Below are 85067 nucleotides of genomic sequence, written 5' to 3'. Positions count from 1 at the left end.
TGGTTGCTAAAAAATAAGGGCAAAGAATTCTTCTTAGTCGGCTCTGATTACGTTTTTCCCCGTACAGCCAACACAATTATTAAATCTCAACTAGAAGCACTTGGTGGGAAAACAGTAGGGGAAGATTACTTACCACTTGGTAACACAGAAGTGACACCTATTATTACCAAAATTAAGCAAGCTCTACCAAATGGTGGAGTCATTTACAATACGCTAAATGGTGATAGCAATGTTGCTTTTTTCAAACAATTAAAAGCAGCAGGATTAACAGCAGATAAATATCCTTCCATGTCTGTCAGTATTGCCGAAGAAGAAGTCAAGGCAATTGGCATGCAGTATCTCAAAGGTCATTACGCAGCGTGGAACTACTTTCAAACAGTAGATACTCCTGCTAACAAGAAATTTGTTGAAGCCTTCAAAAAAGAATACGGTGCAGAACGGGTAACAAACGATCCCATGGAAGCGGCTTATACTGCTATTTATTTATGGAAACAAGCAGTAGAAAAAGCTAAGACAACTGACTTAGCTAAGGTACGGTTGGCAGCATACGGTCAAACTTTTGATGCTCCAGAAGGTAAAGTCACAATGAATGCCAATCATCACCTATCAAAAATTGTGCGGATAGGTCAGGTAAGAGATGATGGTTTGTTTAATATTGTCTATGCTACTCCAGCTCCTGTTGAACCAATTCCTTGGAATCAATTTGTGAAAGAGACTAAAGCATTTTCTTGTGATTGGTCCGATCCAGCTAAAGGTGGTAAATATAAGAAAACGTAAATTGTCATTTGTCATTTGTCATTGGTCATCAGTAATAACCACTACTGTACGGGCGCAAGGCCGCCGCGCCCCTACTAACCTTTAGGGAGGAAAAAGTGTTTGCAGGATTTATGGAAGCTGTATTTAATGGCATTAGTATTAGTGCTGTGTTATTAATTGCAGCACTAGGACTGGCTATTGTTTTTGGACTCATGGGCGTTATCAACATGGCGCATGGCGAGTTGATGATGTTGGGGGCATACACAACTTTTGTGGTGCAAAATGGTTGCAAACAATTAGGCGGAGTATGGTTTGAAATTTATATCTTTTTTGCCCTAATTGTCGCTTTTTTACTAACAGCTGCTGTGGGATGGCTGCTAGAAAGGAGGGTCATTCGATATCTCTATGGGCGTCCTTTAGAAACTCTGCTGGCAACTTGGGGTGTAAGTTTAATTTTGCAACAATTTGTCCGGAGTGTGAATTCGGTGCTTGTCATTGGAATTGCCTTGTTTTTATTGTTGTTTTTTGGTAGTTTGTGGATTTTAAAGAAGCGTACAAATTTTGGTAGAATTCAGAATTGGGTTGTGGCAGCGATCTTGTTACTATCAGGGGGAGTAGCCATCTCAACGGGTAAGTATTTGAGCGAGACTTATCAGTTAGCAATAACACAACCTTGGTTTGGCGCTCAAAATTTGGATGTCACTGCTCCTAATTGGTTGCAAGATGGCATATCTTTGCTCGGCGTGCAATTGCCTTATCCCAGATTATTTATTATTGCTTTAACGATTGTTTGTGTAACGGGAATTTATGTATTTTTGCAACGCTCTCATTGGGGATTAAGGATTCGCGCTGTCACACAAAATCGGAGTATGAGTGCTTGTTTGGGTATCCCGACTCAAAAAGTTGATGCAATGACTTTTGCCCTGGGTTCGGGATTGGCTGGTATCGCTGGTTGTGCAATTAGTTTACTCGGTTCGGTGGGACCGAATACCGGACAAAACTACATCATCGATACTTTTATGGTTGTTGTTGTGGGTGGTGTAGGCAATCTGGTGGGAACTATTGTAGCAGCATTGGGAATTGGTACGGCGAATTACTTGATTGGTTCTGCAACTTTGGCTTCGTTGTTGACTCCTGTTAAACCTTTGGCTGATTTGTTCGCGTTTTTCGCAACAACGAGTATGGCGAAGGCGACGGTTTTTGCTCTGATTATTGTGTTTTTACAGGTTAAGCCTGGGGGAATTTTTCCTCAGAAAGGTCGCACTGTAGATATTTAACTCGATCTGCAAAGTACATGACAGGTAAGATGCCTATCCCACAAAGATGAAGAGAATCAGTACCGTAGGGTGGGCAATGCCCACCACATAATCTTTTGGTGGGCATTGCCCACTCTACCGATATTTCACTGATAAAAATATATGACAGGTATCTTGCCTGTCCCACAAATATGCAAAGAATGAGTTGGAAGGGAAGAAGGTTAATTTTAATTGAGGTAGGGGTGATTGTAGCGATCGCACTCATCCTCATTTTAATCGTACCAGTCGTGCTTTCAGGGTTTCGGCTAAATTTGTTAGAGCGATTTTTATCGCTAGCCATTGTTGCTTTAGGGATCGATCTGATTTGGGGTTACACTGGGTTACTCAGTTTGGGACACGGAATTTTCTTTGGTTTGGGTGGGTATGCAATTGCCATGCATCTGAAATTGCAAGTTCCTCCTGGAGAATTGCCTGATTTTATGGGGCTTTATGGTGTAACGGAACTCCCCTGGTTTTGGACACCTTTTTATTCATTCCCTTTTGCAGTCATAGCTGTTGCGATCGCTCCCGCAATACTTGCTGGTTTACTAGGATATTTAGTATTCCGCAACCGTATTCGCGGTGTATATTTTTCTATATTGACTCAAGCTGCAACGATTGTATTTTTTAACTTCTTTAACGGTCAACAAGGTCTGTTCAACGGTACAAATGGGTTGATTGATTTTACGACTTTATTGGGAGCAACAGTTAGCGATTCAAAAACCCAGTTGATTTTCTACAGCCTCACAGTCTTGTTGCTTGCAGCTACCTATACACTCTGTCGTTGGCTAACAAGTGGACGTTTTGGAAGGTTGTTAATAGCAATTCGGGATGACGAAAGCCGAGTGCGTTTTTCTGGCTACGATCCAACAGATTTTAAAGTGTTAGTGTTTGCAGTTTCGGGTGCGATCGCCGGTATAGCAGGAGCATTGTATACTTTGCAAAGTGGTTCTGTCTCACCCAGAGCCATGGACATCGCCTTTTCCATTGAAATGGTAATTTGGGTAGCAGTAGGAGGACGTGCTACTTTAATCGGAGCCATATTAGGAGCTTTATTAGTCAACTACGCTCGTGCTTTTTTAAGCGAACAATTTGCCGAAATTTGGCTATTTTTCCAAGGAGCGTTATTTTTGATAGTTGTCACCGTTCTTCCTGATGGGGTAGTGGGGTGGTTCCGCACTCAAGGAATTCAGCTTTTCAAACGCCGTCAGCAAATTACCACTTATCCCAGCTTAGAAGAAAACTCCGAGGTGCAGCATGAACGCCAAAATCTTAGAAACTAAAAACCTCACAGTTAGTTTTGACGGCTTTAAGGCACTCAATAAGCTAAACTTCAGCATGGATGTGGGTGAATTACGGGTAGTTATTGGTCCCAACGGTGCTGGAAAAACGACATTTCTTGATGTCATCACAGGTAAAGTGAAACCAACCGAGGGACGAGTTTTTTTCAAAGGCAAAAGTTTGCATTCTTTATCTGAACATCAAATCTCTAGACGGGGAATTGGACGTAAATTTCAAACTCCCAGAATCTACCTCAACTTAACACCTTACGAGAACTTAGAATTGAGTAGTAACCGTAATAAAAATGTGTTGTCTACCTTGTTTGGAAGTTCCCATACTGGTGAAAAGAAGAAGATTACAGAGTTACTGGAAACCATAGGCTTAGCCGACAAAGCAGACATTCAAGCGAGTTCTCTATCTCATGGAGAAAAGCAACGCTTAGAAATTGGAATGTTAGTAGCACAATCTCCCGATTTATTACTTGTTGATGAACCTGTTGCTGGTTTAACAGATGAAGAAACCTACAATATAGGGGAACTTCTTTTAGCACTATCACAAAATCATTCTATTTTAGTCATTGAACATGACATGGAATTCGTGCGCCAAATCGCTCGACAAGTCACAGTCTTACATGAAGGTTCAGTGTTATGTGAAGGCACTATTGAAGAAGTACAAAACGACAAGCGTGTTATTGAAGTTTATTTGGGACAATTTGTCGTTAGCAACTAATATTAAACTTTATACTTAAAACTTTTCAATGTTACAAATCTCTAACCTGGACGTTTACTACGGCGAAAGCCACATTCTACGTAATGTAGATTTGAGCGTACCAATGGGGCAGATGGTGTGCCTAATCGGACGCAATGGCGTAGGTAAAACAACCCTCCTTAAAACAATTATGGGGTTACTCAAACCGCGTCATGGCACAATAACCTTTACCGGAGAATTAATAAATTCAAAATCTCCAGATCGAAGAGCAAAGCTGGGAATTGGTTACGTTCCCCAAGGACGCGAAATTATTCCCCGTTTGACAGTCAAAGAAAATCTCCTATTGGGATTAGAAGCAAGACTTAGTAGGAGAAAACATCAAGAAATACCTGAAGAAATTTTTAGCTTATTTCCCATTTTGAAATCCATGCTTTCGCGGATGGGTGGTGATTTAAGTGGTGGACAGCAACAACAACTAGCTATTGCTCGTGCTTTAATGGGACAACCCCAATTACTGTTATTAGATGAACCTACCGAAGGTATTCAACCTTCAATTATCTTGGAAATTGAAGCAGCAGTACGTGGCATAGTTGCTACTACTGGTATTTCTGTTTTGTTAGTAGAGCAACATTTACATTTTGTCCGCCAAGCTGATTACTATTACGCGATGCAAAAAGGCGGTATTGTTGCTTCTGGTTCCACCAATGAATTGAGTCAGGACGTGATTCAAAGGTTTTTAGCTGTTTGATGAAACACTGAGCGGCAAAATCGGAAGCCGAATTGGTATATAGCAATCCTATATGATTTGTGAAAAATATCAGTACTGTAGTACTGTAGGTAGGGCTTTGCCGCACAAAAGTTCAGCATCAAGCTTTGATTCCAGCCAAAATTAAATCAATGGCTTCTTGAGTCTGTCGCTCAATCATCTCCGAACTTAAAAGTTGCCGCGTTGGATCGAGGTACTTAAGATTTTCGTGAGCGTTGAAGTAAAACGTGCAAACCCCTAAAATGTTGATGGTTGTCAGAAATGGATCGAGCGATCGAAAGACACCTTCAGCCATTCCGCGTTCTAAAATTGTCGTCATACTCCAGAAACTTTTCTGCCAACCGCTCATCTGTCCGTACTGACCCTGGTTTTGGATGGCTTCATAAAACCACAGCATTCCACGATGCGGATAAGCAGCTCCGTAAGCAATACCAGCGCGAATGGATGCTTTTAGGGCTTCTTCGACTGGTAAATGTTCTGTAGCAAGCTGTTGAAATGTAGTATCCAACTCGGTTCCGATCCGTTGCATCACAGCTTGGTAAAGCCCTTCTTTACTCTCAAAGTAGTAATAAATCATGGCTTTCACAACACCAGTTCGGGCAGCAATGGCATCAATTCGCGTTCCTGCCAAACCATAACGGGCAAACTCTTCTTCGGCAACATCAAGAATTTTTGCCTGGGTTGCCTCTGCATCACGAACTTGACGAAGCTTTTTTGACTTTTGCTTTGAAGTGTTTGAAAAACTCACGCTTAATACCATCTTGGATTTTAGATTTTGGATTTTGGATTGTGAAAACTTTGCCTGGATTAGATTTCACACTACTATCTGTCGCATTCTTTTTTCAACCTGGTATAACTTCTTGTACCAGCAGAACCAATACTAACTGAAAATTCGGTCAGTAATTGACAAACGACTGTTAATCGGTAGATACTGACTGAAAATATAGTTAGTTAGAAAGGCTCAACTCATGACTTACATCTTGCCTGGAGCACCTTGGCTCATTGCTCATCGCTCAATGTTAGGGGTGAATCAACCGCATAAGGTGACGCTAAATGGTCAAGACTATGCTCTGTGGCAGAACGATCGCGGCGAAGTTTTTGCTTTGAACAATGTTTGTCCTCATATGCAAGCTCCACTGTCAAATGGTTGGATTTGCAAAGAGCGAAATACTATTACTTGTCCATTCCATGCACTAGAGTTTGATGGTGAAGGAAAGTTGCATCGAGAAGGTAAGCGGGATATACAGCCTTTCGCTCAACCGCTTAAACTCACGGTGATTGGTGACTGTATTTGGACATATGGTGATTGCGAACCTCGTACAGGCATTCCTGACATTGTTGAGCAAATTGCATCTAAATATGATTTTATCGGTATAGCTGGAGATAAGACCATCCAGGGAGATTTCTTAAGCACTTGGCTAATCAATTCTGATTTCAATCATCAAAACGGAACGCACCGGGAGTTATTTCAGATTGTCCAAAATCAGATGACTGAATTTGACAAAAATGGCTATTGGTACAAGGTAAAGCAGGAAAGTACTAGAGCTAATAACTCAGTCAGAGAACTTTTAAGCAACCCAGTTCTGTTTACAATACCAAAGATTCTCAAGAGTACGGTTGAGTATTTTTTTCCTTCGGTTCTGGTTCTGTATGCTGAGACAGGATCTGGACCGTTTGCTCAGGTTGTTGTGCAATATCCACAACAACAAAATCAAACTAAAATTTATGAGTTGATATTCGCTAAGTTCAAATCTGTTTGGATAAAACCGCTTTTGCGCCAATCAATGCTAAAAGCCATTGATGTAGTTGTGGAACAGGATTCTACTGCCATTGAAACTCGATATCCTCACCAACCCACCAAAATCAGACTACCAAATGAAGAGGTGATGATTTACGCTCTCGAGCTTTATCGTGAATGGTAGCAGGTGTAAGCAAAATCCTCCATGCATCGCCAATAATTCGGTTGCATTTCACGCTAGAGTTAGCAAACACCTTCTTAGTCAATTCCTTATTCCATTGACTAATGAAACGATGAGACAAGCAGCAGAATTATGGGCAGCAGTGCGAAATGAAGGGAAACCAACGGCAAGCCAAGAGAGTTTGGAGTAGTTTTCTAGTAAAACAATGCTCTAGCTACCCTTATAGAGGTGATGCGAAAATGTAAAGAAATGCGGGTTGTCCAATTAATCCCAACTTTCTCCTACACATAGACGTAATTCTTGCATCTCAAGCCATTCTGCAATTGATGAGTTTTGATGAAGTTACCGCCCTCTTATCCAGAACGGGCGAGGACGCCCGTTCCACAAGAAAATGCTATGGTTCATTTAGGTGAAAACTGCTATAAGTTATAATATTTACAAAAATTTACAAAAATTTTTATAAATATAATAATGAAATAACGATCGCCAAATTACCATATCTACATATCCTAAAAGTAGTCTTGGCGATTCGCAATTGCAATTGATTCGGGTCTTTCGCTCTCATCACTTTACGCAAATTAATCGAGAAGCTGTTTATGCGGCAAATCAAACTCGCTCCTTATTGGTTGCGGTTTCTAATTATTACGGTGTTTGCGGTCGGTGTATTCTTTCGTTTCTACAATCTTGATACCAAGGTTTACTCTTACGATGAAACCCGAACTTCATTACGTATTTCAGGATACACATCTACAGAAGTTCAACGACAAATTTTTAACAGTCGTGTTGTAAAAAGGGAAGCTTTTGATAAATTTCAAAGCCTCAATTCTGAAAAAAATTTAGGCGATACACTCAAGTCTTTAGCTATCGACGACCCTCAACGCCCACCTTTGTATTATTTACTCATACAAGTGTGGAGTCAATTGTTTGGCACTTCAGTAACAGCAATCCGAAGTTTTTCTGCTACTGTCAGTTTACTCGTCTTTCCCTGCCTTTACTGGCTTTGTCGAGAATTATTTATCGTACCACTATCAGTTCCCTACGTTGCGATCGCACTCGCAACCATTTCTCCAATTCATCTTGTCTACGCTCAAGAAGCACAAGAATATATCTTATGGCTCGTCACAATTTTAGCATCTAGCGCCTCACTGCTGCGAGCTTTGCGACTTGAAACTACAGGAGAATACAAGCGAGATTATATTTATGTATGGGGACTCTATACAGTCACCTTAGCACTCAGCCTTTACACGTCTTTATTAAGCGGATTTATTGCAGTTGCCCATGGAATTTATGTTACAGCAACAGCAGAATTTCGTTGGACTCAAACAGTCAAAGCTTACACGTTGGCATCCCTATCAGGATTTTGCAGCTTTATTCCTTGGATATTAATTATACTGACAAATTTCTTTCAATTTCATCAAACTACTTGGACATCATCTAAATTACCTCTGTTTGCGCTCTTTCAAACTTGGCTCATTCAATTAAGCCGGATTTTTTTCGATTTAGATTTTGGACTTGAAAATCCGTTTAGTTATTTAGTAACCTCAATATTTTTTACAGGAATAGGATACTCAATTTATATTCTTTGTTTGACGACCCATCCAAAAATCTGGTTATTTATTGTACTGTTAATTGCTGTACCCGCAATACCCCTTATGCTTCCAGATTTAATGTTTGGAGGAATACGGTCAACTGCCGAACAATATCTCATGCCTACTTACGTAGGTATCCAATTAGCTGTCGCATATTTGCTAGCAACTCAACTTTATAATGGTAATATTTTACGCCGAAGAATCTGGGAAATGATTTTTATTGTAATTATTTTGAGTGGCTTTATTTCCTGTGCAGTCATTTCTCAAAAAGAAACTTTATGGAATAAAGGTGTAAGTTATGGTAATATACAAATTGCTAAAATTATTAACCAATCTAATCGTTCACTGTTAATATGCCATGCTTCTAGTAGTCATTCTGGAAATGTCGTTTCTCTAAGCTATCTCGTTCAGCCAAAAGTCCGCTTTCTGTTGGTAAAGGGTAAAGCGCTTCCCAAAGTTTACAAAGGATTTACTGATATTTTTTTACTCAATCCTTCAAGTAGCTTACGTAAGGCAATAGAAAAAAAGTATAATGCCAAAACTCGTAAGTTATATAGCGATAAATTTTACACATTTTGGAAATTAAAGTAAATTGGTCATTGGTCATGGGTCATTAGTTAAGACAAATACCTGACCAGTGACCAGTGACCAGTGACCAGTGAGGGAAGTAGTGAATGCGTCTGGTCACTGAAATTTATCGTCCTATGATACCTGAGAAAAACTAGGGACTCCGGAACCTGTTTCATTTGCGGCTAAATTAGCTTGTGTGGATGCAGTAGGTTTGGGTTTCTGTGTAAGAATGACAGACACTAGCTTTGGAAAAATAATACAAGCGACTGTATTAAAAAGTGTTATAAGTAAACCATCCATTAAGCTCATATGTCACGCTCCTTTTTATGATGAGGACATAAAATACTATTGTGAAGCAAAATTTCTCCAAACGCTCAAAAAAAGCTTTTGAATTTCTTCTTATATACATAAAGTAAATTTAATATAGGATTTTCTTACTCTTACTATAGAAAGAATTAGTGAGTTGTAAAAAAATTCACCTCCGGGCTAACGCCGTTCCCCCGATACCTTGGGGAGATTACAGGGGGGACACAATAATTTCAAATTCTCATGAATGATTTAGGACAGCTATAGCCTATCGATACTAATTTACAATGCATAATAATAACAAGAGAATACTGTGCGAATAGAATTCGCTACTATACAAACGCTCGTCCGCCGATGCGGACTCATGAAAATCAAGATTCTGAAACCCACGTAGGTGGGTTTTGCTTTTATAGTCGCGATTTCTAATCGCCAAGACTTTATTTGAGTACAATAGATTTTTTATGGGTGATGTGCTATGTCAAAAAAATACGATAACTCTTCTTACCTATCCAATATTTCAGAGCCAGAGCGTCGGGCATTAGATTACATCGTTAACTACTCCAACATAGAGTCAATACCAGAAATTTGGCCCTTAGCAGCTAAGCAATTTGGGAATATCGTTGCCCTCCATAACCCTAACTCTCAACCGGAAGAAGTTATTACTTACACTCAACTCTCACAACAAATTCAAAAGTTTGCGGCTGGTTTGCAAGCATTGGGTGTGAAAGAAGGCGATCGCATCTCACTGATTGCAGATAATTGTCCTCGGTGGTTAATTGCAGATCAAGGCATTATGGCTGCTGGGGCTGTCAATGCAGTGCGTAGTTCTCAGGCAGAACGGGAAGAACTTTTGTACATAATAGCAAATAGCGGCAGCACGGCGCTAGTGGTAGAAGACCTAAAGACACTGAATAAGCTGCAAGAGCGTCTTTTGGAGCTACCAATTCAACTGATTGTTTTGTTGACAGAGGAAACACCACCAGCCAACACCAGTTTGAAAGTCGTGAACTTTTCCCAAGTGATGGAAATTGGGGAAAAGCACACCCTAACACCCGCAAAGCAAACTAGGGAAACTCTAGCGACTTTAATTTACACGTCTGGAACTACAGGTAAACCGAAAGGGGTGATGCTGACTCACGGTAATTTACTCCATCAAGTTTTAGTGCTGAGGTCAGTCGTACAACCACAACCGGGAGAAAATATACTCAGCATTTTGCCCACTTGGCACAGTTACGAACGTAGTGGCGAGTACTTTTTACTTTCTCAAGGCTGTACCCAAATTTACACGAACCTCCGGTCTGTTAAAAAAGATTTAAAAAAATTTCAACCCCGATTTATGGTGGGCGTACCTCGGTTGTGGGAATCCATTTATGAAGGAGTGCAAAAACAGTTTCGCGAACAACCAGAGAATAAGCAACGTCTGATTAACTTCTTTTTTGGAATGAGCGAAAAATTTATTAAAGCACGGCGCATTGCTCAAGGGTTAGATTTGGAGACTTTGAATCCTTCAGTCCTCGAGCAACTAACAGCAAGCGCACAAGCAACAGCTTTGCTTCCCCTTCATGCATTGGGAGAACGAATTGTTTATTCTAAGGTGAGGGAAGCAACAGGAGGTAAAGTCAAGCAGATGATTAGCGGTGGCGGTGCGCTTCCCAAGCATATCGATGACTTTTTTGAAATTATTGGTGTGGAAATTTTGGTAGGTTATGGGTTAACAGAAACCTCTCCTGTCACTCATGCGCGGCGTCCTTGGCGGAATTTACGGGGTTCTGCAGGGCAAGCAATACCAGGAACGGAAACGAAAATCGTAGATCCAGATACTCGCAAGCCATTACCGACGGGGGAAAGAGGATTGGTGTTGTTGCGAGGACCCCAAGTGATGGAAGGTTACTATCAAAATCCTCAAGCGACAGCCAAAGCCATTGATGCCGAAGGTTGGTTTGATAGTGGAGATTTGGGATGGGTGACACCACAAAATGATTTGGTACTAACCGGACGAGCTAAAGATACGATTGTATTAACAAATGGAGAAAATATCGAGCCGCTACCGATAGAAGATGTTTGTTTGCGATCGCCCTACATAGATCAGATTATGCTTGTAGGACAAGACCAACGCAGTCTCGGGGCTTTGATTGTTCCCAATGTAGAAGCCTTGCAGAAGTGGGCAATTTCTCAGAATCTCCACCTACGTCTTCCAGAAGAAGTCACTGACAAAACCCTCAGTAATACAGTGGCTACTGAAGTAGATCTAGAGAGTAAAATGGTTCAGGATTTATTCCGGCAAGAATTGAATCGGGAAGTGCGAAACCGTCCTGGCTACCGACCTGATGACCGTATCGGTCCATTCAAGCTGATTCTAGAACCGTTTTCTATTGAAAATGGCATGATGACGCAAACACTAAAAACGAAACGACACGTCGTGATGGAACACTATCGCGATATTATTAACGGGATGTTTGCCTGATAATTCCCAGTACAAATGTAGAGTGAACGTAAAACATTTATGGATGTCTCCAAACCTCAATTGCTTTTAAAGCGCGTTATCAACGTAAAAGCGATCGTGACCAACCTTTGGAAAGACGAAGTTCAGCAGCAACTGCAAACCCAAATCAATCAAATTGACCAGCAGTTGCAACAGTTGGACGTTCAAGGACAAAGAGCAGTCGCAGAAATTCAAAAGCAGAGCCTACAACCTCCCGGTCCCCAGACACTGCAACAAATTGATAATATTCAGGGTCAGATCAACCAAAAGAAAAGTGAACTTTTAGAACAGAAAAATCAAAGTTTGCAAAATCTCCAACAAGTCCAGTTTTTAGAATTGGATCAGGAAGTCAACCAATTCCAAATGGAAGGTTTTTTCCGCGTGGAACCAGGCGATAACCTGATTAGCAAGTTGCAAGTCGAAATCGTGTTACGTGACGGCGTTGTCGAAGAAATTCGCGGTGATATTTAAGTAGGTTGGCATTAAAAATTGTCGTCCTGATAAGGCAGAGGGCAGAGGGCAGAGGGTAGAAGGAAAGAGGTTTTGAGCCAACTTTACTTTTCGTTATATACTTTGCTTTTTTTGCGCCTCTCTACTTAATCGCTAACAGTTAAAGCAAACTAGTGAAGATCGTCATTAGTCATTGGTCACTTGTCATTGGTGAGGATTTCCGGCAGGTTTACATTTTGTAATATAGTTTGGTTTATTTCCACCTCTCTACTTAATGGCTAATTGTCTTTACTATTAGCTATTAACCTTGACAATTCTTCTGAGAAATGTTAGCAAAACATTCTTGAGAACCAGCCCAAATAATTTGCCATATTGGAGGCGAACTGACGAAAAGAGATCGCCCAAAGGTTGTCAGTTCAACTCGGTATCTAGCAATTCTAGATAATTTCTTGTCCCGCTGGGTTTGCGTAATTATCACTAGTACCCGATTGGGTTGTGGGTAAGATACCTCTACCTTTTTGGGTTCTTTGTGTGATGCGAAGTTTCCCTCAAAAGCGTCGAGGGCAAGATTGGTAGGGTTACTACCTTGAAGAGACGAGTTGATATTTTCTAAAGGAATTTCTTGATAATTAGCCCGTTCGGGATTTGCGTTCGCCCTTGGCGCAAGCCGTACCCGGCTTATCGTATCCTCTTGACTCGCCTTCAAAAAATGCTGTGGTTGTCCATTGCTCGTTTTAGAAACAGCAGCCCAAGGCTGGCGTTGTGTGATGTATATTCCAGTAGCAGCAGTGGCAAAGATACTGAAAACCACAATGAGTAACAATTTGAACCTTGCCGACATAAAATTTAAAGTGAATTAAACTCAAGTTAGTCGTCAATTCTGAATTTTAAATTGAGGTGTCACTATTTCTCGTCTAGCTAGTGAGGTGAATATCAAAATTTCGACTAGCCGTGATGAGAAATACAAATTAACGGACGTATTAGGCTTAATATAGTTCCTCACGTCCGAGGTCAAGTTACAATTCGATCTGGTACAAGCTAGTTTAAACTCGCCAAACCTCACCTATGAGCATTCACGAAGTATTCATGCCGGCGCTTAGTTCCACCATGACCGAGGGAAAAATCGTCTCTTGGGTAAAATCACCAGGTGACAAAGTGGAAAAAGGCGAGACAGTGGTGGTTGTCGAGTCAGATAAGGCCGATATGGATGTAGAATCCTTTTACGAAGGATATCTAGCTCATATCATAGTGCAAGCTGGTGATGCTGCTCCCGTGGGGGCAGCGATTGCCCTGTTAGCAGAAACCGAAGCTGAAATCGAAACTGCCATTACTCAAGCCCAATCTTCCGGTACTCAAAGCAAAGAAGTCGTAGCTGCTACTGCTTCTAGCAAACAACTTGCAGAGGCAACAAGCGTCACAGAGCCTGCAAATGGCTCTCACAATGGTAGCTCCTCTCGTCAGAATGGGCGGACTGTTGCATCTCCTCGCGCCCGTAAGTTAGCAAAAGAACTAAAAGTCGATCTAAGTGGAATTTCTGGTAGCGGTCCTTACGGTCGCATTGTAGCTGAGGATGTGGAAGCAGCTACAGGAAGACCGAGTCCTCTACCGACTACAGTTACATCTGTTGCACCGATTCCATCAGTACCAACACCGACTACAGTTGCACCAGCAAGACCTGCACCTGCACCTACACCAGTTGTTGCAGCAGTTCCGGGTCAGATAACACCGTTGACGACCCTGCAAAAAGCTGTAGTGCGGAATATGGAAGCCAGTCTTGCCGTACCCGTCTACCGTGTTGGTTACACAATAACCACAGATGCCCTCGACAAATTATACAAACAAATTAAGTCTAAAGGCGTAACAATGACAGCCCTATTGGCAAAAGCCGTGGCTGTAACATTACAAAAACATCCGCTACTGAATGCCAGTTACTCGGAACAGGGCATTGTGTACCATTCCAACATCAACATTTCTGTAGCAGTCGCAATGGATGATGGAGGATTAATTACACCAGTCTTGCAAAATGCGGACTCTGTGGATATTTATTCTCTGTCACGCAATTGGAAATCTTTAGTAGATCGTGCTAGAGCAAAACAATTGCAACCGGAAGAGTATAACAGTGGAACTTTCACGGTATCCAACTTGGGGATGTTTGGCGTAGATAAATTTGACGCGATTTTGCCTCCCGGACAAGGTTCGATCTTGGCGATCGGCGCATCCCGTCCGCAAGTTGTTGCGACAACCGATGGTTTGTTTGGTATTAAACAACAAATGCAGGTGAATATTACTTGCGACCATCGGATTATCTACGGTGCTCACGCTGCAGCATTCTTGCAAGAATTGGCACAGTTGATTGAGACCAAGGCTGATTCCTTAGTGCTGTAAAGACTCTAGCGTCTCTTGACCTCTCGTTCCCAGGCGGAGCTTGGGAATGAAGTCCAAGAGTTAATTCTTAGTCCATAATTTACTGAACATTGTATGACAAAACTTGACATTATGTGTTAGCATGGTCACACAAAGACAAGCGATGTTCACGCTCATGGCAAATTATGTCCCAGCAAGAGTGGCAACAACTAAACTTGGCGTTACACTTAGAACCCTCCTCAGATGGGAAGAAGCAGGCAAAATCAAAACGATTAAAACGCCCAACGGTCAACGCAGATACGACCTTGACTCAGTTATCCCTGTTCGGCAACCAGATAAACCAACAGTTCTTTACGCTAGAGTTTCCAGCCATTCTCAAAAGTCTGACCTTGAGAGACAGATACAGTTTCTATCTGTTGAATATCCCGGCTGTGAAGTCGTCAAAGACATCGGGTCGGGACTCAACTTCAAAAGAAAAGGCTTACTTGCCTTACTGGAACGAATTCTGTCAGGCGATGTCGGAGTGGTGGTCGTTGCCAACAAAGACCGACTTTGCCGATTCGGGTTCGATCTTATTGCATGGATGGCAAAGCGCTCCCACTGTGAAATTTTGGTTCTCAACAACAATGTTCTTAGCCCAGAACGAGAAATGCTTGAAGATGTTCTTGCCATCATCCACGTTTTCAGTTGCAGACTCTATGGACTCAGAAAATACAAGCAGAAAATTAAAGAAGACCCTGACTTACCGAGTGTACCCAACGGGCGAAACAAAGAAAGTTTGGATGTTGAGAATACACGCTAATCGCAAGGTCTATAACAATGCGATAGCATATCTTAACAAGCATCAAGGGTTTACTTATATCAATACTAAAGGAGAAACAAGAGCTAGCGGGAAAAAAGAGTTCCGGTCTTTTTGTAAGACATTGGGCGAGGAAATAATTCCTCAATGGTGCAAGGATTTAGGAATTGCTCATGCACTGGATAATGCTTTATTCGAGGCGTACACCGCTTGGAAGAAGACAGAGAAGCAGCCCAAGTTTATTGGGAAGAACAAGAACAGAAAACCTAATCCTCTAGCTGGATTAAGAATAGCTAAATTTCGCTCGATCCGCGACAAGAATCAAACAATTCAATTCGACCCTAATGATTATAAAGACGGGGATTGGATGTCGTCAAAAGGATTAGAAAAGGCTGAGTTTTGGGGACAGGATTACTGTTTAATAGACTATACCAATGCGACAGAGTTAACCTACAACAAGGGTCGCTGGTACGCCAACTTTCCTATAGAGATGGAGGTCGAAGCAAGAACTAGTCAGGGCAAGGTTATAGCTTTAGATCCAGGCTTGAGAACATTTTTAACAGGATTTGACGGTCAATGTTTTACTGAGTTTGCATCTGGAGATTTTGCTAAAATAGCAAAACTTTGTTACCACTTAGACCAATTAAAATCTCAGCATGATAAAGCTAAAGGAGGAAAGTTTAATCGATATCGTTACCAGCTAAAAAAAGCTATGGAACGAGTGAGAACACGGATGAAAAATTTGCGGAGTGAATGTCACAAACAAGTGGCATCACATCTGGCTCGTCATTACGATATTATTTACTTGCCAACATTTGAAACAAGTCAAATGGTGGCTAAGTCAAAGCGCAAATTGCGTAGTAAATCAGCCCGTGCAATGATGACGTGGGCGTTTTACGAATTTTCTCAAACCTTACAACATTTGTGTAACCGCTATGGTTCCAAATTGGTACGAGTCACCGAAGAATATACCAGTAAAACTTGTACGAGATGCGGACACGTACATCACAAGTTAGGCGGTAACAAGATGTTTAAATGTCCACATTGTGGATCGGAAATCAAACGTGATTTCCAAGGAGCCTTTGGGATTTTCCTGAAGGCGTTGTGGGATACCACCCTCGTTAGCACTGTTTCTGCTACTGAGGTTGTAGCTGAGTTGAGCCATGAAAGTTCAATTATGTTCAGCTTAAAAGTATCAGCTAGCGAACGAAACATTGGATAAATGTGCCAAAAAGTACCGAGGCTTTTGTCAACGATGCAAACCCAAAACAAAACCAGCTAGTAAGTCTTACTAGGGAAGTAAGCTACTAGCTGGTTATCAAATTAGCCGGAGTTAAGTTCGGCACAAATACTCGCCCAGTTAATCAAACTATGGGAGTAGTGTTAGTTATAACGTTGCGCTCTAGGGGAAGTATTAGAAGTTTGTCACGATGAATCGAGCATCAAGTATTATGGGGTTAATACATACGAATTGGTATAATTGCACTCCAAATAGAGAGTTCAGAGTTAATAGTTATACTTAACCCAGCTTGTTAAGAGTTTCCTAAATAATTTACCTATTGTTGACGAGGTTGAAGGACACCGACTACTACTTCCCCGACACCAACTACTGTTGTCCCTAATCCAATTACTGTTGTCCCTAATCCAACTACTGTTGTTACAACACCAGTAAAAATTGTATCAGAACCAGCACCACCGTTGATTGCCATTAAATCAGCATCAGTTAGTTCCTGTTCGTTGAATGTTTCAATTGTGTTGGTTGCGGTTTCAAATACGTTATGTACTTTCATTCTTTATTACCTTTGTTTTGTGTGTTTTCACTGACTTGAGTGATTGATTTGATAATATGGCGTTCCTACTGAATTGTATATATATCTATTTAGGTATTTCCACAGAGTGATATATCTATCCCATAGGGGTTTACTAAATTACACTTATATAGTAAGTGACTTTTATTTTACTTTGGAATAAAAGTACGAGATAATACGGTTGGGTGTAAAAGTCTAAAAGAAAACAATGATAAATCAGCGTTTACAAACTGCCACACTCATAGAGGCAGTATCGCGGCAACAGTTGTCAGAGGAAACTGGACTTGATGCGATTGCCGAACTATAAGATTTTATAGCTCTGCGTCCAGAGGCGCGTGAGGTAAGGAAAGCTCGCACATCAAGCTGGTTTATCAAGGTATCTTATCCCTCTTTAATCACTTTCGTCAAAGAAAATTTGAAACCCCGTTTTCATGTTAGTCCGCGTAGGCGGTGAATCCAGTCCTGCAGAAAGGTTTCCTTTCTGTAAGGAACTGGTGAACCCGGAGGGACTTTGTTTATATAGCAGCGAATTCTATTATTCGCCTCAATTATTTTCTCGCGCAAGCGTGACAGAAGAGGCAACTGCTCCAAGATGGCTTTTATCCGCCCACTAGCCGAATCATTCTCTTGCTCAGTAGCTGACAGCAACCCCTGAGCGACAAATTGACAGCGATTTATTAAAATCGTTGGCATTGACTGTTGTAGATTGCATAATATGGAAGTCTTGTATCGCCTCAAAGGAAATGAATCACTACTGCTGAATGACCCAGAAAAGGTATGGATTATTAAATCTGGTTTGTTATCATTGTTTGTAACAGAAGTCAAGGATGAGGATTATTTAGGCGATGTCTTACGACAAGCCGCTTTGCGTGTAGACGCGGAGCGAGTTGTTGCCAGACATCGTCGCTATCTGTTTAGTGCTAGAGCTGGTGAAGCGTTGTTTGGTGCAGCAATCGATAATCCAAAATCCTTTTTGGCGGTAGCAATCGAGCCAACAGAATTATTTCAAATTACAATAGCAGATTTAGCAGCACAAATAGCAGCAGGGGAAGCTAGTGCAACAGCCTTTGCAGAAAATTGGGTAAACAACCTCGCTCGAATATTCACTAACTCTGGTATAGCGACAAATGAGGAGCGCTACAAATCATTGACAAAGCAGGAATTGGCGACCCAACTGCCAAACATTTTAGCCGATCTACATACTGATTTCTTCCATTATTTGAATTTGCTACTACTGGAGGAAACAGAGGCAGCAAGTCGCTCTGTTGTGGAACGAGAGCAACTCAATCGTCAGGTAGTAGGCTCTGCACTTTCTAAGTTAGCTGCTGTATTGCAACCGCAGCAGGAAACTACATTTTTTCAGTCAGGAACGCCCTTACTGGTGGCGGCGGGAGCAGTTGCACGAGCAATGGGCATAACGATTAATCCGCCCGCGCAATCAGAGGATCTTAGTCGAGTTGAAGATCCGGTAGAAGCTCTAGCACGCTCGAACCAAATTCGCACCCGTCGCGTAGTGCTAGAGGATAACTGGTGGCTTCACGAGCACGGTCCGTTATTAGCTTACACCCAAGAAGAAAACCTAACAGTAGCCCTGTTACCAGCAGGCAACCGTTATATTTTGTTTGACCCCATAACGCAGACTCGCACTGTTGTAAATCGGGTAGTAGCCGCAACACTAGCAACAGAAGCTTACCAATTTTACCGACCATTACCCAACATCGTCAACAATGTAATACAATTGTTTCAGTTTGGTGTCAAGGGTTATCAGAAAGACATAATTTTAGTTTTGGCAACTGGGATTGTTGCCTCGGGGCTAGGAATGGTTGTGCCACAGGCAACGGCGCTTCTGATTGATAATGCGATTCCAGATAGCGATCGCGGCTTGTTAGGGCAAATAGGGCTAGCGTTGTTTGCACTTCTTGTGGGAAGGACAGCGTTTGCAATGTCCCAAGGCATAATTTCGCTGCGAATCGAAAACGTTGCCGATAGCGCATTGCAGCCTGCAATTTGGGACCGACTGCTGAGATTAAGTCCGGCATTTTTTCGCGACTATTCCTCTGGTGACTTGGTAAACCGCGTTTTATCGGTGAACCAGATTCGTCAGAAATTATCGGGAGGAACGCAACGCACTCTTTTAAGCGCACTGTTTGCTCTACTAAACTTGGTGCTGATGTTTGTTTACAGTTGGCAACTCGCTTTAGTAGGTGTAGGTATAGCCCTTCTAACCACTGTTGTCACTACTTTTGCTAGCTCGCTGTTAATACGCAAATTGCGTCGCCAACAACAACTGATTGGCGAGATTAATGGACTGACAGTACAACTTATTAACGGGGTAGCCAAGTTGCGGGTGGCGATGGCAGAAGAGCGGGCATTTGCGGCTTGGGCGGAGCAGTACAGCCAGCAAATGATGTTCAAGGCTAGCTTCCAACGAATTGTAGATGGGGTTTCTGTGTTTAACGAGGTTTTACCCCTTGTGACTTCGGCGCTGTTGTATTGGTTTGCGATTTCATCGATTCAAATGGATCGGGCTGCTAGCAACGGATTAACTGCTGGTAAGTTTTTGGCTTTTAATGCTGCGTTGGGGATTTTTATTGGAGGTGTAACTAGCCTGAGCAATACGCTGACTGATATTTTGGCGATTGTGCCTTTGTGGGAGAGGGCAGAACCGATTTTGCGATCGCAGCCAGAGTACGATTCTACCAAGGCAAACCCAGGTGAATTGAGGGGTCGCGTAGCTTTAGACCATGTTACCTTTCGCTACCGTGACGATGGGTTGCCAATTCTCGATCGCTTGAGTCTCCATGCAGAACCTGGGGAATTTGTAGCCATAGTAGGACATTCGGGTAGTGGGAAGTCAACTATATTGAGGTTGTTGTTGGGGTTTGAAACTCCACAATCGGGAACAGTGTTCTACGATCGCTTTGACTTGGCAAAACTCAATCTTGAAGCTGTGCGGAGGCAATTGGGGGTAGTGCTACAGAATGGTCGCATAGGCACAGGTACAATTTTTGAGAATATCACTGCCGGAGCGTTAGTTTCGCACGCTCAAGCTCTGGAAGCGGCGCAAATGGCAGGTTTGGCTGATGATATCGCACAAATGCCTATGGGGATGCACACAGTTGTTAGTGAAGGCGGTACCAATCTTTCCGGGGGACAACGGCAGCGATTGTTAATTGCTAGAGCACTTGTGAATCAGCCGAAAATTATCTTGATGGATGAGGCTACTAGTTCTTTGGATAACCGTACCCAAGCGATCGTCTCTCAGAGTTTAGAACAGTTGAATGCGACTCGGATAGTTATTGCTCATCGACTGAGCACAATTCGCAATGCTGACCGAATTTATGTAATGGAAGCCGGTCGTGTGGTGCAAGTAGGTACATTTGAGGAACTGGTTAATACTGAGGGGTTATTTGCTCAACTAGTAGCCCGACAAATCGAATCAAGTTAATAATACTCAATTGGTCGCGGCAGCATTAAGCGATCGCTCTTTGCGTCTGTGGGTTATGCTACCGGACACGATATCATATCCCGTACAGTAATATGGTATAATATTTCTAACTTTAAATGCAAAAGTACGTATCTTTGACGGACTATCGTATCTTAAATGTTGCGTAAATGCAAAAGAAAAATATACAAGATGCCCGATAAGGGATTTCCAAATAAAAAAATATTTAACTTTCTCTTGTGGTGCGAAGAGCAGTGCGTTGCGGGGGTTTCCCCCCAACCCCAGAGGGGATCCCAAAGCCCCCCGTTGAAGCAACTGCGGGGCGTCTCGCCCGCCACCAGTAGAAGACGGGCGAGGACGCCCGTCCCACAAGATGGATAATTTATTTCTTGGAAATCCCTAAAGCGAAATAACTCTAAAAGAAAAAATATACGAGATGTCCAATAACGCGAAAAAACTCTTCCGTGAAGAAGCCCTCTTACGCTTAAACTCTCCAGAGCAACTTGACAAACTGATGCAGGTAACAAGCCGCCAAGCTTGGATGCCTTTAATGTCTATGGGCTTTTTGGTCTTTGTAGCTGGTACTTGGAGTGTAGTTGGGCGAATTCCACTCACAGTCACAGGTTCTGGAGTGTTGATCCGACCTCGGCATGTGGTACAAATTCAATCACTTGGTGGCGGTCAATTGTTAACCTTAAACATTAAGCCAGGAGATGTCGTTAGGCAGAATCAAATACTCGCGATCGTAGATCAATCTAATATTAAGCAACAACTACAACAAGAAAACGCAAAATTTATTCAGTTGCAAGAGCAAAACCAGGACACTGATAGATTGCAAAAACAACAAATAGCGTTGTCGCAAAGAACTCTCGAGCAGCAGCAAAAAGACCTTGAAGAAAGCCTGCGTCGAGAATCAGTAGCACCAACGCTACATTCCGAAACTTTAAGAGCGTTAGAGCAAAAACGACAAAGTCTCGAGCAAAGCCTGGTAAGACAACAAGTCGTACCCACACTGTACAACCAAACTCTCACCGCAATAGCAGAAAAACGCAAAAGTCTTTTAGAGCGAAAGCAAAAAATTAGCTCATTACTGCAAACCTTGCAACAACGAGTTTCAACTCGTCGGAGTCTATTTCAACAAAAAGTCATTAGCCAGGATGTAGTGCTTCAAGCCCAGCAGGACTTGTTGAACCAACAGACACAACTTGATGATATTCAAACACAACTTAAAGACCTTGATGTTCAAAAAACGTCGAGCGAACGGGAATATCTACAAAACCTTAGTAGAATTGATGATATCAAAAATAACATCCAAGAAATTCAAGTTCAAAAAACTAATGCAGACCGGGAGTACCTGCAAAATTTGAATAAACTTGACGACATCAAAACCAAAATTAAAGATATTGAAGCTCAAAAAACCAAACTCATTCAACAGGATTTGGAAAAGTCAGTAGGCAAATTAAATCAAATTCAGGAAGTAAGACGCAAAATTGCCTCCTTAAAACTGCAATTAACTCAGTCGAGCCAAATAAAGAGCAAATTTGATGGTCGCGTCCTGTCAGTTGGCGTCCTTCCCGGTCAAATTGTTAGCGCCGGTACCCGGATTGCAACGATTGAAGTTGAAGATTCTAATACAAAACTGTCCAGTCTTGTTTACTTTGCTGATAAGGATGGTAAACAGATAAAACCAGGTATGACTGTACAAGTAACACCCAGCGTTGTTAAGCGCGATCGCTTTGGTGGAATCATTGGGGTAGTAACGAACGTTTCTCCCTTTCCTGTTACCACTCAAGATATTACAGCGCAAGTTGGTAACGAAGACTTAGCTCGTAACCTTGCCAATAGTAACGCAGCTCGCGTGCAAGTTGACATTCAACTGCAAGAAGACCCCTCCACTGTCAGTGGTTACAAATGGTCTTCTTCCAAAGGTCCCGAACTACAAATTTCATCGGGTACGACTGCGGAAGTTCGGGTCAAAATAGGAGAAGTGGCACCTATCTCTTACGTTATTCCTATATTCCGCTCTTTGACTGGTATTTATTAATTTGGTGGTTAATGCGATCGCACATAGAGAGTCCATACAGTTCTCTAGTAATAGCAAGTACGGGCGTCTCCGCCCGCACCACAAGCAATTTTGTGATACTTTTTTATTTAGAAGTTCCTGATATCCAAAATTGATGTTTAGTTTCCGACCGTATTTGTATTGTTGACTCCCTTTAGATACTATTATTATTATTATTATTATCATTATTGGTATTGGTATGGGTGTGGGTATGAGAAGTTTCATTAAAACCTCCACTTCCATTTCCACCCAATATAAACACATCTCTAGTAGTAAATAAAGGTCCGTTAAACACAGGTCCGTTCACCAAAGCCCCTCCACTAATTGCTACTAAATCAGCATCATCCAGTTCTCCTTCCCATTCCTTTGCTTCTAAGGTAGCTTTGGTTACAGCTTCATTGTTAATCATTTTGTTTCTCTCTTTTTATTGGGTAATTACACTTATTGTTATAAAAGATTTACATATCCTTGTATATATATCTATGGAGGTATGTGTTTAATATTGCAAGTAAACTAAACTAATTTACTTATAAAAAAAACTTATGAAAAGATTCACCAATCCTTACCCTCTGGTAGTCATCTTATATAAGTAGTTTTGAGATACTCAGATATTTTTATTTTGTACAGAGTAATATTGATGGAAGAAATTATTATACTAAAACTACTTTAAGTATTTTCCTTTTTTTTAAAATTTTAATTTGTCTTTTTAGTATCTTTATTTACTCTATGTAATTAGGCATATATCTATAGGATGATGTATTTGTTTATCTAATACTTAAAAATCTCCTTGTACGCTTGTAAGAAGAAGAATCAAAGTCTTTTATAAGTAGTCATGCACAATAAATTATCTAGTTGAGAGAGGGAACAGGGAATAGTGCTGGATTACAGCGATTTTATTTGATTTAAAAAATATATAAATATTTATCCATAAGTACTTATATATGCAGCTAAAAAGCGATTAGCAGCTAGTAAGTCTTACAGGGTAATAAAGACTTGCTAGCTGCACAAAAAATTACGGTAGTCTAAAGGTATAAATTCTTACCTTTTTTTGATACTTATCCAAGCATTTTTAGCCCTCTTTTATCAATTTTGTTGGAGAATCATCTATAACCCTTACCATTAGGGATTTTCGCACATATAGAGAGTTAAATGACAATTAAGGGGATAATAGCGCCAAAAGCTTGATTATGTCTGTTGTTCAAAATGAGGTATGGTGTTTTTCTCTCACCAGATCGATAAAAGAGGGTTAGGTATTGGAACGCTCGAAGCACTAGAGGTGGTACAAAAATTTACCAAAGTAAATCGAGGTTGTACGTTCAATTAAGGTCTAATTGAATATGGATTAGCCGAATGCAGCCTTCGTTGTGTCAGAGATACCTTTACCTAGAGCTGTATAGTTTGCACCAATGCTCTGTCCTAGATCTGTATAGTATGCACCAATGTTCTTTCCTAGCTCCTCGAAAGATTTTGTAACATAGCCGTCAGCGCCAGCAGACACAGCTATTAAATCTGCATCATCCAGTTCTCCTTCCCATTCCTTCGCTTCCAAAGTAGTTTCCGTTACGGCTTCATTCTTAACCATTTTGTCAGTCTCTTTTTGTTAAGTAACTACAGTTAACTTTGTAAAATATTTCCGTATCTTTCTATATCTATCTTTAGATATAAGTATTTTTTTTCAAAAAAATCAAAAAATTATACTTATATGTTTTTCTTATAATCAGTTTTATCAATCCTCGCTCTCTGGGAATTGGCTTGCAGAAGGGGTTTTGAGATAATCAAGTATCTTTGTTTGAGAGAGGGTTAAATCAATGGGAAAAATAAAACACCAAAAATGCTTTAAGTATTTCTGATTTTTAGAAATTTTTGATTTTTTTTGGGTATGTTTTTTTACGATATACCATTCGACATATATAAACAGTTCTGTATATTTGTTTACAATACATTATTAAACGTGTATAAATAGTTAGGTGTATTTGTTTATCTAATACTTAAAAAGCGTATTTTGTTGCAAGAAGCAAGAATTCAGTAAGGTTTTTGCATTCTGAATACCAGTGCTGCGCCTCCCAATCTTTAACTTATTAAGGTAGATTTAATGTTTTTCAAGGTTAAGCCACTTGCTTTTATCAGGAGTATTCTACAGCCAGCACAAACTCCTCGCGTCCGAACCCCCACAGTGCTGCAAATGGAAGCAACTGAATGTGGCGCTGCTGCCCTCGGAATTATTCTCAGCTATTACTCGCGCATTGTCCCTTTAGCAGAACTGCGACGCGAGTGTGGCATTTCCCGAGATGGTAGCAACGCCTTTAATATCGTCAAAGCAGCCCGGAACTATGGCTTAAACGCCAAAGGTTTGAAAAGGTTGTTGGAAAACCTCAACACCCTGAGTCCCCCCTACATTGTCTTTTGGAATTTCAACCATTTTTTAGTGGTAGAGGGGTTCGCCAAAAACCGCGTTTACCTCAACGATCCCGCCACAGGACGCCGGACAGTTTCTCTAGAAGAGTTTAACCGTGCTTACACTGGCGTCGTCTTGGTGATGCAGCCAGGACCGGAATTTCAAACTGGCGGTCGAAAAAGTAACATTATTACTGCTTTAGCCTTACGTTTGGAACACTCACGCAGTATCATCCTATTCTGCTTTTTTGCAGGACTATTGCTAACAATCCCTCGGTTGGCAGTGCCCGGTTTTACTCAGGTATTTGTTGATGAAATTCTCATTACTGAGCGACAAGATTGGATACGATCGTTGGTAATAGGAATGGTTCTCACGAGTATACTGCGAGCGCTACTTGCCAGACTGCGGCTTACCTACCTGCGCTTGCTGATGCTGAAGTTGTCAGTTACAATGTCAGGGCAGTTCCTTTGGCATCTTCTCCGCTTGCCAGTTGGGTTTTATGCTCAACGCTATGCAGGTGAAATCAGTAGTCGGATGTCACTTAATGATAAAGTAGCAGATATACTCTCAGGTCGCCTTGCAACCACCGTCATCGACGCTGTGATGATGGTCTTTTACTTTCTCATTATGGTTCAATACGACCTCGTACTGAGTGCGATCGCAGTTGGTTTTGCGGCGCTCGACTTTTTTGCCCTCCAGTTCCTATCGCAGACTCGTGTTGATGCAAATATGAAGCTGGCGGCTGAATATGGTAAGGTCAATGGAGTGGCGATCGCAGGCATTCAAACTATAGAAACAATCAAAGCGAACGGGCTTGAGTCTGACTCATTTGCTAAATTTGCTGGGTACTATGCCAAAGCACTCAACGCCCAGCAGGAGTTAGCTTTACAAACTCAAATTCTCACAATATTACCCACCCTTTTAACAGCACTAACCATAACTTCTATATTAATTATCGGCGGTTTCCGAGTCATGAATGGTAGCCTCAGTATTGGAATGCTAGTTGCGTACCAGAGTTTAACAGCCAGTTTCTTGGAACCGCTCGATCGTCTAGTCAATTTCGGTAGTACGCTGCAAGATTTAGAAGCTGACTTAAACCGTTTAGATGATGCACTACAGAATTCTGTGGATGCAGAAGCCCAGAGGGGTATGGGGCATGGCGCATCAGGCATCGGGTATGGGAAAGAGTCTGACTCTTCACAGTTGCACAATCCCCATTGCCTCTTATCCCCAGAGGGAACCCTGAGTTCCCCAATCTCCTTTCAACTACAGGGCTACGTTGAGTTACGAGATATCACTTTTGGCTACAGCCGAGTGGAAAATCCCTTAATTGAGAACTTTAACCTGTTTCTCAAGCCCGGTCAACGAGTCGCAATAGTGGGGGGAAGTGGTTCTGGTAAATCTACAATTGCTAAACTCGTTTGCGGTTTATACAAACCTTGGCAAGGGGAAATTTGCTTTGATGGTGTACCCAGAACCCAGATTCCTCGCTCTGTTTTGGCAAACTTTTTGGCAATGGTAGAACAGGATATTTTTCTATTTGCTGGGACAGTTCGGGAAAATCTGACTCTATGGGATTGGACAGTATCACAAACTGACTTAGTGCAGGCTTGCTCTGATGCCGCCATTCACGATTTGATTGTATCTATGCCTGGGGGATATGATGCCAAGTTGATTGAAGGAGGAATGAACATGAGTGGCGGACAGCGCCAACGTTTAGAAATTGCCCGTGCTTTGGTTCGGAACCCCTCAATATTGGTTATGGATGAAGCGACTTCTGCGCTGGATGCTCAAACAGAATTGATTATTGATAAGAATTTGCGGCGACGCGGGTGCTCTTGTATTGTCATTGCTCACCGACTCAGTACAATTCGCGATTGTGATGAAATTATTGTACTGGAGCAAGGGAAAGTGGTACAGAGAGGTACGCATGAGGAGTTGTGGCACTCAGGGGGGAAATATGCCACCTTGCTCCGCACTGAAAGTCAATAACAGAAAAACGCTGCGTTTTCTCAACTTTTCCAATCACTTTTAACTATCTTCTGTCATCGGTTGAGACGTAAAAGACTATTTTTTAGTATTTGTGTTCTATTGTAAGGTCTTTTGAGACTCTAGTCGTCATAGACTCTCTTCCCATCACCTGGTAGTATCAGCAGCGATCTGGGGTTAATAAGTTCTCCGACAGTCACTTCCACTTCTCCATCCCAAATCTCTACTGAAAGCACCTTGTTATTAGAACCTTCATAGTCAAAATATTTACAACGGGAAGCGAATGGTTTTTTAATTGTACCTTTGCGAGTCATTCTTGCTGTGCCAGAATCAACACATCGAAATGTCTCACCCGCAAAGTTTAACTGCTGTGGTGGTTCTTCGCTAATATCTAACTGGTTTGTAGATTCTAACAATGCAACCTCCACGCGATCGTCTTCCTCCACAGACAACCAATTAATGCGATCGCCATCCTGCAACATATACTCAGACCAAGTAAATTCACCAACAGTATAAGTTAGGTGACCTTCCACAACCCAGTCGATACCCATATGTTGCACAATATCGCCAATTTGTAAATTAAAAACCGTGCGATGTAGCGATGGTAGTTCCTTACGATGACTACCAGTCAAAAGTTTTCCTTGTTGTTGAAGTACGAACAAAACAACACCAACAGTTCCAACAATAAGAATTCCAAGCCAAATTAATGTCATAATTAATACGAAACCCAACGAGAATCCAATTGGTAACGAACAATTACGGGGTCAGATAAGCGATTCACCTTAGTATTACCTAGCAGCACATCTTTAGGTAGTTCAAATAAATGGTGCAGAATATTTGGAGTGAGAAAGCGTGTTGCTACGGGAAGTTCAAGCTTATCTGACTCAACAACAGCTCGCGAAGCCATTACAAAACCCCAAGGACCAAAACTAGGAACGTCTACTACATAAGGATGTACTGCAAGCCCAGTTTGGGCAAGAGTTTCAGCAATACAACTTAGAACTTTAGGGGCAAAAAATGGACTTGATGCTTGAGTAACTAACACGCCACTGTCGGTTAGTCGTCCCATTAAACGCCGATAAAAACCATCTGAGTACAGTTTGGCAAGGATTTCTTGGTCTGGATCGGGAAAGTCGGCGATAATAACATCAAAGGTGTCTTTCAAAGCTGGGGCAGTTGTAAAAGCATCGGCGTTAATGACTTCAACGCGAGGATCGGTTAAAGCTTTGTTATTAACCTGCACCAGTTGCGGGTGACGAGTCGCTAACTTTACAACGGCTGGATCGAGTTCAATCAGTACGACTTTCTCAACTTCACGCCACTTTAACACTTCCCGCACTGCCATACCGTCTCCAGCCCCTAACACGAGTACCCGCTTTCTGTTGGGAGTTGCACTCATTGCTGGATGTACGAGTGCTTCGTGATAGCGATATTCATCTAGTGTAGAAAATTGTAAATCGCCGTTTAGGAACAGCCGCACGTCTTGTCCTTGTCTTGTCAGAACAATACGTTGATAAGGTGTTTGAATGCGCTTAATTACAGGTGCTTTATATAAGTTATTTTCTAAATTGTTACTAATAGGTATAGAAATTGGTGCCAAAGTACACAGCAGTACGCCTACCATTAATCCCAAGTAAGCCCAGCGTCGCAGTTGAGGAAAAGATCGCCCAATCGCGAAAACCATAAAAGCCGGAAATGAACCCAGTACAAAGGCTGTGGGAAACATTCCTAACCAGGGTAATAGGAGTACTGGAAAAAGGAGCGAACCGATCAGTGCGCCCAGATAGTCTAGTGCTAAAACTCCTGCTAAGGCTTCTCGCACTCCTTCTGATACTTCTACAAGTCGTGTTAGGAGTGGGACTTCTAATCCTGCTAGCAATCCCAACAAAATAGTCACAAGAACTAATCCCAACCAGATGGAACCATCAAGCACAAATAGGGCAAATAACCCTAAAGGTAGCAGGGCTGTGAGTGGTGCGATCGCTAACTCTACTTGTACGAAAGCGAGGAGTAACTGATTTTGAAGAAAGCGCCCTTCTGTTTTTGCTGCAACAAATCGGCTGAGGTAAGAACCAGCACCCATTGCTGCTAAAAAGCCCCCAACTGCAATTCCGTAAGACAAAGCCTGGTTACCGACGAGGTAACTTGCAAGAGTTCCCAGTAAAAGTTCTACAGCTAATCCGCAAGCAGAAGAGATTGCTGCTGCTGCTAGCAAGAGTTTGCGCTGCTTGCTGTTTAAGAAGCTATTATGACTTCGAGTATTTTCCGCATCTATTGAATTTAGAGATGTTCCTATTTCTTGTTCCATATATTGTTAACCATTGATTGTTGAACCATGAGTGTGGAAATGTTTTTACTTTCCACTACCAGGACCTCCACCTTGAAAGTCGCCATAATAACTTCGAGTTGTAGAGGTATAGATCCAAACTCCGCTACTGTTGTAGGAACCCGATAATTGAGTCTCATATCGGGGTGCATAGTTTTCTTGTTTTTCTTCGCGCAGTACAAAAGCTGACTTTTGACTGTAGCTATCGATTATGGACATGAGGGCGAGTAGGACTGCTATTCCGGCAAAAATTTTTGCAAACATAAGTTTTGGGGATTGGGCATGGGGCATGGGGCATGGGGCATTGGGCATTGAAGTATAAGCGATTCTCCCTTATCCCCTGGTCACTGGTCAGGTGGTAACTGGTCACTGGTAACTGGTAACTGGTTACTGGTCACTGGTCACTGGACACTGTATACGTATCGCCTCTACTGGTTTTAAAGTACGAACGCCGTCTCGAACAATCAGTGATGTCCGATCGACTGGTTCATCAGGTAAAACTTCTACGTGAAAACCGTAGGAAGCACGTTGTTGGAGTATGAAAAACTTCTCTAAGTTTCCTGTCACCTTTGTAATTCTTCCTTTCTCTTTTGTAAAGGAGAGTTTTACGGGAAAAGAATTAGCATAAATTTGTTCTCCATAAGCATCCTTAATGGATAAGTAAACTTCTAGTTCCGGCGGAGATGTTTCGTCAGATTGGATATCTACATTAACCCGCACGAGGCGATTTGCGCCACCAACTGTTTCTCGACCATTTGGATCGCTGTCATTAATTTTTGCGGAAATAGCTTTTTTACCAATGCGGCGAGTGGCGAACAATGCCATAACAGAGAAGAAAGTAGACGAAAATATCCCTCCCCAAAGAGGACGTGTATCTATGACTCCATTTTCGACAGTCATTGTAAACGGTACGGCTTCAGCTAGTTCTTTCCCACTAGTTTCTCCGTAGCCTAATACTGCTAGAGCAAGGGTAACTTCTTCGTTTTTCTTTGCTCGAACGTCTAAACCAGCTGTCAAATCTTCTTCAGACCAAGTTCCTGTTTCTCCTTCTTCAGACCAAACGCCTGATTCCTTCCACGCTTCTTTAATTCCAGAAGCCAAAACCTTACCTTGTTTGTCTAAAAGCTGAATTTCGTATGTGACCCATCTGTTATCGGGTACGATCGCATTTACATCAACTCGCAATGCACCTATTAGCTGAGGTTTCAATTGTAGTGATTGGATTTTAAAAGGCTCCTCTTCTTTAACTTGCACCTCCTTATTCACAAGGGTTTGCTTAAAAGATGGAGCAATAATCAAAGATAAAAATACGAGTGTAGAAGCACCGAGAGCAACGTAAGGCCACCAATGGATAAAGCGCCCTGTACGTTGAGTATCAACAGTCACTGTCATAAGTGTTTTTGGAGTAACTTTTACAACTGGATGATTGCTATATTAACCTCGCTCTAGTATTTGGCAAGGAGAGAGATACCGATTTTCAATAAAATGCAATATATCTATAGACATAAGATTGAGAATTATCCTTCCTGTAATACTAGTTCAGTGAAATTGTTTAAGTAAAATTACTGCGATGAATTCCCATATACAAACTAATGCTTGAAAAGACTCTGTTAGATATAGCGGTTCTCACTTGAAAGAAGTACAGATTTGTCCGCGTTCGTCTGCTACGGGCTGCGGTTCCATAACTTTTTTATCCATTGCACCCAATTGAAAACCGTTATATTTATGAATATTTCTATCTTTATTATTTAAATCACCTACATCATCAAACTCATAAAACTAAATCATACACTAGAAAAGCAAGACGCTTCTTTAGGAAGAGGTTGTAACAGAGCAAGGGCTTCTATTGTATATGGATATTTTTGCAAATAGAAAAAGATATACAGTAAAGATGGCTATCAAAGAATTTTTAAACAAAATTTCTGACACAATCTGGGAAATTCCCGTTTCCTATAAAGAAGGGATGCGGGTTCCTGCTCGAATTTATGCAACAGAAAAGTTAATTCAGGACTTGGATGAAGCCGTTTACGACCAAGTTACCAATGTAGCAACACTTCCTGGAGTGACCAAGTACGCTTTATGTATGCCTGACGGACACTTTGGCTATGGTTTTCCCATTGGTGGCGTGGCGGCGATGGATATAGAAGAAGGGGGTGTAATTTCTCCTGGCGGTATCGGTTTTGATATCAATTGCGGGATGCGCTTAATGACCACAAACTTGACCTACGATGAAGTGAAACATGATATCAAAAAGCTGGTAGATAAGCTTTATCAAAAAGTTCCCGCAGGAGTAGGAAGCACTGGCTTTGTCAAACTCTCACGTAATGAATTTCGTGAAGTCGTTGAGCAAGGCGCAGAGTGGTGCGTTCGCAATGGCTACGGATGGGAAGAGGATTTAGAACTGATGGAAGAGCAAGGATGTTTAAAAGGTGCTGATTCTTCCAAAATCAGTGAAAAAGCAATTGACCGAGGTTTCAATCAAATTGGCACTTTGGGTTCTGGCAATCATTATTTGGAAATTCAAGTCGCTCGACCAGAACACATTTTTGATAAGGAATTAGCTGCACGTATGGGAATTACTATTCCCAATCAAGTGGTAGTCATGTTCCATTGTGGGAGTCGCGGATTTGGTCATCAAGTTGCTACCGACTACCTGCAAGTCTTTCTTAAAGTGATGGAGAGCAAGTACGGTATCAAAATTTTAGACAGAGAATTAGCTTGTGCGCCTTTTCATTCTCCTGAAGGTCAAGCTTATTTTTCAGCAATGAAATGCGGAATTAATATGTCTTTTGCCAACCGTCAAGTCATTCTGCACCGCATTCGAGAAGTCTTTTCGGAAGTTCTTGGTAACTCGCCAGAAGAAATGGGTATGCATATGGTTTATGATGTTGCCCACAATACTGCTAAATTAGAGCGCCATATCGTTGATGGGAAAGAGCGATCGCTCCTCGTACATCGTAAAGGAGCCACTCGTGCTTTTGGTCCCGGTATGCAAGATGTTCCTGAAAAGTATAAAGATATCGGTCAGCCAGTCATTATTGGTGGCAGTATGGAAACTGGCTCTTATCTACTAGTAGGAGTACCCAGTGGAGAGAAAACTTTCTTCAGTACTGCTCATGGAAGCGGACGCACAATGAGTCGGGCAAAAGCCAGAAAAACTTATCGTGGAGAACAACTACAAAAAGATATGCAAAAGCGGGGTATTTATGTGAGAAGTACCTCCTATGCAGGGCTAGCTGAAGAAGCAGGTGCTGCTTACAAAGATATTGATGATGTGATTGAAGCGGCTTCGTTAGCCGGAATTAGCAAGCGGGCGGTACGTTTAACTCCCATTGGGAATATTAAGGGATAAAAATATGCAAATTCGCACACCACTTACAGTTATCACAGGACCACTTGGAAGTGGGAAAACAACACTGTTACGTCATATTCTGGAAACAGTACCTAAAAAAATTGCAATTCTCATGAATGAGTTTGGTGAAATAGCTATTGATGCCAAAATCATTCAAGGCAAAAATGTTCAAATGGCAGACTTGGGTGGCGGTTGTGTATGCTGTTCTTTGCTGGGTGAGTTTGAAGCTGCTATGGATGAAATCATTGATTCTGTTGACCCCGAACATATTATAGTGGAAACAACAGGAGTGGCAGAACCGGATGCACTGGTTTTTGATATTCAAGAGAGTTTACCAAAAGTGCGCTTGGATGGAGTTGTCACTGTTATTGATGCCGATTCATTGGTGAAATATCCTTTTGTTGGTCACACAACCCAGATACAAATAGAGGCTGCAGATATTATTCTTCTCAACAAGATTGATTTGATTTCAGAAAAAGAGTTAGAGGTTGTAGAGGACAAGTTACATTCTATTAATGAAACTACCTCGATTTTGCGTAGCTATCGGGGAAAGGTAGATTTAGATCTACTTTTTGGTATCGATCGCAATCGCGTACAAGCGCCACCACATCACGTTCATCAACCAGAGTTTGAATCTTTTATTTACAAAACTCCTGCTATTATCAGTCGTCCATGTTTTGAGGAGTTCGCGGATAGCCTGGAAACAAATGTTTACAGAGCCAAAGGATTTGTCCGTTTTTCAGACGGTATTTATTTATTTAATTTTGTTGCTGGACGATGGGATTTAGAATCATTTGAACAAGAAGCAACAGAGTTAGTCTTTATTGGTAAACAGGTGAAGGAAAGAAAATTGGAAATTATCGAGCGCTTGAAAATATGCGAGCAGTAGATGTATGCACCATTTTGTTTGCTCCTGAATAACCTGTTTTGAATGGAGATATATTTATTTTATGCCTTATGAATTCCTTGAAGATGTTGCCACTGCTGATATTGCCTTTCTTGCTTGGGGAAAAGATTTACAGGAGCTTTTTAAAGCAGCAGGTGATGCAACAATTAATACTATGATTGAAAATTTAGAATCAATAGAACTAAAAGAAACACGAACTTTTCGCTTAGAAGATGACGAATTAGATCTTCTGTTATTTAATTTTCTTCAAGAATTTGTCTACTACAAAGACAGTGAACTACTGCTGTTGCGGACACAGCAAATTGAATTTGAAGAGAAAGATGGCAAGCACCATTTAACTGCAATAACTCAGGGAGAAACACTAGATCGCGATCGCCACGAACAGCGAGTGGATGTCAAAGCAGTCACATTGCACCGTTTTCAATTGGAAAAAACCAATGATGGCTGGACTGCTATGGTCATTTTAGATATTTAATTATAGTTCCAGTTTACGCAGTCAAATTAGTACGACGTTTCTGACTCATTACAAACGCAGAATACTGGCGATCGCTCTCGAACCGCTCATATAGAGACTATTTGTATTCGCGATCGCATAATAAATTAATATCTTTTCTATCTTGAGGCAGAAAAGCTAGACAAACAAAACAATTTAAAGTTTTGATATTCAGCAATTTACTAGCTACAAAATTATTTTTGTAATAATTCTGACTTAGCTTAATCAAAAGTTTTTGTTGTTTAATTAAAGAGAAAATGTAGCTATTGGTAAAATTTTTATGCTGGTTAAAAGACGTACTTTTTACTTCTTTGAAATTAGAAATTCATCATGCACCAGAGCCGTGATAGTATTGCTGACATTTGGGGCGATCGCACCCCATACCTCGATCGCTGGTTTGAACGAGTTGACGAGCGCACTCTAGAAGAACCAGACTCTTGGGTACAATCTGCCTGTGTCCTCTGCTCCAATGGCTGCGGTATGGATATCGGTGTCAAAGATGGTCGCATCGTTGGTGTGCGGGGTCGCACAGTGGATGCAGTAAACTGGGGACGGCTTGGTCCCAAGGGGCTGCATGGATGGGAAGCAAACAACAGCCCAGACCGCCTCACTCATCCGCTCATTCGTCGCAATGGCAAGCTTGAGCGTGCAAGTTGGGACGAAGCAATGGGTTTGATTGTGCAGCGTTCCAAAGAGATTATTGACCAGCATACAAGTCAAGCGATCGGCTTCTACACTACTGGGCAACTGTTCATCGAGGAATATTACACCCTCGGCATCATCGGTAAAGCCGGACTCGGTACACCTCACATGGACGGCAATACCCGTCTTTGTACAGCAACCGCAGCCGCAGCGCTGAAGGAGTCCTTCGGTTGTGACGGGCAAGTTGGCGGATACCACGATATTGATACCACAGAGGCAATTCTCCACGTTGGACATAATATCGCTTCGCAGCAAACTGTTATGTGGATGCGGATTCTAGACAGGCGAAAGGGTCCGAATCCCCCCAAGCTGGTTGTCATTGACCCCCGTCGCACCTTTACGGCAAAAGAGGCAGATGTTCATTTAGCACCGCAAGTTGGCACGAATGTCCCGGTGATGAATGGTTTGCTCAACCTAATTATTGAAGCCGGACACATCAACAGCGAGTTCATCGACAAGCACACAGTTGGCTTTCTCAAACTGAAAGAGACAGTTTCTTGCTGGACTCCAGAACGGGTGGAACAAGTCGCCAAAGTACCTGCACAGCAGTTACGGGCAGCAGCAGACATTCTGGGAACCGCAAAAACGCTGGTATCTACCGTATTGCAAGGCGTGTATCAATCAATGCAAGCGACAGCCGCAGCCGTGCAAGTGAACAATCTTCATATCATTCGGGGTTTGATTGGTATAGAGGGCTGCGGAATCCTGCAAATGAATGGACAGCCAACGGCGCAGAATACCCGTGAATGTGGTGCTGATGGTGACTTACCTGGTTTCCGTAACTGGGGGAATCCCAACCATGTTGCCGAATTAGCGCGTTTGTGGAATGTTGATGTTGATATCATCCCCCATTGGAGTCCACCCACCCATGCAATGCAGATTTTCCGTTATTGCGAACAGGGTTCAATTAAGCTGCTGTGGATTAGCGCTACGAACCCGGCTGTTTCGATGCCAGACCTCTCCCGGATTCGCAGTATTCTGAGGAAGGATGACTTGTTTGTGATTGTTCAGGACGCCTTTTTAACAGAAACCACCGAGTTTGCTGATGTGGTGTTACCTGCGGCGATTTGGGGTGAGAAAACTGGATGCTTTACCAACGCCGGACGCACGGTACATATTTCGCATAAAGCAGTCGAACCCCCTGGCGAAGCGCGTTCTGATTTCGATATCTTCCTTGACTACGCTCGCCGTATGAACTTTCGCGACAAGGATGGCGCACCTTTAATTAAATGGAGTGACCCAGAAGGTGCGTTTGAAGCGTGGAAGGAATGCACTCGCGGTCGTCCTTGCGATTATACAGGTCTGAGTTATGCCAAACTTACGGGTGGTTCTGGCATCCAATGGCCCTGCAACGAAAAATTTCCTAATGGGGTGAATAACCTTTATACCGACAACATCTTCGCTACTGCTGCTGATTACTGCGAATCCTACGGACAAGATTTTGATACAGGTGCATCTGTTTCGGAACAAGAATATCGAGCAAATGACCCCAAGGGGCGCGCTTTAATCAAACCAGCCGATTACCGACCACCGCACGAGCAACCGGATGATGAATATCCTTTCTGGCTGACCACCGGACGGTTAGTATATCACTTTCACACGCGCACAAAAACGGGTCGAGCGAAGAATTTATACAATGCGGCTCCTGATGCATTTGTACAGATTTCCGAGGAGGATGCAGCAAAGTACGGTATTGCTGATGGGGATTTGATACAGGTCGTGTCGCGTCGGGGCAAGGTGGTAGAACCTGCAAAGATTGGCGATATTATACCGGGAACGCTATTCATTCCCTTTCACTACGGTAATTGGGATGACCCTGGACGTACTCGTGCGGCAAATGAATTAACTATTACTGAGTGGGACCCCGTGAGCAAACAACCCCACTTTAAATACGCAGCTGTTCGCATTCGGAAAGTGGAGGGTTAAATGCACGTTGGAAATTATTTGGCATTAGTTCATCACAGTGAGGAACAACTGAATCGTGCATTGATGACAGTTGCTTCACATCATGGTGATGAACCTGATATCACCCAAATCTGCGAATTTCTGGCAGAGCGATCGCGTGTCAACATTGAGGCACTCAAACCACTCATCGATCGCTATGCAGAAGAGAAAAGCGACGAACCCGAACGTCTTACCCAAGCCTTATTTAAGGAACCTCGTACAGGTAGCCTTGCCCTCCTACGAGATTTACACGACCTCTGGTTGATGGCAAACGAGGTGCAACTGTGCTGGATAGTGCTGCTGCAAGCGGCAAGGGCATTACGCGACAAAGAATTAGAAGCAGTTTGTGAGAAGTGTAACGGTCAAACCAAGCGGCAAATTGCTTGGTTAATGAGTCGTATTCAGCAAGCTGCACCACAAGCGTTAGTTGTAGCGTAAGTTCATACCATGAATAAACAACAGCACAGTCCTCAAAGTAGCACTTCATCAACCCGACCAAATCCAGTTCCCGATTATATTTGGGCACCCCTTGCTTCCGGTGGACTAATGCTGTTAGTGGGATTGCTAGGACTAGCGTCACATCAACCCTTGATTTTTCCCAGTCTCGGACCCACAGCATTTCTCCAAGCAGAACAGCCAGAGCAGCCAAGTGCCAAATTTTACAACGTTGTTGTCGGACATTTATTGGGGTTGGGTGCGGGGTTGTTAGCAGTAAAATTGCTAGGTGCCGATAACGCTCCTAGTGTGCTAGGAACCGCACAACTAGCGCCAGTGCGTGTGTGGGCAGCAGTTTTAGCTGGGATGTTGAATATGTTGGCTGGTTTGCTGCTTAATGCTTCCCATCCCCCAGCAGCTGCTACAACCCTACTTGTGGCATTGGGTGGGTTCAAACCAAATTTACATAGTGTAGTAATAATTATAATAGGTGTTTTAATTGTAGCAGTGGGAGGTGAAATGTTGCGTCGCTTTCGCTTGCGGCAGTTCTCAAAATCTGTATAGTGAAGACCTATTGTATCAGAGTCAGTAATTCATCAGATGTTCATCACTCCTCATTCACGGGAGTCACTGAACGAAGTGAGCGTGGGGTCTTAAACCCTTGAACATTCGCTCACTCTCTGAGGGCGGGAGCCAGTATTCCATAAATGCCTCCTGCCTCCTGCCCGAAGCCTTTCTTGATAAAACTATTCTTGCAGACGGGCAATTACACAGTGCATAACTGTAATTTTGTTAACAATTCGATCTAGTTCTGTAGATAGAAGAGTTTGTTCTCGAACGGCTTGTAATGTGGGAGTTAAAGTGTTGGAGTTTGTGGCAATTTCTGATAAACGAGCGGTATGTAGCTGTTCAATTTGGTTGTGAATTGCTTCAAGATAGCTATCGAGCGCTGGTAATTGTTGAGGTGGCTGTCCCTGCCCAAGGGCATCTGCTAAGTTTTCCAAAACTTGGATAATGGTATCGGCAAGTCGCTTGAATTCAGTAAATTGGTACTCACCACTGAATTCCCGCAGATGTTCTGCCAAAGTTGTAACCGAACTGAAAAAGCCACGAATATATACCATCAGCGTCATTACAGGTTCGATTTCTCCCTGAACGTGACGAGGTTCGCTGAACAATCGTTGAGCGGCGGCGGCAGCGTTGACGTTTTCTAATGCCGCTTGATGGCGTAATTTGTTGATAGAATTAGCAGATGCATCCTGCTGTGGATAGAGATAGTTAGCAATGACCTGTTGAAAGTAGGCAAGATTTGCTCGAATCGTCTTTTCCACTTGTGCAGGAAGTTGATGTCGTTCCCAACGGGGGAAAAGCAAATAGCTGCCAAGCAGTGCTAAAACACCCCCAGCCAAGCTATCAACGATACGCAATACTCCCACTTTCCAACCACCTGCACTAATAAGGTTGAGTAGCAAAATGATGGCGGGAGTGAGTAGTATAGTGAATATGCTGTAGCTTAACGATCGCACCGACATAGCAGTAAACACGAGCAGCAGGAAACAGACTGCGATCGCCAATGGATTCTTAATTAGTAAAACTAGAGTAATGCCGATAATTCCACCTAGAATAGTACCAATGACTCTTTGTACTGTTGTCTCGAACGTTCCACCAAAGTTGGGCTTAAGGGCAACTAAAGCTGTTAACGTTATCCAGTAGCCTCTAGGTAGTTGCAATAGTGAGGCAAGTAATTCAGCGAACGTTACGATCAGTGCTAGGCGCAACGCATGACGAAACATGACTGAATCAAAAGTCAAGTGATTTCGCAGTGTATCAATAATTGCATAACACTCTGACTGTGCTGGAGGGAAAATGTCTCTCTGGGCAATGTTACTCTGTTTTCCCTGGATTAAATCTGTAACAATATCTGCATCAGTATGAATCTGCTGTGCCAGGTTTGTAAAACTAGCTGTAATCTTCCTCAGGTTGACTAGATCGGAATACTCGTCTGTGTCAACATTTATCGTTTGATTGAGAACTTGAGAGCGCAGAACTTCCCATTGGTGTTGCAGTGCTTCAACCGTCCGATCCAAATCCCCTAGGTGAACTAAGTTTTTTCCTTTGGCGATTGCTTCTGATAACATTAAAAGAGCAATTGCCAACTGTTCTATCACTTGCTGAATTTCTTTGTGTAACCAGGAAAACAGTTGACTTTCGGATGCGATCGCCAACAGTTCCCTCAGTGCTACAACAGAATTCACAATTTGATTGACATCCTCAATCAACAAGAGTAAGTGATTTCCCCGAGCTTCGGCTCCTTTTTGCCTATTCCATAGAGTTGTCCAAACGCTACGGGCTGATGTCAAATCTTGAATAACAGTATCCTGAGCTTGCAAAAAGCGCTGTTCCCACTCCTGACGATCCTTTGGATTTAATGTCTCGCTTGCTGTTTCCACAAATTTACTCAACGAGAGATAACACTTAGCGACTACCTGCATTGCAGGTACGTAAGGATGCACCACCCACAGTCCTAATGACAACACAGTTGTCCATGTTCCACCAAAAAGACATAGCGCACAGTGTTGAATAAGAGTAGACAAATTGGAAAATGAAGCAAATCTAGCAAGCGAGATCGCAAACATGATTGAAGTGACTAAGCTCACAGATGCAGCAACGCTGCCATACAGTCCTGCTAAACCTGCTATAAATATCACAAGGAACGTTGTTGGGATAGCTAACCAGAGATGACTACTAACTAGACTCGCCATCAGGAAGACCACAGTCACTCCCACAGTGGCTGCTATCATAGCAGTTGCTCTCTGGCGATAGGTTCCGTCAACATTTACCATACCAACGAACCAAGCTGCCATAGTGGCAATTGCACTTGTAGCAGCATGACCTGTAATGACTCCAACACCAATCGGGACACCCAGTATAAAAAGGCTACGTAATCCGGAGAAAATGGCGGGTTTACCTGGCTTGAGTTGAAACTGTTGTAACAACCAACTGAGATGACGTTTATCTGTAGATGGCATTATTAGGCTGGCGATTGTAACATGAATAGCCCGCCAAGAACTTGACGGCGAGAAGCTTTTTTGAAGGTATCTTTTTGTTCCATACTGAGTTTTTGAATTGAATCCCGCTTCACTGAATTAATTTGAAAGCAGGTTCAAGGGCGGTTTCTGTGAATGTCAGGACAAGCTTTTGACTTGTACTTAGAACTACGTGATAGCAAGTTGCCGATCCATCAATTCTGACTTCGCTTCTGATGCGGTCTTACTCAGGTACACTGCTTTCTCGTCTACTGATTCAATCTAATCGATGGGGAAGCAGTGGTGCTTGGTGCTGCCCATCTAGGGAGTCATCCTTCGTCAACTTGATATACTTGCCACCTTCGACCCTATCCACAGTACCAATATGTTCGTCGGATGCACCTTGCATACTCCCCGAACCTTTAGCATGAACAATCAAATGTTCTTCGATCTTAGATACATCTACCATCTTACATTTCCTGATAAGAATGATTGAATGACCTTATCCTAGAAAGTACAGTATTCCTTTCCTTCTAACCAATGAAGGAGGCTTTGAATCGACCGTTCTCTCAAATGGAATACATTAAATAAACATAATAAAGTTATCAACAATACATTGGTGACAAGTTAAGGTCGTCAACCATTTGTCAATAAGTAATAATGCTTAAAATCTAGCCAAAGCTCAAGGTCTGAAACACTATTTTTAAGCTAGCGCTCGCGTTATATTTAAATGCATCGTTCATCCTTAGTAAATAGTTGGGGAAATTTTTGTGTTACTTTCAACACTATACAACTGCCAAAGGATTCACCACATATGTAAACAGACGAGCGCGGTTGTTTTTCTAGTTCTATTTGAGTTAAAGCTACTACTTTCTCGGCTAGGTCATCCCAACTTGTGAGTTCATCTGGTGGAATCACAAAGCATCGCAAATCAAAAGAAGTTTCTAAACCCTTTGTCTGTAGACGCAGAAGTTCTTTGCCAGTTTCATCCATCCCAGGTAGAAACACAAAAAGCGGATAGTTTGGATTGGATGGCAAGGGAGTGAGAAAGTAAGGATGACTATTAACTTTAGATACATTCAATTTGCTGAACTACTAGGAAGTCCTTCAGATTCATTATCACTCTTCGCAGGCACATTTTGTCTCTATCGGTCCTCCCTCAAGTTCAAGAACAGGTTTTAGTTCTACCGACACCGGAATGCCAACAGACAGATGAATGTCTTCACCTTGATGAGCGATCGCCAACTCAGTTCCCTGCTTTAGCAAATATGTTGCTGATTTGTCATCAATATTAACCTCCAATCGCTGCCCTCGAATAGTTAAGGGAAATTGCAGCCGTTTTATGACTTTGGGCAATCTTGGGTCGAAAGATAAGCGCCCATTACAATCTCGCAGACCTCCAAATCCATACACCAGAACCATCCAGGTTCCTCCCATAGCAGCAATATGGCAACCGTCTTTCGCATTACCAGCCACATCGCCCAGATCCATAAGGATAGCATACTTGGCATATGCGATCGCCTTGGACATATAACCGATTTCGGCAGCTATAATACTCTGAATACACACAGAAAGAGAGGAATCTCCCGTTGTCAGAGGATCGTAATAATCGAAGTTACGCCGCTTCTGTTCGAGTGAAAACTCATGACCTAATAAAAGCATTGCCAGCACGATATCTGCCTGCTTAATAACCTGATGTCTATAAATCACCAGTGGGTGAAAGTGTAGTAGCAATGGATACTGACTGGCTGGTGTATTTTCAAAATCCCAAACCTCGTCGTCTAGAAAGCCATCGTTCTGGAGATGAATTCCTAATTTTTCATCAAAGGGCAGATAGATTTTATCCGCCGCCTTCTTCCAGTTCTCCACCTCAGAAAGTTCCAGATTGGTTTTATCGACTAAAACGTTAAACAACTCTGGGTATTGTTCGTGCAGGGTCTCAACAGTTTTTGCGGCGTACCAGAGATTCTCTCTTGCCATCAAATTTGTATAAGTATTATTATTGACTACGGTATTGTATTCATCAGGTCCCGTGACACCATGAATGCAGAACTGACCGCCCGCTCGTTCCGAAAAGAACCCAAGGCTATACCACATCCGAGCTGTTTCGACCAACATCTCTACCCCTTCTTTGAAGAGAAATTCCTTATCCCCCGTTGCTTCAACATACTTTTTTAACGCATACATGATGTCTGCATCAATGTGGTATTGAGCGGTTCCAGCTGCATAGTAGGCAGATGCTTCTTCACCATCGATCGTCCTCCACGGAAAAAGTGCTCCTTTTTGACTGACGGATTGCGATCGCTGTCGTGCTTTATCCAGTATGCTGTAGCGAAATCTCAGCAAGTTTTTAGCAATATGCGGATCTGTGTAAATCAAGAATGGCAAGACATAAATCTCCATATCCCAAAAGTAATGTCCTTCATAGGCTTGACTGGTCAGCCCTTTTGCCGCCACACCACATCCTTCTGCTCGCGCTGATGCTTGAAAGATTTGAAATAAATTAAAGCGTATCGCTTGCTGCATTAAGTCGGGTAGCACATCGGGATGATTTGGATCGTCCTCAATCTGGATATCGCTGTTTATCCAAAAATCATTTAAATACTGTCGTTGGCTTGCTAGCAGCTCGTCAAAACCATTAACTATGGCGCGCTCGAGCGTTCGTCCGGCTTGCGAACATAATTCTTTTGTCGGAGAATGGTCAGAGGTGTGATAGGTTATGTACTTCACCAACCGAATCGGGATACCGGGTTGAGCATCTACGCAGAAAACGACCTTACCATCATCTTCGGAACACTCGCTGTCGTAAGAGTAAGAACATTGTGTTTCAAACCAATGATCTATACCACAGGCTAAAGTCATGTGACTGTTTTTAGTGATGTGACCGAGTATAATACGACGATCTTTAACATAGTGTTGTTGAGGCAGCAGTACGCGCTCTTTAAAACCCTTAGCGAGTCGAGGATCGCCTTCACTAGCACGAACAGTGGGATCGTAATGCATTTCGGAGGAAATTACAACTGGTGCTTGAGCATTTATAAGAGTCACTTCATAAGAGATAGCTGCCAGATGTCGGTGTACAAAAGAAACGAGTCGGCGCGATCGGATAGAAACTTGCTTACCGGATGGTGTTTCCCAGAGAATGTTGCGATCGAGAGTACCGGCTTGCATATCAAGGGAGCGTTCAAAACCGAGCAAATTGGCTGTAGGCAGATAAAACGGTTCATCATCAACATATAGCTTGATAATTTTGCTGTCGGTGACATTCACGATCGTCTGCCCTGTCTTAGCAAAGCCATAAGCTTCCTCTGCATAGACAATCGGCCAGGTTTCATAAAAGCCATTGATAAACGTACCATTTTGACCTACGGGAGCACCTTCCTCAAACACTCCTCGCATTCCCAGATAGCCATTCCCTGTTGAAAATAGTGTTTCCATCTGTTCCAGGAAACGGGGATAAAACTGCTTTTCCACCCACCGCCAAGGTTCAGGGGGATAAATGTATCTGGGAGGATTTACAGGTTTACATTGTAGCATTGACTTTAGCTTTAACCTTGTTCAGATGGTACGATACTACCTCACACCCAAAGCATTCAGCATAAAAGGTATAGCCCTACCACAAAACGTGTCACAGTACATAAGCGCACACTTTATTATGGTGGACTGCTACCGCCATTGCGGTCACGTAAATATTCCCAAATCTGCCGTATTTCGTTACGAAAATTTTGACGGTCGATTGCGGCTTGCTGACGATCTTGTACGGCTTGCTGACGATCTTGTGCGGCTTGCTCTGCCAAGTTATTGATGTTGCGGTTGGTTTGTTCAGCTAAAGAATCTATTCTTTGGTTTACAGCGGCAACGTTTTCGGTTAATTGCTGGATGTTGGCAACCAACACATCAATGGTGTTATTGTGTGCCTGGGTGTTGGCAACCAACACATCAATGGTGTTATTGTGTGCTGCTACCTGTTCACCTACGTTGGTAAAGAGAGTTTCTAAGCGGCTTAAGCGTTCTTCTACGGTTGGTGATTGTTTTGTAGACATAATAGTGTCAAGTCACGAGCGATAAAAATTGCGTAATTTTATACATTACCTTAACTTATGATAATATCTTTTTTACTAATAGATATCTCCGAACGATACAACCGATTAAGTCGCTACCAACAGCAGAGCTTCTTGATGTCCATATTAATCATCAGCATAAAGACGCGCCATGCTCTAAAGTTGAATATTGTTAATTGTAATCAAACCAGGATTAACAGTAACTTTTGTAGGCATCAACTATTCTCCGTGTCAAGATGGAGAAACCTGGTATCTGGGAGATACCAGGTTTCTAAGGATCGCAGAGCGGTCGAAGATTGGTATAGACAATAGACAATAGTTATAATTTAATAAAAAATAAGTATAATTACTTAAATTTTAGGAAGATCTGACAAAATTATAATTATTTGTGTTATCGATCGCAAAAATTTATAAAGTATGTATATTTTTATGAAAAAATAGTTTTTAAAAGCTTAATCAGCCTAAAGAAAGATTTTCTCAACTTACACTTGCTTATTTAATGAAGTAGGTTTGTTATTTCTTTAGATAGATTAAAGAGTAATAAAGATATAGCATTTATCAAGCAAATGAAGTACACGGGTAGGGGCGAACGACCGGAAAACCCTTACATTAGGTGTACCTCATAGACATGAAATCTGCTACAACGACATGAAATCTGCTACAACCAAAAGCCTTAAATTTTTTCGTTATGACTATCATTGTCAACCAAAAGTCATTTAGAATTTTATGACTATCAGGAGAACGCAATGCCAGTTCTGCCGCTAAATAATCAGAATTTACCTTATCCCGACCCTCTACACCCCATCATCGTTCACTTTGTCATTGCGATGGTGTTTTTTTCTTTCTTCTGCGATGTGGTAGGCTATTTCACCCGTAACCACCGTTTATTTGAGGTAAGTTTCTGGAATATGTTTGTTGCCTCAGTAACAATTTTTCTAGCGGTTATCTTTGGTCAGTTTGAAGCAGGTTTAGCAAACGCTTACGAAGCCGTCCAACCAACTCTAAATTTTCACACGGTTATCGGTTGGTCACTAGCGGCTATTGTTGCTGCGATCGCAGCTTGGCGGTTCGTGATTCGCAAGCGCAACCCCCTAAAGATACCACCTGCTTATTTAGGTGCAGCAACGTTTTTGATTTGTCTGGTGTTCTTACAAATCTATTTGGGGAGCAAGCTGTTTTGGGTATACGGGCTACATGTAGAGCCTGTTGTTCAAGCGATGAAGCAGGGGGGTTCGCCATGAACTGGCAACCGCTCGATGAGTTAGGATTGAAGCTAGGAGCTAACGGACTACCCTATGAGATTCCTTTGCATCCAAATCTGGTACATCTAACGCTAGGTTTGTTCATCATTGCGATCGCGTTTGATATAGCAGGAGCACTTTTTCCCATAGAACGATTCATCTTCAAGTTTTTGGCTCTGCCTGCTATCCGTTCTGGCTTCTTCGATGTCGGGTGGTACAATCTACTAGGAGCAGCAGTTGTGACATTTTTCACTGTTGCAGCTGGTTTTTTCGAGCTGCTGCTAGCAAACCCACCGCTTAATACAAAGAGTGCTTGGGGGTTAAGCGCTCCTTTGACAATGCTTTTGCATGGTTTGGGTGGGGTTGTTTTATTAGGTGCGATCGTTGCTATGACTGTATGGCGGGGATTGCAGCGCTACCACTGGCGCAAAGACGCGAACAGACAGGTACAGTGGAGTTACTTGTTGGCTGGCATTGCAATACTAGGTATCTTATACGTTCACGGAACATTGGGGGCACATTTGGGAGAGGAGTTTGGAATTCACGTGACTGCTGCTAAATTACTTCGAGAGGGTGCAAACCCAAATTTGCTGCTGAAATAAACGAGAAGCAATGCCGTTTTTATGTTTAGATTTTTTGAATATTTACTCATAGCTGTTTGTGTCGCGGTGCTGCTCGTTATTAGCCGTTGGATAGGGCATTTGGCATATTCTTGGATGCCTCCTCAAGCTACAGTAGAAGCACAAAAAGTTGATTCTTTATTTAGTTTCCTAGTCTCAATTGGTGCATTCATCCTTCTTGGGCTTGTTGGCATGATGGTGTACTCAGCAATCTTCTATCGAGCATCCAAATATGACTACAGTGAGGGACACCCCTCTAGAGGTGATGTGAGGCTAGAAATTCTGTGGACAGCCATCCCTACTCTACTGGTATTGTGGATTGCTTTTCAAAGCTTCAATATTTATCAGCAGTTAGATATCTTGGGCTTGCAGCAAATCGTGCATTTGCATATGCCCTTAGAATCTGAAAAAGCCTACGCCGCACCTGTCACCGACGCTCCCAAACCTGCGTCTGAAACTATTGATGTTTTCGTGAAGCAGTGGGATTGGTCTTTCCGCTATCCCAATAATATTACCAGTCATGAGTTGCACTTGCCTGTTAATCGCAGTACCCGCCTAAATATGCACGCACAAGAGGTACTGCACGGTTTTTACATTCCAGAGTTCCGCTTAAAGCAGGATATAGTTCCCAATCGTCACATTGATGTTGTGCTAACACCCATTCGCATCGGTAAATATCGGTTGAAAGATTCTCAATTTAGTGGTACTTACTTTGCTTTAATGGAGGCAGATGTCTACGTCGAACCTCTGGAAAAATACAACCAGTGGCTCGCTCAAGCTGCTCGCGAACCAATGACTACAAAAAATCAGGCAGTTGCTGAATATAACCAACCACCAAAGACATTTTTCAAGACGGGCTGGTACACTGTCATACCCTCTGAGTCCTCCATCGCCAATCAAAGGAAGGTCGGTCATGACACGTGATGTTGAAAGTATAGCTGGAGCGAGCGAGTCTGGTGATGATTGGCGGCGCTACTTCAGCTTTAGCACCGACCATAAGGTGATTGGCGTTCAATACATGGTGATGACCTTCATTTTCTTTCTGATTGGTGGACTATTAGCAATGATTATTCGTGCCGAATTGCTCACCCCTGAATCAAATTTGGTCGATCGCCCCCTCTATAACGGCTTGTTCACCATGCACGGGACGATCATGATTTTTCTATGGATTATCCCGTTTAATGCAGGTCTTTCTAATTACCTAGTACCGCTGATGATTGGAGCGCGGGACATGGCGTTTCCCCTGCTTAACGCCATCTCTTTCTGGATTCTTCCACCTGCTGGTATTTTGCTACTATCTAGCTTTTTGCTACCGAACGGTCCCGCGCAAGCTGGTTGGTGGTCTTACCCACCAGTCAGTCTCCAAGCTCCGCCCGGTCAAATAATTAACGGTGAATTTATTTGGATTGTGAGTTTGGTACTGATAGGCATCTCTTCAATTATGGGGGCTGTCAACTTTGTGACGACTATCTTTTGGATGCGAGCACCGGGGATGACGTTTTTCCGCATGCCCGTTTTTGTTTGGTCGGTTTTCAGCGCTCAGATATTGCAACTTGTGAATTTACCTTCCCTGACCGGCGCATTTATACTGCTGTTGTTTGACCTGGCTTTCGGTACGCAATTTTTCAAACCTTTAGATAGTGGCGATCCCATCATCTACCAGCACTTATTCTGGTTTTATTCCCATCCGGCTGTATACATTATGGCGCTCCCTGCCTTCGGTATTATTGCTGAGGTTCTCCCCGCCTTTTCCCGCAATCCCCTGTTTGGCTATCGGTCATTAGCGATCGCTTCATTGGGCATTGCTTTCGTTAGTATTTTCGTTTGGGTGCATCATATGTTCACAAGTGCTACCCCAGGCTGGATGCGAATGTTCTTCATGGGTACCTCAATGTTAGTCGCCATACCGACTGGCGTCAAAGCATTTGGCTGGACTGCTACCGTTTGGAAGGGTAAATTACATCTAGAATCACCAATGCTATTTGCCTTGGGAGGTGCAGCAATGTTTATATTTGGTGGTGTGACTGGTGTCATGCTTGCTGCAGTACCATTTGACATTCACGTCAACAATACTTACTTTGTGGTAGGTCACTTCCACTACATTGTTTTCAACACCATCACAATGGCAATTTTCGCAGCCATTTACTACTGGTTCCCGAAGATAACTGGACGGATGTACGCTGAGGGCTGGGGTAAGCTGCACTTCTGGCTAACTTTTATCGGTGCCAATGTGACTTTCTTCTCCATGCACCCGTTAGGATTGCAGGGAATGCTGCGCCGAGTCTCTTCCTACGACCCACAATATCAGGGATGGAACGTCATTGCAAGTCTTGGATCGTTCTTGCTGGGGGTATCGACGTTGCCTTTTATTGCTAACATTGTTGGTTCCTGGCTGTACGGACCTTTAGCAGTCAACAATCCCTGGCATGCTACTGGTTTGGAATGGACCACATCCTCACCACCGCCACGAGATAACTTTGAGGAAATTCCGATTGTTAACAGACCTCCTTACGACTACGGCGATCCCAAATACTCAGTTGTGGAACATCCCCATCAACATGAGTCTGAGGAACACAGGGAATAAGAAAACTCTCCCTACTCCCCACTCCCTACTCCCTACTCCCCCAAATTATGCGTCGTACTATCCATATAGATGAAAGCCCTATCCGATTTGAACGGTGGCAACGACACTTGCCAAAATGGCTACAGCGCTTCCTGCCCAGTGGTGGTGGGCGTGCTCATGACCATCACGGCAAAGGGATGTTTGGCTTTACCGTGTTTCTACTATCGGAAAGTATAATATTTTTAAGTTTTTTCTTTACGTACATTGCTCTGCGACTGACGACTCGTAACTGGTTACCACCTGGTGTATCGGGACCGGAATTATCTACTTTTGTAATTGTTAACACCGTGGTGCTGCTTTCCAGTAGCTTTGTCATCCAAAGCGCAGAAAATGCTCTCAGGCGTCAAAAGCTCAATAAATTCCGCGTGCTATGGTTGATTACAATTAGTATGGGAACCTATTTCCTAATTGGTCAGCTAATTGAGTGGAGAAACCTTGACTTCAAGTTAAGTACGGGATTAGTTGGTTCAACATTCTACTTACTAACAGGTTTCCACGGTTTGCACGTTCTAACTGGTGTTCTTCTCCAGACGATCGTGCTTGTTCGCTCTTTTATTCCCGGTAACTATAACAAGAGTCACTTTGGTGTGAGTGCAACGACTCTATTCTGGCACTTTGTTGATGTTATTTGGGTGATTCTCTTCTCACTTATTTATCTTTGGCAAGTATAAAAATATTTAGGAGGTTCGTTTGATGAATTTATTAGCACAAGAATTGCCAGCGTCAGAAAATCCAAAAACAATTCGAGAAGTTCCACCAGATACGTCTCAAAAAGACCCACTTATTGCAGGGGGTTTACAAAAAGCGCAGTACATCGGCATTATCGGACTTGCGATCGCCCTTGTTGTCGCTGTGGGATTTTTTAGTCGTCGAGTTGAATACGCTATTGTGTTCGCCTTTGTCCTCAGTGCTATTTTAATTGCTTTCTTTTTATTCATATAGCAAATTAGCACATCCCGATCTAACAAGAGGAAATCTTTTATGAATAGTCCAATTTATCAAACTGTGATTGTTGGTGGTGGTTTTACTGGGTTATTTACAGCCTTATACCTAGCTCACGAACACTATCCTCGCTCTGTCATTTTGATCGATAAAAACGAACGCTTTTGTTTTAAACCGTTACTTTACGAGTATTTCAGTGGCGATTTGGATGCTTTTCAGGTCGTACCTCGTTTTTCAGAATTACTTAAGGGTAGTGGGGTCATCTTTGTCAAAGATACGGTGCAATCGATAGACTTACATCAACAAGAAGTCAAATTAGCTTCGGGAACCTCTTATAACTACAGTAACTTAGTCCTAGCTTTAGGCAGTGTGACGGGCTACCATCATGTAGAAGGTGCCCGAGAAAATGCTTTACCTTTTTGGACGCAAGAAGATGCGATCGCTCTTGACAATCATTTGCGCGATTGTTTGCAACGAGCCGTACAAACTCAAGATTCAGAACAACGTCGGAAACTGCTAACAGTAGCTGTTGTTGGTGGTGGAGCGTCTGGTGTGGAAATGGCAGCTACTTTAGCTGATTTTCTCCCCCATTGGTATGGAGCTTTGGGAGGTAATTCTCAAGAAATCCGTATAGTGGTGCTCAATCACGGAAAAGAAATTCTTAATGGTGATATTAACGAACAGTTACGTGAAATTGCTGAAGGGGAATTGAAAAAACGTACAGTACTAATCGAAATGGTTATGGGAGCAGAAGTCACTGCCGTTCGTACCAGCGAAGTAGAATATAAACGCGATAATCGAGTCGAGACATTGCCGACATACACAACAATTTGGACAGCTGGTACCTCCACCCATCCACTGATTCAAGATTTGCCAATTCCTCAAGAACATAGAGATCGTCACGGTCGTCTCCTCGTCACTCCTACCATGCAACTGCTCGACTTTCCAGAAGTTTTTGTTGGTGGTGATTGTGCATCCGTTCAGAATTCCTCACTACCACCTACAGCTCAAGTAGCCTATCAGCAAGGAGCTACTATTGCTCGAAATTTGAAAGCTTTAGCATTAGGAGAAGACCTCAAACCAGTTAAGGTTAATATACGTGGAACCCTATTAAAGTTGGGGCTAAATGATGCGGCTGCTAACCTTTTCAACGTTTTTGAAGTCGTGGGCAAACCCGCGCACCTCATCCGTCAAGGTACTTATTTAACATTACTACCAACTCCAATTCATGATTTCCAAGCCACGAGTGAATGGTTGGATGAAGAAATTTTTCACCGCCACCTTGACCCTCAAGATGTGGGGAAAAAAGTGATACAAGCAGTTGAAGTCGTTGGTGCAGGAGTTGTGGGGGTTTTAGTTGCTAGAAAATTAATCAATATGTTGGGTTCAGAGGATAAACATCAAAAAGCTTGATGAGTTTTATTGTCTATGACAAGCTATGCCGACCATCGCATCTGGCAGGACGTGTACCATGTTCCATCAGAGGTTGGAGTTCTTTATATCAAATTTACAGCGGACGCAGTAACAGAGTTTCTATTGCTATCGTTCAAGGAGAAGGAGAATGACTGACATCACACCGGTTTGCCCAATGACGGGGGCTTCAATGCGCCGCGATGTCCGCCCTATGACGTTAACTTATCGCGGGTCGAGTATTACATTCGATATGCCGGGTTGGTATTGTGATGAGTCGGACGAAAGCATCCATACAAGTGAGGATATGAAGGTATCTGACAGAATGCTGAACCTTTTGAAAGCGAGGGTTGAGGGTTTGCTTAACCCGGAGGAAATTCGCCGTATTCGTAAAAAGTTGCAACTGACACAGTCTCAAGCAGGAGAACTGATTGGTGGTGAGCCACAGGCATTTCAAAAATACGAGGCTGGGGACTTATTGCCTAGTCGCGCAATCACCAGTGCGCTTAAACTACTCGATCGCGATCGTTGCCTTATTTAGGCATCGTTTATTTTCCTTTGATGCAATGCTTGCAGGTATCAACGTACTTCGCCAACTTCACACCGGACACGTCGGCGATTATGTCACTTGGCTAGTATTAGGCTTTAGTACCTTCGGCATCCTGTTGGGAATGCTCTTCTAGTTATTACGGTTTAGGTGCGGTGCAACCTGACCATAATTAAGCGCCGCCACCAGTAACCGAATAATTCGTAATTCGTAATTCGTAATTAGGATTTGCTATAGCGTGCTAGCAGCCACAAGGCAAAACGCTCAAGTACAACTAGTACAGCGGTGAGACCTACCGCAAGACCGAACAAAACCAGGTTGTTTTCGTTGCCAGCACGCAATGCAAAGCTCAAAGAAGTGGGGACTGCAGGGGGATGCACGGCGTCAAGCAGGATCATCAGCACGATCGTTACTACCATCGCAATTCCACCCGAAAAATACCCAGAACCTAAAAGCAAGTGCGTAATCAAACCAATAGTTGCTGCCATCATTTGGGCGAGAACCAACGTCCGGACTGTATTTGTGCCGTGCTGCGGGTCAAGGTAAATCAAAAAAGCACTTGAGGCAAGGGAGGCGAACAGAAGGCGTTGCCGAGTCAGCGCTTCTACTAGCGCTAGTACCACCAATACAGTTACTGTTGGTGCAGCTGCCAGCAATAACTCACCCTTAAGATCTAGTTTTTGTCTGAGGGATCTATTCGCTCCCTCTAAAGGTTTTAAGCTTCGTTTCTGACTCATCACTTCCTTTTAACTACGTTCTGGCTCTGCCAAGCGGCTCTGTTCGCCCTGCTGAATTTCTCGCTCTAGGAAGTAATTGAGCAAGGTTCTCAGTAGAACAATTGCCCCCAAATTCAAAATATCCTGGCGCGTAGGTGCCACAGCAGTGCGAAGAATGTCACTAGCAACAGTAAATTCCAATCCCAACGCCAGCACTCGCCCCAACTGTAAGCGGATTGATTCTGTCGCATTAAAATGCTGCTTGGATCGTGAAAATAATTGGCGAACATATTTAATAATCCCGCGTATGACTGCACCACCAATAACTACCGCAGCGGCAATTTCTGTCCCAGCTGCTAAATAGCCAACAATCAGCTTGAGCCATGCTTCCAATGGACTGCTCGCTACAGCTTCTCTACTATCCTGTCCGGCATTGAGACTTAGAAGTAGAACCAAACCAAAGATTAATGCAAGGGGCAGTAGAATAGTAGCTAAAGACTCTCTTAGAGGTTCTCGTTTCATTTCTTTAGGTCTCCAGGGTAGTAATAAATGCCATCTCGATCGCTATTTCATTGCACGCAAAGATTCTCCCAATGACCAGAGTGCTCCACCTATTAGAAGAATGTCTTTCGTCAGAAATTGACCTGGAAAAGCAGATAGACCGGGAAACGATTCCTCTCAACAAACTGCGCTCTATTCAGGTAAAATTTCGAGCTTAGCTTTCGGAATCGCGTCGAGCGTCTCTTTACTGATGTTAAGGTGCTGCATAACGAGTTCCGGCGTATCGGCAGAATCAACACCAGAAACAGAGCGAAGGTGGTTGTTACTATTGTCACCGCGATCGCGCCGAAGAATTTGCGCTCCTGATGGGCTTTCCGCGCCGTCTGTCTTTCGTTTGAGGCTAATTCCCCGTTTCCGTCCAATACAGAGTCGATCTTTTCGTCTGACATTCATATCTCCTGATTTCAGCTACGTACTCCAATTGGAATCCACTACCAACAAAATAATCACCACTCTATTGCAACGCTCAGCACTTCACACCTCACGCTGACTCGCTCATAGCAACTTGTCCAGCGTAATCGGCAACTCTCTAATACGTTTACCAGTCGCGTGAAAAACTGCGTTGGCGATCGCCGCCGCCACACCAACGATGCCGATTTCGCCCAAGCCTTTGGCACCGAGAGGATTGACAATTGAGTCATCTTCTGGCACGAAAATAACGTCAATATCATGCACGTCGGCGTTGACAGGAACGTGGTACTCCGCCAGATTGTGGTTCATGAAACGTCCGAAGTCTTGGTCAATTACGCTCTGTTCTTGCAACGCCATGCCGATGCCCCAAACAACCGCGCCGAGAATCTGACTTCGCGCCGTTTTAGGATTCAAGATGCGCCCGCCAGCGATCGCACTGACGACGCGTGTGACCTGAATCGTGCCTAACTCTTCGTCAACCTTCACTTCACAGAACACTGCCGAATGAGAATTCCGCGTGTATTGATTTTGCTTTGAGGAGTTAGGTTTAGCGGTAGTTTCTTCTTCAATGCTGTTGACTTCGCCATTTTGCATCGCTGCGGTAATTGAAACAGCGCGTGTTGGATCGTGGCTCAATCTGATTTGCCTGTCTGCGAAAGTTACGTCTTCTAATTTCGCATTGGCGAGGGTTGAATTGTCCATCTTTTGCGCGAGTTTGAATAACTTTTCGCGTACCTTATTGCAGACAACTTTGACCGCCGAGCCAACTGAAGATGCCGTCCACGAACCGCCTTCGATAGGCGCTTCCGGCAATGATGAATCGCCAAGTTTAAATGTCACGTCCTCAATCGGCAAACCAAGGGTTTCGGCAGCGATTTGCGTCATAATCGTGTACGTTCCGGTGCCAATATCAGCCGTCGCGCTACTGACTGTGAGTTTGCCATCGGGAGACAAAATGGCTTTCGCACTTGCTTTTTGTTGTTCTGCCTGCCAAATGCCTGTCGCCAAGCCCCAGCCGATCGAATTATCACCTTCACGCATGGAACGCGGTTCGGGATTTCGCTTCGCCCATCCGAATTTCTCTGCGCCTTGTCGGTAACATTCGCGCAGTTCTTTACTCGAAAAAGGCTTGTCTTCGTTTAGGTCTTTCTCAGCGTAGTTTTTCAGACGCAGTTCGAGCGGGTCGATACCGAGTTTGTAGGCTAGTTCGTCCATTGCACACTCGATCGCGTACACACCTAACACAGCCCCAGGCGCACGCATATCCATCGGCGTGTAAAGGTCAAGCTTTGTTAGTTTGTAATCGAGCTTGACGTTATCGCACTGGTAGAGCACACCCGACCAATTGACGACGTTTTCGGTAAAATCTTCAAACTGCGAAGTCTCTGCGATCGCTTCGTGAATGAGGGCTTCGAGGGTGCCGTCGGGCGCTGCGCCAAGCGCAATTTTCTGCACAGTGTTGGGACGATGACCAAAGGTAAACATTTGTTGGCGCGTCAGCGATACTCTAACCGATCGTTTGAGTGCACGCGCTGCCATCACCGCTAAAAATAATTGATACTGGGGACGCAAACCCGAACCGAATGCCCCACCGACATAGGGTGAGATGACGCGCACATCCTCTTTGGAATACCCAAAAACCTTGCAGACGTATTGATGACTGTTTGGCGCACCTTGTGTTTTGTCATAGACAGTTATTTTACCGTCATCTTCCCAGACAACGGTGGTCGCGAAGGACTCCATTGGATTGTGATGTTCAACTGGGGAAGCATATTCAGCTTCGTGTTGCGTGGCAGCGTTGGCGAATGCTTTTTCAGAGTTACCACGTGGTTTTGACGGCGGTGGGGTACCCGATCTCATTTGTGGTTTGTAGGCTTCTTCGCGCTTTGCATCCAAATTAGTAATATGCTCTTCAAGTGAATACTCGATTTGGACGAGCGTCGCTGCGTAACGCGCCAATTCAAAGGTTTCGGCAACGACAAGCGCAACAGGTTGTCCGCTATACCTAATTTTGTCCTCATGAAGCGGGCGAAATGGTGAACCAGGCGGTGCAGTTTCGTCCTTATAACTTTGGTCAAACCATGCGGTACCTGGCGCATTTTCGTGGGTGAACACTTGCAACACGCCTTCAAGGTTGAGCGCGTCGCTTGCGTCAATTTTCGTAATTCTCCCTTTGGCAATCTCGCTGGAAACGACGTAGCCGTAAGTGAGATTGGGAACATTGAATTCAGCGGCGTATTTTGCTTCCCCGGTTACTTTGGCGTGACCGTCAACGCGGCTCGTCGGTTGTCCGATATAGCTTGTACTCATATCATTGCTCCATTTCTGCGGCTTGCTTTAAAGCATGAACGATCGCACGTTTCGCCAATTCAATTTTGAAAGTGTTGTGACCAAAGCCTTTTGCATCCCGCACGATTGCTTCGGCAACTGTTTGAAAGTTTTCCCTAGTGGCACTTTTACCTTTGAGCATTGCTTCGGCTTCTGTGTTGCGCCAAGGCTTATGCGCCACACCGCCAAGGGCGAGACGTGCTTCTTTGATTTCGTCACCGTCCATTTCTAACGCAGCTGCTACTGACACAAGCGCGAATGCATAGGATGTGCGATCGCGGAGTTTCAGATAAGTGTAATTTTTGGCAAAGCCTTTTGTGGGCAAATCAACCGCCGTAATGATTTCGTCCGCCTGCAAATTAGTGTCAATCTGCGGCGTGTCACCCGGTAAACGATGGAATTCGGCAAACGGTATTATACGTTCACCATTGTTCCCTGTAACGCGAACGATCGCTTCAAGCGCAGCAAGTGCAACGCACATATCTGACGGATGGGTGGCGATACATTGTTCGCTCGTGCCTAAAATCGCGTGAATGCGGTTGTAACCGTTGATTGCAGGGCAGCCTGTTCCGGGTTCGCGTTTATTGCAGGGCGTCGCCGTATCATAGAAGTAATAACAGCGCGTTCTTTGCAAAAGATTTCCGCCCGTTGTTGCCATGTTGCGGAGTTGCGGTGATGCACCTGCTAAAATTGCTTTTGATAGAAGTGGGTAACGTTTTTCGACTTGTTCGTTGTAGGCGGTGTCGGCATTTGTCACGAGTGCGCCGAGTCGTAAACCGCCATCTTCGGTGTCTTCAATTTTGTCCAAAGGCAAGCGCGTAATATCTATCAATCGCCTCGGACGTGCAACATTTTCCTTCATCAAATCAATCAGATTGGTGCCGCCTGCGATAAATTTTGCTGCGTTGTCCCCAGCGATCTCATTCACGGCTAGAACCACGCTGTCAGATTTTGTGTATGAAAAACTTTTCACTGTTCTACACTCCTTTTACTTGGGAGCATCACCTGTTCAATCGCCGCAACTATGTTTGAATAAGCACCGCAACGACAGATATTACCGCTCATTAACTCGCGGATGTCATCTGCTGTTTCTGCTCTGCCCTCAGCTATCAAACCAACGGCGGAACAAATCTGACCGGGCGTGCAATACCCGCATTGAAAAGCGTCGTGTTCGACAAAAGCTTGTTGTAAAGGATGAAGCGCTTCTCCTTCAGCAAGCCCTTCAATTGTTGTCACCTCCGCACCGTCTTTCATGATGGCCAAAGTCAGACACGAATTGATGCGTTTGCCATTTACCAAGACTGTGCAAGCTCCGCACTGTCCGTGGTCGCATCCTTTTTTCGTCCCGGTTAAATCAAGATACTCGCGCAGAGCGTCGAGCAAAGTTGTCCAAGGCGCGATCTTCATTTGTTTTTCTGCGCCATTAATTTTTAGAGTAATTAGACTCTTTGAAGGCAACGAAGCCGAAATATCAGCTAGTCTAGCTTCTAATTTCTTGTTCATAGAAACTCCTAGATAATCTCATCTACAAGGGCAGCAAGCAGCAAGGTTATGTTGTAGCATAGGCATCCAGAGCAACCGCAGGAAACTTAAGGAAACAAAGTAGCCCACCAGAATTGAGATTAAAAAGTACTGAAGCAATTCCTCATCTGGCATTAGTAGGTAATGCCCCAGTTATCGGACTTTTCCTATTCAATTCTAAAGTCCGAATTCTTTTAACTCATGGTGGTGATAAGTAAGTACTGCCATTGGGGGCATCATGACGGTTTGCTATTTCCTGCGAACTGTTCATTTCCACCTGTTCCATCCAAGAGATATTAGAGTAATCACCAATGACGTACAGCCTGTTATAGGGACCTTCGGCGGGTGTCACAGTAAAAGTTGGGCGCACAAGGTCTAGGTAATCTGCAACTGGCTTAGAAAGATGTTGTGCATTGTCGGTAAGTAACAACGCGGCGTGAAAGCCGCGACTAGAGAGTATGGCTGCAGCAACGGCGGACTGCCAATCATTGCTGTTGACTATGGTGAAGCCGTGACCCGCCCCCACCATGTTCCAGCCAACCAAGCCAGTTGGGTCCCACATACGTGCGAAAACAACGCTTACCGTTACCGGATTAGGAGTAAGGGGAGCATTTGATAAGACTTGATCGTCGTTAGTAACGCGAGCAACGGAGCCATATTGCGACAGTTCTTTGATTAAAGCTGGTGAAACCTGTTCTGAACCGCCCATCACATAAATCATCGCTTTCCCTTTGCGCCGAGAGAGTGCCTCTACAGTTGGTCGCGGCAGCTTATCCGTCTTGCTGTCAATCCAAAGAATGCCTGATGGCAAGTGGGATGCCCACTCCGCGATAGGCAGCATGAGCAAGGGTGCATCCGTACTTCCAATGAAGACATCCATGATGCCATTGCCGTTCTTAACAGAGTTCATCATCGTCGGTACTCCCGTATCAGGAGAGTGGATCTGCCCGTAGATCGTGTCGATCTGGTTGGCGAGTGCGTAGTTATCCCGTGCTGTGATGCTGCGCGTTTTTAGTCCAATCTGCTGGAGTTGGTTGAGTACGTTGGGAGATGCAGCTGCGCCGATGACGAAAGCTTGCACGCCATCAGCACGTTCCACTCCCACCGGAGAAAGACGTTGCAACTCTTCAAGGGTAACTGCCGGAATGCCGGACTCGTCAACGAAGAGGATCGGGGCGTTATTGGGAAATTGGATCAATTCGGCAGCGCTGATAGCGGCAACGGGATCGTCTGGGGTAATAAGAATGACAGACCAAGGACGATCGCTCTGACCATTCTTCGTCTTGGGGTCGCTCACAGGCATAGCTGCGGTGAATGCGTGTCGCGTTACGGAGACGGCCACTTCAGCAGGTGTACGACCAAACAGACGTGTCGTATATCGCGTGTTGGCGACATCCGCACTGGGCTGACCCGGTGGGGCGTCCGGCGTGAATGAGGAGGTTTGCGCTGTTGCAAGAGGAATTGGAAGCAGCAAACAAACAGCAATTATAGCGCACAGGAGTAAGACTCCAAACTTATAAAAAGAATGCATATAGAATTTAAACACTAAAACAATTAGATCGCGTCGGTTTTATGAGCTTTATGAGCGAAATCGCCGCCGACTCCTACGCCCGCGTTAATAGCGATCGCATCCACTACTGTGTAATGGCAGAAGCTCGATATGCAAGTATGGGTTAATCCAACCTTTGAATGTAGCTTACGCAAATAAGCATAAAAAGCACCGAAGCAATCTATCCTCTAGCGTTGGTCAGTGATGCCTAAGTTCTTGGACTGTCGAAAGGAATAAATTAGTGGTGATTCTAGATGTGTTCGCGAATACACAAGTCTGTAAGCAATACTTCGCAAGCTTTGTCTGTCAAGCTGAGCCTGCGTCGTTCTAGGCACTGAGAAATTCCAGCAGCGCTTTGTTAATAGCGTCCGGCTGCTCCTCCTGGGACAATCGCAGTGTGGTGTTTCACGAATTCAAGCTGCACAGACATCAATTACTCCTTTGAGGCAATAGTGAGGACAATCTTGCCAAAGTTGCTGTTGTTCTCCATGTAGCGATGAGCCTCAGCAACTTCCTTCAGCTTAAAGCTGCGGTCAATCAGTGGTTTCAGTCTGCCATCTGCAAAAAACGGTAATATTTGCTTGGCAAACTTTTGCGTCAGTATCATTTTTTGCTCGATGGAACGGCTACGTAAGGTCGTTCCCTGCAACCGCAGCCGCTTGCTCATGACGAGTTGCAGATTAATTTGGGCACTAGAACCACTTAGCGTTGCAATCTGCACAATTCTACCGGACTGTGCTGCCGCATTCAAGTTTTTCTCTAGGTAAGCGGCCCCAATAAAGTCCAGAATAATATCGACTCCCCTTGATGCAGTTGCATCGAGTACAACTTGGTCAAATTCCTCTTCATTCGTATTAATGGCTTGGTTTGCACCCAACTGTCGGCATTTCTCTAGTTTCCCAGTACTGCGGCTGGTTGTAAAAATCATACTAGCTCCCATGACCTGCGCTAGCTGTATGGCTGCCGTTCCTACACCGCTAGCACTTGCATGAATCAATACTGTGTTACCAGCTTGAAAGTCTGCTTTGTCAATTAAGGCATCGTAGGCGGTGAAGAACACCTCTGGAATTGCTGCTGCTTGTTCAAAACTGAGATTAGGAGGAATGGACATCAACATTCGCTCATGGGTGAGAATTTGCTCGGCGTATCCGGCTGCACTAAGCAGTCCAAACACCCGATCGCCTAAACGCCACTTGCTAACTTCTGGTCCTAGCTTGTCTACGACTCCGGCAAATTCCTAGCCAGGAATTTCGTATTCCGATGGGAGCGGTGGCGGATAATTGCCCTTGCGCTGTTCGACATCAGCTCGATTCAACGCTGATGTATGTACTTTTACCCGAACCTCTCCCCGACTCGGCTCTAGATTGGGAATCTCCTTTAGCTGTAAGACTTCAGGACTGCCGTACTTTTCGATAACAACTGCCCACATAAGCTTTGTCCATAATAATTAGATTTTGGATTTCAGGAACACCCAGTGACATTTAGGGTTTAAGCACAACTTTGATACAGTTGTCTTTCTTGTGCTTGAAAATTTCGTAGGCGTGTGGTGCTTGCTCTAGAGGCAGACGATGGGTGATGATAAAAGATGGGTCGATCTCGCCATTTTGGATGCGATCGAGTAATGGGCGCAAATACTTATGAAGGTGCGTTTGTCCCGTTTTCATGGTTAAACTTTTGTTCATGAAAGCACCCATCGGTATCTTGTCTACAAAACCGGTGTAAACACCAGGAATCGACAGGTGACCGCCTTTGCGACAGGCAAGGATCGCCTGTCGCAGTACATTTGCACGATCGGTCTCTTGACGTGCCGCTTGCATTACCTTATCGTAGACGCCTTCCAAACCCATTCCGTGTGCTTCCATTCCTACAGCATCCATACAAGAATCGGGACCGCGCCCACCTGTCATTTCTTTGAGGGCTTCACCAACATCTACTTCCTCATAATTAAGGACTTCTGCCTTGCCTTGCGATGCAGCCATTTGTAAACGTTCGGGAACTCGATCGATTGCAATGACCCGTCCTGCACCTAGCATATAGGCACTTCTAATGGCAAATTGCCCAACTGGACCGCAACCCCATATCGCTACAGTATCTCCTGGCTCTATGTCACAGTTTTCCGCTGCCATGTATCCTGTAGGAAAGATATCTGTTAGAAACAGGACTTGTTCGTCTGTCAATCCATCAGGGATCTTGAACAAACCGACATCAGCAAAGGGAACGCGGGCATATTCAGCTTGACCTCCGGCGTAGCCTCCCGTCAAATGGGAGTAGCCGAAAAGACCAGATGGGGAATGACCCATAAGTTTTTCTGCCATCCAAGCGTTAGGGTTGGAGTTATCGCATAGCGACCATAAATCTTTTTGGCAGAAGAAACACGATCCGCAGGAAATGGTAAAGGGGACGACTACACGATCGCCCTTCTTTACATTCTTGACGGCACTCCCCAGTTCGACAACCTCTCCCATAAATTCATGACCCAGGATGTCGCCCTTTTGCATCGTGGGGTTGAAACCGTCATAAAGATGTAAATCCGAACCGCAAATCGCCGTTGACGTGATTTTCACAATCGCATCACGGGGATTAATGATTTTTGGATCGGGTACTGTTTCTACCCGTACATCGTTAGCTCCTTGCCAGCAAACTGCTTTCATGGTTTAAAATCTCCTAAAGTTAAGTGGTTGGTGGTAGGTACTTCACGCACCTTGACCTCGATACTGTATCAATAGCCTTTTGAATCAGGCTGTGTTACCCGTTAAAGCCCGATCGCAGTCCGGCTGCTGCTTCCTTAACCGCCTGCCTTGCTTTATAACTTAAGACAGCTGTTATTGAAGTATACAGACTGTAGAGGTCAAGTCCATAAAAGCCAACTTTGGTTGCATTCTCAGCCAAGACATCATTGTATTGACGCAACCAACCGACAAAACTCAACACCTCTGTGTTGCGCCACATCCACATCGGGAATTGTTGAAAACTCGAAAGCGCTTCTGCTGGCATCGGATCGTCATTTACTCCCCGCACATAGCGGTTAACTCGATAAGCATCGGGCCAAGCCGCCTCCACTGCTACTGCTGTAAAGCCTTTCTCTTGAATCAGCCTTTTGGTAATCAAAGCCCGCTGTTCGTAGAACTCATGAGTTCCGTGAGAAGCTTCGCCAATTAACACAAAACGGGCATTACCGATTAGATCCATCAAGGGATCGTAGTGTCCACTTGTAACCATTAAGGGATATGCAGACTCACGCACTGCCTCAACTAGCTTTTTCATCATTCTATAAGAGAAGTTAGATATAACCTATGCGGATGGAGAATTTCGCGGAATTGGTTAAAGTCTATACATTCCGAGCGTTCAAACGGATTCAAAAATAAGCATTAAGTGTTTACCTGCATTTGCTGTTTCCACACTTCTGGAAAAAGTTAGCGCAGCAGGACAGGCTTGGCGTCAATGCGGATGCGGAAGAGCGTATAGGGCTTGCGGCGCAGATCGCGTCCTCCTTGGTAGCGTGCCTGACGATTCAACTGGTTTGCCGTGACGTAAAGATATCCGTCCACCGCAACAGAGAGCGTATCCGGCCATATCAGGCGCGGGTCGTATGCCACCGTCTCCCACTCTTTGTCAGGGCGACGACGCAGGATTGCGTGGTGTTCGTAATTTGTCGCGTAGATATGTCCCTCTGCATCCGATTCCAGCCCGTCCGCACCGCCGCCCTTGTCTCCCTCGTCGATGACGGTGGCGGCGACTGCTTTGTCGTCGAGCGAGCGATCTGCTAGCGCGTCGGTGGCAACGCTGTAGAGCCGTCGGCTGGCGAGCGGGCAGTAGTACAAGCGTTCCCCATCCGCACTAATGGCAATCCCGTCCGATCCCATCTTAATCGGCTTAGTTGTCCCATCCGGCTGACGCTCTAGGAACGGGCGTCCCTCGACGACTGGGAGGAAATTCTGCCGCTCCTCAGCTTTGGTTGAGGGATGGTCATTAAGCTTACGCCAGCTTTCGCCAGAAGCTAAGTCTACTACGATAATCCCGTTCGGTCCAGAATCGGAAGAGTCGGTGATAAAAGCCATGCCCTCGACACCGCGCCGCAGGTCGAAACGCACATCGTTGAGGTAGGTGGTGGGTAGGGCAACATCCTGCGGGAAGAGGATTTTCTTAATGACTCGATCGCTTGCCAAGTCCACACAGACTAGCTTTGGACCGCCATACTGCGTTGGCTGGAACAGAGGGCTTCCAGTGTCGAGAATCCACAGGCGGTCTTTAGGATCGACCACTACACTCTGCACTGACACGAGCGCTGCGGCTAGGTCGTTGGGATTGGTTTGGTTGGTCGCCTCGTCTGGGTAGGCAACAGGTTTACCCTCTCGGATCTCGGCTACCGTGAATTCGACCTCATCACCCCATTTTGGGAAATTGACAAAGATGCGCCCCTGCTGCGACACTGTCACGCCCGTCGGCATCGCGCCGTTAAAGTAGGCGATTGGCTCCAACGTGCCCACCGGCTTAACGGTTGGCAAATCCTGCTCCTGAATGGTCTTCGCATCGGTCTCACTGGATTGAGCTATTTCAGCCTCTACCGACCTTGCTGGAAGTGAACTGATAAGGGCGACAGATGCAACTCCCACTCCCGCCAGCGTGACAAACTCTTTTCTCGATATTTTCTGGTTCACAAACTTCTCCAATAACTACCAAAATAACAAGTGGAATTTATCATGGCTATCAATTTCACGTTTACCACTTATAAAGCCCAACGCAACAGATTATTTGTTAGCTGACCCAGGCTCAGATAAATTGCGGTGCTGTTCGGCATTGACGGTGTCAGGCAAGACCTTGCTCACAGTACCTTGAATCTTCGTCTTGAGCGAGCCAGCGATGATGTCGTCCTTGCCTGCCATCATAGCTTCAAAACCCTGCTTGGCAACAAGGGCTGGGTCGTCCTTCTCACTTGCGCCCACCTTGGTGTCGTCCATACCTGCGCGGTGAAAAAAGTTGGTCTCGGTTGGTCCAGGCATAAGCGCAGTCACCGTAACTCCCGTATCCTTCAACTCATTGCGTAGTGCTTCTGAGAAGGAGTGTAAAAACGCTTTGGAAGCTGCGTAAACTGCCTCAAACGGACCAGGCATTAGAGCAGCAATGGACGACGTGAAGAGGATTCGTCCCTCGCCGCGATCCACCATGTCCTTTACCACCCGTTTGGCAAGATGTACGGAGGACACAACGTTTAGGTTGATGAGATTGAGTTCGTCCTTCAGGTCAGTCTCGCGGGCAAAGTCGCCACCAACTCCTACACCCGCGTTAATAGCGATCGCATCTACCGGTCGGCCAGTCGCCTTAATCTTGTTATATAGCGTTTCAACACCGTCATAGGTAGCGAGATCGGCTTGCACTGTCTCAACCTTGACACCCAGTTCAAGAAAGGCTTGAGCTGCTTCGTTAATAGTCGAACCAGTGGCTGTGACTAAGAGATCGAAGCCGTTTTGAGCGAACTGTTTGGCAAGTTCGTAGCCAATGCCGTTGGAGGCACCAGTCACGACAGCCAGTCTTCGGGTCAAACTGTTCATGTTCTTCTCCTTCTTCTACTACTAAAGTTTGCCTGTTCGTATATTTAGGGTTTAAGTACAACTTTGATACAGTTTTTAAGCACTTGTCATTGTGAAAATCCTCTAGTTTCTTTTCTAGTTTGGTAGAGGATAAGATTGACTTCCTACCCCTATTGCTAGCTGCTAAGCCTGGTGTTCCCCAGAAATCCCGATTGCAATCCAGCTGCCGCTTCTTTAACCGCCTGCTTCGCCTTATCTACCACTGCGCCCGTGCCAAAGAATTCATGAGTCACGCCGTTATAGTTGGTTGCTTTGACGGAGACACCTGCCTCACTCAATCGTTTCGCGTAGGCTTGTCCTTCACTACGCAGTGGGTCAATTTGTGCCGCGATCGCGGTCGCAGGCGGCAGACCACTCAGGCTTTCTGCTCGCAATGGTGAAGCATAAGGATTACTGCCGTCGGACTCGCTGTTGAGATATTGACTCCAGAACCACATCATCAATGCTTTGTTGAGAGGCTGAGCATTGGCATTCTCCTGGTAGGAGGGTGTGTCGAAGGCGTAATTGGTAATGGGGTAGATTAGCAGCTGATGCACGGGTATCCTACCGCCTCTGTCACGTGCCATCAGACAGGTAACAGCCGCCAAGTTGCCACCCGCGCTCTCACCACCAACTGCAACTCGATTTGGGTCGCCGTTAATTTGGTCAGCGTTCGCGATCGCCCATTGAGTTGCAGCATAGGCATCTTCCGCAGCTGCGGGAAACTTATGCTCTGGGGCTTGGCGATAGGCGACTGATATAACTATACAGTTGGCTGCATTAGTCAGCGCCCGACACGAGGAGTCGTAGGTATCCAGGTTAGCGATTACCCAGCCACCGCCGTGGAAATAAACTAGTACGGGGAAGGGTCCCTCCCCCGACGGCTGATAAACACGCGCCAAAAGGTCTCCCTCTGGTCCTGGTATGAGTATATGGCTGATATCACCGACAAATTCCAATGCAGGTTCACCGCGTTTGGCAAGTACGCCCATAACTGCGTGTGCGATCGTAGGGGCGTTGCGAGCGTTCATCGGCGACAGTTGTTGAATGGGCGGTGCGTTAAAAGAAGCAAATTCATCTAAAACAGCTTGCATTTGCGCGTTTGGCGTAGACACAGCCTCTGCCGACTTTGCCAGAAGTGGACGACTGCCAAGGGCGATCGCCGCAACCCCTGACCCCGCTAGCATGGCAAACTCTCTTCTCGATATTTTCAGCCTCACAAGCTCCTCCAAAAAGTACCACAGCAAAAGTGCAATCTAACTCTGACTGGTTTTTCCATCCAATTTCACGCACTCCGCCAGCGATCCCCTGTGAAGCCGTGCATTATTTGCTTGTTTGATACAAGTATTCCCGATCGCGCCAAGCCGGTTTTGGAATGGTGAATGAGATACAATGTGCTTGAATACACTCGCTCAATATGAGCATAGCAGCTTACCGAACTAATATTAAAAAGCTAGAGGTAATCCCTCTTCTATCGTTGGTGGGTAATGTCAGAGCTATTGGACTGTCTAAAGAAATAAATCAGTGCTAAATTAAGATGTAATTATAAATACAAATACGAAGTGCGATCGCAGATCGGGTTCATCTTTGACCTGATTGATAGCTTCAAATAAACACTGCAAGGGCATTGTCATCATGGGCGAAAAGAGTACTCGATCGAGGACTAGGCGTAATGAGTTGCCATTCCTAGTATAGGGATAGATTGCATGACAAACGCCACTAAAGCACCACTAAGAGGATTGATTCATGAGTAACTTACAACAGTATATCATTGGCTTGGTCATATATCCTGGCATGACCACACTCGATATCGTAGGACCCCAAACTGTGTTTAATGCGCTTCCCGGCATCAAGCTCCATCGTATTTGGAAAGCGCTAGAGCCGATTGAAGCGGACGACGGCATGGTGGTTGTTCCAGATACAACCTTTGCAGATTGCCCGCTTTTGGACGTGCTCTGTATCGGTGGCGGCTTGAAACAGATGGCAGTCGTAGACGATCCAGAAGTGCTTGAATTTCTCAGGAAACAGGGGAGTACCGCCAAGTTCATCACCTCGGTGTGTGGCGGATCTGTGTTTCTTGCAAAGGCAGGACTGCTGCAAGGTTATCGCGCCGCGACGCATTGGGCAATGCGGGACGAACTTGCTAAGTTGGGTGTTGAGGTCGGAACTGAGCGAGTCGTGATTGATGGCAATCGGATATCGGGAGGAGGGGTGACGGCAGGCATTGATTTTGGTCTGAAGATCGCTGAAATGCTTCGGGGTGAGGAAGCTGCCAAGATTGTTCAACTCTCGATCGAGTACAATCCTGCGCCGCCGTTTGATACGGGTTCACCCGAAAAAGCGGGACCTGAGTTAGTGCAGAAGGCGCTGTCGTTTGTTACGGGACAATTGAGGTTAGTAGTATAGCGCTACGCACTTAGATCGAAACCCGTTATTTTCTGAGAGCCTCGCTTACAAAGTGCTTTGAGCGCAGATCTCAAAAAGTAACTTGTCCTAACTCAATTATGTAGTGTCATATAGGCAGTCCGAAATGATGATAAACGCAGAAATAGATCGTGCTTCCCCACAGTGGATGCAGATTGGTTTTTATGTAACTTCAATTGTTTTTAATCTCTGCTTGATAGCTCAGGTATTAACTGTTGGGGTTGCCTACTTCGACGATCCTGGCTGGTGGACGGTGCATATTTGGCTTGTGCGAGGGTACAGTGGACTGTCGTTAGTCTTGCTGGGCGGGTCGTTGAGCCTTCCATTCTCGGGTAAAATTCGCTCGCTCGCCGCGAGTCTGCCCGTGCTGCTTGGACTCCAATTTTGTAGCATTCATCTCAAGACTCCACTTCACTTAGAGGTGCTTCATCCGCTGATTGGATTCACGTTATTCTATGTTTCTTCAAGCCTTGTTCATCATGTATCACGTGAGGTGTTTAACAAGCCAGATGCTGTCACTGAATCGTAGGAGGAACTTGTGACAATTTCAACTCAAAGAAACTCATTTTCTGGGAAAAAAATGCGATAATTTATTACACAAAACTTGAGAGTTTTTGGATTCACGTATATGCAACTAACTATTCCGATTCCTTTGATAATACCATATTCATTCCCACTATATTGTCTTCGTACTATTTCTATTTCTTCCAAAAATCTTTTATCTACCACTGTATCATCAAATATAATATAAGTATCATCAGGGATAATTAAATTTTTGACATTCTCCCAAAGTAGACGAGAAGTTAACTTTTCATCTCTTAAATAATAATTGATTTGAACGTGACTAATATGTTCTAAGTGTTCTGCTAAATTAGTAAGAGTACACTTTAGACAAATCGATCTATGACAATTTCCTTGAAGCTTCTTTTTGAAGCCATCAATAAAACTCATAGCGAACACGATCTACGCTCGCAAATCGTGCCAAAAATTGGTGAGTATTTTTCAGCTAAACGGTGGGGGCTTTTTTTCTTCGACCAACTTCCCTTAGTAGATAGCAATTTTCAGAAAATACTGAAAGTAGGGCTATCAATCGAACATAATCCTGTTGTGCGTTATTTAGTGGAGCGTCATACTCCCGTCCACGAAGCATTGGTGACGTCACCAAAGGCTTGGACAATAATTTGTCCCCGTCCCGATCATTGGCATGTGATGGCAGGACCGATCGTAAATTGCGGTCAATTAGTGGGTGTAGTAGGCTGTACCCGCGAAAAGTCAATGCCTGCCTTTGATACACAAAATTTAGCTGATTTAAGTGCCATCTGTTTGCACTTATCTATTTGGGCTGCAACAGTGCGAGCGCGAAGTGTTTCTGTTGATACAGTAATTCTGAAGGATACAGGATCGCGGCAACAATCTTTCAAAAGCGATCGCTTAACGGCTCGTGAATTGCAGATTGTAGAATTAGTGGCTTTGGGGCGAACAAACGCACAAATTGGCAATGAACTTTGGATTACTGAGAATTCCGTAAAGCAAGCATTAAAGCGAATGTTCCGCAAGCTTGAAGTTTCATCTCGTGCAGAAATGGTTGCACAGCTTTCTCAATTCAAAATCTAAAATTTAAATATTCTAGTCAAACAATTTTTATAAAATACATTCTTACCCATGCTGAATATGACAAGGAAAAATAGAAAGATGAAATCTACGCATTGTATGATAATAGACGGGCAAGATGCCCGTCCCACAAGAGCAATTAGCGCTCGTCACTCACTAGAAATACAAAGTTACACCAGTTTGAACAAAGAATACAACAGATAGTTGGTCGAAGTTCAGTCTAGGTAAGACTTTCTCAATCCACGCATCTAAAATCCACGCATGGTATTAGCCAACCAATGACTTGACCTTATTGATAATGCCATCGGGGTCAATTCCTTGATGAGGGAACTGTTCCCAAAGACCGCCGCAACCTTCATGATGAGTTCCGAGGTGAGCGAATTTGGGTGTAAATCCTCGCTCGAGTAACCAAGTTCCAAAGCGGATACCCAGTCCGTTTCGACGGCTCATGGATTCCACAACCAGTACAAAAGGTGCTGCACCGATTTTAGCAAGGGTCTCTTCATCGACAACATTGAGTGTGGGTTTATTGATTAAACCAACATCAATTCCTTGCTGCTTGAGACGTTCTACTGCATCAAGCGAGCGATACAATCCATCACCATAGCTGACGATGTAACCTGCTGTTCCTTCCCGTACAACTTCATCTTTACCAGGAACAAAGGTGTAACCTTCGCCAAACATCTCTTTGCCTTTAGTATCAAGAATGTGAGGAACTTTGGAACGGGTGGAAAAGATAAACCGCAAACCTGGATCGAAGAAGACTGCATTAACACACGCTGTCATTTGAGCAGCATCTGCAGGGAAGTAAAGCCGTGTTTCGTAGCCGTCATCCAACCCATTATCGGCAAACATATTGTTTAAACCGAAGTGACAGGTGTTATCTGCCATGTCATCAATTCCGGAGTGGGAGAAGTGACACAAAACGTTGGAATAGTTCAACCGCGCCATTGTGATTTCAGAAATACACATTTCCAAAAAGGCGCTGAAGGTACCGAAAATACCTTGCTTTCCTTTTTCCATACCAAATCCGGCGGCGGCGGAGAAGTTTCCTCTCTCCATAATTCCAGAACTGACAAAGATTTCTGGGTGAGCATCATGAATTTTTTTCAGACCGCAAGAACCTTCTAGGTCGCTATCGATACAGAGGATTTTTTCTTTGCGTTCTGTTTCGCTCATGCGACTGAGGACGGAGACGACTGCTTCGCCAAATACGCTCCGGTTGGAACCCCATTTGTCGCTGACACCAAGGAATGTGTAGCTTTGCTTGGGCTTGGGTATGCTCTTGAGGTGGTTGACAGCTTCGGTTAATCCACGCTTTTCTAGGTAAGCGATCGCTTTATCTACAGGAATCACGTCATGACCGTGGATTGAGCCTTCGATACCTTCAATTCCCACAGCCATTTTTCGCTTGTTGACTAAAGCAACAGGTCCCGACTGTGTAACTGCTGCACAAAGGCGACGGTACAGCTCGTCCAAGTCTTCGCCATCACCCTCATTGACAGTTAACCCATGACCTTCAAGTGTTTTAGCAACACTAAAACCTGGTAAATACTCTGAAGGATGTCCAGCGATAGTCACATCATTATCATCAATGATGAGTTTGATGTTAAGATTTTGAGCAACAGCCAAACGTGCTGCTTCTGCATCATTGCCTTCCTGCTGCGAACCATCAGAACCCAAGCAGACAACGACTTTGTTGGGATTAGCTAACGCCACACCATTAATATAAGGCCAAACGTGTCCCAATCGTCCGGAACTAAATTTAACACCTGGTGTTAAGCCAAGTTCGGGGTGTCCGGGTAATCTTGAATGAGCTTCGCGATAATGGACGAGACTTTCAACATCCAACTCGCCGTGCAAAACAGCCATCAGGTATTGAGTAGCAACGCGGTGTCCTGCTTCATCAAAGAAGATAGGGACAAATTTATCGGGTGCTCCTCGGAAGAATGCATCAAGAATGACTACTTCTGGTACTGTATCGTAAGCACCACCAGTGTGTCCGCCTACACCCCTAGCAGCACCTGTGGCGGTAAAGAAAACAATTGCATCGCGGCAAAGCTGAATGTTAGCTTTGAGTGTTTCTCGTTGCTCGTTAGTTAGGTTAGGATTGCTTGGGTCTAGTGCTATTTTTTTGTAAGCGCTAAGATTAATCGGAAAGCTAGCAGCTACAGCAGTAGTCATGGTTAATATTCCTGAATGTCAGTGACTTACACACCGAACCGTTGTTAAATTCGGTTCGCCGCGAAAGAAAACAGTACGTTTATAATGGACTTAGGTAAAAATTGACTCGCGTTCGCGAAGCGCAAGCCGTACCCAGCTTATCGCTCTCAAACAAATCTATTTGAGTGTACCGCGAATACGCTCTTGGGATTTCGCTCCTCACATTGATATTTTGCAACAGAACGTCAGCTATTGTTAGCAATCTTAAGACTGCTTTAAATAGCATGAAGCACTGCAAAGCTTTTTCTATGGAATGGCAACGAATTATAAATAAGTATAAATGCTTATGTGCATTATAGGCAAGAGCAATAGCAAAAAAATCTCACTCTTTGTGTTGTTCAACACAGCAATTCCCCACTACTTGTGTAAAGCGAATGGTATTTTACCTTAATCTTGCGACTTAGGGAATAGCTAGGACAGTACTTACAGCAGTTTTCAAGTAAATGAACCGTACAGTCCAAGCAAAGCTTTCCCAATCCAAAATCTAAAATCCAAAATGGTATCACCTATGAGCTATAACAAAAAAGATAGAAGCATCACACCAAGCACCTTGCTCTGTAGTCGGTAATGCCTGAACTTCTGCGATATACTCAGCCTTACACCGCTCTAACTCATCAGCTGACAGTTCAAAGACTTGATGTCCAAAAACATTCTTTGAATTAATTTGCCACAATTCTTCAGCACTGTTATTGTCAGGGGTAAAGTACCAACCAAACTGCTCTTGGATAACTTCAATATTTTCAAATCCTGCATTGTATAGCACTCGATAGCACTTTTTCAGCGCACCAAGTGGCTCGTTAGGGTTGGGAATTTGTATACCATATCTTTGGGCTACTTCTCTAAACAAAACTGACGGTGGAAAAGCTTTTTCTGCCCAAGCATTGAGTGCTAAAAGTCCATTGGGTTTAAGCCAAGAGTACCATTTTTTCAGAGCAGCCGGAATATCAGTCAAATAGCAAAGTGCTAAAGAACAAAAGATCGCATCAAAAAAGCGATCGCTAAATTCTACAATTTCTGTATCTGCTTCAAGAAACTCTGTATTTTGTAAGCCTAAACTGAATTGCTTTTGTCTGGCTTGCTCCAGCATTCCAGCAGAAATATCCACACCAATGACTTTACCTTCAACACCGACTTTTTGAGCAGCAGCAAGTGCAACTAAACCAGTCCCTGTTGCGATATCCAAGACAGTTTCTCCCGGTTGAAGGCAGGCAAATTCAAGCAAGCGATGGGCAACAGGAGCATGAAACCTACCGCGATCGTAATGAGTTCGAGAATTGAAGTTAGCTAGTAGTTTTTGCTTATATTTATCTAACTGTGTATGATTCAACATTGTCAATTGAAGTCTGAAGTCTGATACCATTTTTATGTTAGATTTACCACCCTTAATCCCTCCTTGGAAAGAGGGTAAATTTAGAGTTGATTCGTAAGGTAGGTTGGGTTTCGTTCCTCAACCCAACAATTCGATTCAATGTTGGGTTTCTCAACCCAACCTACGATGTCTTAACGTTTACTTTATGAATCATCTCTTAAATTTCCGGTTCCCTCCCCTTATCTGCGTCCATCAGCTACAGCCTGCGGTTAATTTTTTCTTTCTGTACCTCACGGTAATCGCTACAAGCTTTCACGTCAAAAGCGTAACTCCTATGTTTAATGACAGTGGTGTGGCGAAAATCAATTGGGTAAAAACTTATGGAAATTTGGGTGAATTTAGAATTTGAGGACGGCGATTTCTAAGAAGGATTTAGTAAAATACTACTTAAGATAGATGCTTTTGATAAAACCAATGATTCCACGAGAGCGCAAGCACAAATTTCTCATCTCAAACGCATTGCAGAAACCTTGCGACAAGACTGGCTTTTCAAAAAAACAGGTAGCCCCCTAAAACAGTATCTACAGAAGTGTACGACCATACCACAAATGATTACACTCCCAACCCAAAACTCCCTCATCATAGCGATCGCAACAGAGGAAAATCATGCCATTCAGCTAGAATTTAGTGAAGCTCCTGACAAAGCATTTAAAGTAGAAATTAGCTATCAAGATGCTGTTGTCATACAGGAGTTCGTGCAGTAAAGTCTTGGTTGTTTAGTTGCTTGTGGTTTCGTACTTTACAAAAGTGAGAATTGCAGCGACCAGATCCCTGACTTCTTGGAGAAGTCGGGATGTAACTGTTCGCAAATGATTTATTAGCTCGCGATCGCCACATCAATTCGACTTAGCTAGCACGTACACTTGTATTAATCTCACTGACAATTTCTTGGAAAGACACAGATTCGAGAACAGATAGAAGATTCACCGCTTTAGCCACTAGATAGGGTCTGTCTTCATACTCATCCTTACTTGGCAGAACAATCTGAATTGCTTTTCCGCGATCGTCAACACCCTTTTCAAACAAGAGTAATCGTGGATTGGGATGGTTAATGGCTGCCCAGTGATTTTGCTGAAGGTAACGAACCACTTCAGCCACATGAAGCTCTTGAATTTGGGGATAGTTTGACAGAACTTCAGGGGTCATCACCATTCTCCTGTTTTGACTCTTTCTATTAAGGTTAACAAAGATTCTGGGGTGAGGCGCTGCGATCTTGAAATTCGGATTCTGACAGACTGGCGGTTTTCGCTAAGGTTGCCACTGAGGTATTCCCAATAGCGAGTTCGATGGCAATGAGTGGGGGAATGTATTCTCGCCAAAAAACATAGGAACGACGCATTTTGCCATCCAGCATTGGCGGTACACCAAGTACGTAAAACCAATCGGGTGCTTCGGCTCCTTTTTCTGGTGGTTCGCCTAAATGATCTTCAACCATCCAAACAAATCCCCCACTGTTAAGTGGAAATCTTTCACTAAATCTGGAACAGGTAAAACCTCTTCTGGTTGCTCTAACAGTTCTGGTTGTTGTCCCGGTGGGTAAACTAGCACGGACTTTTCACTAGGATCGACCAACCAACCTAATTTACTGCCATATTTTAAGCAGTGTAATATCTTTCCAGTCACCTTGGTTTGGCTTTGGTCTGGTGAGAGAATTTCAATTGTCCAGTCTGGCGCAACCGCGAATACATTAGCAACATCCCCATTTTCATCAAGAGGAATTCTTTCCCAAGCAAATACCACTACATCTGGAACGATTGAGCGTCCACCAAAGGTACACCTTAATTCAGGGAAAGCCCTAGCAATACGCTGAGTTTTTGCTACGGTATTAATGTTTGTAACGAGTTCACCTTGAAGAGTACTGTGTTTTCCTTGGGGCATAGGTTTTTGAATGATTTCACCATGAATGTATTCACTTGCAGGTTTAGTTTCTGGGAGTTTCAGAAACTCTTCCAAGGTCAGTGTTTGCGTTGGTGCTTGTACCATATGCGTTACCTGTGAATCCAGCGATTGTATCGATCGCTCGTCGCTACCTACTCTAACGTATCTGGGTCAATACCCATTGCTCGTAACCGTTCTGCTAGTTGTGTAGCTTTTCGCTCTACAGCGAGAGATCTTTGTCTTTCTTGCTCAGCCCTCTGTCTTTCTTGCTTAGCTCTCTGTCTTTCTTGCTCAGCAATTTCATTGCCAATTAGCAACAGGTTACCATTTGTATCCCACCAGCGTAACCAGAGCTGCTCTGGATTATTCAAGTAACTCCCTCGCCATAGTCCTAGTTCCACTCCTAAAGGTGGAATGGGATAATGATTTCGCTCATTGGGTTGCAGCTTTTGGTATGAAAAATCTACCAAGTGATAAACCTCCAACTTGGCATTATTGATTTCATAGATAGCATAGTAAGGAATTCTGATAATTTGTTGATATACCCAAAATTTACCAGGCTTCGCACTTTCTCGACGACGGGCGAGGGATAGAGGAGTCGCATCTCGTTCTTCATCGCCATTGCCACTTGCTAGTTCTATAGCAATGAGTGGGGGGATGTATTCCCGCCAAAAAACATAGGAACGACGAATCTTGCCATCAAGCATTGGTGGTACACCAGGTACATAAAACCAATCTGGTGCTTCGGCTCCTTTTTCGGGTGGCTCAGTCTCTCGCCAATATATACCACAGTCTTGACCAATGCAGTACTGTCCATCTGGATGCAGTTGTTGCAAAACAGGAGTGATGGAGTCAGTCAAAATCAGACATTGAGGATGTTCTTGAAAATTTTTCACAAACGAACCATCTGACTCTGGCAATTGAGTATGGTCGGGAAACTGAGGTGGTATATCAATTTCAGTAAATATTTCACTCATGTTCTTAACACAATAGCAACTATTATTAACTATCCTGCACCATATCTCAAGGATTCAAGCATCGAAATTGAAGGGTTTTCCCTTTAGAATAAAGCGAAAGCCTTAAAATAGGTGCAAACCATTATGTAATCGTCTTGCCTACTTGCAACCATCCAAACAAATCTTTTACTGTTAATTCCAATGCTACCGAATCACAGAACAGGTAAAATATCCTCTGGTTGCTCCGACCAATCTAATTAAATTACTCGATAATGCCACCGCCTAAAACCTTTTCTCCGTCATACCATACTGCTGCTTGTCCGGGGGTAATGCTGAACTGGGGTTCGTCAAATACTATGCGGACGCGAGAGTTTTCTAAAGGAATCACTGTTATTGGTACGGGTGTTGACCGATACCGGACTTGTGCTTCGGCTCGAATAGGGCTGGATGGTTCGGCTATAGATATCCAGTTGACTTGACTTACCGTGCATTCTGGCTGAGTTGCTTTTGTACGATCGCCCACAACCACGCGGTTATTCACTGCATCTAGAGAGATGACATACAGTGGTTCGGCGGCGGCTATCCCTAAGCCTTTTCGCTGTCCGATTGTGTAGTGATGGACACCATCGTGCTGTCCCAGAACTTTCCCTGTACTATCTACAATATCCCCTGTTTTGGGCGCAAGATATTTATCAAGAAATGCTCGCATAGAACCGTTACTCTCTACCAAGCATAAGTCTTGACTTTCTGGCTTATCAGCAGTTTTCAAACCGTGTTCTGCGGCAATGCGACGGGTATCAGCTTTGTGCATTTCCCCAAGAGGAAACACGGAACATGATAGTAAATCTTGTGACAAGTCATAAAGAAAATAGGACTGGTCTTTATTGCGATCGACAGCTCGCAACAGTTGGTAACGTCCGGTTGTTTCATCGTACTGAATGCGGGCATAATGACCTGTGGCAATGCGATCGCATCCTAAATTTTCGCGAGCGTACTGCAACATGGGACCGAACTTCACTGTTTTATTGCACTGCGAGCAAGGTAAAGGTGTAATCCCCGCGCTGTAACCATTTACCAAGAAATCAACGATATTTGTTTGAAAGACATCCCGAATATCAACAACATGATGGGGAACGCCTAGCTGTTCGCAAATATAAGCCGCATCTATCATACCCTCAGAGCAACATTGACCCTTTCCTTTCATCAACCAAAGGGTCAAACCAATTACTTCATAGCCTTGAGCGTGCAGAATGGCTGCTGCGGTGGAACTATCAACGCCGCCTGAAAGACCTACTACGACTTTGTTCATCTCCGTATATTGCGATCGCTATTGACCGCTTCCAATATAGATAGAATTTTGCACCTCGCGCCTAACTTTTGGTAGTTTCTTCGCGATCTGCAAAGCGGTATCTCAAGCGTACCAAATTTGATGCTCTCTCGCCCACCTAACTTAAGAATAAAGTGGTGAACGATAGTGATTAGTGGTTATTGGTTAGTTGTTGGTCATTGGTCAGGCAGTTAATAATGTCTATACTATATAAGTAAAGCTAGTTTCGTGCTAAATTCATGGAAAGTCTAAACGTTAAAGAAGAAGCTCGAAAGTTGATAGAAAGATTGCCAGAAGACTGTACATGGGACGATTTAATGTACGAAATTTATGTTAGGCAAGTAGTTGAGGCTGGGCTTGCTGACAGTAAAGCTGGTAGAGTTAGATCTGTACAAGACGTTCGGGCAAAATTTGGAATACGAGAGTGAAAGTTTTTTGGACTGATACAGCTGTAGAAAATCTGTCTGCTATTTATACTTACGTTTCACAAAACTCACCTCAGTATGCGGCTAGAGTAGTTGACCGTATAACTAGACGTTCGGAGCAAATTATTAATTTTCCTCTGTCTGGTCGGATTGTACCGGAATTCAAAACTGAGCAAATTCGTGAAGTTATTGAAGGTTCATATCGAATCATATATTATATAAAGCCCGAACAAATAGAAGTGCTAGCTGTAATACACGGTTCACAGCAAATCAACCAATAAATTTGATGTTTGAAGACGATCCAGCTAAGCGTTTCTGACAAAGCTGTAACAACTATACTGCCATCAATACCAGTTTGACAGTTTCTTCGCGATCTGCAAAGCGGTATCTCAAGCGTACCAAATTTGATGCTCTCTCGCCCACCTAACTCAAGAATAAAGTGGGAAGAATAAAGGATAAAATATGAAATATCTCTCAATAAAGGGGTATATCGCTTAAATTTCGACTAATTCCATTGTTTCTGCTGACAAGAGGGGAGTAGGACAGTAAACCTACTCAAAAATGTTGTATTTTTGATACTCTATACTTTTCCAGCGAGCGTACAAATAAATATGTCGAAAAAAATACAAAGTAGGAGCGCAACATCTTTCAGTGTTTATTGTCTGTCTTTTCTTTTGGGAGGATGGATAGCAATACTACTGCCATTAACTTCTGCAAAAGCTCAGGATGAAAATTACCCTCCCCCCCCACTTCCTGAAAACATTCAGGAATATGGCGTACCCCAGGAATTCGACCGGAGGTATCCAGACAACAGACGGTGCTATCGTATATTAGTGAGTAGAAGTAACGGACTAAATCGAGTTCGACAAGTAGTCAGCGATGCTTTCTTTTATGGGAATGCCATCCAAGCCGGATATGGGTGTGGAGAAGCTCGTATGCGGGGGCTAACTAGTAGGTTAGTATCCAATGGTTTAAGAGGCGTTAGAGCTATTGAGGTTTCAAATGGTGAGATTATCGATGACAGACCTTATCCAGATAGACCCTATCCGGGTAGAAGATGCGGTTACAGTGATAAATGCTACTATGTAGTCGTTCCTGCTATTTCTCAAGACTTGCGCGATCTTGAAGGACGGATTAGAGGATTAGTCAGGTACGGAGAATATGTAGAAGCTAGAAATGAGCCACGGGGCGAACACGTGAGAGTTGGACCTTTTGAAGAGCGATCGCAAGCAGAAAGTTTAAACAGGTATCTCCGAAATCGAGGAAATTTATCAAATGCCAGAGTTTATTATGGCAAATAGGGATTGGTGATTGGGGATTGGGGATTTTGAAGTAATCTAAAATTTAAAATCCAAAATTATATGGGTAGACAAGAACTGATTTCACAGGTAGTTGTCACCGCACAACAAATGCGGGACATCGAAGAACGTATCTTTGCTGGGGGAATGCCTATAGCAGCTTTGATGGAAAAAGTAGCAGGATTAATTGCCAATCGCATCCAAAGAATAACGGTAGAAGAGAATACCTACTCCCCCCCCTTCTCCCCTTCCCCGCCACTCCCTCTCCCCCAGTCCCCAGTTTCCAGTCCCCAGTCCCTCTCATTCCGTATTGGAATTCTCGTCGGTCCCGGTCACAATGGTGGTGATGCTTTAGTCGTTGCTCGCGAGTTGTATTTTCGCGGTTATGAAATTGGTATTTATTGTCCTTTCTCCAAACTTAAAGAATTAACTTCGCAACATTTACAGTACGCTCAAAGTATAGGTATTCCTTGTTACTCGTCAATTGAGCAACTAGCGGATTATCACCTGTTCGTTGATGGGTTGTTTGGATTTGGCTTGGAAAGAGCGATCGCAGATCCTATTGCGACAACTATTAATCGACTCAATGAATGGCACAAACCAATTATCGCCATCGATTTACCTTCTGGATTGCATACAGATACTGGGGAAGTGTTGGGAACTGCAGTTCGTGCGACTCATACCCTTTGTTTGGGTTTATGGAAGCTTGGTTTATTGCAAGACCATGCTTTGGATTATATTGGCAAAGCAGAATTAATAGATTTTGATATTCCATTGGCTGACATACACGCCATATTAGGCAAATCGTTAAGTATAAAACGTATTACAAGAACAACTGCGCTTTCTACTCTTCCTTTACCTCGTCCACCAGTTACCTACAAGTACAAAGAAGGACATCTGCTACTGATTTGTGGTTCGCGTCGTTATTCTGGAGGAGCATTACTCACTGGGTTAGGAGCAAGAGCAAGTGGTGTGGGGATGCTTTCTATTGCTGTACCAGAATCTCTCAAGTCTATAATGGTGGCACAGTTACCCGAAGCACTGATTATTGGGTGTCCGGAAACTGAGTCAGGAGCGATCGCGCAACTTCAACTACCAGAAAATACTGACCTCAGTAAATTTAATGCTATTGCCTGCGGTCCCGGTTTAACAAGAGATGCTAACCCAATATTACAAGAAGTTTTAGACAGCACAGCTCCTTTGGTTCTTGATGCCGATGGCTTAAATATCTTAGCAGATATGGGGACTATTCCTACATTACAAAAACGGCAAGCACCTACAATACTGACTCCCCATGCTGGTGAATTTAAGAGATTATTTCCCGATATTTCCGATCCCAATCGAGATAGAGTCAAAGGAGTCAAAGAAGCAGCCGCACAAAGTACTGCAGTCGTGTTGTTGAAAGGAGCGAGAACTGCGATCGCGAATCCTCAAGGTACAGTTTGGCTCAATCCTGAAAGCACCCCAGCATTAGCAAGAGGAGGTAGTGGGGATGTATTAACCGGGTTACTTGGCGGATTGATAGCTCAAGCTTCTTCTAAGAATATTTTTATAGAAGATATTACTGCAACTGCAGCTTGGTGGCACTCTCAAGCAGGAATTCTAGCAGCACAAGAGCGAACAGAGTTAGGCGTAGATGCACATACTCTCACGCAGTATTTAATACAAGTGTTGCGTTAAGAAAAATGCATTCTCAGGCGGAGCCTGGGAACGAGATTGCACTCAAAACATCTCAAAAACATTTCATTTCTTGTGGGGTGGGCGTCCTCGCCCGCCCTACTGTGTAAATTCAAAGCGCAACAACTTACTATGTAAATTCAAAGCGCAATAGCTTACATCTTGCCATGTTGCAAGACTTGCTGAAGGTGATGACGGATTTCTTGTGCATGCTCGATGTCAGCCTGACGCAACTTCTGGAATAGTTCTACACAAGGTTGAGAACCTGCTTGCTGTGCATCGTTGATATAAGTTTCGTAAGCTTTGATGGCTTCCGCCTTGTTATGCAAAACGGTGAGAAAGTCGTATTCCAGGTTGCTTACGGGATTCTGGGTTTGAGTATTGTTTCCTGGTGTTTGAACCATGAGATTTACCCTCCTATTGGTTTCTTATTCTCTTATTCCCTTCTACTTGCCTGAAGGAAGGTCTTCATCTGTCCAAAAGAATACCTAACTTGGAAAATTGGTCACTGGTCACTGAATTACTAGTCACTGGTCACTGGTCACTGGTCACTGGTCACTGATTACTGGTCACTGATTACTGGTCACTGGTCACTGAATAGCGTCTTGAATGGAATTCGCTTTCCTGGTACATATCTTCGTGATGTTTAATAGGACACACCTTAGTATTGGCACTTATACAATCCATATGGGGTGTTTTAGCGCACACTATCAATAGTCCACCTAAAATTAGCAATAAACAACAAATGGCTGCAGCTTGAATCCAAGAAATTTCTAATGCACCATGAACCACAACTTCTCGCAATAAAGACACAATTGTAACTTCTACTGCAACTCCAACTGAAATACTATGCTCTTGTAAATAAACCATGAGCAATCGGAACAACTCAACCAAAATCAAGATAAACAGTATTTTGGCTGTCACATGTTTATAATCTACTGATTGTGTGAGAGCAGTTGCTATCCCCCATAACTGAACGAGCATAACGGCAAATAAACCCAAACACAAAATAATCACGATTAAATCTTGGAAAGCTTCCATATTGCGAACTATCCAGTGTCGGTCAATCCAGCGATTGGAGAATAAGAATTGGCTCTTGAGGCGCTTTTTCATGAGCATGACATTACCACTTAAGAAAGGATAAAGGATGAAGGATAAAGGATGAAAAATTTCTCCTTCATACTTCATATTTACGGATATAAGCCCCTAATTTTGTTCATAAAGGATACAAATTGGAAACAAAAATTAGACTAATTTTTGGTTGAAATCCAGTCAAAATAAGACTTACTCAATCCCAAATCTAAAATCTAAAATCCAAAATTGTATGAGACAGCGTTTGTAGCGATACATTATTGTTTCAATTCCCAAATTTTTATTATGGGAACTTTACTTCATACTTTACACTTTATTCTTTCACCTAGCGCGGTTGATAATTAAAATTTTGCGGATTATTTAAATTTTGTGTCTGTTGCAACAATTGTGAGGCTTGGTTTGCCCACCGTGAATTTCCTTGAGCTTTGTATAAATCTCTGGCGTATTGTAATACTTTTACAGCGTCGGAATATTGTCTTAATTGTATAAAAGCTAATCCCGCTCCATAATAAGCATTTGCATAATTAGAGTTCCCTTCTGCTGCTTTTCTAAAAGCTTCTAATGCATCTTTGAATTTACTTTGACTGAATAAAATTGTTCCCAAATTGTAATGAGCTTCTGAATATTTGGGGTTGATTTTGACCGCTCTGCGAAAGACTTCTTTTGCTTTATCTGTTTTCCCTTGTTGCAAGTAGCACAACCCTACATGGTAAGCTGGTTCGGGTGCATTGGGGCTAAATTCCATTGCTTTCCTAAAGGATGGTATGGCTCTTTCCCAATTTCTTTGTTGCTCGTACACTAATCCTAAGTTGTAGTGCGCTATCCCTAGTTTGGGATCGATTTCTATTGCTCGCCGCAAATAATCTCCTGCTTGTTGCAGATTGGAACCTTCTAGGAGCGATCCACCTAAGTTAGCGTAGGCTAGGGCAAATTTAGAATCTGCTTGTGTGGCTTTGTAAAATGCATCTGCTGCTGGTTGTAACTGTCCGATTTGTCGCAGTGCTAGCCCCAAGTTGTAATGTGCTGGGGCTAAATTAGGATCGAGTTCGGTGGCTTTGCGAAATAATGCGATCGCATCTGTAACTCTCCCCACTTTTATTGCCTGTAACCCTTGGTCTAAATACTCTGGAGCACCGCTGTCAACGTATTGCGTGAGTAGAGAGGGAGTGGGAGAGGGGGGACTCGGGACCCCCTCTGGGGATAGGGGGGAAAGGGGGAGAGCGCTGGAGTGGGAGATAAAGCTTTCGGTAACTAATATTAGACTTACTAGGATAGCAAGACGATACCTAGAGATACAAGTAGCCCTCTTCAAGCTACCCCCCTTAGTCCCCCCTTGGAAAGGGGGGAGATTGAATCTCCAGTTCCCTCCCCTTTCCAAGGGGAGGGTTAGGGTGGGGTAAGACATAAGCTCAAACTCAGGTTTTGTCACATTCCCAAAATATTCTTGAAGTTGCGTAAGTAGATAGGTGAGCAAACGAACTGTATAAAAATATGTAAACACGTTAAAACCCTTACAAATGACTAATGACAAATGACCAATGACAATCGACACTTTTGTTACATTCACTTTACAAACTTTTGGTTTCAAAGGGATTAATTCATATAAGTTTAGTTTCATACATAATTGTTTGTAATATTTAATTTTTATTCGGTAAAAGATTACAAGAAAATACGATTTTAATCGGTGTCTCTTAAAGAGGAGATAATCTCAAATTAAAGACCGCATAATCTTTTGAAGAAACGACTTTTGAAGCCTTAATTACTTAGAATAACGCGGCTAGAAACAACTAGTGGCTAGGGAGGATTTATGAACGAAAAAGTCAAATCGGGTTCGCGGAATGTGGCAATTGTTGGTCCATATTTAAGTGGAAAAACTACGTTGCTGGAAAGTTTGTTGTTTGTGACAGGGGCAATTTCGCGCAAAGGCACCATTAAAGATGGCAACACTGTGGGAGATAGTGCTGCTGAATCACGCGATCGCCAAATGAGTGTGGAAGTTAGCACTGCTTGCACTGAGTATAGCGATATTCGTTTCACATTTGTGGACTGTCCTGGAAGTGTAGAATTTGCTCAAGAAACTTACAACGCTTTAATGGGCGTAGATGCAGCAATTGTTGTTTGCGAACCCATCACCGAACGAGTCTTAACTCTTGCGCCTCTGTTTAAATTTCTGGACGACTGGGAAATTCCCCATCTCGTCTTTGTTAATAAAATGGATCGGGCGAATATAAACGTTCTAAATACGCTACATGCTCTCAAAGCCGTTTCTAGCCGTCCCCTAGTTGCACATCAATATCCCATCATGCAAGGGGAAGCACTGATTGGCTTTATTGACTTAGTGAGCGAACAAGCGTACAAATATCATCCCGGTGCGCCAGCTGACCCCATCCCTTTCCCGGAAGAACTTAAAGAGGAAGAACATATCGCACGAGCCGAAATGCTCGAAGCTTTGGCAAATTTTGACGACCATTTACTAGAAGAACTTTTAGAAGACATCGAACCGCCTCAAGAAGAAATACTCCAAGACCTGAAAATGGAATTGGGAGCAGATTTAGTCGTACCCGTTTTCTTTGGCGTTGCAGAACAAGATTATGGCGTGCGTCCGCTTTTACAAGCCTTGGTTAAGGAAGCCCCCGAACCGGAAGCTACAGCAGAACGTCGCTTGAAAGGTCAATCGAGTAAGTCACCTCTAGCGCAGGTTCTCAAAACTTACTACACTCCCCAAGGTGGCAAAATATCTTTAGTACGGGTTTGGCAGGGTAAACTCACTGACGGAATCGTACTGAATGGCGTTCGTGCTGGTGGTCTTTATCGCCTCATGGGACAACAGCAGGTGCAGGTCAATGAAGCTTGTGCGGGTGACATCATTGCTATCAGCCGTTTGGAAGGTATTAAGACAGGAGATACAATTTCTTGCGATTCACAATCTGTCACAGCGTTACCTAAAGCCGAGCACCTCGAACCCGTCTATGCCCTCGCTATTACTCCTGAAAAGCGCAATGATGAGGTGAAGCTTAGCAGTGCAATTACTAAATTGCTGGAAGAAGATTGTTCTCTGGCTTGGGAACAGCACGGGGATACTCATGAAGTGATCCTTTGGGGTCAAGGCGAGATTCATTTGCAAGTAGCCTTAGACCGTTTGCGCCGTAAGTATAACTTACCCATGACTACGCACTTACCGCAAGTGCCTTATAAAGAAACAATCCGCAAACCTGTGACATCAGTACACGGTCGTTACAAGCACCAAAGTGGCGGTCACGGACAGTTTGGTGATGTTTATCTAGATATCCAACCATTGGCGCGGGGTGAGGGTTTTAACTTTAAGGAAACTATTGTTGGCGGTGTTGTTCCCAAACAGTATATCCCTGGCGTGGAGATTGGGGTGCGTGAGTTTCTGACACACGGTCCTTTGGGTTTCCCTGTAGTGGATGTCTCGGTGACTCTGACGAATGGTTCTTACCATACTGTTGATAGTTCCGAACAGGCGTTCAAGCAAGCGGCTCGTGTTGCTATGCAAACAGGAATACCTAAGTGCGAACCGACTCTACTAGAACCTATTGTTCGCGTTGAGGTTAAGACTCCTAATGAATTTACTGCTAAAGTCTTGCAACTCGTGACTGGTAGACGGGGGCAGATTTTGGGTTATGAAGGTATCGGCAATTGGCACGGTTGGGATAGTGTTGTATCGTATTTACCACAATCAGAAATGCAAAACTTTATTGTGGAATTGCGATCGCTGACTCTTGGTGTTGGTTCTTTCCATTGGGAGTTTGACCATCTCCAGGAGGTTCCTGATAAGTTAGCCGAGCGCATTCTCGCTAGTAGTAATGGTAATGGGGGGAATGGTAAATAGTTTTTAACCGCAGCCTTAGAGGATGTTTTAAAAGTCCTCTTATCGGTAGCAAAACGTTCGATATCCCCCTAAATCCCCCTTTTTAAGGGGGATTTTGCTTCTATTTCCCCCCTTTTTAAGGGGGGCTAGGGGGGATCGATAAGTGACTAAAATCACAGCCAACCACTTTTCAAACAACCTCTTAACGCAGATGGACCTTTACGCTCTCGACTAAGCGAGGTCAAAGCGATCGAGGTTCATCACCTTGTCCCACGCTGCCACAAAGTCATGCACAAATTTCTGCTGCGAGTCCTTAGATCCGTAGACTTCCGCGAGAGCGCGTAGCTGAGAGTTTGAACCGAAGATGAGGTCAACACGGGTAGCGCTCCACTTGAGTTCGCCTGTTCTGCGATTGCGCCCCTCGAACTCATATTCATCTTCAGTGGTCGCCTTCCACGTCGTGCCCAGGTCAAGCAGGTTCACGAAGAAGTCATTGGTCAACGTCTCTGAGCGATCGGTGAAGACGCCGTGTTTGGACGCTCCAAAGTTCGCACCCAGGACGCGCAAACCGCCCACGAGAACCGTCATCTCAGGTGCTGACAGGGTCAGCAATTGCGCCCGATCGACTAGCAACTCCTCAAGCGATTCGCTGTGTTTGCCGCTAGAGTAGTTGCGGAACCCGTCTGCGG

At 43.8% G+C, this 85067-nt stretch carries 82 protein-coding genes and 3 pseudogenes; 42 read left to right on the top strand and 43 right to left on the bottom strand.

Features of this window, described 5'->3' with window-relative positions; genetic code table 11:
- The 5 genes from ACKTT2_RS28245 to urtE form a co-directional block, all read left to right on the top strand.
- On the top strand, nucleotides 1-777 hold a 777-nt coding region (locus ACKTT2_RS28245), incomplete at its 5' end, for a transporter substrate-binding protein (protein WP_407892852.1).
- 95 nt (nucleotides 778-872) lie between these two features.
- On the top strand, nucleotides 873-2033 hold the full coding sequence (gene urtB, locus ACKTT2_RS28240; RefSeq protein WP_407892850.1) for an urea ABC transporter permease subunit UrtB: 1161 nt from the start codon (nucleotides 873-875) through the stop codon (nucleotides 2031-2033).
- 179 nt (nucleotides 2034-2212) lie between these two features.
- On the top strand, nucleotides 2213-3334 hold the full coding sequence (gene urtC / locus ACKTT2_RS28235; protein WP_407892848.1) for an urea ABC transporter permease subunit UrtC: 1122 nt from the start codon (nucleotides 2213-2215) through the stop codon (nucleotides 3332-3334).
- Nucleotides 3309-4061, top strand: coding sequence for an urea ABC transporter ATP-binding protein UrtD (urtD, locus tag ACKTT2_RS28230; protein ID WP_407892846.1), 753 nt, complete (start codon nucleotides 3309-3311; stop codon nucleotides 4059-4061). The genes urtC and urtD overlap by 26 nt, the downstream gene beginning before the upstream one ends.
- Nucleotides 4062-4089: 28 nt before the next feature.
- A complete protein-coding gene (gene urtE, locus ACKTT2_RS28225; RefSeq protein WP_407892844.1) occupies nucleotides 4090-4788 on the top strand; it encodes an urea ABC transporter ATP-binding subunit UrtE in 699 nt (232 codons plus the stop codon).
- Between the two features lie 118 nt (nucleotides 4789-4906).
- Here the strand turns inward: urtE and ACKTT2_RS28220 are convergent, their stop codons facing one another.
- Complete coding sequence (locus tag ACKTT2_RS28220; RefSeq protein WP_407892842.1) at nucleotides 4907-5554, bottom strand: TetR/AcrR family transcriptional regulator; 648 nt, start codon at nucleotides 5552-5554, stop codon at nucleotides 4907-4909.
- A 220-nt stretch (nucleotides 5555-5774) separates the two neighbouring features.
- On the opposite strand from ACKTT2_RS28220, the gene ACKTT2_RS28215 reads away from it, so the two are divergent.
- Both ACKTT2_RS28215 and ACKTT2_RS28210 read left to right on the top strand, forming a co-directional pair.
- Nucleotides 5775-6728 carry a Rieske 2Fe-2S domain-containing protein gene (locus tag ACKTT2_RS28215; RefSeq protein WP_407892839.1) on the top strand — a complete coding sequence of 318 codons (954 nt, stop codon included), beginning with the start codon at nucleotides 5775-5777 and terminating at the stop codon, nucleotides 6726-6728.
- A 593-nt stretch (nucleotides 6729-7321) separates the two neighbouring features.
- Nucleotides 7322-8905 carry a glycosyltransferase family 39 protein gene (locus ACKTT2_RS28210; protein WP_407892837.1) on the top strand — a complete coding sequence of 528 codons (1584 nt, stop codon included), beginning with the start codon at nucleotides 7322-7324 and terminating at the stop codon, nucleotides 8903-8905.
- 111 nt (nucleotides 8906-9016) lie between these two features.
- Here ACKTT2_RS28210 and ACKTT2_RS28205 read toward each other — a convergent pair whose 3' ends face one another.
- Nucleotides 9017-9193, bottom strand: a complete 177-nt coding sequence (locus tag ACKTT2_RS28205) for a hypothetical protein (protein ID WP_407892835.1) — start codon at nucleotides 9191-9193, stop codon at nucleotides 9017-9019.
- A 472-nt stretch (nucleotides 9194-9665) separates the two neighbouring features.
- Between ACKTT2_RS28205 and ACKTT2_RS28200 the strand changes: the two genes are divergently transcribed.
- Nucleotides 9666-11654, top strand: coding sequence for an AMP-dependent synthetase/ligase (locus ACKTT2_RS28200; protein ID WP_407892833.1), 1989 nt, complete (start codon nucleotides 9666-9668; stop codon nucleotides 11652-11654).
- A gap of 39 nt (nucleotides 11655-11693) precedes the next feature.
- The gene (locus tag ACKTT2_RS28195; RefSeq protein WP_407892831.1) at nucleotides 11694-12143 is read left to right on the top strand and encodes a YlqD family protein; all 450 of its coding nucleotides are present in this window, start codon (nucleotides 11694-11696) and stop codon (nucleotides 12141-12143) included.
- 280 nt (nucleotides 12144-12423) lie between these two features.
- Here ACKTT2_RS28195 and ACKTT2_RS28190 read toward each other — a convergent pair whose 3' ends face one another.
- Entirely contained in the window at nucleotides 12424-12963 is a 540-nt protein-coding gene (locus ACKTT2_RS28190) for a hypothetical protein (RefSeq protein ID WP_407892829.1), read from the bottom strand.
- A gap of 224 nt (nucleotides 12964-13187) precedes the next feature.
- Here ACKTT2_RS28190 and ACKTT2_RS28185 point away from each other — a divergent pair, with 224 nt between their 5' ends.
- The 3 genes from ACKTT2_RS28185 (at nucleotide 13188) to ACKTT2_RS28175 (ending at nucleotide 16507) form a co-directional block, all read left to right on the top strand.
- Complete coding sequence (locus ACKTT2_RS28185; protein WP_407892827.1) at nucleotides 13188-14507, top strand: dihydrolipoamide acetyltransferase family protein; 1320 nt, start codon at nucleotides 13188-13190, stop codon at nucleotides 14505-14507.
- Between the two features lie 154 nt (nucleotides 14508-14661).
- Nucleotides 14662-15288 carry an IS607 family transposase gene (locus tag ACKTT2_RS28180; RefSeq protein ID WP_407892825.1) on the top strand — a complete coding sequence of 209 codons (627 nt, stop codon included), beginning with the start codon at nucleotides 14662-14664 and terminating at the stop codon, nucleotides 15286-15288.
- On the top strand, nucleotides 15269-16507 hold the full coding sequence (locus ACKTT2_RS28175) for an RNA-guided endonuclease InsQ/TnpB family protein (protein WP_407892823.1): 1239 nt from the start codon (nucleotides 15269-15271) through the stop codon (nucleotides 16505-16507). The genes ACKTT2_RS28180 and ACKTT2_RS28175 overlap by 20 nt, the downstream gene beginning before the upstream one ends.
- A gap of 334 nt (nucleotides 16508-16841) precedes the next feature.
- Here ACKTT2_RS28175 and ACKTT2_RS28170 read toward each other — a convergent pair whose 3' ends face one another.
- Nucleotides 16842-17075 (bottom strand): hypothetical protein, encoded by a 234-nt coding sequence (locus tag ACKTT2_RS28170; RefSeq protein WP_407892821.1) that lies wholly within the window; start codon nucleotides 17073-17075, stop codon nucleotides 16842-16844.
- A 447-nt stretch (nucleotides 17076-17522) separates the two neighbouring features.
- Nucleotides 17523-17786, bottom strand: a complete 264-nt coding sequence (locus tag ACKTT2_RS28165; protein WP_407892819.1) for a hypothetical protein — start codon at nucleotides 17784-17786, stop codon at nucleotides 17523-17525.
- A gap of 22 nt (nucleotides 17787-17808) precedes the next feature.
- Here ACKTT2_RS28165 and ACKTT2_RS28160 point away from each other — a divergent pair, with 22 nt between their 5' ends.
- Together ACKTT2_RS28160 and ACKTT2_RS28155 are read left to right on the top strand one after the other, a co-directional pair.
- Nucleotides 17809-20541: an NHLP bacteriocin export ABC transporter permease/ATPase subunit gene (locus ACKTT2_RS28160; RefSeq protein ID WP_407892817.1), complete on the top strand. Its 2733-nt coding sequence runs from the start codon at nucleotides 17809-17811 to the stop codon at nucleotides 20539-20541.
- A gap of 433 nt (nucleotides 20542-20974) precedes the next feature.
- Nucleotides 20975-22582 (top strand): NHLP bacteriocin system secretion protein, encoded by a 1608-nt coding sequence (locus ACKTT2_RS28155; protein WP_407892815.1) that lies wholly within the window; start codon nucleotides 20975-20977, stop codon nucleotides 22580-22582.
- 172 nt (nucleotides 22583-22754) lie between these two features.
- Here the strand turns inward: ACKTT2_RS28155 and ACKTT2_RS28150 are convergent, their stop codons facing one another.
- Both ACKTT2_RS28150 and ACKTT2_RS28145 read right to left on the bottom strand, forming a co-directional pair.
- Nucleotides 22755-23009 (bottom strand): hypothetical protein, encoded by a 255-nt coding sequence (locus ACKTT2_RS28150; protein ID WP_407892813.1) that lies wholly within the window; start codon nucleotides 23007-23009, stop codon nucleotides 22755-22757.
- Nucleotides 23010-23942: 933 nt separating this feature from the next.
- Nucleotides 23943-24182, bottom strand: a complete 240-nt coding sequence (locus ACKTT2_RS28145) for a hypothetical protein (protein ID WP_407892811.1) — start codon at nucleotides 24180-24182, stop codon at nucleotides 23943-23945.
- Nucleotides 24183-24692: 510 nt separating this feature from the next.
- Here ACKTT2_RS28145 and ACKTT2_RS28140 point away from each other — a divergent pair.
- Nucleotides 24693-26987: an NHLP family bacteriocin export ABC transporter peptidase/permease/ATPase subunit gene (locus ACKTT2_RS28140; protein WP_407892809.1), complete on the top strand. Its 2295-nt coding sequence runs from the start codon at nucleotides 24693-24695 to the stop codon at nucleotides 26985-26987.
- Between the two features lie 119 nt (nucleotides 26988-27106).
- Here the strand turns inward: ACKTT2_RS28140 and ACKTT2_RS28135 are convergent, their stop codons facing one another.
- The 4 genes from ACKTT2_RS28135 to ACKTT2_RS28120 form a co-directional block, all read right to left on the bottom strand.
- The gene (locus tag ACKTT2_RS28135; protein WP_407892807.1) at nucleotides 27107-27697 is read right to left on the bottom strand and encodes a DUF4178 domain-containing protein; all 591 of its coding nucleotides are present in this window, start codon (nucleotides 27695-27697) and stop codon (nucleotides 27107-27109) included.
- 2 nt (nucleotides 27698-27699) lie between these two features.
- Entirely contained in the window at nucleotides 27700-29292 is a 1593-nt protein-coding gene (locus ACKTT2_RS28130; RefSeq protein ID WP_407892805.1) for a polyamine aminopropyltransferase, read from the bottom strand.
- A gap of 45 nt (nucleotides 29293-29337) precedes the next feature.
- On the bottom strand, nucleotides 29338-29574 hold the full coding sequence (locus ACKTT2_RS28125; RefSeq protein ID WP_407892803.1) for a hypothetical protein: 237 nt from the start codon (nucleotides 29572-29574) through the stop codon (nucleotides 29338-29340).
- 123 nt (nucleotides 29575-29697) lie between these two features.
- Nucleotides 29698-30702 carry a hypothetical protein gene (locus tag ACKTT2_RS28120; protein WP_407892801.1) on the bottom strand — a complete coding sequence of 335 codons (1005 nt, stop codon included), beginning with the start codon at nucleotides 30700-30702 and terminating at the stop codon, nucleotides 29698-29700.
- Between the two features lie 499 nt (nucleotides 30703-31201).
- Between ACKTT2_RS28120 and ACKTT2_RS28115 the strand changes: the two genes are divergently transcribed.
- From ACKTT2_RS28115 to ACKTT2_RS28090, 6 genes are all read left to right on the top strand, one after another.
- Complete coding sequence (locus tag ACKTT2_RS28115; RefSeq protein WP_407892799.1) at nucleotides 31202-32662, top strand: RtcB family protein; 1461 nt, start codon at nucleotides 31202-31204, stop codon at nucleotides 32660-32662.
- Between the two features lie 4 nt (nucleotides 32663-32666).
- Nucleotides 32667-33551: a CobW family GTP-binding protein gene (locus ACKTT2_RS28110; RefSeq protein WP_407892797.1), complete on the top strand. Its 885-nt coding sequence runs from the start codon at nucleotides 32667-32669 to the stop codon at nucleotides 33549-33551.
- A 61-nt stretch (nucleotides 33552-33612) separates the two neighbouring features.
- Nucleotides 33613-34044 carry an archease gene (locus ACKTT2_RS28105; RefSeq protein WP_407892795.1) on the top strand — a complete coding sequence of 144 codons (432 nt, stop codon included), beginning with the start codon at nucleotides 33613-33615 and terminating at the stop codon, nucleotides 34042-34044.
- A 348-nt stretch (nucleotides 34045-34392) separates the two neighbouring features.
- Nucleotides 34393-36690 carry a molybdopterin oxidoreductase family protein gene (locus ACKTT2_RS28100; protein WP_407892793.1) on the top strand — a complete coding sequence of 766 codons (2298 nt, stop codon included), beginning with the start codon at nucleotides 34393-34395 and terminating at the stop codon, nucleotides 36688-36690.
- Nucleotides 36691-37146, top strand: coding sequence for a hypothetical protein (locus ACKTT2_RS28095; protein WP_407892791.1), 456 nt, complete (start codon nucleotides 36691-36693; stop codon nucleotides 37144-37146). It abuts the gene before it with no gap.
- 9 nt (nucleotides 37147-37155) lie between these two features.
- Nucleotides 37156-37707 (top strand): HPP family protein, encoded by a 552-nt coding sequence (locus tag ACKTT2_RS28090; RefSeq protein WP_407892789.1) that lies wholly within the window; start codon nucleotides 37156-37158, stop codon nucleotides 37705-37707.
- Nucleotides 37708-37889: 182 nt separating this feature from the next.
- Here the strand turns inward: ACKTT2_RS28090 and ACKTT2_RS28085 are convergent, their stop codons facing one another.
- From ACKTT2_RS28085 to ACKTT2_RS28065, 5 genes are all read right to left on the bottom strand, one after another.
- Nucleotides 37890-40172 (bottom strand): FUSC family protein, encoded by a 2283-nt coding sequence (locus ACKTT2_RS28085; protein WP_407892787.1) that lies wholly within the window; start codon nucleotides 40170-40172, stop codon nucleotides 37890-37892.
- Between the two features lie 274 nt (nucleotides 40173-40446).
- Nucleotides 40447-40638, bottom strand: a complete 192-nt coding sequence (locus ACKTT2_RS28080; protein ID WP_407892785.1) for a DUF2171 domain-containing protein — start codon at nucleotides 40636-40638, stop codon at nucleotides 40447-40449.
- A gap of 257 nt (nucleotides 40639-40895) precedes the next feature.
- Nucleotides 40896-41252, bottom strand: coding sequence for a hypothetical protein (locus ACKTT2_RS28075; protein ID WP_407892783.1), 357 nt, complete (start codon nucleotides 41250-41252; stop codon nucleotides 40896-40898).
- A 36-nt stretch (nucleotides 41253-41288) separates the two neighbouring features.
- Nucleotides 41289-43706 (bottom strand): glycoside hydrolase family 65 protein, encoded by a 2418-nt coding sequence (locus tag ACKTT2_RS28070; protein WP_407892781.1) that lies wholly within the window; start codon nucleotides 43704-43706, stop codon nucleotides 41289-41291.
- A gap of 116 nt (nucleotides 43707-43822) precedes the next feature.
- Nucleotides 43823-44215 (bottom strand): hypothetical protein, encoded by a 393-nt coding sequence (locus tag ACKTT2_RS28065; RefSeq protein WP_407892865.1) that lies wholly within the window; start codon nucleotides 44213-44215, stop codon nucleotides 43823-43825.
- Between the two features lie 761 nt (nucleotides 44216-44976).
- On the opposite strand from ACKTT2_RS28065, the gene ACKTT2_RS28060 reads away from it, so the two are divergent.
- Genes ACKTT2_RS28060 through ACKTT2_RS28015 form a run of 10 tightly spaced genes read left to right on the top strand, consistent with a single transcriptional unit; the run spans nucleotide 44977 to nucleotide 51749 of the window.
- Entirely contained in the window at nucleotides 44977-45471 is a 495-nt protein-coding gene (locus ACKTT2_RS28060; protein WP_407892779.1) for a DUF2231 domain-containing protein, read from the top strand.
- Entirely contained in the window at nucleotides 45468-46073 is a 606-nt protein-coding gene (locus tag ACKTT2_RS28055; RefSeq protein WP_407892777.1) for a DUF2231 domain-containing protein, read from the top strand. The genes ACKTT2_RS28060 and ACKTT2_RS28055 overlap by 4 nt, the downstream gene beginning before the upstream one ends.
- A gap of 21 nt (nucleotides 46074-46094) precedes the next feature.
- Nucleotides 46095-47015, top strand: coding sequence for a cytochrome c oxidase subunit II (locus tag ACKTT2_RS28050; RefSeq protein ID WP_407892775.1), 921 nt, complete (start codon nucleotides 46095-46097; stop codon nucleotides 47013-47015).
- Entirely contained in the window at nucleotides 47005-48675 is a 1671-nt protein-coding gene (gene ctaD / locus ACKTT2_RS28045; protein WP_407892773.1) for a cytochrome c oxidase subunit I, read from the top strand. Before ACKTT2_RS28050 ends, ctaD begins: the two co-directional genes overlap by 11 nt.
- Nucleotides 48676-48719: 44 nt before the next feature.
- Nucleotides 48720-49385, top strand: a complete 666-nt coding sequence (locus tag ACKTT2_RS28040; RefSeq protein WP_407892863.1) for a cytochrome c oxidase subunit 3 — start codon at nucleotides 48720-48722, stop codon at nucleotides 49383-49385.
- A 22-nt stretch (nucleotides 49386-49407) separates the two neighbouring features.
- The gene (locus tag ACKTT2_RS28035; protein WP_407892771.1) at nucleotides 49408-49656 is read left to right on the top strand and encodes a hypothetical protein; all 249 of its coding nucleotides are present in this window, start codon (nucleotides 49408-49410) and stop codon (nucleotides 49654-49656) included.
- 39 nt (nucleotides 49657-49695) lie between these two features.
- Nucleotides 49696-51069, top strand: coding sequence for an NAD(P)/FAD-dependent oxidoreductase (locus ACKTT2_RS28030; RefSeq protein ID WP_407892769.1), 1374 nt, complete (start codon nucleotides 49696-49698; stop codon nucleotides 51067-51069).
- Between the two features lie 15 nt (nucleotides 51070-51084).
- Nucleotides 51085-51225 carry a type II toxin-antitoxin system MqsR family toxin gene (locus tag ACKTT2_RS28025; RefSeq protein ID WP_155748496.1) on the top strand — a complete coding sequence of 47 codons (141 nt, stop codon included), beginning with the start codon at nucleotides 51085-51087 and terminating at the stop codon, nucleotides 51223-51225.
- On the top strand, nucleotides 51218-51607 hold the full coding sequence (locus tag ACKTT2_RS28020; protein WP_407892767.1) for a type II toxin-antitoxin system MqsA family antitoxin: 390 nt from the start codon (nucleotides 51218-51220) through the stop codon (nucleotides 51605-51607). The genes ACKTT2_RS28025 and ACKTT2_RS28020 overlap by 8 nt, the downstream gene beginning before the upstream one ends.
- A complete protein-coding gene (locus ACKTT2_RS28015; protein ID WP_407892765.1) occupies nucleotides 51567-51749 on the top strand; it encodes a hypothetical protein in 183 nt (60 codons plus the stop codon). The genes ACKTT2_RS28020 and ACKTT2_RS28015 overlap by 41 nt, the downstream gene beginning before the upstream one ends.
- Before the next feature lie 85 nt (nucleotides 51750-51834).
- Here ACKTT2_RS28015 and ACKTT2_RS28010 read toward each other — a convergent pair whose 3' ends face one another.
- The 14 genes and pseudogenes from ACKTT2_RS28010 to lipP1 all read right to left on the bottom strand — a co-directional run bounded on the left by ACKTT2_RS28010 (nucleotide 51835) and on the right by lipP1 (nucleotide 65453).
- Complete coding sequence (locus ACKTT2_RS28010; protein ID WP_407892763.1) at nucleotides 51835-52350, bottom strand: HPP family protein; 516 nt, start codon at nucleotides 52348-52350, stop codon at nucleotides 51835-51837.
- Nucleotides 52351-52359: 9 nt separating this feature from the next.
- The gene (locus tag ACKTT2_RS28005; protein WP_407892761.1) at nucleotides 52360-52851 is read right to left on the bottom strand and encodes a DUF1622 domain-containing protein; all 492 of its coding nucleotides are present in this window, start codon (nucleotides 52849-52851) and stop codon (nucleotides 52360-52362) included.
- Nucleotides 52852-53022: 171 nt separating this feature from the next.
- Nucleotides 53023-53283, bottom strand: coding sequence for a hypothetical protein (locus ACKTT2_RS28000; RefSeq protein WP_407892759.1), 261 nt, complete (start codon nucleotides 53281-53283; stop codon nucleotides 53023-53025).
- Nucleotides 53284-53385: 102 nt separating this feature from the next.
- The gene (locus ACKTT2_RS27995; RefSeq protein WP_407892757.1) at nucleotides 53386-55611 is read right to left on the bottom strand and encodes a xanthine dehydrogenase family protein molybdopterin-binding subunit; all 2226 of its coding nucleotides are present in this window, start codon (nucleotides 55609-55611) and stop codon (nucleotides 53386-53388) included.
- Between the two features lies 1 nt (nucleotide 55612).
- Nucleotides 55613-56602: an FAD binding domain-containing protein gene (locus ACKTT2_RS27990; protein WP_407892755.1), complete on the bottom strand. Its 990-nt coding sequence runs from the start codon at nucleotides 56600-56602 to the stop codon at nucleotides 55613-55615.
- A complete protein-coding gene (locus ACKTT2_RS27985) occupies nucleotides 56599-57132 on the bottom strand; it encodes a (2Fe-2S)-binding protein (RefSeq protein WP_407892753.1) in 534 nt (177 codons plus the stop codon). Before ACKTT2_RS27985 ends, ACKTT2_RS27990 begins: the two co-directional genes overlap by 4 nt.
- Nucleotides 57133-57349: 217 nt before the next feature.
- Nucleotides 57350-58453, bottom strand: coding sequence for a hypothetical protein (locus tag ACKTT2_RS27980; RefSeq protein ID WP_407892751.1), 1104 nt, complete (start codon nucleotides 58451-58453; stop codon nucleotides 57350-57352).
- Nucleotides 58454-59132: 679 nt separating this feature from the next.
- Nucleotides 59133-59924, bottom strand: a pseudogene (locus ACKTT2_RS27975) (NAD(P)H-quinone oxidoreductase); the annotation flags it as partial.
- 12 nt (nucleotides 59925-59936) lie between these two features.
- Nucleotides 59937-60128: a hypothetical protein gene (locus tag ACKTT2_RS27970; RefSeq protein WP_407892749.1), complete on the bottom strand. Its 192-nt coding sequence runs from the start codon at nucleotides 60126-60128 to the stop codon at nucleotides 59937-59939.
- A 52-nt stretch (nucleotides 60129-60180) separates the two neighbouring features.
- Nucleotides 60181-61350 (bottom strand): zinc-dependent alcohol dehydrogenase, encoded by a 1170-nt coding sequence (locus ACKTT2_RS27965; RefSeq protein ID WP_407892747.1) that lies wholly within the window; start codon nucleotides 61348-61350, stop codon nucleotides 60181-60183.
- 94 nt (nucleotides 61351-61444) lie between these two features.
- A complete protein-coding gene (locus tag ACKTT2_RS27960) occupies nucleotides 61445-61966 on the bottom strand; it encodes an erythromycin esterase family protein (protein WP_407892744.1) in 522 nt (173 codons plus the stop codon).
- Nucleotides 61967-62112: 146 nt separating this feature from the next.
- Nucleotides 62113-63357, bottom strand: coding sequence for an L-dopachrome tautomerase-related protein (locus tag ACKTT2_RS27955; RefSeq protein WP_407892742.1), 1245 nt, complete (start codon nucleotides 63355-63357; stop codon nucleotides 62113-62115).
- Between the two features lie 90 nt (nucleotides 63358-63447).
- Nucleotides 63448-64248, bottom strand: coding sequence for an SDR family NAD(P)-dependent oxidoreductase (locus ACKTT2_RS27950; RefSeq protein ID WP_407892740.1), 801 nt, complete (start codon nucleotides 64246-64248; stop codon nucleotides 63448-63450).
- 155 nt (nucleotides 64249-64403) lie between these two features.
- Nucleotides 64404-65453 carry a LipP1 family hormone-sensitive lipase gene (gene lipP1, locus ACKTT2_RS27945; protein ID WP_407892738.1) on the bottom strand — a complete coding sequence of 350 codons (1050 nt, stop codon included), beginning with the start codon at nucleotides 65451-65453 and terminating at the stop codon, nucleotides 64404-64406.
- Between the two features lie 559 nt (nucleotides 65454-66012).
- Between lipP1 and ACKTT2_RS27940 the strand changes: the two genes are divergently transcribed.
- Nucleotides 66013-66672 carry a DJ-1/PfpI family protein gene (locus ACKTT2_RS27940; RefSeq protein ID WP_407892736.1) on the top strand — a complete coding sequence of 220 codons (660 nt, stop codon included), beginning with the start codon at nucleotides 66013-66015 and terminating at the stop codon, nucleotides 66670-66672.
- A 124-nt stretch (nucleotides 66673-66796) separates the two neighbouring features.
- Nucleotides 66797-67219: a DUF6220 domain-containing protein gene (locus ACKTT2_RS27935; protein ID WP_407892734.1), complete on the top strand. Its 423-nt coding sequence runs from the start codon at nucleotides 66797-66799 to the stop codon at nucleotides 67217-67219.
- A 38-nt stretch (nucleotides 67220-67257) separates the two neighbouring features.
- On the opposite strand, the pseudogene ACKTT2_RS52385 reads toward ACKTT2_RS27935, so the two are convergent.
- Nucleotides 67258-67587: pseudogene (locus tag ACKTT2_RS52385) on the bottom strand (IS701 family transposase); the annotation flags it as partial.
- Nucleotides 67588-67593: 6 nt separating this feature from the next.
- On the opposite strand from ACKTT2_RS52385, the gene ACKTT2_RS27930 reads away from it, so the two are divergent.
- The 3 genes from ACKTT2_RS27930 to ACKTT2_RS27920 are packed head-to-tail and all read left to right on the top strand — an operon-like array spanning nucleotide 67594 to nucleotide 68505.
- Entirely contained in the window at nucleotides 67594-68304 is a 711-nt protein-coding gene (locus ACKTT2_RS27930) for a LuxR C-terminal-related transcriptional regulator (RefSeq protein ID WP_407892732.1), read from the top strand.
- Nucleotides 68259-68378, top strand: a complete 120-nt coding sequence (locus tag ACKTT2_RS27925; RefSeq protein ID WP_407892861.1) for a type II toxin-antitoxin system HigB family toxin — start codon at nucleotides 68259-68261, stop codon at nucleotides 68376-68378. Before ACKTT2_RS27930 ends, ACKTT2_RS27925 begins: the two co-directional genes overlap by 46 nt.
- Nucleotides 68379-68382: 4 nt before the next feature.
- On the top strand, nucleotides 68383-68505 hold the full coding sequence (locus ACKTT2_RS27920) for a hypothetical protein (protein WP_407892730.1): 123 nt from the start codon (nucleotides 68383-68385) through the stop codon (nucleotides 68503-68505).
- Nucleotides 68506-68568: 63 nt separating this feature from the next.
- On the opposite strand, the gene ACKTT2_RS27915 is transcribed toward ACKTT2_RS27920, so the two are convergent.
- The gene (locus tag ACKTT2_RS27915) at nucleotides 68569-70485 is read right to left on the bottom strand and encodes a thiamine pyrophosphate-binding protein (RefSeq protein WP_407892728.1); all 1917 of its coding nucleotides are present in this window, start codon (nucleotides 70483-70485) and stop codon (nucleotides 68569-68571) included.
- 541 nt (nucleotides 70486-71026) lie between these two features.
- Nucleotides 71027-71854 (bottom strand): class I SAM-dependent methyltransferase, encoded by an 828-nt coding sequence (locus tag ACKTT2_RS27910; protein WP_407892726.1) that lies wholly within the window; start codon nucleotides 71852-71854, stop codon nucleotides 71027-71029.
- Between the two features lie 587 nt (nucleotides 71855-72441).
- Here ACKTT2_RS27910 and ACKTT2_RS27905 point away from each other — a divergent pair.
- Nucleotides 72442-72597 carry a hypothetical protein gene (locus ACKTT2_RS27905; RefSeq protein ID WP_407892724.1) on the top strand — a complete coding sequence of 52 codons (156 nt, stop codon included), beginning with the start codon at nucleotides 72442-72444 and terminating at the stop codon, nucleotides 72595-72597.
- A gap of 142 nt (nucleotides 72598-72739) precedes the next feature.
- Here ACKTT2_RS27905 and ACKTT2_RS27900 read toward each other — a convergent pair whose 3' ends face one another.
- From ACKTT2_RS27900 to mnmA, 6 genes and pseudogenes are all read right to left on the bottom strand, one after another.
- On the bottom strand, nucleotides 72740-73039 hold the full coding sequence (locus tag ACKTT2_RS27900) for a hypothetical protein (RefSeq protein ID WP_407892722.1): 300 nt from the start codon (nucleotides 73037-73039) through the stop codon (nucleotides 72740-72742).
- On the bottom strand, nucleotides 73039-73212 hold the full coding sequence (locus ACKTT2_RS27895) for a DUF4365 domain-containing protein (RefSeq protein ID WP_407892720.1): 174 nt from the start codon (nucleotides 73210-73212) through the stop codon (nucleotides 73039-73041). Before ACKTT2_RS27895 ends, ACKTT2_RS27900 begins: the two co-directional genes overlap by 1 nt.
- A pseudogene (locus ACKTT2_RS27890) lies at nucleotides 73155-73307 on the bottom strand (Uma2 family endonuclease); the annotation flags it as partial. The pseudogene ACKTT2_RS27890 and the gene ACKTT2_RS27895, both read right to left, overlap by 58 nt.
- Nucleotides 73308-73309: 2 nt before the next feature.
- The gene (locus tag ACKTT2_RS27885; protein ID WP_407892718.1) at nucleotides 73310-73876 is read right to left on the bottom strand and encodes a Uma2 family endonuclease; all 567 of its coding nucleotides are present in this window, start codon (nucleotides 73874-73876) and stop codon (nucleotides 73310-73312) included.
- A 47-nt stretch (nucleotides 73877-73923) separates the two neighbouring features.
- Entirely contained in the window at nucleotides 73924-74748 is an 825-nt protein-coding gene (locus ACKTT2_RS27880) for a Uma2 family endonuclease (protein WP_407892716.1), read from the bottom strand.
- Nucleotides 74749-74989: 241 nt separating this feature from the next.
- Nucleotides 74990-76036 (bottom strand): tRNA 2-thiouridine(34) synthase MnmA, encoded by a 1047-nt coding sequence (gene mnmA, locus ACKTT2_RS27875; protein WP_407892714.1) that lies wholly within the window; start codon nucleotides 76034-76036, stop codon nucleotides 74990-74992.
- 257 nt (nucleotides 76037-76293) lie between these two features.
- Here mnmA and ACKTT2_RS27870 point away from each other — a divergent pair, with 257 nt between their 5' ends.
- From ACKTT2_RS27870 to ACKTT2_RS27855, 4 genes are all read left to right on the top strand, one after another.
- Complete coding sequence (locus ACKTT2_RS27870) at nucleotides 76294-76482, top strand: hypothetical protein (protein WP_407892712.1); 189 nt, start codon at nucleotides 76294-76296, stop codon at nucleotides 76480-76482.
- Complete coding sequence (locus ACKTT2_RS27865; protein WP_407892710.1) at nucleotides 76479-76760, top strand: type II toxin-antitoxin system RelE/ParE family toxin; 282 nt, start codon at nucleotides 76479-76481, stop codon at nucleotides 76758-76760. Before ACKTT2_RS27870 ends, ACKTT2_RS27865 begins: the two co-directional genes overlap by 4 nt.
- A 330-nt stretch (nucleotides 76761-77090) precedes the next feature.
- Nucleotides 77091-77780 carry a hypothetical protein gene (locus ACKTT2_RS27860; RefSeq protein ID WP_407892708.1) on the top strand — a complete coding sequence of 230 codons (690 nt, stop codon included), beginning with the start codon at nucleotides 77091-77093 and terminating at the stop codon, nucleotides 77778-77780.
- Between the two features lie 60 nt (nucleotides 77781-77840).
- Complete coding sequence (locus tag ACKTT2_RS27855; protein WP_407892706.1) at nucleotides 77841-79457, top strand: NAD(P)H-hydrate dehydratase; 1617 nt, start codon at nucleotides 77841-77843, stop codon at nucleotides 79455-79457.
- Nucleotides 79458-79609: 152 nt separating this feature from the next.
- Here ACKTT2_RS27855 and ACKTT2_RS27850 read toward each other — a convergent pair whose 3' ends face one another.
- The 3 genes from ACKTT2_RS27850 to ACKTT2_RS27840 form a co-directional block, all read right to left on the bottom strand.
- Complete coding sequence (locus ACKTT2_RS27850; protein WP_407892704.1) at nucleotides 79610-79858, bottom strand: hypothetical protein; 249 nt, start codon at nucleotides 79856-79858, stop codon at nucleotides 79610-79612.
- Nucleotides 79859-80030: 172 nt separating this feature from the next.
- Nucleotides 80031-80567: a phosphate-starvation-inducible PsiE family protein gene (locus ACKTT2_RS27845; RefSeq protein ID WP_407892858.1), complete on the bottom strand. Its 537-nt coding sequence runs from the start codon at nucleotides 80565-80567 to the stop codon at nucleotides 80031-80033.
- A 304-nt stretch (nucleotides 80568-80871) separates the two neighbouring features.
- Nucleotides 80872-81783, bottom strand: coding sequence for a tetratricopeptide repeat protein (locus ACKTT2_RS27840; RefSeq protein WP_407892855.1), 912 nt, complete (start codon nucleotides 81781-81783; stop codon nucleotides 80872-80874).
- Nucleotides 81784-82353: 570 nt separating this feature from the next.
- On the opposite strand from ACKTT2_RS27840, the gene ACKTT2_RS27835 reads away from it, so the two are divergent.
- Nucleotides 82354-84399, top strand: a complete 2046-nt coding sequence (locus ACKTT2_RS27835) for an elongation factor G (protein WP_407892702.1) — start codon at nucleotides 82354-82356, stop codon at nucleotides 84397-84399.
- 210 nt (nucleotides 84400-84609) lie between these two features.
- Here ACKTT2_RS27835 and ACKTT2_RS27830 read toward each other — a convergent pair.
- Nucleotides 84610-85067: peroxidase family protein (locus tag ACKTT2_RS27830; RefSeq protein ID WP_407892700.1), on the bottom strand; the 458-nt coding region annotated here is incomplete at its 5' end.

The sequence above is a fragment of the Scytonema hankhaensis NUACC26 genome (genome assembly GCF_045865695.1).
Lineage (GTDB): Bacteria > Cyanobacteriota > Cyanobacteriia > Cyanobacteriales > Nostocaceae > Scytonema.
This window is presented reverse-complemented; position numbering and strand designations above follow the sequence as displayed.

Coding starts and splice junctions, on each gene's coding strand:
- ACKTT2_RS28165 (WP_407892819.1), bottom strand. CDS start 17,786: ATGCCAACGATTTTAATAAATCGCTGTCAATTTGTCGCTCAGGGGTTG.
- ACKTT2_RS27960 (WP_407892744.1), bottom strand. CDS start 61,966: ATGATGAAAAAGCTAGTTGAGGCAGTGCGTGAGTCTGCATATCCCTTA.
- ACKTT2_RS27980 (WP_407892751.1), bottom strand. CDS start 58,453: ATGCCTGTGAGCGACCCCAAGACGAAGAATGGTCAGAGCGATCGTCCT.
- ACKTT2_RS28155 (WP_407892815.1), top strand. CDS start 20,975: ATGTCCAATAACGCGAAAAAACTCTTCCGTGAAGAAGCCCTCTTACGC.
- ACKTT2_RS28130 (WP_407892805.1), bottom strand. CDS start 29,292: ATGGAACAAGAAATAGGAACATCTCTAAATTCAATAGATGCGGAAAAT.
- ACKTT2_RS28070 (WP_407892781.1), bottom strand. CDS start 43,706: ATGCTACAATGTAAACCTGTAAATCCTCCCAGATACATTTATCCCCCT.
- ACKTT2_RS28110 (WP_407892797.1), top strand. CDS start 32,667: ATGCAAATTCGCACACCACTTACAGTTATCACAGGACCACTTGGAAGT.
- ACKTT2_RS28215 (WP_407892839.1), top strand. CDS start 5,775: ATGACTTACATCTTGCCTGGAGCACCTTGGCTCATTGCTCATCGCTCA.
- ACKTT2_RS27950 (WP_407892740.1), bottom strand. CDS start 64,248: ATGAACAGTTTGACCCGAAGACTGGCTGTCGTGACTGGTGCCTCCAAC.
- ACKTT2_RS27970 (WP_407892749.1), bottom strand. CDS start 60,128: ATGTGGGCAGTTGTTATCGAAAAGTACGGCAGTCCTGAAGTCTTACAG.
- ACKTT2_RS28190 (WP_407892829.1), bottom strand. CDS start 12,963: ATGTCGGCAAGGTTCAAATTGTTACTCATTGTGGTTTTCAGTATCTTT.
- ACKTT2_RS27855 (WP_407892706.1), top strand. CDS start 77,841: ATGGGTAGACAAGAACTGATTTCACAGGTAGTTGTCACCGCACAACAA.
- ACKTT2_RS28205 (WP_407892835.1), bottom strand. CDS start 9,193: ATGAGCTTAATGGATGGTTTACTTATAACACTTTTTAATACAGTCGCT.
- ACKTT2_RS28055 (WP_407892777.1), top strand. CDS start 45,468: ATGAACTGGCAACCGCTCGATGAGTTAGGATTGAAGCTAGGAGCTAAC.
- ACKTT2_RS27905 (WP_407892724.1), top strand. CDS start 72,442: ATGATTACACTCCCAACCCAAAACTCCCTCATCATAGCGATCGCAACA.
- ACKTT2_RS27845 (WP_407892858.1), bottom strand. CDS start 80,567: ATGAAAAAGCGCCTCAAGAGCCAATTCTTATTCTCCAATCGCTGGATT.
- ACKTT2_RS28060 (WP_407892779.1), top strand. CDS start 44,977: ATGCCAGTTCTGCCGCTAAATAATCAGAATTTACCTTATCCCGACCCT.
- ACKTT2_RS28090 (WP_407892789.1), top strand. CDS start 37,156: ATGAATAAACAACAGCACAGTCCTCAAAGTAGCACTTCATCAACCCGA.
- ACKTT2_RS28135 (WP_407892807.1), bottom strand. CDS start 27,697: ATGACATTAATTTGGCTTGGAATTCTTATTGTTGGAACTGTTGGTGTT.
- ACKTT2_RS27880 (WP_407892716.1), bottom strand. CDS start 74,748: ATGAGTGAAATATTTACTGAAATTGATATACCACCTCAGTTTCCCGAC.
- ACKTT2_RS28020 (WP_407892767.1), top strand. CDS start 51,218: ATGACTGACATCACACCGGTTTGCCCAATGACGGGGGCTTCAATGCGC.
- ACKTT2_RS27835 (WP_407892702.1), top strand. CDS start 82,354: ATGAACGAAAAAGTCAAATCGGGTTCGCGGAATGTGGCAATTGTTGGT.
- ACKTT2_RS28160 (WP_407892817.1), top strand. CDS start 17,809: ATGGAAGTCTTGTATCGCCTCAAAGGAAATGAATCACTACTGCTGAAT.
- ACKTT2_RS28030 (WP_407892769.1), top strand. CDS start 49,696: ATGAATAGTCCAATTTATCAAACTGTGATTGTTGGTGGTGGTTTTACT.
- ACKTT2_RS27915 (WP_407892728.1), bottom strand. CDS start 70,485: ATGACTACTGCTGTAGCTGCTAGCTTTCCGATTAATCTTAGCGCTTAC.
- ACKTT2_RS28185 (WP_407892827.1), top strand. CDS start 13,188: ATGAGCATTCACGAAGTATTCATGCCGGCGCTTAGTTCCACCATGACC.
- ACKTT2_RS28150 (WP_407892813.1), bottom strand. CDS start 23,009: ATGATTAACAATGAAGCTGTAACCAAAGCTACCTTAGAAGCAAAGGAA.
- ACKTT2_RS27850 (WP_407892704.1), bottom strand. CDS start 79,858: ATGGTTCAAACACCAGGAAACAATACTCAAACCCAGAATCCCGTAAGC.
- ACKTT2_RS27930 (WP_407892732.1), top strand. CDS start 67,594: ATGACAATTTCCTTGAAGCTTCTTTTTGAAGCCATCAATAAAACTCAT.
- ACKTT2_RS28025 (WP_155748496.1), top strand. CDS start 51,085: ATGACAAGCTATGCCGACCATCGCATCTGGCAGGACGTGTACCATGTT.
- ACKTT2_RS28095 (WP_407892791.1), top strand. CDS start 36,691: ATGCACGTTGGAAATTATTTGGCATTAGTTCATCACAGTGAGGAACAA.
- ACKTT2_RS28125 (WP_407892803.1), bottom strand. CDS start 29,574: ATGTTTGCAAAAATTTTTGCCGGAATAGCAGTCCTACTCGCCCTCATG.
- ACKTT2_RS27910 (WP_407892726.1), bottom strand. CDS start 71,854: ATGTTGAATCATACACAGTTAGATAAATATAAGCAAAAACTACTAGCT.
- ACKTT2_RS27860 (WP_407892708.1), top strand. CDS start 77,091: ATGTCGAAAAAAATACAAAGTAGGAGCGCAACATCTTTCAGTGTTTAT.
- ACKTT2_RS28170 (WP_407892821.1), bottom strand. CDS start 17,075: ATGAAAGTACATAACGTATTTGAAACCGCAACCAACACAATTGAAACA.
- ACKTT2_RS28085 (WP_407892787.1), bottom strand. CDS start 40,172: ATGCCATCTACAGATAAACGTCATCTCAGTTGGTTGTTACAACAGTTT.
- ACKTT2_RS28145 (WP_407892811.1), bottom strand. CDS start 24,182: ATGGTTAAGAATGAAGCCGTAACGGAAACTACTTTGGAAGCGAAGGAA.
- urtC (WP_407892848.1), top strand. CDS start 2,213: ATGAGTTGGAAGGGAAGAAGGTTAATTTTAATTGAGGTAGGGGTGATT.
- urtD (WP_407892846.1), top strand. CDS start 3,309: ATGAACGCCAAAATCTTAGAAACTAAAAACCTCACAGTTAGTTTTGAC.
- ACKTT2_RS28035 (WP_407892771.1), top strand. CDS start 49,408: ATGAATTTATTAGCACAAGAATTGCCAGCGTCAGAAAATCCAAAAACA.
- mnmA (WP_407892714.1), bottom strand. CDS start 76,036: ATGAACAAAGTCGTAGTAGGTCTTTCAGGCGGCGTTGATAGTTCCACC.
- ACKTT2_RS28050 (WP_407892775.1), top strand. CDS start 46,095: ATGTTTAGATTTTTTGAATATTTACTCATAGCTGTTTGTGTCGCGGTG.
- ACKTT2_RS28180 (WP_407892825.1), top strand. CDS start 14,662: ATGGCAAATTATGTCCCAGCAAGAGTGGCAACAACTAAACTTGGCGTT.
- ACKTT2_RS27885 (WP_407892718.1), bottom strand. CDS start 73,876: ATGGTACAAGCACCAACGCAAACACTGACCTTGGAAGAGTTTCTGAAA.
- ACKTT2_RS28195 (WP_407892831.1), top strand. CDS start 11,694: ATGGATGTCTCCAAACCTCAATTGCTTTTAAAGCGCGTTATCAACGTA.
- ACKTT2_RS28100 (WP_407892793.1), top strand. CDS start 34,393: ATGCACCAGAGCCGTGATAGTATTGCTGACATTTGGGGCGATCGCACC.
- ACKTT2_RS27985 (WP_407892753.1), bottom strand. CDS start 57,132: ATGAACAAGAAATTAGAAGCTAGACTAGCTGATATTTCGGCTTCGTTG.
- ACKTT2_RS28105 (WP_407892795.1), top strand. CDS start 33,613: ATGCCTTATGAATTCCTTGAAGATGTTGCCACTGCTGATATTGCCTTT.
- ACKTT2_RS28175 (WP_407892823.1), top strand. CDS start 15,269: ATGTTGAGAATACACGCTAATCGCAAGGTCTATAACAATGCGATAGCA.
- ACKTT2_RS28210 (WP_407892837.1), top strand. CDS start 7,322: ATGCGGCAAATCAAACTCGCTCCTTATTGGTTGCGGTTTCTAATTATT.
- ACKTT2_RS28120 (WP_407892801.1), bottom strand. CDS start 30,702: ATGACAGTGACTGTTGATACTCAACGTACAGGGCGCTTTATCCATTGG.
- ctaD (WP_407892773.1), top strand. CDS start 47,005: ATGACACGTGATGTTGAAAGTATAGCTGGAGCGAGCGAGTCTGGTGAT.
- urtE (WP_407892844.1), top strand. CDS start 4,090: ATGTTACAAATCTCTAACCTGGACGTTTACTACGGCGAAAGCCACATT.
- ACKTT2_RS27940 (WP_407892736.1), top strand. CDS start 66,013: ATGAGTAACTTACAACAGTATATCATTGGCTTGGTCATATATCCTGGC.
- lipP1 (WP_407892738.1), bottom strand. CDS start 65,453: ATGCTAGCGGGGTCAGGGGTTGCGGCGATCGCCCTTGGCAGTCGTCCA.
- ACKTT2_RS27995 (WP_407892757.1), bottom strand. CDS start 55,611: ATGAGTACAAGCTATATCGGACAACCGACGAGCCGCGTTGACGGTCAC.
- ACKTT2_RS28010 (WP_407892763.1), bottom strand. CDS start 52,350: ATGAGTCAGAAACGAAGCTTAAAACCTTTAGAGGGAGCGAATAGATCC.
- ACKTT2_RS27965 (WP_407892747.1), bottom strand. CDS start 61,350: ATGAAAGCAGTTTGCTGGCAAGGAGCTAACGATGTACGGGTAGAAACA.
- ACKTT2_RS27900 (WP_407892722.1), bottom strand. CDS start 73,039: ATGACCCCTGAAGTTCTGTCAAACTATCCCCAAATTCAAGAGCTTCAT.
- ACKTT2_RS27870 (WP_407892712.1), top strand. CDS start 76,294: ATGGAAAGTCTAAACGTTAAAGAAGAAGCTCGAAAGTTGATAGAAAGA.
- ACKTT2_RS28000 (WP_407892759.1), bottom strand. CDS start 53,283: ATGAATGTCAGACGAAAAGATCGACTCTGTATTGGACGGAAACGGGGA.
- ACKTT2_RS28140 (WP_407892809.1), top strand. CDS start 24,693: ATGTTTTTCAAGGTTAAGCCACTTGCTTTTATCAGGAGTATTCTACAG.
- ACKTT2_RS28080 (WP_407892785.1), bottom strand. CDS start 40,638: ATGGTAGATGTATCTAAGATCGAAGAACATTTGATTGTTCATGCTAAA.
- ACKTT2_RS28200 (WP_407892833.1), top strand. CDS start 9,666: ATGTCAAAAAAATACGATAACTCTTCTTACCTATCCAATATTTCAGAG.
- ACKTT2_RS28115 (WP_407892799.1), top strand. CDS start 31,202: ATGGCTATCAAAGAATTTTTAAACAAAATTTCTGACACAATCTGGGAA.
- ACKTT2_RS28005 (WP_407892761.1), bottom strand. CDS start 52,851: ATGAAACGAGAACCTCTAAGAGAGTCTTTAGCTACTATTCTACTGCCC.
- ACKTT2_RS27935 (WP_407892734.1), top strand. CDS start 66,797: ATGATGATAAACGCAGAAATAGATCGTGCTTCCCCACAGTGGATGCAG.
- ACKTT2_RS27920 (WP_407892730.1), top strand. CDS start 68,383: ATGAAATCTACGCATTGTATGATAATAGACGGGCAAGATGCCCGTCCC.